At 68.2% G+C, this 115,343-nt stretch carries 104 protein-coding genes (2 of these 104 only partly in view); 45 read left to right on the top strand and 59 right to left on the bottom strand.

Translation table 11 applies throughout. The features are described from left to right. The 3 genes from FGL98_RS02155 to FGL98_RS02145 all read right to left on the bottom strand — a co-directional run. Window positions 1-200, bottom strand: partial view of a phosphodiester glycosidase family protein gene (locus tag FGL98_RS02155; RefSeq protein ID WP_186525929.1) — the 5' end (the start) only. The gene continues 1,027 nt to the left of window position 1, outside the view; the window shows 200 of its 1,227 coding nt (coding positions 1-200); its start codon is at window positions 198-200; its stop codon lies beyond the left edge, outside the window. Between the two features lie 210 nt (window positions 201-410). Beyond that, on the bottom strand, window positions 411-2,510 hold the full coding sequence (locus FGL98_RS02150) for a transglycosylase domain-containing protein (protein WP_146315013.1): 2,100 nt from the start codon (window positions 2,508-2,510) through the stop codon (window positions 411-413). A 5-nt stretch (window positions 2,511-2,515) separates the two neighbouring features. After that, window positions 2,516-3,520: a hypothetical protein gene (locus tag FGL98_RS02145; RefSeq protein WP_146315012.1), complete on the bottom strand. Its 1,005-nt coding sequence runs from the start codon at window positions 3,518-3,520 to the stop codon at window positions 2,516-2,518. A gap of 262 nt (window positions 3,521-3,782) precedes the next feature. On the opposite strand from FGL98_RS02145, the gene FGL98_RS02140 reads away from it, so the two are divergent. Both FGL98_RS02140 and FGL98_RS02135 read left to right on the top strand, forming a co-directional pair. Continuing rightward, the gene (locus FGL98_RS02140; RefSeq protein ID WP_146315011.1) at window positions 3,783-4,460 is read left to right on the top strand and encodes a response regulator transcription factor; all 678 of its coding nucleotides are present in this window, start codon (window positions 3,783-3,785) and stop codon (window positions 4,458-4,460) included. 127 nt (window positions 4,461-4,587) lie between these two features. Next, on the top strand, window positions 4,588-5,877 hold the full coding sequence (locus FGL98_RS02135) for a sensor histidine kinase (RefSeq protein ID WP_146315010.1): 1,290 nt from the start codon (window positions 4,588-4,590) through the stop codon (window positions 5,875-5,877). A 57-nt stretch (window positions 5,878-5,934) separates the two neighbouring features. On the opposite strand, the gene FGL98_RS02130 is transcribed toward FGL98_RS02135, so the two are convergent. Beyond that, window positions 5,935-6,747 carry an HAD family hydrolase gene (locus tag FGL98_RS02130; RefSeq protein ID WP_146315009.1) on the bottom strand — a complete coding sequence of 271 codons (813 nt, stop codon included), beginning with the start codon at window positions 6,745-6,747 and terminating at the stop codon, window positions 5,935-5,937. Between the two features lie 238 nt (window positions 6,748-6,985). On the opposite strand from FGL98_RS02130, the gene FGL98_RS02125 reads away from it, so the two are divergent. Beyond that, entirely contained in the window at window positions 6,986-7,489 is a 504-nt protein-coding gene (locus FGL98_RS02125; RefSeq protein WP_146315008.1) for a PepSY domain-containing protein, read from the top strand. Window positions 7,490-7,663: 174 nt separating this feature from the next. On the opposite strand, the gene FGL98_RS02120 is transcribed toward FGL98_RS02125, so the two are convergent. Beyond that, entirely contained in the window at window positions 7,664-8,059 is a 396-nt protein-coding gene (locus FGL98_RS02120) for a hypothetical protein (RefSeq protein WP_146315007.1), read from the bottom strand. 939 nt (window positions 8,060-8,998) lie between these two features. On the opposite strand from FGL98_RS02120, the gene FGL98_RS02115 reads away from it, so the two are divergent. Next, on the top strand, window positions 8,999-9,307 hold the full coding sequence (locus tag FGL98_RS02115; RefSeq protein ID WP_146315006.1) for a hypothetical protein: 309 nt from the start codon (window positions 8,999-9,001) through the stop codon (window positions 9,305-9,307). Here the strand turns inward: FGL98_RS02115 and FGL98_RS02110 are convergent. Beyond that, entirely contained in the window at window positions 9,247-10,503 is a 1,257-nt protein-coding gene (locus FGL98_RS02110; protein ID WP_246136328.1) for an RNA polymerase sigma factor, read from the bottom strand. The two genes, FGL98_RS02115 and FGL98_RS02110, sit on opposite strands and share 61 nt — an antisense overlap. Next, entirely contained in the window at window positions 10,491-10,862 is a 372-nt protein-coding gene (locus FGL98_RS02105) for a YciI family protein (protein WP_146315005.1), read from the bottom strand. Before FGL98_RS02105 ends, FGL98_RS02110 begins: the two co-directional genes overlap by 13 nt. A gap of 117 nt (window positions 10,863-10,979) precedes the next feature. On the opposite strand from FGL98_RS02105, the gene FGL98_RS02100 reads away from it, so the two are divergent. Next, entirely contained in the window at window positions 10,980-11,825 is an 846-nt protein-coding gene (locus FGL98_RS02100) for a DUF899 family protein (protein ID WP_222431970.1), read from the top strand. Next, on the top strand, window positions 11,822-12,217 hold the full coding sequence (locus FGL98_RS02095; RefSeq protein ID WP_146315004.1) for a VOC family protein: 396 nt from the start codon (window positions 11,822-11,824) through the stop codon (window positions 12,215-12,217). The genes FGL98_RS02100 and FGL98_RS02095 overlap by 4 nt, the downstream gene beginning before the upstream one ends. Window positions 12,218-12,232: 15 nt before the next feature. Here the strand turns inward: FGL98_RS02095 and FGL98_RS02090 are convergent, their stop codons facing one another. The 6 genes from FGL98_RS02090 to FGL98_RS02065 all read right to left on the bottom strand — a co-directional run bounded on the left by FGL98_RS02090 (window position 12,233) and on the right by FGL98_RS02065 (window position 21,864). After that, on the bottom strand, window positions 12,233-13,159 hold the full coding sequence (locus FGL98_RS02090) for an alpha/beta hydrolase (RefSeq protein WP_342779932.1): 927 nt from the start codon (window positions 13,157-13,159) through the stop codon (window positions 12,233-12,235). A gap of 103 nt (window positions 13,160-13,262) precedes the next feature. Further along, window positions 13,263-17,132: an ABC transporter ATP-binding protein gene (locus FGL98_RS02085; protein WP_146315002.1), complete on the bottom strand. Its 3,870-nt coding sequence runs from the start codon at window positions 17,130-17,132 to the stop codon at window positions 13,263-13,265. Then, the gene (locus FGL98_RS02080; RefSeq protein WP_146315102.1) at window positions 17,129-17,578 is read right to left on the bottom strand and encodes a MarR family winged helix-turn-helix transcriptional regulator; all 450 of its coding nucleotides are present in this window, start codon (window positions 17,576-17,578) and stop codon (window positions 17,129-17,131) included. The genes FGL98_RS02085 and FGL98_RS02080 overlap by 4 nt, the downstream gene beginning before the upstream one ends. Before the next feature lie 60 nt (window positions 17,579-17,638). Then, window positions 17,639-18,883 carry an LCP family protein gene (locus tag FGL98_RS02075; protein WP_222431968.1) on the bottom strand — a complete coding sequence of 415 codons (1,245 nt, stop codon included), beginning with the start codon at window positions 18,881-18,883 and terminating at the stop codon, window positions 17,639-17,641. A gap of 124 nt (window positions 18,884-19,007) precedes the next feature. Further along, the gene (locus FGL98_RS02070; RefSeq protein WP_146315000.1) at window positions 19,008-20,357 is read right to left on the bottom strand and encodes an aspartate aminotransferase family protein; all 1,350 of its coding nucleotides are present in this window, start codon (window positions 20,355-20,357) and stop codon (window positions 19,008-19,010) included. Next, window positions 20,350-21,864, bottom strand: a complete 1,515-nt coding sequence (locus tag FGL98_RS02065; RefSeq protein WP_146314999.1) for a CoA-acylating methylmalonate-semialdehyde dehydrogenase — start codon at window positions 21,862-21,864, stop codon at window positions 20,350-20,352. Before FGL98_RS02065 ends, FGL98_RS02070 begins: the two co-directional genes overlap by 8 nt. A 134-nt stretch (window positions 21,865-21,998) precedes the next feature. Here FGL98_RS02065 and FGL98_RS02060 point away from each other — a divergent pair, with 134 nt between their 5' ends. The 5 genes from FGL98_RS02060 to FGL98_RS02040 all read left to right on the top strand — a co-directional run bounded on the left by FGL98_RS02060 (window position 21,999) and on the right by FGL98_RS02040 (window position 26,663). Continuing rightward, a complete protein-coding gene (locus FGL98_RS02060; protein WP_146314998.1) occupies window positions 21,999-23,609 on the top strand; it encodes a PucR family transcriptional regulator in 1,611 nt (536 codons plus the stop codon). 205 nt (window positions 23,610-23,814) lie between these two features. After that, window positions 23,815-24,567, top strand: a complete 753-nt coding sequence (locus FGL98_RS02055; protein WP_146314997.1) for an enoyl-CoA hydratase/isomerase family protein — start codon at window positions 23,815-23,817, stop codon at window positions 24,565-24,567. Continuing rightward, window positions 24,512-24,670, top strand: a complete 159-nt coding sequence (locus FGL98_RS27015; RefSeq protein WP_146314996.1) for a hypothetical protein — start codon at window positions 24,512-24,514, stop codon at window positions 24,668-24,670. The genes FGL98_RS02055 and FGL98_RS27015 overlap by 56 nt, the downstream gene beginning before the upstream one ends. A gap of 35 nt (window positions 24,671-24,705) precedes the next feature. Next, window positions 24,706-25,215 (top strand): hypothetical protein, encoded by a 510-nt coding sequence (locus tag FGL98_RS02045; RefSeq protein ID WP_146314995.1) that lies wholly within the window; start codon window positions 24,706-24,708, stop codon window positions 25,213-25,215. A gap of 623 nt (window positions 25,216-25,838) precedes the next feature. Then, window positions 25,839-26,663: a Kelch repeat-containing protein gene (locus tag FGL98_RS02040; protein ID WP_186525928.1), complete on the top strand. Its 825-nt coding sequence runs from the start codon at window positions 25,839-25,841 to the stop codon at window positions 26,661-26,663. Window positions 26,664-26,710: 47 nt separating this feature from the next. On the opposite strand, the gene FGL98_RS02035 is transcribed toward FGL98_RS02040, so the two are convergent. From FGL98_RS02035 to FGL98_RS02015, 5 genes are all read right to left on the bottom strand, one after another. After that, entirely contained in the window at window positions 26,711-28,015 is a 1,305-nt protein-coding gene (locus tag FGL98_RS02035) for a YncE family protein (RefSeq protein WP_222431966.1), read from the bottom strand. Window positions 28,016-28,583: 568 nt separating this feature from the next. Next, the gene (locus FGL98_RS02030) at window positions 28,584-29,768 is read right to left on the bottom strand and encodes a flotillin family protein (RefSeq protein ID WP_146314993.1); all 1,185 of its coding nucleotides are present in this window, start codon (window positions 29,766-29,768) and stop codon (window positions 28,584-28,586) included. A gap of 59 nt (window positions 29,769-29,827) precedes the next feature. Beyond that, a complete protein-coding gene (locus FGL98_RS02025) occupies window positions 29,828-30,067 on the bottom strand; it encodes a hypothetical protein (RefSeq protein ID WP_146314992.1) in 240 nt (79 codons plus the stop codon). A gap of 79 nt (window positions 30,068-30,146) precedes the next feature. Then, entirely contained in the window at window positions 30,147-31,796 is a 1,650-nt protein-coding gene (locus tag FGL98_RS02020; RefSeq protein ID WP_146314991.1) for a thiamine pyrophosphate-binding protein, read from the bottom strand. A gap of 10 nt (window positions 31,797-31,806) precedes the next feature. After that, window positions 31,807-32,583: a cyclase family protein gene (locus FGL98_RS02015; protein WP_146314990.1), complete on the bottom strand. Its 777-nt coding sequence runs from the start codon at window positions 32,581-32,583 to the stop codon at window positions 31,807-31,809. A 156-nt stretch (window positions 32,584-32,739) separates the two neighbouring features. Between FGL98_RS02015 and FGL98_RS26670 the strand changes: the two genes are divergently transcribed. Then, entirely contained in the window at window positions 32,740-32,865 is a 126-nt protein-coding gene (locus FGL98_RS26670; protein WP_281289140.1) for a hypothetical protein, read from the top strand. Between the two features lie 18 nt (window positions 32,866-32,883). Here FGL98_RS26670 and cyoE read toward each other — a convergent pair whose 3' ends face one another. Then, the gene (gene cyoE, locus FGL98_RS02010) at window positions 32,884-33,834 is read right to left on the bottom strand and encodes a heme o synthase (RefSeq protein ID WP_146314989.1); all 951 of its coding nucleotides are present in this window, start codon (window positions 33,832-33,834) and stop codon (window positions 32,884-32,886) included. Window positions 33,835-34,334: 500 nt separating this feature from the next. Between cyoE and FGL98_RS02005 the strand changes: the two genes are divergently transcribed. The 5 genes from FGL98_RS02005 (at window position 34,335) to FGL98_RS01985 (ending at window position 39,226) form a co-directional block, all read left to right on the top strand. Then, on the top strand, window positions 34,335-34,691 hold the full coding sequence (locus tag FGL98_RS02005) for a hypothetical protein (protein WP_146314988.1): 357 nt from the start codon (window positions 34,335-34,337) through the stop codon (window positions 34,689-34,691). A gap of 236 nt (window positions 34,692-34,927) precedes the next feature. Further along, on the top strand, window positions 34,928-36,358 hold the full coding sequence (locus FGL98_RS02000; RefSeq protein WP_146314987.1) for an ABC transporter substrate-binding protein: 1,431 nt from the start codon (window positions 34,928-34,930) through the stop codon (window positions 36,356-36,358). Between the two features lie 21 nt (window positions 36,359-36,379). Continuing rightward, window positions 36,380-37,423 carry an ABC transporter ATP-binding protein gene (locus tag FGL98_RS01995; protein ID WP_146314986.1) on the top strand — a complete coding sequence of 348 codons (1,044 nt, stop codon included), beginning with the start codon at window positions 36,380-36,382 and terminating at the stop codon, window positions 37,421-37,423. Next, a complete protein-coding gene (locus tag FGL98_RS01990) occupies window positions 37,420-38,370 on the top strand; it encodes a carbohydrate ABC transporter permease (protein ID WP_146314985.1) in 951 nt (316 codons plus the stop codon). The genes FGL98_RS01995 and FGL98_RS01990 overlap by 4 nt, the downstream gene beginning before the upstream one ends. A gap of 1 nt (window position 38,371) precedes the next feature. Further along, window positions 38,372-39,226, top strand: a complete 855-nt coding sequence (locus tag FGL98_RS01985) for a carbohydrate ABC transporter permease (protein ID WP_146315100.1) — start codon at window positions 38,372-38,374, stop codon at window positions 39,224-39,226. A 3-nt stretch (window positions 39,227-39,229) separates the two neighbouring features. Here the strand turns inward: FGL98_RS01985 and FGL98_RS01980 are convergent, their stop codons facing one another. From FGL98_RS01980 to FGL98_RS01970, 3 genes are all read right to left on the bottom strand, one after another. Further along, on the bottom strand, window positions 39,230-40,204 hold the full coding sequence (locus FGL98_RS01980; protein WP_146314984.1) for a pirin family protein: 975 nt from the start codon (window positions 40,202-40,204) through the stop codon (window positions 39,230-39,232). Window positions 40,205-40,295: 91 nt separating this feature from the next. Next, window positions 40,296-41,030, bottom strand: a complete 735-nt coding sequence (locus FGL98_RS01975) for an ABC transporter permease (protein WP_186525927.1) — start codon at window positions 41,028-41,030, stop codon at window positions 40,296-40,298. Further along, window positions 41,027-41,749 (bottom strand): ABC transporter ATP-binding protein, encoded by a 723-nt coding sequence (locus tag FGL98_RS01970; protein ID WP_246136327.1) that lies wholly within the window; start codon window positions 41,747-41,749, stop codon window positions 41,027-41,029. The genes FGL98_RS01975 and FGL98_RS01970 overlap by 4 nt, the downstream gene beginning before the upstream one ends. A 195-nt stretch (window positions 41,750-41,944) precedes the next feature. On the opposite strand from FGL98_RS01970, the gene FGL98_RS01965 reads away from it, so the two are divergent. The 8 genes from FGL98_RS01965 (at window position 41,945) to FGL98_RS01930 (ending at window position 52,412) form a co-directional block, all read left to right on the top strand. Continuing rightward, window positions 41,945-43,141 carry an NAD(P)/FAD-dependent oxidoreductase gene (locus FGL98_RS01965; RefSeq protein ID WP_146314982.1) on the top strand — a complete coding sequence of 399 codons (1,197 nt, stop codon included), beginning with the start codon at window positions 41,945-41,947 and terminating at the stop codon, window positions 43,139-43,141. Continuing rightward, on the top strand, window positions 43,138-44,079 hold the full coding sequence (locus tag FGL98_RS01960) for a LysR family transcriptional regulator (RefSeq protein WP_146314981.1): 942 nt from the start codon (window positions 43,138-43,140) through the stop codon (window positions 44,077-44,079). Before FGL98_RS01965 ends, FGL98_RS01960 begins: the two co-directional genes overlap by 4 nt. Before the next feature lie 31 nt (window positions 44,080-44,110). After that, window positions 44,111-45,283 carry an NAD(P)/FAD-dependent oxidoreductase gene (locus FGL98_RS01955; RefSeq protein WP_146314980.1) on the top strand — a complete coding sequence of 391 codons (1,173 nt, stop codon included), beginning with the start codon at window positions 44,111-44,113 and terminating at the stop codon, window positions 45,281-45,283. 54 nt (window positions 45,284-45,337) lie between these two features. Continuing rightward, window positions 45,338-46,873, top strand: a complete 1,536-nt coding sequence (amaB, locus tag FGL98_RS01950) for an L-piperidine-6-carboxylate dehydrogenase (protein ID WP_146314979.1) — start codon at window positions 45,338-45,340, stop codon at window positions 46,871-46,873. 25 nt (window positions 46,874-46,898) lie between these two features. Beyond that, on the top strand, window positions 46,899-47,882 hold the full coding sequence (locus tag FGL98_RS01945; RefSeq protein WP_186525926.1) for a phosphotransferase: 984 nt from the start codon (window positions 46,899-46,901) through the stop codon (window positions 47,880-47,882). A gap of 18 nt (window positions 47,883-47,900) precedes the next feature. After that, window positions 47,901-49,196 carry an aminotransferase class III-fold pyridoxal phosphate-dependent enzyme gene (locus tag FGL98_RS01940; RefSeq protein ID WP_146314977.1) on the top strand — a complete coding sequence of 432 codons (1,296 nt, stop codon included), beginning with the start codon at window positions 47,901-47,903 and terminating at the stop codon, window positions 49,194-49,196. 4 nt (window positions 49,197-49,200) lie between these two features. Further along, window positions 49,201-51,447, top strand: a complete 2,247-nt coding sequence (locus FGL98_RS01935; RefSeq protein WP_246136326.1) for a thiamine pyrophosphate-dependent enzyme — start codon at window positions 49,201-49,203, stop codon at window positions 51,445-51,447. A gap of 353 nt (window positions 51,448-51,800) precedes the next feature. After that, entirely contained in the window at window positions 51,801-52,412 is a 612-nt protein-coding gene (locus FGL98_RS01930; RefSeq protein ID WP_146314976.1) for a hypothetical protein, read from the top strand. A 21-nt stretch (window positions 52,413-52,433) separates the two neighbouring features. On the opposite strand, the gene FGL98_RS01925 is transcribed toward FGL98_RS01930, so the two are convergent. From FGL98_RS01925 to FGL98_RS01910, 4 genes are all read right to left on the bottom strand, one after another. Then, complete coding sequence (locus FGL98_RS01925; RefSeq protein WP_146314975.1) at window positions 52,434-52,766, bottom strand: cupin domain-containing protein; 333 nt, start codon at window positions 52,764-52,766, stop codon at window positions 52,434-52,436. Window positions 52,767-52,826: 60 nt separating this feature from the next. Next, entirely contained in the window at window positions 52,827-53,837 is a 1,011-nt protein-coding gene (locus tag FGL98_RS01920; protein WP_146314974.1) for an NYN domain-containing protein, read from the bottom strand. 3 nt (window positions 53,838-53,840) lie between these two features. After that, window positions 53,841-55,214, bottom strand: coding sequence for a purple acid phosphatase family protein (locus tag FGL98_RS01915; RefSeq protein ID WP_146314973.1), 1,374 nt, complete (start codon window positions 55,212-55,214; stop codon window positions 53,841-53,843). A gap of 63 nt (window positions 55,215-55,277) precedes the next feature. After that, window positions 55,278-55,814 (bottom strand): YflT domain-containing protein, encoded by a 537-nt coding sequence (locus FGL98_RS01910; protein WP_186525925.1) that lies wholly within the window; start codon window positions 55,812-55,814, stop codon window positions 55,278-55,280. 209 nt (window positions 55,815-56,023) lie between these two features. Here FGL98_RS01910 and FGL98_RS01905 point away from each other — a divergent pair, with 209 nt between their 5' ends. Further along, window positions 56,024-56,845: an SDR family oxidoreductase gene (locus FGL98_RS01905; RefSeq protein WP_246136325.1), complete on the top strand. Its 822-nt coding sequence runs from the start codon at window positions 56,024-56,026 to the stop codon at window positions 56,843-56,845. A 327-nt stretch (window positions 56,846-57,172) separates the two neighbouring features. Here FGL98_RS01905 and FGL98_RS01900 read toward each other — a convergent pair whose 3' ends face one another. From FGL98_RS01900 to FGL98_RS01890, 3 genes are all read right to left on the bottom strand, one after another. Further along, window positions 57,173-58,303: an aminotransferase class V-fold PLP-dependent enzyme gene (locus FGL98_RS01900; protein WP_146314972.1), complete on the bottom strand. Its 1,131-nt coding sequence runs from the start codon at window positions 58,301-58,303 to the stop codon at window positions 57,173-57,175. Between the two features lie 90 nt (window positions 58,304-58,393). Further along, window positions 58,394-58,879, bottom strand: a complete 486-nt coding sequence (locus tag FGL98_RS01895; RefSeq protein WP_222431964.1) for a DUF4395 domain-containing protein — start codon at window positions 58,877-58,879, stop codon at window positions 58,394-58,396. A gap of 86 nt (window positions 58,880-58,965) precedes the next feature. Next, window positions 58,966-60,378 (bottom strand): acyl-CoA synthetase, encoded by a 1,413-nt coding sequence (locus tag FGL98_RS01890; RefSeq protein ID WP_222431963.1) that lies wholly within the window; start codon window positions 60,376-60,378, stop codon window positions 58,966-58,968. A gap of 180 nt (window positions 60,379-60,558) precedes the next feature. Between FGL98_RS01890 and FGL98_RS01885 the strand changes: the two genes are divergently transcribed. Continuing rightward, a complete protein-coding gene (locus FGL98_RS01885) occupies window positions 60,559-62,214 on the top strand; it encodes an MFS transporter (protein WP_146314969.1) in 1,656 nt (551 codons plus the stop codon). A gap of 59 nt (window positions 62,215-62,273) precedes the next feature. Here the strand turns inward: FGL98_RS01885 and FGL98_RS01880 are convergent, their stop codons facing one another. The 5 genes from FGL98_RS01880 to FGL98_RS01860 form a co-directional block, all read right to left on the bottom strand. Next, window positions 62,274-63,161, bottom strand: coding sequence for an amidohydrolase family protein (locus FGL98_RS01880; protein WP_146314968.1), 888 nt, complete (start codon window positions 63,159-63,161; stop codon window positions 62,274-62,276). Further along, the gene (locus FGL98_RS01875; protein WP_146314967.1) at window positions 63,158-64,687 is read right to left on the bottom strand and encodes an acyl-CoA synthetase; all 1,530 of its coding nucleotides are present in this window, start codon (window positions 64,685-64,687) and stop codon (window positions 63,158-63,160) included. Before FGL98_RS01875 ends, FGL98_RS01880 begins: the two co-directional genes overlap by 4 nt. Window positions 64,688-64,710: 23 nt before the next feature. Next, complete coding sequence (locus tag FGL98_RS01870; RefSeq protein WP_246136324.1) at window positions 64,711-65,643, bottom strand: 3-hydroxyacyl-CoA dehydrogenase NAD-binding domain-containing protein; 933 nt, start codon at window positions 65,641-65,643, stop codon at window positions 64,711-64,713. Continuing rightward, on the bottom strand, window positions 65,640-67,634 hold the full coding sequence (locus FGL98_RS01865; protein ID WP_146314966.1) for an acetoacetate--CoA ligase: 1,995 nt from the start codon (window positions 67,632-67,634) through the stop codon (window positions 65,640-65,642). The genes FGL98_RS01870 and FGL98_RS01865 overlap by 4 nt, the downstream gene beginning before the upstream one ends. A gap of 64 nt (window positions 67,635-67,698) precedes the next feature. Next, the gene (locus tag FGL98_RS01860; protein WP_146314965.1) at window positions 67,699-68,499 is read right to left on the bottom strand and encodes a crotonase/enoyl-CoA hydratase family protein; all 801 of its coding nucleotides are present in this window, start codon (window positions 68,497-68,499) and stop codon (window positions 67,699-67,701) included. Window positions 68,500-68,747: 248 nt separating this feature from the next. On the opposite strand from FGL98_RS01860, the gene FGL98_RS27010 reads away from it, so the two are divergent. Further along, the gene (locus FGL98_RS27010; protein ID WP_425460971.1) at window positions 68,748-69,032 is read left to right on the top strand and encodes a MarR family winged helix-turn-helix transcriptional regulator; all 285 of its coding nucleotides are present in this window, start codon (window positions 68,748-68,750) and stop codon (window positions 69,030-69,032) included. 396 nt (window positions 69,033-69,428) lie between these two features. Then, window positions 69,429-69,812: a hypothetical protein gene (locus FGL98_RS27005; protein ID WP_146314964.1), complete on the top strand. Its 384-nt coding sequence runs from the start codon at window positions 69,429-69,431 to the stop codon at window positions 69,810-69,812. A 166-nt stretch (window positions 69,813-69,978) separates the two neighbouring features. On the opposite strand, the gene FGL98_RS01845 is transcribed toward FGL98_RS27005, so the two are convergent. Beyond that, window positions 69,979-70,773 (bottom strand): IclR family transcriptional regulator, encoded by a 795-nt coding sequence (locus FGL98_RS01845; RefSeq protein WP_146314963.1) that lies wholly within the window; start codon window positions 70,771-70,773, stop codon window positions 69,979-69,981. 100 nt (window positions 70,774-70,873) lie between these two features. Between FGL98_RS01845 and FGL98_RS01840 the strand changes: the two genes are divergently transcribed. From FGL98_RS01840 to FGL98_RS01830, 3 genes are read left to right on the top strand one after another with little or no spacing between them, the layout of a single operon-like run. Beyond that, a complete protein-coding gene (locus FGL98_RS01840) occupies window positions 70,874-71,941 on the top strand; it encodes an aromatic ring-hydroxylating oxygenase subunit alpha (RefSeq protein WP_146314962.1) in 1,068 nt (355 codons plus the stop codon). Next, entirely contained in the window at window positions 71,938-72,165 is a 228-nt protein-coding gene (locus tag FGL98_RS01835; RefSeq protein ID WP_146314961.1) for a hypothetical protein, read from the top strand. The genes FGL98_RS01840 and FGL98_RS01835 overlap by 4 nt, the downstream gene beginning before the upstream one ends. Further along, complete coding sequence (locus FGL98_RS01830) at window positions 72,162-73,157, top strand: PDR/VanB family oxidoreductase (protein WP_146314960.1); 996 nt, start codon at window positions 72,162-72,164, stop codon at window positions 73,155-73,157. Before FGL98_RS01835 ends, FGL98_RS01830 begins: the two co-directional genes overlap by 4 nt. A 45-nt stretch (window positions 73,158-73,202) precedes the next feature. Here FGL98_RS01830 and FGL98_RS01825 read toward each other — a convergent pair whose 3' ends face one another. The 14 genes from FGL98_RS01825 to FGL98_RS01765 all read right to left on the bottom strand — a co-directional run bounded on the left by FGL98_RS01825 (window position 73,203) and on the right by FGL98_RS01765 (window position 88,719). Next, window positions 73,203-73,973, bottom strand: coding sequence for a maleylpyruvate isomerase family mycothiol-dependent enzyme (locus FGL98_RS01825; RefSeq protein WP_146314959.1), 771 nt, complete (start codon window positions 73,971-73,973; stop codon window positions 73,203-73,205). Window positions 73,974-74,100: 127 nt separating this feature from the next. Further along, the gene (locus tag FGL98_RS01820; protein WP_186525923.1) at window positions 74,101-74,415 is read right to left on the bottom strand and encodes a DUF202 domain-containing protein; all 315 of its coding nucleotides are present in this window, start codon (window positions 74,413-74,415) and stop codon (window positions 74,101-74,103) included. Continuing rightward, window positions 74,412-74,780 (bottom strand): YidH family protein, encoded by a 369-nt coding sequence (locus FGL98_RS01815; protein WP_146314957.1) that lies wholly within the window; start codon window positions 74,778-74,780, stop codon window positions 74,412-74,414. The genes FGL98_RS01820 and FGL98_RS01815 overlap by 4 nt, the downstream gene beginning before the upstream one ends. A 159-nt stretch (window positions 74,781-74,939) precedes the next feature. Then, window positions 74,940-76,175, bottom strand: coding sequence for a TIGR02679 family protein (locus FGL98_RS01810; RefSeq protein WP_146314956.1), 1,236 nt, complete (start codon window positions 76,173-76,175; stop codon window positions 74,940-74,942). After that, complete coding sequence (locus FGL98_RS01805; protein WP_146314955.1) at window positions 76,172-80,302, bottom strand: TIGR02680 family protein; 4,131 nt, start codon at window positions 80,300-80,302, stop codon at window positions 76,172-76,174. Before FGL98_RS01805 ends, FGL98_RS01810 begins: the two co-directional genes overlap by 4 nt. Then, a complete protein-coding gene (locus tag FGL98_RS01800; protein ID WP_146314954.1) occupies window positions 80,302-81,528 on the bottom strand; it encodes a TIGR02678 family protein in 1,227 nt (408 codons plus the stop codon). The genes FGL98_RS01805 and FGL98_RS01800 overlap by 1 nt, the downstream gene beginning before the upstream one ends. Continuing rightward, the gene (locus FGL98_RS01795; RefSeq protein ID WP_186525922.1) at window positions 81,525-83,117 is read right to left on the bottom strand and encodes a TIGR02677 family protein; all 1,593 of its coding nucleotides are present in this window, start codon (window positions 83,115-83,117) and stop codon (window positions 81,525-81,527) included. Before FGL98_RS01795 ends, FGL98_RS01800 begins: the two co-directional genes overlap by 4 nt. A gap of 91 nt (window positions 83,118-83,208) precedes the next feature. Then, a complete protein-coding gene (locus tag FGL98_RS01790; protein WP_146314952.1) occupies window positions 83,209-84,105 on the bottom strand; it encodes a hypothetical protein in 897 nt (298 codons plus the stop codon). 82 nt (window positions 84,106-84,187) lie between these two features. Continuing rightward, the gene (locus FGL98_RS01785; RefSeq protein ID WP_146314951.1) at window positions 84,188-84,553 is read right to left on the bottom strand and encodes a HepT-like ribonuclease domain-containing protein; all 366 of its coding nucleotides are present in this window, start codon (window positions 84,551-84,553) and stop codon (window positions 84,188-84,190) included. Further along, on the bottom strand, window positions 84,550-84,993 hold the full coding sequence (locus FGL98_RS01780) for an XRE family transcriptional regulator (RefSeq protein ID WP_146314950.1): 444 nt from the start codon (window positions 84,991-84,993) through the stop codon (window positions 84,550-84,552). The genes FGL98_RS01785 and FGL98_RS01780 overlap by 4 nt, the downstream gene beginning before the upstream one ends. Window positions 84,994-85,135: 142 nt before the next feature. Beyond that, on the bottom strand, window positions 85,136-86,515 hold the full coding sequence (locus FGL98_RS01775) for an MBL fold metallo-hydrolase (protein WP_146314949.1): 1,380 nt from the start codon (window positions 86,513-86,515) through the stop codon (window positions 85,136-85,138). Window positions 86,516-86,661: 146 nt separating this feature from the next. Then, a complete protein-coding gene (locus tag FGL98_RS01770) occupies window positions 86,662-87,585 on the bottom strand; it encodes an SDR family oxidoreductase (protein ID WP_186525921.1) in 924 nt (307 codons plus the stop codon). Further along, on the bottom strand, window positions 87,582-88,250 hold the full coding sequence (locus FGL98_RS25190) for a TetR/AcrR family transcriptional regulator (RefSeq protein ID WP_222431962.1): 669 nt from the start codon (window positions 88,248-88,250) through the stop codon (window positions 87,582-87,584). The genes FGL98_RS01770 and FGL98_RS25190 overlap by 4 nt, the downstream gene beginning before the upstream one ends. Then, window positions 88,243-88,719 carry a hypothetical protein gene (locus tag FGL98_RS01765; protein WP_146314947.1) on the bottom strand — a complete coding sequence of 159 codons (477 nt, stop codon included), beginning with the start codon at window positions 88,717-88,719 and terminating at the stop codon, window positions 88,243-88,245. The genes FGL98_RS25190 and FGL98_RS01765 overlap by 8 nt, the downstream gene beginning before the upstream one ends. Before the next feature lie 129 nt (window positions 88,720-88,848). Here FGL98_RS01765 and FGL98_RS01760 point away from each other — a divergent pair, with 129 nt between their 5' ends. Together FGL98_RS01760 and FGL98_RS01755 are read left to right on the top strand one after the other, a co-directional pair. Then, entirely contained in the window at window positions 88,849-89,490 is a 642-nt protein-coding gene (locus tag FGL98_RS01760; protein ID WP_146314946.1) for a hypothetical protein, read from the top strand. Beyond that, the gene (locus tag FGL98_RS01755; RefSeq protein WP_186525919.1) at window positions 89,483-90,112 is read left to right on the top strand and encodes an RES family NAD+ phosphorylase; all 630 of its coding nucleotides are present in this window, start codon (window positions 89,483-89,485) and stop codon (window positions 90,110-90,112) included. Before FGL98_RS01760 ends, FGL98_RS01755 begins: the two co-directional genes overlap by 8 nt. Here the strand turns inward: FGL98_RS01755 and FGL98_RS01750 are convergent. Together FGL98_RS01750 and FGL98_RS01745 are read right to left on the bottom strand one after the other, a co-directional pair. Further along, window positions 90,097-91,536 (bottom strand): MFS transporter, encoded by a 1,440-nt coding sequence (locus FGL98_RS01750; protein WP_146314944.1) that lies wholly within the window; start codon window positions 91,534-91,536, stop codon window positions 90,097-90,099. The genes FGL98_RS01755 and FGL98_RS01750 overlap by 16 nt on opposite strands. A gap of 34 nt (window positions 91,537-91,570) precedes the next feature. Continuing rightward, window positions 91,571-92,803, bottom strand: coding sequence for a M20 metallopeptidase family protein (locus FGL98_RS01745; protein ID WP_146314943.1), 1,233 nt, complete (start codon window positions 92,801-92,803; stop codon window positions 91,571-91,573). Between the two features lie 135 nt (window positions 92,804-92,938). Here FGL98_RS01745 and FGL98_RS01740 point away from each other — a divergent pair, with 135 nt between their 5' ends. Beyond that, the gene (locus FGL98_RS01740) at window positions 92,939-93,961 is read left to right on the top strand and encodes an Lrp/AsnC family transcriptional regulator (protein ID WP_246136322.1); all 1,023 of its coding nucleotides are present in this window, start codon (window positions 92,939-92,941) and stop codon (window positions 93,959-93,961) included. Between the two features lie 18 nt (window positions 93,962-93,979). On the opposite strand, the gene FGL98_RS01735 is transcribed toward FGL98_RS01740, so the two are convergent. The 6 genes from FGL98_RS01735 to FGL98_RS01710 form a co-directional block, all read right to left on the bottom strand. Beyond that, entirely contained in the window at window positions 93,980-95,050 is a 1,071-nt protein-coding gene (locus FGL98_RS01735) for an ABC transporter ATP-binding protein (RefSeq protein ID WP_146314942.1), read from the bottom strand. Further along, entirely contained in the window at window positions 95,047-96,081 is a 1,035-nt protein-coding gene (locus FGL98_RS01730) for an ABC transporter ATP-binding protein (RefSeq protein ID WP_146314941.1), read from the bottom strand. Before FGL98_RS01730 ends, FGL98_RS01735 begins: the two co-directional genes overlap by 4 nt. Window positions 96,082-96,090: 9 nt before the next feature. Further along, a complete protein-coding gene (locus FGL98_RS01725; protein ID WP_222431961.1) occupies window positions 96,091-96,996 on the bottom strand; it encodes an ABC transporter permease in 906 nt (301 codons plus the stop codon). Further along, complete coding sequence (locus tag FGL98_RS01720; protein ID WP_222431960.1) at window positions 96,996-97,922, bottom strand: ABC transporter permease; 927 nt, start codon at window positions 97,920-97,922, stop codon at window positions 96,996-96,998. The genes FGL98_RS01725 and FGL98_RS01720 overlap by 1 nt, the downstream gene beginning before the upstream one ends. A gap of 40 nt (window positions 97,923-97,962) precedes the next feature. After that, window positions 97,963-99,522, bottom strand: coding sequence for an ABC transporter substrate-binding protein (locus FGL98_RS01715; RefSeq protein WP_222431959.1), 1,560 nt, complete (start codon window positions 99,520-99,522; stop codon window positions 97,963-97,965). 278 nt (window positions 99,523-99,800) lie between these two features. Beyond that, window positions 99,801-100,856: an Lrp/AsnC family transcriptional regulator gene (locus tag FGL98_RS01710; protein ID WP_186525916.1), complete on the bottom strand. Its 1,056-nt coding sequence runs from the start codon at window positions 100,854-100,856 to the stop codon at window positions 99,801-99,803. Between the two features lie 126 nt (window positions 100,857-100,982). Here FGL98_RS01710 and FGL98_RS01705 point away from each other — a divergent pair, with 126 nt between their 5' ends. Genes FGL98_RS01705 through FGL98_RS01690 form a run of 4 tightly spaced genes read left to right on the top strand, consistent with a single transcriptional unit; the run spans window position 100,983 to window position 105,994 of the window. Next, the gene (locus FGL98_RS01705) at window positions 100,983-102,233 is read left to right on the top strand and encodes a M20 metallopeptidase family protein (RefSeq protein ID WP_246136321.1); all 1,251 of its coding nucleotides are present in this window, start codon (window positions 100,983-100,985) and stop codon (window positions 102,231-102,233) included. Window positions 102,234-102,251: 18 nt separating this feature from the next. Next, window positions 102,252-103,496, top strand: a complete 1,245-nt coding sequence (locus FGL98_RS01700) for a metal-dependent hydrolase family protein (protein ID WP_146314938.1) — start codon at window positions 102,252-102,254, stop codon at window positions 103,494-103,496. 12 nt (window positions 103,497-103,508) lie between these two features. Beyond that, entirely contained in the window at window positions 103,509-104,771 is a 1,263-nt protein-coding gene (locus FGL98_RS01695; RefSeq protein WP_146314937.1) for an amidohydrolase, read from the top strand. After that, window positions 104,768-105,994 carry a Zn-dependent hydrolase gene (locus FGL98_RS01690; protein WP_146314936.1) on the top strand — a complete coding sequence of 409 codons (1,227 nt, stop codon included), beginning with the start codon at window positions 104,768-104,770 and terminating at the stop codon, window positions 105,992-105,994. Before FGL98_RS01695 ends, FGL98_RS01690 begins: the two co-directional genes overlap by 4 nt. 55 nt (window positions 105,995-106,049) lie before the next feature. Here FGL98_RS01690 and FGL98_RS01685 read toward each other — a convergent pair whose 3' ends face one another. Continuing rightward, window positions 106,050-107,855 (bottom strand): gamma-glutamyltransferase family protein, encoded by a 1,806-nt coding sequence (locus tag FGL98_RS01685; RefSeq protein ID WP_425460970.1) that lies wholly within the window; start codon window positions 107,853-107,855, stop codon window positions 106,050-106,052. Between the two features lie 494 nt (window positions 107,856-108,349). On the opposite strand from FGL98_RS01685, the gene FGL98_RS01680 reads away from it, so the two are divergent. From FGL98_RS01680 to FGL98_RS01665, 4 genes are all read left to right on the top strand, one after another. Next, entirely contained in the window at window positions 108,350-109,327 is a 978-nt protein-coding gene (locus FGL98_RS01680; protein WP_146314934.1) for a dipeptidase, read from the top strand. A 338-nt stretch (window positions 109,328-109,665) separates the two neighbouring features. Beyond that, window positions 109,666-109,863 carry an Asp-tRNA(Asn)/Glu-tRNA(Gln) amidotransferase subunit GatC gene (locus tag FGL98_RS01675; protein ID WP_146314933.1) on the top strand — a complete coding sequence of 66 codons (198 nt, stop codon included), beginning with the start codon at window positions 109,666-109,668 and terminating at the stop codon, window positions 109,861-109,863. Beyond that, window positions 109,863-111,263 carry an amidase gene (locus FGL98_RS01670; RefSeq protein ID WP_146314932.1) on the top strand — a complete coding sequence of 467 codons (1,401 nt, stop codon included), beginning with the start codon at window positions 109,863-109,865 and terminating at the stop codon, window positions 111,261-111,263. The genes FGL98_RS01675 and FGL98_RS01670 overlap by 1 nt, the downstream gene beginning before the upstream one ends. 81 nt (window positions 111,264-111,344) lie before the next feature. Next, the gene (locus FGL98_RS01665; protein WP_146314931.1) at window positions 111,345-111,776 is read left to right on the top strand and encodes a hypothetical protein; all 432 of its coding nucleotides are present in this window, start codon (window positions 111,345-111,347) and stop codon (window positions 111,774-111,776) included. Between the two features lie 77 nt (window positions 111,777-111,853). Here FGL98_RS01665 and FGL98_RS01660 read toward each other — a convergent pair whose 3' ends face one another. After that, window positions 111,854-113,071: a YbfB/YjiJ family MFS transporter gene (locus FGL98_RS01660; RefSeq protein ID WP_146314930.1), complete on the bottom strand. Its 1,218-nt coding sequence runs from the start codon at window positions 113,069-113,071 to the stop codon at window positions 111,854-111,856. Window positions 113,072-113,380: 309 nt separating this feature from the next. Here FGL98_RS01660 and FGL98_RS01655 point away from each other — a divergent pair, with 309 nt between their 5' ends. Next, window positions 113,381-114,289, top strand: a complete 909-nt coding sequence (locus FGL98_RS01655; protein ID WP_146314929.1) for a DNA-processing protein DprA — start codon at window positions 113,381-113,383, stop codon at window positions 114,287-114,289. Between the two features lie 943 nt (window positions 114,290-115,232). After that, a protein-coding gene (locus FGL98_RS01645) for a hypothetical protein (protein WP_146314928.1) crosses the window boundary here: on the top strand, window positions 115,233-115,343 show its 5' end (the start). It continues 249 nt past the right edge of the window; 111 of the gene's 360 nt are visible here — the first part of the coding sequence; its start codon is at window positions 115,233-115,235; its stop codon lies beyond the right edge, outside the window.

The following is a 115,343-nucleotide window of genomic DNA, read 5'->3' as shown; positions in this document are numbered from 1 at the left end:
CCCGGCGCTGTCAACGCCCCGCCGATCGAGAAACCCAGCCACGTCAGCCCCACCAACAGCAGCACCGCGATCCCCGTGCGAATCCGGCGGCCACGCCGCGACAGACGAAGCCTGCCGCGCCGCCCCGGGCGATGACGAGGCGGCCGACCGCCGGACTCGGTGCGCGCGTTCGCACCGGCCCGGCCCGTCTTGACTTTCACGGCCGCCATCCACACGGCGCGGCAGTGGACAGTGCGAGCCGGCGCGTCAGGCACAGAATCCGATGACGATGCGTATCCACGTACGTGAGGCTAGCGCCGTCGTCCTGTGCCGCGGCTGAGTAATTCTGAGCTCGCTCTCAGGGCTGTCCGTGGTAAGTGAAGCGGCTGCGGACCCCGTAGGGGGCGTGTACAGGGGCCGCCAGGTTGGGGTCAGGGATTGGGGAACTGCTCGACTGGTTTGCCGTGTAGGGCGGTGTCCATGATCGACTTCCACAGCGGCGCCGCAAGACTGCCTCCGTAGATGTACCCGTGGTAGTAGGTGCCGCCCAGACTGAGGTTCTTCAAGGGACGAGCGTCGTTCGCCCGACCGACCCAGATCGCGGTCGTCAGCTGCGGGGTGTAGCCCACGAACCAGGTCTGGGTCGCCCCGGTGACGGTGCCCGTCTTGCCGGCGGCAGGTCTGCCGCCGGCAAGCTTGCCCGACGGCCCGGCGGTGCTGCCCTTGTCGAAGACATTGCGCAGGATCTTCGTCGTCTCGGCGGCGACCTTCGCCGACACCACCTGCTTGCAGCCGGTGCCGGACAGCTTGAGCTTCTTGCCGCCGGAGTCCGTGATGCTTACAACCGGATGAGGCGCGCAGTATTTGCCGCCGGCCGCGATCGTGGCGTACGCGTTGGCCAGGGTGATCGGCGCGACGGCGTTGGTGCCGAGCACCATGCCGGACGGTGTCTTGTTCAGCGGCTGTCCGTTGCCGAGCGTCATGCCGAAATCAATCATCGTCCGACGCACCTTGCAGGTGCCCAGCGTGCCGACCAGCTTCGCGAACGCCGTGTTGACCGACTGCCCGAGCGCGCGGTTGATGGGCATAGGACCGGCCGGCACCGGTGCGTCGTTGTGCACCTTCCACGTCTCGGCCCGGCCCAGACCGCACACGTCGTGGAAGAGTTTGTGGGTGTAGACGTGGAACTGCCCGGCGGCATCCGTGCCGCTGGCCGGTGGGACATCGATGGTGAAGTTTCCCGGCCTACCCTCCTTGAGCGCAGTCACCACGGCGAACATCTTCGCGGTAGAGCCGAAGTCGAACCCCTGACCACCGTTGTACCGCGTGCCGGTGACGTAGTTGATCGACTGCTTACCGGGAGAAGCAGCGTTGCTGTAGGACGTGTTCTGCGCCGTGGCCAGCACCAGCCCGGTACCTGGCTGAATCATCACCCCCGCGGACTGCACGCCGGCGCCGTTGGCCGGTGGAACCTTCGCGTCGATCTTCCGACGCATCATGTCGGCCCGCTTCGGCTGGAAGCCGGTCTTGATCGTCAACCCACCTGACCGCAAGGTCGCATCACGCGCGGCCACGGTCTTGCCCAAGACTGGTTGCTGCAGCAACCAGGCATACACGTAGTAGCAGAAGTACGGGTACTTCGAGGCCCCGCAACCACTGCTGACCCGCGTGACATGTAGGTGCAGCCCGGTCGCCTTCGCGCTCTTCAGCTGCGCGGTGGTGATCATGCCCTGCCCATGCATCCGGGCCAGCACGATGTTGCGGCGCGCGACCGACGCCTTCGGATGCGTGCGCGGATCGTAGGCACTCGGCGCGTTCACCACACCGGCCAGCAGCGCCGCTTGGGGCAGGTCCAGCTGGGAGGCGTGCACACCGAAGTAGTGCCGGGCCGCAGCCTCGATGCCGTACTGCTGGTCGCCGTAGTAGACCAGGTTCAAGTACCCGTCGAGGATCTGATCCTTGCTGTAGTGCTGCTCAATGGTCACCGCATACTTCAGTTGCTGCAGCTTGCGCAGATATCCCTGCATCCCGCTGCGGCTGACCGCCCGCTGCGCGAGGGCCGTGTTGCCCGAGTTCAACGCCTGGTCCTCGATCGCCACCTTCACGTACTGCTGGACCAGCGTCGACGCGCCCTGCGTACGGGTCGTGAACACGTTCGTCGCGATCGCACGCGCCAAACCACGCGGGTCGACCGCACCATGCTGGAAGAACCGCTTGTCCTCGATCGCGACCTGCGCGTGCTGCATCACCTTCGACACCCGCGACAGCGGTACGACGATCCGGTCCTTGTTGAACGGTGTGGCGATCACCGACCCATCCGCCGCGAGGATCCGCGACTGCTGAGCCAACGGGTTCATCGCAAAGGAACTGGGCATCTCGTTGAAGAGGTCGATACTCGAGTTCGTCGCAGAGCCGGCCGCGCCCACCGCAGGCAACGCAAGCCCGGCAACCAGCAACCCCATAGCCATCGACGTCGCCACAAGCACGCCGAGCAGAGTGAAGACCGCCCTCACCCGCCGCGTGCGCTGCATGCCCGTCAATTTAGAAACGCCTCCTGTGTGACTCGTTCAGGTTTGTAGCTGTCGTCCGGCCGTGGGGGTGCGACTGATTGTGGTGTAGGCCGGTGGCTGCTGGTGCACTTGGCCCTGCGGGCGAAGGTCAGCAGCACGCTGCGGTCGTGACACAGGTTGGGCTCGTTGACGACCACGGTGAGCGTCGGCCCGGACACGTCGATGCCTTCGATCTCCCCGGTGCCGGGGCAGCGGGAGTACTGAGGCACGGTGCCCAGTGCGTGGGGGACCCCGAGGTCGCCGTGTCCGTCCAGCGGATGAGCCAGGTCGATCCGCAACAGCTGGCGGGCCATCGGGAACAGGTCGGTTCTCGAGTCGTTGGTGGCACAAAACAGGACTGTGGGCGCCGAGAACGAGCAGCCCTGCACGTTGCGTACCGGGCGGGTCAGGGCGATCGTGGCCGCCAGGGGCAGGTTCTTGAGATGGTCTCGCGTTGAGGGGTTGAGACCAGGCGTCGGATAGACCAGCAGGCGGCCGACCTCGCCCCACTCGCCGCCGACGAACCAGCGCCCCGATGGGGCGATCGCGGCGAAGGAGTTGTTGAGCATCTCGCCGGCAACGTCCTGGTGGATCCATTGGGTGCGGCGCCCGGTCGGGGTGGTGAGCACGAAAAGCTTGGCGTGCATACCCGGGCGGCCCTGGTATGCGTCCAGCAGGTACCCGCGTCGGGAACCCGGATCGCCCACATGCCACCACCCGTGGGCGGACAGCGCAGACGTCACGTCGCCTTGCCCGCGGGTGACCAGGCGCGAAGGGCCGCCGGGCCGACTGACCCGGGCGACGCCCTGGTTGGCTGTCACCGCGGGGACCTCACGCCAGCTCACCGGATGCCACGGCCCCAGCGTCGGGCCGATGGGGCCACCGTGGGCCGGCGCGCCACCCAGCAGCAACATGACCAGCACGACCGCAGACACCACGAAGAGTCGCCCCAGTCGACGGGCCGCCCGGGTGACCCGGCCGACCAGGTTCACCAGGCCACCTGCCGGGGAGCCGGCCACCCGCGCGGTGCAGACCGGAGCCGGCGGCAGTCGCTGCCCTGTCCGACATACATGGTGTGCCTCCCCGCGTCCGATGGTGTGCGACCTGACCTGGCTACTCCCGCGAGGTTGGCTCAGGGATCCTGTATTTCGACTGAGTGGACCTGAGGTGCTTCTCAGGTCCACTCAGGGTGTGCACAGGTCCACCTCGTGAGGCTGGGTGCGGAATCGACCGAAACAGGGAAGGATCTCTGGGATGCGGGTGCTACTGGTGGAGGATGAGCACCGCCTCGCACAGGCGGTGGCTCGTGGCCTGTCCGCCGATGGGTTCACGGTCGATATCGAGGGCGATGGGACCAACGGGCTGTGGCGCGCTACCGAGCAGCTGTATGACGTGGTCGTGCTGGACATCATGCTGCCGGGGTTGTCCGGATACGAGGTGCTCAAGCGGATGCGTGCCGGTCAGGTGTGGACCCCGGTGCTGATGCTGACGGCCAAGGACGGGGAGTACGACCAGGCCGATGCGTTGGACCTGGGCGCCGATGACTACCTGACCAAGCCGTTCTCGTATGTGGTGCTGCTGGCGCACCTGCGCGCCCTGGTGCGCCGTGGGGCTCCGGCCCGGCCGGTGGTGCTGTCCGCCGGAGACCTGATCTTGGACCCGGCGACCCGGCGATGCCATCGCGGGCAGGACGAGATCGCGCTGACGGCACGGGAGTTCGCGCTGCTGGAGTGCCTGCTGCGGCGGCGCGAGGAGGTCCTGTCGAAACGTGAGATTTTGGCCAATGTGTGGGATGAGTTCTATGAGGGAGACCCGAACATCGTCGAGGTCTATGTTGGCTACCTGCGGAAGAAGATCGATGTCCCGTACGCCCGCAAGAGCATCGAGACCGTCCGGGGCGCCGGGTACCGCCTGCGTGGCGACGGGGGCTGAGCAAGGAAACGTGCCACCGGACCCCTACTCGGCGCCCGCGATGCCCGCCCGTCGCGGGTCGTGGTGGTCACGCAGGTCGCTGCGGGCGAGGTTGACGGCCGCCGCGAGCGTGGTCATTACGGTCGGGATGGTCCTGGCCGCGGGACTGCTGGTGTGGCGGCTGCACAGCTCCCTGGTGGCGAACCTGGACGCGCGGGTGACCCAGCAGGCCCAGACGATCGCGGCCGACGCTGCGCGCGACAAGCTGCCACATACGATTCCGGGGTCCGGGGACTCGGCACCGACGGTGCAGGTGGTCGACGCCAGCGGGCACGTTGTGGCGGCCTCGGCGAACTTGGACCACCCCGGTGTGCGGATGTTTACCGTGGCCGGCCGCCCTCGGGGCACACGGGTGATCACCGTGACGAATGGTGCCGGTGATGCCGATGACGGCCCCTACCGGGTCGCAGTGCTGTCCGCCCACGGCCCAGGCGGGCCGGTCACGGTCTATGCGGGCCTGCCCACCGCCGGTGTTGAAGAGAGCATCGGTGAGCTGGGCACGGCGCTGACCGTCGGGGTTCCCTTCCTGGTGCTCGCCCTGGTCCTGGTGGGGTGGTTGCTGATTGGGCTGGCCCTACGCCCGGTCGAGGCGATCCGCCGGCAGGCCGCGGCTATTCCCGGCACCCAGCCCAGCGACCGGCTCGACTCCTCGGGTCCGCAGGACGAGCTGGGCCGACTGGCGGCGACCTTCAACGACCTGCTGGCCCGCATCGAGGAGGCCACCAGCCGACAGCGCCAGTTCGTCGCCGACGCGGCCCACGAGCTGCGCAGCCCGATCGCGGCGTTGCAGGCGCAGCTGGAGGTGGCCGCGCGCCACCCCGAGCTGGCCCGCGCGACAGCCACGACCGCAGGCATGCTCACCGACACCGAACGCCTCGCGCACCTGGTCGATGACCTGCTGGCCCTGGCGCGGCTGGACGCCAACCGCCGACTCCAGCGCCAGGTCGTCGACCTGGACGATCTGGTGCTCCAAGAGGTGCGTCGCGCTCAACGGCGTGGTGTCACGGTGCAGGCCGGGCAGGTATCGGCCGGGCAGGTGCTGGGCGACCCAGCGGGCCTGGACCGCGTCGTGCGCAACCTGCTGGACAACGCGGTACGGCACGCCGCCAGCGGCGTAACCGTTGCGTTGGGAGCCAAAGACGAGGTGGTCACCCTGATCGTCGCGGACGACGGACCGGGCATCGCGACGGCCGATCGGGAACGGATCTTCGAGCGCTTCACCCGCTTGGACGATGCTCGCAGCCGCGATGCCGGCGGCGCGGGTCTCGGCCTGGCCATCGTGCGCGACGTGGTGGCCGCCCATGGCGGGCAGGTGCGTATCCAGGACAATCACCCCGGCGCCCGATTCACCGTCACCCTGCCCGCCACGCCACCGTAGAACCGCGTCAGGTTCCGCCGGTCGTCCCGTCGCACCCCGAGGGTGAATGCGGTGGGGTCAGTGGCCGGCCAGGGGAAGTGCCCCGGCATCCCTCGGGTCGAGGGCGGCCTGGGGTCGGTGCCCGTGGGCGCCCAGTCGGCAGGCGCGAAAGTCGTAGACCGGCCACTGGTGGTGGCCGGCTACCCGACGCAGCCGACGGTCCGGGTTGACCGCGACCGGCTGCCCGATCGCGGTCAGCAGCGGCAGGTCGTTGACCGAGTCGCTGTAGGCGGCGCAGTCGCCCAGGTCCCAGCCCTGCTGCCGGGCGTGCTGCGTGACCGCTGCCGCCTTGGCTGCGCCGTGCAGCAGTGGTCCGTCCAACCGGCCGGTCCAGGCGCCCTGAAACTGCTGGGCCCGGGTGCCCAGTGCGCCGGACAGCCCCAGCCTGTCCGCGATCAGGGTGGCGAGCTCGACCGGCGCGGCAGTAGCCAGCCAGACCGGGGTGCCGACTTCCCGATGCGCGGCCAGCAACCGCACCGTTCCGGGCCACAGGCGCGGTGCGAGCACCCGGTCGTAGAGCTGCTCGACGCCGGTGAGCACCTCGGCGACCGGTAACCCGGCGGCCAGGGACAGGCCGCGCTGGTGCGCGGCCTGGACCAGCCGGGGGCATTCCCCGACCAGGCGGTAGGCCGCGTGCTGGGCGGCCAGCTGCACGAGGGCGGCCCGGCCGATCACGTGCTGCGCCGCCAGACCCCGGCCCACGTGAAACAGCGCCGAGCCCTTGATCAGCGTGTTGTCCAGATCGACGTAGACCGCCACCGGCTCCCGCCTCGCAGACATCACCGGCCTCCCACTGTCGACCTCGCACCGTGCCATCGCGTTGCTGTCCATGTCGTGCTCCTTCTCTGCGGCCGCCTCTCCGGTGGTCTCCACTACAGGTCGGCCCGGTACTGGTCACGATGGCGCGCTGCTGCTGTGCCACACCTGAACGCACTTGAGCCGGCTCTCAGGCGGCGCGACGAGAGGCCCGCTATGGATTTTGCTCAGGCGCACTCAGCGCCACCTCAGAGCGGGAAAGCAAGGCTGCACAGCACACCGGGTCATCCAGACCCTCAGGAAAGGACGGACCATGAAAACCCCCAGACTCCCCAAACGCCGGATCGTGATGCTGACCCTGCCTGTTACCGGCGCGGCCCTGCTCGGCGGCGCCGGGTGGGCCTCGGCGACCGGCCACGTCGGCGGCGACGCCGGTGACCACGTGGCGTACCACTCGTCGGTGACCACCAGAGCCACCGGCGACTCGGGCAACGAGGGCGCCGACGATCTCGCCCTGAGCAAGCTCGCCAAGGTCGACCTGGCCCAGGCCGCGCGGGCCGGGGCACACGCCATCCCCGGTGGCACCGTGACCGGGGTCGAACTCGCCAACGAGGGCGGCAACGTCGTCTACACGGTCAACGTCGCCACCGCCACGGCGCAGACCGAGGTGATCATCGATGCCGGCAACGGGCGCGTCCTCGCCCAGAACACGGAGCACGGCAACGACCACGCCGACCAGAGATCGGACGGCCAAGGCAGGACCAGCTCACCGCACACACCATCGGGTGCGGGCTCGCCCCGCAGCAACGGACGATAGGAGCACCGCTCCTCCTGGCCGGGCCGCCGTGAAGCCGAAGGAGAAGGAAGACCGGCACTGGTAGTCCCCCCGGATCTCAACGGTCCGAGGGGACTACCAGGTGGAACGGGGCCGGACCGCAGCACGCACGGGCTGGTCTGCCAACCGGGCAGCCTCGCTGCCGCACCCGCACGGCTACCTCGCCGACTTTGGGGAGGTATCCACGCGGATCGAGCGGACGATGAAGGTGGCGTCTTCGATGACGTATGCATGGTCGCCCGAGGGCAGGAGCACGCGCGTCAGGTGACCTCCACTGGGGCCTCGGTTGACTGAGAGTGCGGTGATTCCTCCGGCCGCGTTGATCGCAACCTTGGCCGCCCGCTCCGCGTCGCGGGCCCCGGCCGGCGGAGCGGTTGTGGGCGCCGCCGTTCCTGTCACGGTGGGCGTCATCACGGATGGAGCCGGTTCGGCCTGCGCCGTCCCGGTCCCCGCAGTGAGCACCGCGCTGGCCAGCACACCGCCTACGGCGAGAATCCGCCGCGGGTTTCCCACGCTGCTAGCCGACCGATTGTCCTTCTTGGCTTTCGGCATCCGCATCCTTTCGCTGCTACGAACTCTGATGGGCGAGACTGAGCATGTGGTTGGCCGCGGCTGAGAGAGGACTACGAGATCCCGCGGAAGGTGCGGTCAGGTCGGCGTGTCGTGGGGCGGATCGCCATCTTCCACCGTCAACCGACCCGGAACCGCTCCGCCGCACTGCTTCCCGATCGTGTGGATGTGCACCCGTTGGGGTGCCACCGGCCACGGATTCCTGGCTGCCGGGACGACTGGATCGCCGACCCGTTGGAGGAGTTTCGCCTGCCGCGGGGATCATGGGGCCACCGCCGCATGCCAGCGTCCGGTGAATGGTCGAACGGGCCAACTCCTGGCCCAGGCGCGACGTCAAAAAGCTGCTCGTATGTACCGAGCGTTGCGACTGAGCCATCGAAGTACCCATCGCGTCGACCAACGCGATCATCATTCCCGTCGGCTGCTGTCGCGGTTCGAATCCTGCCGCGGGCACTGGGGAGTCTCCACTTCCGGGAGTGGCCGGTAGGTCATCCGGCACTCCCGACGATGCGTGCGGTGGCATTCTCGCTACTGACGCGTTCGGAGTCTTCGCTAATTCGGGTCACGCAGGTCGCCGGGCGCAACCCCGAGCTCGTGCTCGAGGTCTGCGGGAGATGCAGTCGAGAGGTATGCCGTATCCGATTTGTGCCGATGCCGGCCGTCTGACACCTGCGCGTAGCAGTATGCGAGGACGAGTCGACGTCGCTCCTCGGCGTTGCGACAGATCCGATACCCGGCCTTCGCGGGTCGCGGTCGGACCCTGTCGCACGCCCTGGGCCGGCCAGCCGGACAGCTTGAGGTCCAGGACGATCAGATCAGCGACGGGGCGGTCGGGTTTGTGCACGCGGCCGCAATCCCCCGCCTCTTGGCCTTCGCCGCGGTCGCACGGAATCGGGCGGAGCTGCTGGCCGCCCCGAATGCGTGGCTGGACCTCCTGCGGGATGGCACTCCCAGCTCGAGCGTGCGGGCCACTTCCACACACCCGAAGAGCTCGAGGACGAGATCACCGCCGCCGGGTTCGCCGAGGTGAGCGTCGTCGGGCTCGAGCGGCCGGCCGAGCTGGCCCTGGAGGTCACCGGCGACCCGACCGACGACGACTACGCCGCAGCGATGCGGCTCGCGCGGGCGTTCGAGTCCTCCCCGACGACCCGAGACCTCAGCTCTGCTACCTACTCGCCACTGGACGCGTCTGACCGGGCCCGGGCGGCGTCGGCACGAGCCTGCAGATAGCGCTGTTCGGGAAGGCTTTTGGTGCGACGTGCGGCGCCGAGATACTCCTCGTGCGCACGCTTCGAGTCACCGACCTGGTCGAGCAGGTGCGCCCGCACGGCATGGACTCGGTAGTGCCCGTCGAGCGCCGGAGCGCGAGCCGCCTCGGCCAGCTCTGCCAGGGCCACCTCGGCCCCATGCACCATTGCCACGGCGACGATCCGGTTGAGGGTGACCATCGGCCCGGGTGCCAACAGCAGGTGGATGTCGTAGAGACCGAGGATCTGGGGCCAGTCGGTCTCGGCGACGCTGGCCGCCTCGTCGTGCACCGCGCTGATGGCGGCCTGCAGCTGAAACGGCCCAGGAGGAGCAGTCGCCAGGACGGGGGTCAGCAGTGCGACACCCTCGTCGATCGCCGCGCGGTTCCAGCGACTGCGGTCCTGCTCTGCCAGAGGGATCAGTCGGCGCTCGGCGTCAGTGCGGGCCGGCCGCCGGGCGTCGGTGAGCAGCATGAGCGCGAGCAGGCCGGCCACCTCGCCCTCGTGCGGCAGGCTGGCGTAGAGCTGGCGGGTCAACCGGATCGCCTCTGCGCAGAGCTCAACCCGGTGCAGCGCCGGGCCGGAGCTGGTGGTGGAGCCCTCGTTGAAGATCAGGTACAACACCTCCAGCACGGACGCCAGTCGTTCAGTGCGCTCATCCTCGCGAGGCTCCTCGAACCGTGCGCCGGCCGCCTTGATGCGCGCCTTGGCCCGGCTGATTCGCTGCCCGGCAGTGGCTTCCGGAATGAGGAGTGCACGCGCAATCTCGGCCGTCGTGAGGCCACCGACCGCACGCAGCGTCAGTGCCACCTGAGCCGGCCGGGTCAAGGCGGGGTGACAGCACAGAGTGAGCAGGGTCAGCGTGTCGTCAGCCTGCGGCACGGGAGCCGGATCGCCCAGCGACGTCAGCGCATACCGCTCCTCCCGGCCGCGGCGGGCCGCCTCATTGCGCCAGATCTCGACCAGCCGGCGCGACGCGACGGTGATCAGCCAACCGAGCGGATTGGCCGGCCAGCCGTCCCGCGGCCAGTCCCGCGCGGCCACTACCAATGCCTCCTGCACGGCATCCTCGCAGCTGTCGAACCCACCGTGCCGGCGCACGAGGATGCCCAGCGCCCGAGCCGACAGCTCGCGCAGCCGCAACTCGTCCGGCCCGTCCAGCTGGTTCAGACGTCCCACCCGCTCATGTCGAGCACCGGCCGCACCTCGACCAGCCCCCACACCGCGTCCGGGATCCGGGCGGCGACCTCGACGGCCCGCTTCTCACTGTCGACGTCGACCAGGTAGAAGCCGGCCAGGTGCTCCTTGACCTCGACAAACGGTCCGTCGCTGCTGACGGTCTGCCCATCTCGGGTGCGGACCCACGTGGCCAAGGACGGATCAGCCAGGCCCTCGGAGGCGACCAGCTCACCGGACGCCGCAAGGTCATCGGACAGTGCGAAATGCCCTCGACCGAAGTTTTCCCGTTCGGCCTCGCTGAGCGCTTCCCAGCGCTGCTGGAAGTGGGCGTTGCTGTGGATCAGGATCAGATACTTCATGGTTGCCTCCGTGGCTGCGAAACGGTTGTATGTCCAGGTGTCGAAACCGGCGCGCCAGTTTCGACACCCAGACATACAGCGCCTGCTCCAGCGGCGCACCTACCGGAGGCGATGATCATGCCCAACCCTACCGGCGCCGATGCCGGCATCCCCGCGATGTCGGCCGAACCCGGCACCACCCGCACGGCCGTCAGCCCGCCCGGCTCGCAACAACGGCTCGTCCTGCCACCAGCCGTGAGCCGGGCCTCCTGGTCCGCGGCCCGCGATGCCCTCCTGGACCGGGAGAAGGCGCACACCCGAGAGGGTGACGCGATCGCCGCCGAGCGACGGCGTCTACCGATGACGGCGGTCCCGTCGGCCACCGTCACCGGAGCCGCTGGACCGGTCCCGCTGGTGGACGTCTTCGAGGGTCGCCGGATGCTGATCGCCTACTTCCACATGTGGCACGACGGCGCCTCCCTCGCCGACCAGTGCGAAGGCTGCACCTTCTCCACCTGTCACATGCACACCCTGGACTACCTGCACGCACGCGATGTCACGTATGCGGTGTTCTCGCAGGGTGCCTACGAGGAGTCAGCCGAGTTCGCGGCGTTCATGGGCTACAACTGGCCGTGGTATTCCGCTCGCGACGCGACTGCACTGCTTGCCGGCCGCGGCTTCGGCTTCATTGCCTGCTACGTCCGTGACGACGAGGGCCAGGTGTTCGAGACCTACTGGACGACCGACCGCGGCACCGAGGCGCTGATGACCAGCTATCACGCCCTGGATCTGACCGTTTTCGGCCGACAGGAGCGCTGGGAGGCCTCCCCCGACGGCTGGCCACGCGTCCCGGCCGGCGAGCACCCGTGGCGCACTGCCGGCAGACCCGTGGCTCAATGGTCGCGGCTGCGCCAGATCCAACCCCATCCCGCTACCGAGACGGTCCGATCACAGCCCCTGACAGAAAGCGGTGCATCCGCATGAAGATGAAGCTGGAACTGATCCCCATCTCGGTCACCGATGTGGATCGCGCGAAGGCGTTCTACACCGACCAGCTCGGTTTCGTCGCGGACGTCGACGTGCAACCGATGCCGGGTATGCGGATCGTGCAGGTCACGCCGCCCGGCTCCGCATGCTCCATCGGGATGGGCACCGGCCTGCCGGTCTACGACGACGGCGTCCCGGGAGCCGTCAAGGGACTACACCTCGTCGTCGCGGACATCGAGCAGGCCCGTGCCGAGCTGGTGGGTCGCGGCGTCGAGGTCGGCACCATCGAAGATGTCGGCGGCGGAGTCAAATATGCGTCGCTCGCCGACCCGGACGGAAACACCCTGACGCTGCAGGAGATGGCCTGGCGCACCGGCGACAAGTTCTGACGCGCGCAGGGCGGGTCAGTCGCGGCGCAGGTGCTCTCGGATCCAGGAAACCACGTCGGCAGTGACCTCATCGCGGTTCGTCTCGTTGAGCAGCTCGTGCCGTGCTCCCGGATAGAGCGTCGTCGTCACGTCGCGCACGCCGGCCCGTTCTAGCTGTGCCGCAACGGCTCTCACGCCCTTGCCATTGTCGCCGACCGGGTCCTTGTCACCCGAGATGAGCAGCACCGGTAGGTCATTCGGCACCTTGGCGACCTCGTCGTCCCGTTGCAGATGCGCGAGTCCACCCAGCAGGTCGGAGAAGAACCCATCGGAGAACACCGCGCCGCACTGCAGGTCGGCCACGTACTTGTCGACCTCGGCGGGATCACGCGACAGCCAGTCAAAGTCGGTCCGCTTCGGCTTGAACTGCGCGTTGTACTGCCCGAAGGTCAGCTTGTTCATCAGGTTGCTGGGGTGCTTGCGGCCACGAATCCGTCCCTCGAGTGACGCAACTACTCCACCGACCTTGCCGAGCATTCCGGGGTCGCCGGCGGTGCCGCACACCACGAGGGCGGCCAGCTCACTGCCGTGCCGGATCGCATACTCCCGCACCATGAACGACCCCATGCTGTGGCCGAAGAGCACCAGCGGCAGCCCGGGGTGCTCCTCTCGGGCGTGCTGCGCGACGGTTGAAAGATCCTCCACGACCTTGTCCCAACCGCCCCTGTCGGCGAAATAGCCCGCATCGACGCCCGCGGCGGTCAGGCCGTGACCGCGATGGTCATCGGCATACACGACATAGCCGACATCGGTGAGCGCCTTCGCGAATCGCTCGTAGCGCCCGGCGTGCTCGGCCATCCCGTGCGCCAGCTGCACGATCGCCGTCGGCGGCCCGTCGGGCAACCACCGGTAGACCTGCAGCTGCGTGCCGTCGTGGGTCTCGAGCGGGAACGTGGTCGTCATCAGGCCTCCGGGAGCAGATCATCTCGTCAGTGCCACCATAGGGTGCCCGAGCGCCGCCTCCTAGGCCCTGGTCGGCAAAACCGTGTTCGCGTCGTCGCAGGGACTACTTCTCGCCGGCCGACTCGAAGGCCTGCCACATCGCGGCATACCGCCCGCCCACAGCCAGCAGCTCCTGGTGCGAGCCGGATTCGGCGACCTGCCCGCGGTGCAGCACCACGATCCGATCGGCGGCCCGCGCGGTCGGCAGGCGGTGCGCGATCAACACGGTCGTCCGCTGCCCACTCACCCGGTGCATGGCGGACACCACCTGCGCCTCGGTCACCAGGTCCAGATTCGCGGTCGCCTCGTCCAGCAGCAGGATCGCAGGGTCGACCAGCTCGGCCCGAGCCAGGGCGATCAGCTGACGTTGCCCGGCGGACAACGAGCGACCGCGCTCGCTGATCGGGTGGTGATAGCCACCGGGCAGCGCGGAGATGAAGTCGTGCGCGCCCACTGACCGCGCCGCCGCCTCGACCGCGGCATCACTGGCCTCCGGCCGGCCATACGCGACGTTGTCGCGGACGGTGCCGGTGAAGAGGAACATCTCCTGCGGCACATAGCCGAGCTGACGGTGAAAAGCGTCCCGGTCCAGCTGCCGAAGGTCCATGCCGTCGACGCTCACCCGTCCGCTGCCCGGGTCATAGAACCGCGCCAGCATCTTCATCACCGTCGACTTCCCGGCGCCGGTCTCCCCCACCAGCGCAATCGTCTGACCGGTGGCGACGCGGATGTCGATGCCGCGCAAGGCCTCCGGCGGCGCCGCCGACATGGGTGCGACCGGCACGTGCGCGTCCTGAGGTCCGCGCCGGGTGCGGGTCAGCTCGACGACCGGGTAGGTGAAGTGCACTCCCGCCACCTCGACCTCGCCGTCCAGCCGGCTCGGCTCGATCGGACGTTCGGCCTGGGGTGTCAGCGTCTCCAGGCGCATCAGCTCGGCGATGCGATCGACGGACACCCGGGTCTGCTGCCAGGCGTCGAAGACCTGGGACAGCTGCTGGATCGGTGAGAAGAACATGTTGATGTAGAGCAGGAACGCGATCAGTGCGCCGGTGGTCAGGTGCCCATGCTCGATCAGTGTCGCGCCGAGCCCGAGCACGACGACATCGGCGACTGCCGACAGCAGCTGGACGAAGGGGAAGTAGGTCGCGACGAGCCGCTGAGCGGCCACCCGGGACTCGAGGTAGTCGCGGCCCAACCGCTGGAACCGCTGGGCGGTCAGCTCCTCGTGGGCGAATGCCTGCGACTCCCGGATGCCCGACAGGCTCTCCTGGAAGTCGGCGTTCACGATGGCGATGCGCTCGCGCGCCACCGTATAGAGGCTGGCGGCCCGACGGCGGAACGCGATCGTCGCAAAGACCAAGGGGATCACGACGCTCAGCGTGGCCAGACCCAGCGGCAGGTCGAGCACGAGCAGCGCGGCGCCTACTCCGACGAAGGTCACCGCCGCAACCAGCGCATTCAGCAGCCCGTTCTCGACCAGATTCTCGAACGAGTCGACGTCCGTGGTCATCCGGGTCATGATCCGACCGGCCATCTCGCGCTCGTAGTAGTCCAGGGACATGCGCTGCAGCTGCGCCCAGATGCGCACTCGCAGGGACAGCATGAGTCGCTCGGCCACCCGTCCGACCACGAACGTCTCGGCTGCGCCGTTGACCGCGGCGATAAGCGTCGCGCCCAGGAAGATCAGCGTGGCGATCATCAGCACGTGGCCGGACCCCGCGACCACCCCGTCATCCACGCCGACCTTCACCAGTGCTGGTCCGGCCAGCCCTGCGACAGCGTCAAGCACAACGAAAACCAGTGCCAGTAACAGCGGTCGACGAAACTCGCGCAAAAGGCGCCGCAGCGAGAAGTCACGGTCTTGCCGCGACTCCACCCCGACGTCGACGGTCGGGAAGTCGCGGACTCTTGGCAGTGAGTCGACCCGCGCGAGCAGGTCCGGAGTCGGGGCCAGCGCGAGCCGCCAACCACCCCCGCCGCCACCGAGGCCGCCACCGAGGCCTGGCGCGTTCAGCGGTCGCACGTTGCCGGTCGGCTCCGGGGTTGCGGCCTGCCGGGTCCACGCGGCGTCGGTGCGTCCCTGGGCGGTCAGCTGGGCAAGCGTCTCGATACGGCCGTCGACCCGGCCGGTGGGTTCGACGTCCAGCCCGGACACCAGCTCCCGGTAGCGCCGGCTGCGCTGCATCAGCTCCTCGTGGGTGCCGGTCTCGGTGGTCCGTCCCTGCTCGACCAGCACCACCCGGTCGGCCAGGCGCAGCGTCGAAACGCGGTGCGCCACCAGCAGGGTGGTCCGCTCGGTGAGGACCTGCCGCAGTCCGCCCAGGATCCGCTCCTCGGTGCCCGCATCCACCGCGCTGGTGGCGTCGTCCAGCACCAGCACCGCCGGGTCGGCAAGGACCGCGCGGGCCAACGCGATCCGCTGTCGCTGCCCACCGGACAGGGTCATCCCCCGCTCCCCGATCGGGGTGTCATAACCCTGGGGAAGGGCGCTGATGAACTCGTCCGCACAGGCGACCCGTGCCGCTTCGGCCACCTCGTCGACGGAGGCGCCGGGCCGGCCATACGCGATGTTGGCGCCGACGGTGTCGGAGAAGAGGAAGCTGTCCTCGAAGGCGTAGGCGATCTGGCTGCGCAGGTCGGGCAGCCGGACAGTGCGCACATCCACCCCGTCGACCAGCACTGTGCCGCGCTGTGGGTCATGGAAGCGGGAGAGCATCAACGCCGCCGTGGACTTGCCGCTCCCGCTGGCCCCGACGAGCGCGACCCGCTCACCCGGACTCACGTGCAGGCTGAAGCCGTCGAGGACGCGGTGTTCGGCCGGCTCTCCCTGGGGATGCCCGGGCTCGGCGTACCCGAAGGTGACGTCCTGCCAGGAGAGCTCGCCGGACAGCACGCCGAGCGATGCCCCATCGGCCGGGTCCGTGATCGTCGGCTCGGTCTCCAGCAGCTGGAAGATCCGCTCGACACCGGCGCGGGCCTGCTGCCCGATCGTCAGGATGCCGGCAAGCTGTCGGGCCGGCGCGACGAACGCGGCGACGTAGGTCGAGAAGGCCAAGAAGGTGCCGATGCTCAGCGCTCCGTGCAGCGCCATCGCGCCACCGACGGCGAGGACCGCGACCTGTCCGAGGACCGGCACCGCCTCCATCAGCGGCTGGTATCGGGCCTGCAGCCGAACCGCGCGCATCCGGGAGCCGTAGAGACGCTCGGATGCCTGGACGATTCGTTGCAGCTCGCGATGCTCCTGGCCGAATGCCTTGACCACGCGGACGCCGGTGACGTCCTCGTCGACGATCTGTGCCACGTCCCCCTCACGCTGCTGGCCGTCCCAGCTCGCGGGAAAGACCTTGGTGCGCATTCGGTAGGACACGATCAGCAGGGCGGGGGCAACCACCATCGCGACGAGCGCGAGCAGCGGCGACAGGATGAACATCACGACCAGTGACAGCACCATCAGCAGGGCGTTGCCGCTGACGATGGGAAAGAAGCCAAGCAGTGCCTGCACGAGCGTCGAGTCGGAGTTGGCACGGGCCACCAGCTGGCCGGTCGGCATGGTGCCCAAGGTCGTCAGGTCCATCTGCTGCAGGTGGTCGTGCATCCGGTTGCGCAGGTCCCACTGCACGCTCAGCGACACCCTGCCACCGCGATAGCGCCGCACGTAGGAGCAGCCGAAGGCGGCGAGCGCGACCACGGCGAGCAGAGTCAGCCACGGCCAGAGCGGTGAGGTGCGCGCGATGATGACCTTGTCGACGATCTCGCGGGCGATGAGCGGGACCGCGACCTGCAGCAGGCCGCCCACGATCGCTGCACCGAAGGCCAGAGCAGCGTCGCGGCGATGCTGCAAGACGCAACTGAGCAGGCGGCGCACCCAACCGACGTCCGGGCTGCCCGCGGTCGTTCCGCCACGCAGCGTGGTCAACTGGTCGGTCGCGGTCACCGCCGCGTGCCCGTGGTCAGCGGTTCGTCGGACACCTGTGCGGCCGCCTCGATCGCCGCACCGAGGCGGGCAATCCCCACGATCAGCCCGGCCGGGTCGTCGGCGAATCCGGCCAGTGTGCGCAGCTCGGCGCTCATCCCGGCCTCGGCGGCGAGTAGCGCGGCCCCGCCCTCGTCGGTCAAGGTCAGGGTCACGGCACGCAGGTCATCGGGCACGGCGCCGCGGCGCAGCATTCCCTTGTGGCACAGAGCGTCGACAAGGCCGCTGACGGCCGGCTTGCCCAGCGCAAGGCGGTTCGCCAGTCGGGACGCTCGGCTGGTGCCTTCGGCAACTGCGGACAGGACGCGATACTGCGCGAGCGTCAAGTCACCCGCCGCACGCTCCATCAGCCGGGCGGCCCGTGTCAAGGCACGCACTGCGTCGATCTCGAGAAGGTGGGACTCCATGGTCACGGCCCCAGCCTACGCTCGCTAGTTCGGACCGTGAACCAGTTGGCGCTCCCTCGGTCAGGGCGCCGACACCGGCACGCGTGGACTTGCGGCATACGCCTGCGTCGGCGTCATCACCTGACCATTCACCGTCACCGTGCCCTGAGTGCTCACCTGGGCGCATCCGGTCGCCGCCGTGACGGTCGTGCGGTCGCTGTTGGATGAGGCGCTCGGGGTCGCGCTCGGGTGCGTCGCCGCGCTCGTGCGCGCAGCGGTGCTGGAGCGAGCCTTCTTCTTCTGCGTGAGCGAGATGTCCGCGGCAAGCTCGCGAAAGAGCGCTGCGGCAGTGGGACCGGGGATCACCGTCGCCGAGTTCTGCGGGTTGGGGATCGTGGGCATCGTGATGAAGGTCGTGTGGCTGCCCGGCACCTTGTTGACCTGGTAGGCCAGGGAGGCCAGGTCCTTGACACTGCCCAGTCCCGGATCGACGGTGATCGCCTTGGTGGCGGCATCGGCCAGCTCATACACCTTCACCGGGTTGGCCAGCGTCGAGGCCTGCTCCATCTGGCGCAGCATCGCGGCCAGGAACAGATGCTGGGCGGCCTCTCGCCCGAGGTCACTTCCATCGCCGAATCCGTGTCTGGTGCGCAGGAACTCCAAGGCGGCAAGGCCGGTCAGAGTGTGCGACCCCTTGGCCAGCTTCAGGTGGGAATAGGGGTCGTAGACGTTCTGGTTCACACACACCTTCACCCCACCAACCGCATCGGACATCCGCACTACCCCGGCGAAGTCAATGACCATGAAGTGATCGATCGGCACACCGGTCAGCCGATGGATGGCGGAGACGGTGCAGCTCGGACCATTCGCGAACGTGCTGTTGATGCGATCGCGGTGCGCCGGCACGGTCGCGCCCGTGGTCGGGTTCGTGCAGGCCGGCAGGTCGACGACTGTGTCCCTCGGGATGCTCATGACCGTGGCGTTGCTGCGATCGGCCGAGATGTGCACCAGCATCTCGACATCGGCGTTGGCGCCCACCGACGTCGCATCGGTGGAGGTACTGGCCTGCGCGCTGCAGTCTCCGCCCAGCTTGCAGTCGGCCGAGCTCGCCCGAGTGTCCGAGCCGATCACCAGGACGTTGATCGGGGTGGCGCCCGCGCTGTTCGCGTGCTCCGACCCGCCGCCGGTCAGCCTCAGGGTGCGCAGGTTGCTGTCAAGATGAACATAGGCCACCACGCCCAGCCCCAGCGCGATGACGACGATGATCGCCAGCCCCAGCAAGGTCCTGCGCCGACGTACCCGCCGCGAGGTCTTTCTGTGTGCCAAGTCCGGCCTCCGCCCATATCGGGGGCCCGAACGGTGCGTCGAGCGTCGCCAATCGACGGTATGGAACCGTTCCGTGCCCAGCCTGGCAGTTGCCTGTATGTCCGCTGTTGACGGGTGGGCGGCGCTACCCCGCCGAGGTTCGCGCCTCGGTGAGAGCCTCGTCGAGGATCGCCAGCCCCTCACGTGCCTCATCGACCGAGGTGTTGAGCGGTGGCACGCAGTGGATCCGATTGAAGTTGGCCATCGGCAGCAGGCCACGCGTCTTGCAGGCCGCAAGGATGGCCGCCATTTCCGGGCTGCTTGCGCCATACGGTGCGAGCGGCTCCCTTGTCGCGCGGTCGGACACGAGCTCCAGTGCCCAGAATGCGCCCGTGCCACGCACCTCCCCGATCCACTCATGCTTGCCCGCGAGTGCCTGCAGCCCCGGGCCGAGGACCTCGCGCCCCAGCCGCTCGGCATGCTCGACGACGCCCTCGTCCTCCATCGCGTGAATGGTCGCGACCGCTGCCGCGCACGCCAGCGGATGACCGGAGTAGGTCAGCCCGCCGGGGTAGACCCGTTCGGCGAAGGTGCGATAGATCGGCTCGCCGATCGCGACGCCACCGAGCGGAGCATAGCCGGAGTTGACGCCCTTGGCGAAGGTCATCAGGTCCGGGACCACGTCGTCGTGCTCGACCGCGAACCACTTGCCCGCCCGGCCGAATCCGGACATCACCTCGTCGGCGATGAACATGATGCCGTGGCGGTCACACAGCTCGCGGACACCGCGTAGGTAGCCCGGCGGCGGCACCATGATCCCGGCCGTCCCCGGAATCGACTCGAGCAGGATCGCGGCGATCGTCGAGGGCCCCTCGAGCTGGATCACCTGCTCCAGATGGGCGAGCGCACGCTCGCACTCCTCCTCCTGCGTGGTCGCCGAGAAGGCGCTGCGATAGAGGAACGGCCCGAAGAAGTGAACTACCCCGTCGGCGGCGGCATCGCTCGCCCAGCGCCTCGGGTCGCCCGTGACGTTGACGGCCAGATGCGTGCCCCCGTGGTAGGAGCGATATCTCGACAGCACCTTCGGTCGGCCGGTATGCAGCCGGGCCATCCGGATGGCGTGCTCGTTCGCGTCCGCGCCACCGTTCGTGAAGAACATCCGGTCCAGCCCATCCGGCGTGTGCGTCGAGATGAGCCGGGCAGCCTCGGACCGCGCATCGTTGACGGTGCCCGGCGCAATGGTGCACAGGATCGCCGCCTGCTCCTGGATCGCCCGCACCACCTTCGGGTGCTGGTGACCCAGGTTGGTGAAGACCAGTTGCGAGGCGAAGTCGAGGTATCGGTTGCCGGCACCGTCCCACACGTAGGCACCCTCGGCCTTGGTGACCACCATCGGGTCGAGCTTCTCCTGGGCCGACCACGAGTGGAAGACATGCCGGCGATCCAGCTCGTAGGCCCGCTCCGCGCCGGCCAGGTCCGTGCTCCGCTCAGTCATTTTGCGGGAACCCCAGCTCGAGACCGCCCTCATGACGGGTGCCCGGGTCCGGCCAGCGGGAGGTGATGACCTTCGAGCGGGTGAAGAAGTGCACGCCCTCGGTGCCGTAGGCGTGCGTGTCGCCGAAGAGCGAGCGCTTCCAGCCGCCGAAGGAGTGGTAGGCGACAGGGACCGGGATCGGCACGTTCACACCGACCATCCCGACCTGCACCTCGCGGGAGAAGCGTCGCGCGGCGCCACCGTCGTTGGTGAAGACCGCGGTGCCGTTTCCGTACTCGTTGCGGTTGATCAGCTGGACGGCCTCCTCGAACGTCTCGACCCGGATCACCGACAGGACCGGCCCGAAGATCTCCTCGGTGTATATGTCCATGTCTTCCGTCACATGGTCGAAGAGCGTTGGGCCCAACCAGAATCCGTCCTTGTCACCACGCGGCTTGACCTCACGGCCGTCGATGACGACCTTTGCGCCGGCCTTCTCGCCGGAGTCGATGAAGCCCGCCACGCGATCCCGGTGGGCCTTGGTGACGAGCGGCCCCATGTCGACCTCCTTCTCGTCCGTCGGGCGGCCATCGCCGATCACGAGCGTGCCGGTGCGCTCGGCGATGCGAGCGATGAGGTCGTCGGCGATCGGCTCGACGGCGACCAGCACACTGATGGCCATGCAGCGCTCCCCCGCGCTGCCGTATCCGGCGTTCACCGCGGCATCGGCGGCCGCGTCCAGGTCGGCGTCGGGCAGGACGACCATATGGTTCTTGGCGCCACCCAGTGCCTGGACCCGCTTGCCGTGGTTGCTCGCCTGCTCATAGACGTACTGGGCGATCGGGGTGGATCCGACAAAGCTGATCGCATCGACGTCCGGGCTGGTCAGCAGTGCGTCGACGGCGGTCTTGTCGCCCTGCAACACGTTGAAGACGCCGTCCGGCAGTCCGGCCTCCTGCCAGAGCTTGGCCATCCAGATCGAGGCCGACGGGTCCTTCTCGCTCGGCTTGAGCACGACGGCGTTGCCGGCGGCGAGGGCGACCGGGAAGAACCACATCGGCACCATGGCCGGGAAGTTGAACGGGCTGATGATGCCGACGACCCCAAGGGGTGCCCGCACGGAGTGCACGTCGATCCCGGTGGATGCGTTCTCGGAGAAGTCACCCTTGAGCAGCTGGGAGATCCCGCACGCGAGCTCCACGACCTCGAGTCCGCGCGCGATCTCGCCCAACGCATCCGAGTGCACCTTGCCGTGCTCGGCGGTGATCAGCTCGGCGAGCTCGTCCTTGCGCGCGCTGAGCAGCTCCCGGAAGGCGAAGATGACCTGGGTCCGCCGCGCCAGCGAGGTATTCGCCCACGCCTCACTCGCCCGGACGGCAGACGCAATCACTGCGTCGGCATCGTCTTTGCCGGCCAGCGCAAGCCGACCCGTCACCTGCCCGGTCGCCGGATTGGTGACATCCGCCCACCGCTGTGCGGTGCCCTGGGACTCCGCTCCGTCGAACCAGTGCGAGATCACCTTGCTCATCGAGGTCTCCTTTGTGTCGTAGGACTCCCATGGTGTGGCTCGTGGCGACCGACGAGGCCCGACACTCTGTAGGATTGTTATCTCCATCCCGACACTATGTCGGCACAATCCAGGAAGAGCCGAAAGGACGCGCCATGCCTGCGCTGACCGTTGCCGACGTGCTGCGGATGCCCATGGTGCGCAGCGCGGGACCACGAGTGCTGGCCGGCGGCGACGGCCTGCGCAGGACCGTGCGCTGGGTGCACACCACCGAGCTGGCCGACATCGCTCCCCTGCTGCGCGGCGGCGACCTGGTGCTGACCACCGGCATCGCCCTGCCGGACAGCGACGACGACCTGCGAGCCTTCGCCATGAGCCTCGGCGACAGTGAGGCCGCCGGTCTGCTGATCGAGCTGGGCCGGCGCTGGTCGCAGGTCCCGCACGCTCTGGCGCAGGCGTGTGACCAGCTCGCGATGCCTCTCGTGGCCCTGACGCGCGAGGCGCGGTTTGCGTCCATCGCGCAGGCCGTCGGTGAGCGCATCGTCGATGAGCAGCTGGCCGAGCTGCGGGAGGCCCAGCGCGTCCATGACACCTTCACTGAGCTCAGCATCGCCGAGGCCGGCCCGCGCGAGATCCTCGAGGCCGTGCAGCGGCTCTCCGGCGCCGCCGTCGTCCTCGAAAACGAGGAGCACCGCGTTCTGGACTACCGAGCCGGCCCGGGTGACATCACCGACTTCCTCGCCGACTGGCAGATCCGGTCTCGTCGGGTGCACCTGGAGGGCCGCACCTCGTGGGACCAGGCGAGCGGATGGTTGGTCACCCGGCTCGGACGCAAGGGCCGGGGCTGGGGGCGCCTGGTCGTCCAGACGCCGACGGAGCCGCCGCAACGTCTCATCGCGACGGCGGAGCGCGCGGCCGCCGCACTAGCCCTGCACCGGCTGCACGACCGCCACCGGGACAGCCTGGCCCGCCGCACCCACCATGAGCTGCTTGTCGCGCTGCTCCTGGACCCGACCGATCCCGAGCTGCTCCGACGCTGCGACCTGGCCGGACTGCCTACGGTCAAGCGCAAGTTCATCGGCCTCACGCTGAGACCACGGGTCAGCACGGGCGGCCGCGCCCGCCTTCCGGACGGCTTCGTGGACGAGGTCATCGCCTCCGTCGTGCGTGGTGCGCACCGCATGCGGGTCCCCGCGCTGGTGTGCGAGATCGACAGGGACATCCGAGTCCTCATCGCGATACCGCCGACGGCCGACTCGGTCCGTGCCGCCGAGAACCTGGCCAAGTCGATCGCTCACCGGCGCGAGGTGATCGTCGCGGCGGGCCGAGCAGCGGTGCAGGCCGGGGAGATCGACCGCACCCTGCGCGAGGCGCAGCACGTGGCGGAGTCGGTGACGCGCGAGACGACGGACCGGGCCGTGCACTGGCTGGAGGACGTGCACCTGCGCGGCCTGCTGACCCTGCTGGCCGACGATGACCGGCTGCAGCTCTTCGTGGGCCGCGAGCTCGACGCTCTGAAGGCACACGACGCGCGAGAGGGCAGTCGACTGCTCGATGCCATCTGGGCGCTGCTGCAGCATCCCGGCAGCAAGTCCGAGGCCGCCGCCAGTATCCACCTGTCCCGGCCGGCGTTCTATGACCGGCTCGCGAAGGCCGAGCGGCTGCTCGGCGTCGACCTGGACGACCCCGACATCCGGGTCTCCTTGCATGTCGCGCTGCTCGCCGACCAACGCTCCTCCCCGGATCCCGCCGAGTCGCAGTCGTGACCCGGATGTACTCGTCGGCGCAGCGGTCTCTCAGCCGACCGTGCTTTGATTTCTTGACGCACTCCACCCTGGCGACAAGACTGGATCCTCGCCAGGACGGACCGTCGATCAACCACATCGCGCAGATCAAGGAGCCCAGAGTGCAGTTGCAGGTCACAGTGGGCAAGCCGGCTGCACGGCGTCGTGCAACCACTGCGGACCATGCATGAGCACCATCACGGTCGGGCGCGCGGGGGGCGTCGTCACGATCGTCGTCGGTGATGCGCATCGCAACAACGCCCTGGGCGAGGCCGACTGGGGTCGGCTGGCCCAGGAGGTGACGTCGGCGGCCCAGGCGGACGGCATACGCGCCGTGGTGCTGTCCGGGCACGGGGAGACATTCAGCACGGGGTTCGACATGGCGGAGTGGGAAGATGCCGACCTGGCCGCCGTGAACCGATGCTTCACCGCGATGGAGCACTGCTTCCGGACCATCGAGCGGGCGCCGGTGCCGGTCATTGCCGCCGTCGAGGGTGCCGCGATCGGGGCGGGATGTCAGCTCGCGCTGGCCTGCGACCTCGCGGTCCTTGGCATGTCGGCCCGTATCGGTATGCCGATTGCTCGCCTGGGGATCCTCGCCTCGCCCGCGTTCGTCGAGCGGATCACGGCCAAGACCGGTGCCACGCTCGCCTCGGACCTCTACCTGACCGGGCGGTTGTTGCGGGCGGACGAGGCCCATTCGACGGGCCTGATCTCGCGGGTCGTCGCGGACGGCACGGCACGCACCACTGCGCAGCGGCTTGCCGCCAAGATCGCCACCTATCCCCCGGCCGCCGTCACGTCCGCCAAGGAGGCGATCGCGCTGGTCACCAGGGGCGACCAGTCGGTGCAGCGGGCCGAGGTGATGCCGTCGGTGTCGCTGGGTGAGTTCCGGGCGGCCGTGCGCACCTTCTTGCGCCGCCACGCCCACACGGCCTAGCCCTTCGGCCAGCCGGAGTGTGGGGGTGATCGACGCGGCCACCAACGCGGTCACCGCCACCGTCCCCATCGGGGGCGAACCGGTCGGGGTCGCGGTGGACTGATCCACCCACACCGCCTACGTGGCCGACGAGCCGATGTGTCGGTGATCACCGCGGCCTCCCCGCCGGCCGGTGGGACCGTGTCCTATTACGCGGACGGTAGGTGGCAGGGGTTGGGCACCGCCGGCAGCACCAGGACGGTCACCACGGACATCGCACCCGGAACGTACTCGTTCGCGATGACCTACAACGGGACCCGGCAACAGCTGAACAAGCAGACCGTGTCGGCAACCGGTGCGAGCACGATGGCGTTTAAGACCGACCTGGTCAATGTGGAGTTGCAGGGCAGCGACAGCAACGGGCACGTCGGGCAGATCCTGGACCTGCCCGGAAACGGGGCGGCCTCCTACTACGCCGACGGGTGGCAGACGGTCACCACCCCGGATGCGAACAACCCGAACCTGGTGCAGGCGCAGATGCTGCCCGTGCGGACAATCAGACCACGATGCTCGCCATCGGGGGCCGTGACTTTTACGGGATCCCGGGCGCCCCTGGCGTCCCGTATGCCAGACCTTTGCTGCCGCAGGTCAGACGGCCCGTCGGCGTGATCGTCGCCGCCGGACGTTCGTTTCGGGGTAACGGGGTTGTGATCTGGGGAACCTCACTGAGTCGGCACGCGGTTCGGCTGGATCGTCGTGCCGAGCGGGCGTACTCCTTTCCGTTCCCGCGCCCCGCTGGTCACCTCGTCCCCTACAACGAGTTCGCCTGTCCTGCTGGCACGCAAACCCTGAGATGCCAATAGCGCCACCCGTGACCGGGGCACAGCACCCCAAGGTCAGCCGTCGGCGGTCCAGCCGGGTAAGGGCTTGCGGTGTGCCCGCGCGGCGCTTGGTACACGGTGCCGGGCATCGACAGAATCACGGCGCCGGCCAGTGGTGGCGATCGCACTCCACCCCGCATCCTCCCCTCGGCGTGGTCGGGGACCTCGACGCTGGGGTGGGGGATCTACCCAATCCTGAGCGTCTGCTCATCGGGTCTGGGCATAGTTGCCGATGTGAGAATCCATCGGCGTGTGCTGTTGAGTGTTGCTACCAGTGTGGGTGTCGCGGGTGTCGCGGCGTGCGGCTCAGGAGTGTCCGGCACAGTTGTGCATACATCGGTTCACAGCCCCGTGGCCGCGCCTGTCGCGCCGTTGTCGTTCACGATCCGTGCTTCGGGCATGCGCCTACCCGTGGCAACGTCGCGCCCCGTCGTGCTCGCGGACGGCTCAACGATGTTGTGCATCGGTGGTCTTGCGCCGACCGGTGCGCACAGCACCTCTGCGATCTGGCGGGTTAATCCGACCACCGGTCGGGTCACAGCCGACGGGAGCCTGGTCGATGCCGTACATGACGCGGGTGGTGCCGTCTTGCGGGGGCAGGACATCGTCTTCGGCGGAGGGGGCGCATCGGTGGATTCAACGGTGCAGCTTGTCTCTCCTGGCCGCACGGGTCGAGTTGTCGGACACCTGCCTACGCCGCGAGCGGACCTGGTAGCGGTTGGGTCAGGTGGCGCGGCCTACGTCGCCGGTGGGTTCGACGGTCGCGCGTTGAGTGGCACCGTCCTGCGAACCACGGACGGGCAGCACTTCGCCGACGTCGCCGCGCTCGCTGTCCCCGTGCGGTATCCGGCTGTGGTCGCGGTGCCCCACGCGATCTACCTCTTTGGTGGCGAACGGGGCGGAGCGCTGACGGACGTCGTCCAGCGCATCAACCTCGCCTCAGGCATGACCACCGTCGTGGCTCACCTGCCAATCGCCCTCGGACATGCCGGGGCACTGGTGCTGGACGGGACGATCCTGGTCGCGGGGGGCAAGACGCGGCTCGGGTCGCCCCCTGTGGAGACCACGAGTGTGCTGGCATTCGACCCAGCGCGCGGGACGTTCCGGCGCGTCGGCTCCCTGCCGCGCCCGGCATCGGACTTCGGCACGGCAGTCGTAGGCGGTGTGGGGTACCTCCTCGGGGGAGAGAACGCCGAGAATCTGTCGACGATCGTGGAGATTCACGGCCGCCGCTGACCGGTGGGAGGTTCGGCGAACGTGCATCGCGATCGCCTCGCATCGACTCAGCGCATGTTACCGGTGTGCCCGAGGGAGTACCGGCCAGGTTGCGGCCAGACCAGGAGTCCGTGCGGTCCGGGGTCGACGGGAATCTCGTGGGTGAGCTTGCCGGTGCGCGTATCGAACACGTAGACGACCGCGTTGTACCGCCCGGACAGCCACAGTTGAGTGCCGTCCGCGCTCACACCGCCCATGTCCGGAGAGCCGCCGCCAGGTATCCGCCACTTGGCGACGGGTTCAAGGGTCGACGCGTCGAGCACCGAGATGGATCCCTCGTCCCGGTTACTGACGTAGATCTTCGTGTCATCTCGTGAAGGATAGATGCCATGAGCACCCAACCCGGTGTGGATGAACCGGTCGACCTTGAACGTCTTGGCGTTGATCACCCAGACGCCGTTGCGTAGCATGTCGGCCGCAAGAAACCACTTGCCGTTCGGTGTCAGGCGGACATCCTGCGGCATCGCGGATGCGCCGGGCTTGAGGCTGGACTTGGGTCCGCCCATCGAGTGCGCCTGTTGGGCCGATGTGGCGCCGGGGGTCTTGATGGTGTTGAGGTTGATGACGTGCTCGACCCGCGTGACATCCTTGTCGATGACCAGCAGCTTGCCGCTGAACTCGCAGGAGGCCAGGAAGTGGTTCAGGTCGGCGGTATAGTCGGCGTGGTTGACGCCGGCGCACGGCACCCGCACGGTGTGCTGGAGCGCCATTGTCGTCGGGTTGCGCACATCGATGCGGTCCAGCTTCTCCGCCATCACCAGGGCATGCCGGCCGTCCGGGGTGAAGTAGAGGTTGTACGGGAAGCCGACCCGGGTCGGTGTGCCGAGCCTGCCGGTCTGTGGGTTGATCGGTGTCAGTGCATCACCCACGTCGGAATTGACCCACAGGGTGCGCAGGTCGTGGCTGGGCACAACGTGCTCGGGTGATGCAGCAACCCGGTAGGTGGCGATCACCTTGTAGGTGTACGGGTCGATGATCTGCAGCCGGCCGGACTGCTGGTCCGGCACGTAGACGAGTTGGCGGGCCTGGCGCGCCACCGGGCTGAGCTCGCCGACCTTGGTGTGCGCATAGACCGGTCTACCATCCGGTGCCAGCCCGAACGCGGGCGCCGCCGTCGTCTTACGCATCGTGGCTGTGCCCGTGCGGGAGGCTGCTGGCGGCGTGGTGGAGGACGCTGAGCAGCCAGCAACGCCGAGCAGCACACCGACAAGGATCGCCGCGGTTCCAGCGCGCCGCCTCGACTGGGTCTTCACCAGGCCGCGGCCCGCTCGCGTAGGTGACGACGGGGTGACGCTCATCTGAGGCGTTCGCACGATGTTGCTCCTGCGCAGTGAGTAGGGCGAGGCGAGAGCCGGCACCTCCTATAGGAACCGGCCATTAGTGCATTGCGCATAATAGGGTCCCGTCCTGAGTTCGCAGATCGCCTTAGAAGTCGGACTGATCGCCTGCTTCCCACGCCGGTGGCGCGAGGTGGTTGACCTTGGGTCTCGAGCTCGGCCAACTGGGCCGGGAGTGCAACGATCTTCGCGCGCCGAGCACGGTCTTTAGCGGTGTCGGCGCGGTCCTGGAGGGTCTGCACATCCTGGCGTTGGCATTCGGCCCGGGCCTTCACCCGGCCGTTCGGCCATGATCGTCGGTTGCCTGCCGTAGCGCGGTCGTCGTGGTCTCGAGGAGAGGCCGCACTGTCGAGGGCGACCGAGTCCATGCGCTTCGGACTCGCGCCACGAGGAGTGCAGGTCCTCGGCCTGTACCTGGGCGCGCGATGCGCACGCCGTTCTCAACCAGTCCGTTCGCCGAGCGGTACGCGCCCATTCTGGCGGCCTCGTCGAACGGCCGATGAGTCACTGCCCTGGTGGGCACGCCGCTCCGCGCCCGCAGCTGCTAGGCCTTCGGCCAGGCAGTATTGCTGCTTCCGTCGTCGTCGTGGTCGGCGTGGTCGTCCCGGGTCTCGATCGCCTTGGTCTCGCCGGTCGAGTCCTGAGTCTTCTTGGCGGAGCCGACGTCACCGCGCAGCGCCTCGAAGATTGCCAGACCCTGGCTGGCCAGCCCCGATACCACCTCCGACAGCCCGTCGGACCCGTTCAGCATGGTCACATTGGCGCCCGCGAGCCCGTTGGCCGCCTTCTCCACAATCTGCGGCAGCTGGGCGATGAGCGCCTGGTCGAGGGCGACCCGGTTGCTCGATGCTGCGGCGGCCGCCTGGATCTGGGTCTTCTCGGCGTCCGCCCTGGCCAGGATGCGCACGCGCTCCGCCTCCGCCTCCGCCGGCTTGACGACCTCTGCGACCAGTTGCTGCTGACGCAGCTGAGCCTGTCGCTGGGCCAGGTCGGTCTGGGCGTTGATGACCTCCTGCTGGGACTGCGCCTCGGCCAGCGGACCCGCCTGGGCCGCCTTCGCCTCGGCCGACTGGGTCTCTGCTGCATAGCCCGCGCGTGCCACCGCCGTGTCCCGCTCGAACTGTGCCTGGGCGCGCCGAGACTGCTGCTCCGCCTCCGCCGCCGCCTGGTTGGCGCTGGCCTGGGCGATCTGAGCAGCCTGCTGGATGCGGGCGTTGTGCGGCGCGGCCATCGCCTTGATGTACCCCAACCCGCCGTCATCGATGTTCTGGATCTGCAGGGCGTCGACGATCAGCCCCATCTTGGCCATCTCCCCCTTCGACCCGTCGAGCACCTCACCGGCCAGCTTCTGTCGTTCGGTGATGATCTCCTCCACCGTCATCGAGCCGATGATCGAGCGCAGGTGCCCGGCGAAGATGCGTCCGGTCAGCGTCGCCATCTGCCCCTGGTCGGACAGGAAGCGCTGACCGGCGTTGACGATGGACTCCGAGTCGTTGCCGACCTTGGCCGCGATGACTGCCCGCACGGACAGCTGAATCCCCTGCTTCGTGACGCACGGCTCCTCCACCTCGGCCTCATACAGCGCCAGGGTGAGGAACTGCGCCTTGCGGAAGAACGGGACGATGAACGCCCCGTGCCCGGTAACGACGCGGAAGGGTGAGGTGCCGGATGACTTGCCCCCGGAGATCAACATTGCCTGGTCCGCTTGCGGAACCCGATAGCCGAACATGGTTGTGCTCCTTTGTGATGTCAGTCAGTGCGCCCTCATAGGCGCAGCACGCTACGCCCTTATAGGCGCAACAACGAGTCGAGTAGTTCGCCCCACGGTTCGACCAGCACGGTGCGCGGTCCGAGGACCTCGACACAGACGATCTCCTGGCCCTTGACCAGCGGCCTCATGGAGTGCGCGATATAGGTCTCCGTACCCCCTCGAATGCGGAACTCGGCCTCCCCCGGACCATCCTCTCCGCGGGTCGCGATGGTGAGCCGACCGGTGAGCCCGTTCGGCAGCAGGTCTGCGTAGCTCACCGCGAAGCACCACGCGGGTCGACCCCCGACTCGTTCATGTTCCAGAATCTACTCCGTACGGTCGATCGAACGGACCAACTCAGTGACCGAAGGCTTCAGCGAGCCACCACGAGGGCTCGTCCGCGACAACCTTCGCGTCGATCAGCAGCGGCTTGGACCGGTCGGCCAACCACGCGCCGACCGAGGAAAGGTCCTCCACGCATCTCACCGTGAGTGCATCGAAACCGTATCCCTTCGCAATCGCGGTGAAGTCGGTGTCCGGGAAGGTCACGCTGTCCAGAGCCCGACCGGACGACCGGAAGTGGTGCACCTCCGCGCCGTACGCCTGGTCGTTGAAGATCACGACCACCATCGGTAGGCGCAGCCGCGCGACGGTCTCCAGCTCGGCGGCCGACATCAGCGCCCCCCCGTCGCCCAGCGCGGCGATCGGCAGCCGGTCCGGGCGGGCCAGCGCCGCGCCGATGGTGGTCGCCAGGCCGAGCCCGATCGACTGGAAGGCCTGCGTGAAGCAGAAGCCGAACTCGTCGGGCACCCTCAGGTACATGCTCGGGTATCCCATGAAGTTACCCGAGTCCACCCCGATGATGCGCTCATCGGGCAGCATCCTGTCCAGGGCCAGGCACAGCGCGCGGGGATCGATGCGCCCGGCGCCGCCGGCATCGGCATACGGCACATCGCACCAGGAGACCCGCGCCGCGATATCCTGACGAATCTGCGGCGTGCGGTACCCGGGCAGCGGGTCAGCTGCGAGGGCGCGCAGCGCGGCCTGCGCCGTGGCGCGCACGTCACCGAGCACGCCGAAGGTGATGCCACGATGGGCGCCGAGGGCGTCGGCGTCGAGGTCGACCTGGGCGACCGTCGCGTCGTCCGCGATGAGACGACCATGTCGCATCGTCCACATGTTCAAAGCACAACCCCAGCCGACGATGAGGTCGGCTCCGGAGATGAGCTCCGCGGCCAGCGGTGAGGCGAATCCACCTGAGACGTCCAGCGACCACGGGCTGCCGTTGAAGAGTCCCTTGGCCACGGCAGAGGTCGCCAGCAGTGCGCCGCACCGGTCTGCGAGCGCTTCCAACGCCTGACGGCACCCGGCGCCGCGGCTGCCGCGGCCGGCGACGAAGACCGGGCGCCGGGCTTGCTGCAGCGCATCGGTCAGCCGCCGTAGGTCGTGTAGGTCGAGCATCCGGGACCCCGCCCCGGCGCCCCAGAGCGGGCTCGCCGCAGCGCCGGCTGCCTCCGGCTGCGGGGCTTCGGCGGTCTGCACCTCCAGCGGCAGGTTGAGCAGCACGACCCGCCGATCGTTCCGGGCCAGCTGCACCGCCTGGCGAGCAGTCCACTCTGCGGTCGCCGCATCGTCCACCCGCAGGGGCACCGCGCCGACCGAGCGGGCCAGCGCCGGCTGGTCGACGTAGAAGTTCGACAGGGGTGCGGTCGCCTCGGCGGCCAGCACGACCATCGGCGTGCGGCTCTTGGCGGCCTCGGTGATCCCGGTCATGGCGTTGGTGAGTCCGCATCCCTGGTGCACCGTCAGCGCCGCGACGCTCCCGGACATGCGGGCGTAGGCATCGGCCATCGTGGCGCCGCCGCTCTCGTGCCGCGCCGCCACATACGTCGCGCCGGCTCGGGTCATCGCGTCGGTGACCTCGAAGTTGCCCGACCCGACGACCCCGAATACATGGTCGATCCCCGCGTCCACCAGCGTCCGCCCGACGAGCTCGGCAACGTTCACGGCCGGGCACTCACGAGGGCTCGACGAGCGCGAGCGCGCGTGCGGGGCTGCCGGTCCCGCCGACGATCGGCAACGGAGCCACCACGATCACCGCACCGGTTGCGGGCAGGAGCGCGAGGTTCTGCAACGACGTGAGGCCGTACTTGTCATGCCCGAGCAGGTGGTAGTGAGCCGCAAAGGGCGGGTCCAGCTCGGCGCCGCGGCCCGCGTCGATGCCGACCGTCTCGACCCCGAAGCCGGAGATCGGGCGCTGCGTCGCCAGCCAGTGCGCGGCCTCGGCGGTGATGCCCGGGGTGTGCGATCCATGCTCGTCCACGTTCAATGACGCGTCCTGGTCGTCGGCGAAGCGGTCCCACCCGGTGCGCATCAGCAGCCACCCGTTGGCCGGAAGCCGGCCGTGGTCCGCCTCCCACGCCTCGATGTGGGATACGTCCATGAGGAAGTCCGGGTCCTTGGCGACCTGGTCGCACACATCGATCACCACCGCCGGCCCGACCAGCCGGGCGGGCGGAATGCTCGCGACATCGTGGCCGTCGCGACCGCTGACCCAGTGCACCGGAGCATCGAGGTGGGTGCCGATGTGTTCCCCGGTGTGGATGTTGTGGTGCTTCCAGAAGGGGCCCGGTTCGTTGTAGGCGCTGACCTCCTCCAGGCTGAAGTCGATCAGGTTGGCGAACGGCTCCGGCAGCCGGAGGGTCGGCGTGTCGGCGGAGAGCCGGTTCGTCAGGTCGATGACCTCGACGGACCCGTCGGCAAGAGCTGAGGCAAAACTGGCGAGCACTGACATGGTCTGCGGCCTTTCGGGGGCAAAATCCGACGTGAGTTCTGGTCACGCACCTGCCGCAAATTCTGCCCCCGATGCACCGCGCTCGCAGGCACTCTGCCGATCCTGGCGTACCGTGGGGAATGGAGCCACCACGGCTTCCTAACACCAGGAGAGACCATGAGCGACAAGTCGCCACGGCACAATATGTCCAAGAAGTCCTCCAAGAGCATCAAGGAGAAGCGCGCCGACAAGCGGGCGAAGCACGACGACCAGACCTTCCACGACAAGGTCACCGGCAAGTAGCGGCCTCCGCCCCGTCGCCTATGGCAGGACGGGGCCGACCGCGACCATGACGCACAGCGCCAGGATCATCACCATCGAGAAGCGGAACATCCGCCGGGCCCAGGCGCCCGGATCGGCCGCGCGCAGGCCGAGCGTGCCGATCCAGATCCAGTAGATCCCGAGCGCGCCCATGACCACCGTGTAGACGATGCCGACGTAGCCGAACACCGGCAGCAGCAGAGTCGCGACGACGAACGCGACCGTGTAGGCGAGGATCTCCCGGATGGTGTGCGGGATGCCCTTGACGACCGAGATGACGGGGACGCCGGCGCGCGCATACTCGTCCCGCCGATAGATCGCGATGGAGTAGAACTCCGGCATCTGCCACAGGAAGAGGATGGCGAACGCGATGATCGCGCCGGCATCGACGCGGTCGGTGACCGCGAGGTAGCCGGCGAAGATCGGTGCCGCTCCGGACACGCTGCCGACCAGGGTGCCGTGGATCGACATCCGCTTGGAAAGCATCCCGTAGAGCCACACGTAGCAGGCAAAGCCCGCAACGCCGACCGCGACCACCAGCCAGTTCGTCCAGGCCACGAGCACCGCCATACCGATGACGCCGAGGCCGATCGAGAAGGCCACCGCTCCTTGGAGCGGAACGCTGCCGGTGACGGTCGCGCGCTTACGGGTGCGCTCCATGACCGTGTCGATGTCGCGGTCGAGCACGTTGTTGAGCACGCATGCCGAGGCGATGACCATGGTGCTGCCGAGGCAAAGGGCCACGAAGCGCCCCAGGTGGAAGTAACCGGCGCTGGCCAGCGCGAAGCCGGCCGCCGCAGTCAGCGCGTTGCCGTAGAGCACGCCGGGCTTGGTCAGTGAGTAGTACCGCGTGAACGTGTCACGCAGCCCGCGACCGTCGGCTCGGGCTGCGAGCGCCGCGTCGGTGCCGTCGATACGGCCACCCGCCGGTGACGACGCACGCGTGCTCATCGAAGCGGTCTCCTTCCAGACTGCGCCATCTGGCGCTCGCCGGCGGCAGAAGCCGGATCTGTGCTGCGTGCGGCCTGCCAGCACACCCCACGCACAACGAACCCGTCCATTGTCCTATGTCCTCAAGTGCCGCGCATGCGAGGGTCACCTCATGTGGCGCACACCACGTCCCGGCGGACGCCCGATGCCCCTCGCCTGGTTCGGACCGGCCCTCGCCACTCTCAGCAAACGGGTGTAAACCTGAAATTGCGACACAGAGACGCGACTGCGCGGTGTGCGTACTTGTCGTGGGCCTCCTCGGGGACGCGGGAGACGGCTGGCCGCCGCGGCCGGTCGGTGTGGTCCATGACCGGTTGCGGACATCCGGAGCGAGTCACCGTCACGCCGAGTCGGCTCGTGCCGCGACTCGGTGACTGGCCAGGACGGTGCCCGCTCTCGTGTAGGTGACCGGCATAACGGGTCGGTCGCCTTTGCACGGCGTAGAACGGGACGTGGTATCCATGGCACTCACCAGTGAAGAGCGCAAGTCATTCGAGCACATCGTGACGCAGCTGAGCACCTCTGACCGATGGTTCACCTGGCGCACCGCCCCCAGCACTCGACGTGGCATGTGGGTGCGGCGGCAGATCTGGCGCGTGATCAGCGCGCCGTTGATGGTCTGGGGCGCCATGACCGCGGCGGGCGCGTGGCTGCTGGCGTCGACCGTTTCCACGGCCTGCGCCATCACCCGTCTCGGACGGTATTGGTGGAGCATCCTGTCCCGTACCCCGCAACGGCTCGCCCTCTTACTGCGCGCGTTCTGGCAGCGGGCCCGCCATCGCACAAAAGCGCGGTCTTCGGGCCGACGAGCCGGTTAATTCCGCGCCATTCGGAAACATCTTGACGAAGTTGTCCGAATGCGAGTAATTTCGGTGGACGGTACCGAAACCACATGGGTGCCAGAGACATTGCCAGAGTCCGTGCGGATGAAGCCCGCGCACTCGGACGACTGCCTCTGACAGGCAACAGGGATACAGCGACAAGCCATCGGACAGTTCAACTGTCTTCATCGCGCTGTCTGCACGCGCCGCTGTAACTGTCATAGGAGGACGCCATGGCAGGCGTACAGCGAGACAGCACGAAATCAGGACTCATCCTTCCGCGCCGCAACTTCCTGGTCGGGACCGGCCTGTTCGCCGCTGCCGCAACGGGCCTGACCGCCTGCGCCGGTGGCACCAGCGCCGGCAGCCCCAGCGCGGCCGCGTCCAGTAGTGGCGGCGGGGGCAGCGGGCCCAAGGCGATAAAGATCCTGCTGTGGAGCCACTTCGTCCCGTCCTACGACACGTGGTTCGACAAGTGGGCGAAGGCCTGGGGCAGCAAGAACGGCGTGTCCGTCACGGTCGACCACATCAACCAGGCCGACCTACCCGCCCGCACCGCGGCGGAATTCTCCGCCGGAGCCGGACACGATCTCATCGAGTGGATCACCCCGCCATCGGCCTACGAACCGAGTGTGCACGACATGGCCGACGTGGTCTCCGAGGCGGTCAAGAAGTTCGGCGCCCAGATCCCCTTCTGCAAGCTGTCCAGCTACAACCCGCACACCGGTAAGTACTACGGCTTCTGCCACACCTGGACACCCGATCCGGGGGACTACCGCAAGTCGCTGTGGACCGGCATCGGCATGCCGACGGGTCCGAGCAGTTGGGCCGACCTGCTGACCGGCGGGGCCGAGATCAAGGCAAAGAGGGGCGTGCGGATGGGCATCGGGATGTCCTCCGAGGTCGACTCCAACATGGCAGCCCGCGCACTGATCTGGTCGTATGGCGGGGCGGTGCAGGATGTGAACGAGAACGTCACCCTCAACTCGCCCGAGACCATCCAGGCCGTCGAATACATGGCCAACCTCTTCAAACAGACGATGACCGCCGAGGTCTTCAGCTGGACCGCGGCATCCAACAACCAGGGCCTGGTCGCGGGCCAACTGTCCTACATTCTCAACTCGATCTCCGCGTATCGCAGTGCACAGACCGGCAACCCGAACGTTGCCAAGGACATCTTCTTCACGCCGGCGCTCAAGGGTCCCAGCGGCACCGCCATCGCCAGCCAGCACGTCGTGCGGTCCTACATCATGCCGAAATGGGCGGCGAACGTGGATTCCTGCAAACAGTTCCTGATGGATCTGGTTGGTGCCGCGCATGACTCGGTGGATCAGTCGCAGCTCTATGACTTCCCCGCATTCAAGAACCCGACGGTCACCACGACCTTGGACGGCTGGCTGAAGAGCGACCCCTACAAGTCCGATCCGCCGGACAAGCTCGCCCTGCTCGCCACGTCCGAGAAGTGGAGCACGAACGTCGGGCATCCCGGACCTGCGAACCCCGCGATCGGCGAGATCTTCGACACCAACATCCTGCCCACCATGATGGCCGACGTCGCCCGCGGGAAGTCCTCCGCGAAGTCCGCCGTCGCATCGGCGACTCAGCAGTGCGAAACCGTCTTCAAGAAGTGGCGCAAGCAGAAGCTTGTCGGCGGCACCAAGTAGCACCTGACCCGGAGGGCACAGATGGCGATCGTCGAAGTGCGCGATCTGCGCAAGGAGTTCGGCGGCACGACCGCCACCGATGGCATCAACCTGACCACGAGGGACGGTGAGTATCTCGTCCTGCTCGGCCCGTCCGGCTGCGGAAAGACCACGCTGCTGCGACTGCTGGCCGGTCTGGAGCAGCCCACCGAAGGGGACATCGTCATCGGCGGCCAGGTCGTGACGAATCTTCCACCGCGGGACCGCAAGATCGCCATGGTCTTCCAGAGCTATGCGCTCTACCCCCACAAGACCGTTCGACAGAACATCGTCTTCCCGCTCGCGGCAGCGCACATCCCCAGACCGGAACGCGCCGAGAAGGTCAGCTGGGCTGCCGACATTCTTGGTATCGAGCGGCTGCTGGACCGCAAGCCGCGCGAACTGTCCGGCGGAGAACGGCAACGGGTTGCCCTGGCGCGGGCGATGGTTCGTGAGCCCCAGGTTTTCCTCTTCGACGAGCCGTTGTCCAACCTGGACGCCAAGCTGCGCACCAGCGCGCGGGACGAGCTCAAGGACTTCCAGCAACGCGTAGGCATCACCACCGTCTACGTGACCCACGACCAAGTGGAGGCAATGGGCCTCGGTGACCGGATCGCGGTCCTCAACGCCGGGCGGATCCAGCAGCTCGGCACGCCCGAGGAGATCTACTCCGATCCCGCAAACACCTTCGTCGCGACCTTCGTCGGTGCACCCCCGATGAATATCCTGCGTACCGGTGGGCAGCTGCTCGGATTCCGGCCGGAGAACCTGCTCCCCCTGGAGTGGTCGGGCAAGCAGGATGGGCAGCTGGTCTGCCGGCTCGAGATCACCCGTGTCGAGAACCTCGGTTCGGATCACTATGTCTACGGGACGATTCCATCCCTCGATCCGGAGGCGAAGGTCATCTCCAAGATCCCCACCACCGTCCCGCTCGTGGGCACGCCCAACAGCAGCGAGACGTACGTGGTTGCGAGGGACAAGCTTCGCTACTTCGATCCTGAAACGGGCGAACGCATCCCATCAACCGGGGCAATGGTCTCCCCATGAGCGCCATCGAGACAGGGAGCGCTGCCCCGATCACGACCCAGCCGGGCACCCGCCGCAAGCGCCGGCTCCGCGACCGTGACGGCATGCTCGGGTCGGCGATGCTGCTGCCGGCGGTCGCCTACCTGATCTTCTTCGTGGGTTATCCGCTCGTGCTGGCCATCATGTATGCCTTCAGCAACGTGACGGTCGGCAGCTCGAAGTTCGACTTCGTGGGCCTGCAGACCTTCAGCACCGCCATCCACGACCCGAACTTCCCTGGTGTGGTGGCACATACGTTCATCATCACCGGAATCTCGCAGGCCATCGTCATCGTCTTGTGCACGGTCCTCGCGTTCGTGCTCGCTGCGGACTTCCACGGGAAGTGGTTCGTGCGATTCCTGGTCCTGATGCCGTGGACGACTCCAGTAGCCCTCGGCGCCATCATCTGGCTGTGGATGCTCGACTCGATCTTCACCCCCTTCGACTGGTTCGCGCAGCACCTGGGCATCCTGGGGCCAGGGGGGCACCTCAACATGCTCGGACACGCCGGCTTGGCGACGGGCAGCGTCATCGCTGTGCAGGCATGGCGCACCCTGCCATTGGCCACCGTGATCGTGCTGGCCGGGCTGTCGTCGATCCCTCGAGACATCGAGGAGCAGTCCGAGGTGGACGGCGCGGGATTCTGGCGGCGACTATTCGGCATACAGCTTCCCATGCTTGCGCCGATCATCCTGGTGGCCCTGCTGTTTGGCATCGTCTTCACCTTCAGCGACATGGCCGTAGTGTTCATCCTCACGGGTGGCGGACCGGGTGATGCCACCCAGGTGCTGGCGAGCTGGGCCTTCTACAAGGGCATCAACGGCGGCAACCTGTCGGTGGGTGCCGCGGATGCCTTGTTCATGTTTCCCGTGCTGCTCGGGTTGGCCGCGGTGGTCTTGACGATGGCTTCACGACGGCGGGGTGACTGAGATGGCCGGCGGGCGGCAGATCCGCACGATCCGCGGACGCATCAGCATCTATCTGCTGGCCTTCTTCTTTGCAGTGATCTGCGGATTCCCCTTCCTGTGGGCCACGCTCACCGCGTTCAAGCAGGATCCGGATCTCTACTCCACCGGACACAACCCGTTCGCCTTCACGATGTCACCGACGCTGGACAACATCACGACCCTGTTCACCAACACGCCCTACCTGCAGTTCATCCTCAACAGCGTCATCATCGGCCTGGTTGCGACCGCGATCACACTGGTGCTCAGCATCCCCGCGGCCTACGCACTGGCTCGCCTGACCGGGCGCTGGGGCATCCCCGTTGCGATCGGCATCTTCGTGGTCTATCTGGTGCCCCCGACCCTGCTCTTCCTGCCCATGTCGCGGATCATCACCGTGCTCGGCCTGCAGGACTCGATCTGGTCACTGATCGTGGTCTATCCGGGTTTCACGATCCCGCTGTCGGTCTGGCTGCTCGTCGGCTTCTTCCGGTCGGTCCCGCCGGACATCGAGGAGCAGGCGCAGGTCGACGGCTATACGCGGATCGGCGCAATGGTGCGAGTGGTGCTGCCACTGATCACGCCCGGTCTGTTCACTGTCGTGGTGTTCAGCTTCACCCTGACGATGCAGGACTTCATCTACGCGCTGGCGTTCGTCTCCAGCTCGTCGAACATGACCATCAGCGTCGGGGTGCCGACCAATCTCGTGCGCGGTGACGTCTTCTTCTGGCAGTCTCTGATGGCTTCGGCCATCATCGTCGCCGTCCCGATCGCGCTGGTCTACAACATCTTCCTGCGCAAGTTCATCCAGGGATTCACGTTGGGTGCAGTGAAGGGTTGAGGCTCACAGGACGTCGTGACCGGGGTGCGGCTCGGCGGGGATCGTGCCGAGCCTGCCGGCCTGGAAGTCCTCGAACGCCTGCATGAGCTCCTCACGGGTGTTCATCACGAACGGGCCGTATGTCGCGACCGGCTCGCGGATCGGCCGGCCACCGAGGATCAGCAGGTCGAGGCTGGGTGCACGGTTCTCCTGGCGGTCGTCGGCCGCGACCTCGATGACGTCGCCGGGTCCGAAGGCCGCGAGCTGACCCATCTGGATCGGGCGCCGCTCGGCACCGACGGAACCCCGCCCGGACAGCACGTAGACCAGCGCGTTGAAGTCCTGGCGCCACGGCAGCTGCAACCGGGCGCCGGGCGCAACGGTCGCGTGGGCCAGCGCGATGGGGGTGTGGGTGACGCCGGGGCCGGGATGCCCGTCGATCTCACCGGCGATGACGCGCACCAGGGCCCCGCCGTCGGGGCTGGACAGCAGCGCGACCTCGCCGCGGTGGATGTCCTGGTAGCGCGGCGGCGTCATCTTCTGCGACTTCGGCAGGTTGACCCACAGCTGGACGCCGTGGAAGAGCCCACCGGACATCACCAGCGCCTCGGGCGGTGTCTCGATGTGCAGCAGCCCGGAGCCGGCCGTCATCCACTGGGTGTCGCCGTCGGTGATCTGCCCACCGCCGCCGGTGGAGTCGTGGTGCACCATGATCCCGTCGATCATGTAGGTCACCGTCTCGAACCCGCGGTGCGGGTGCCAGGGCGTGCCCTTGGGCTCACCCGGTGCGTACTCCACCTCGCCCATCTGGTCCATGTGGATGAACGGGTCGAGCGTCGCCATGTCGACACCCGCAAAGGCGCGGCGAACGGGAAATCCCTCCCCCTCATACCCTTGCGGCGCCGTGGTCAACGACCGCACCGGCCGGACGGTCGCCTGCGGCAGGGGCGCGGCGATGCGCGGGAGCGTCAGGATGTTGTCGACGGTCACGGCGGGCATAAGGGCTCCTTCGGCAGGCGGTCGATCGCCGGATGCGCGATCACCTACCACAACTATAGTTGAAGATTCAATATTCCGCTGCGCTTGCCCGCTATCGAGTGCGACGTGGCATCGAGGTCGCGGCCAGGGCCAATGCGCCGAGTGCGAAGGCCGCCAGCACCAGCACGTTGCGCAGCACATCGCCGGCCGGGTCCGCCTGGTCGCCCACCGCCCGGAGGGCACGCACGGCATACGTCATGGGCAGCGCATCGGCGAGGCCCTGAAGCACCCGCGGCATGGAGGCATGCGGGGCAAAGAGACCGCACAGGAAGACCTGTGGTCCGATGAACAGCGGCATGAACTGCACCGCCTGAAACTCCGTGCGCGCAAAGGCGCTGGCCAGCAGACCGGTGGCGACCCCCACTGCCGCTGCGCAGAACGCGATCAGCAGTACCCACACGATGGGGCCGGTGGTCTTCAGGCTCAGGCCCCACACACTGACGGTGATCAGCACCAGCGACTGCACGAGCGCGGCCAGGCCGAAGGCGACGCCATAGCCGGCGAGCAGGTCGGGGCGGTGCAAGGGTGTCGTGAAGAGTCGCTCGAGCGTGCCGCCGGTGCGTTCCCGCAACATCGCCACCGAGGTGATCAGGAACATCACCAGCATCGGCAGGATTCCGAGCAGACTCAAGGCGATCTGATCGAAGGCGGGACCGCCGCCATAGACGAAGTAGAGCAGGGTCAGCAGCAGTGCCGGCACCGCGACGATGAGCACCATCGTGCGTCGGTCGGCGCGCAGCTGTTGCAGGATCCGACGCATCGACGCGGCGAAGATGTGCACACTCACATCGACTCACCGGACCGGATGAGGCGCAGGAACGCGTCGTCGTAGGAGGTGCCGCCGGTGCGCTCCAGCAGCTGACCGGGCGTGAGGTGGGCCAGGAGCCGACCGTCGCGCAGCAGCAGGACGCTGTCACAGCGGGCGGCCTCGTCCATGACGTGGCTGGACACCAGGATCGTCGTCCCCTGCCCGGCAAGACCCTGCAGGTGCTGCCAGATCTCCTCACGGGTGACCGGGTCCAGGCCGACCGTCGGTTCGTCCAGGACGAGCAGCGCCGGATCGCCGACGAGCGCGCACGCCAGCGACGCTCGACTCGCCTGCCCTCCGGAAAGCCGGTCCACCCGCCTGCGGGCGAAGTCCGACAGGCCCACCGCGGCGACGGCATCCATGGCACTTGCGCGTGAATGGCCCTGCAGCGCCGCGAAGTACTCGGCGTTCTGCTGGACGGTCAGGTCCCGATAGACGCTGAGCCCCTGCGTGACATAGCCGACCCGATGACGCAGCTCGGCCGTCCCCGGCCGGTGACCGAGGACCCGAAGCTCGCCGCCCTTGACGCGCTGCGCACCGACGATGGCCCGCATGAGCGTGGTCTTGCCCGCACCGGAGGGGCCCATCAGGCCGACGATTGCACCCCTGAGGATCTCGAACGCCAGGTCGTGCAGCACGTCGCTTCCGCGCAGCGCGACGTCGAGCCCCTGCACTCGGATTGCCGTCTCAGTGCGCACAGGAGCCAGTCTGACAGTCCGCAGCGCCGGTGCGAGCCACATCTTGAGAACGATCCAGAGGCATTAGGTTCACTTATAGCAAAGTAGACTGAGCAGTAAGGCTTGACGATGGCTCGATCGCGTGCTGGACTCGACAACAGGTCGGCGCAGATGAGTCGGCCGCTCGCTCATCCCGTGGCAACCAGAAAGGTCGAAATGACACAACAGCTTGGCGCTGGGGCCAACCGACCCGGATGGGACGACGACCCGGCCGTGCCGGCCTGGACCGGCCACGGCCCGCTCATCGGTGCGGCCACCGCCGACGCCTGTGTCATCGGACTCGGCGGCAGCGGCCTGGCCGCGATCGAGGATCTCGCACACCGAGGGTTGTCGGTCATCGGCTTGGACGCCGGTCGAGTCGCCGCTGCCGCCGCCGGGCGCAATGGAGGCTTCCTGTCGCCGGGTGGGGCGATGTCGCTGTCCTCGACGGACTCACCGGTCTCGCTGGAACTGCGCAGTGAGCTCTACCGGCAGACCATGGCCGAGCAGCAGCGCCTCGCCGATCGCCTGGGCCCGGATGTCGTGCGCCCGACCGGAGCGCTCGAGCTCGCCGGCCTCCCGGGGGACCCGGTCGATGCCGCCGAGGCAGACGCCATCACGGAACAGCTCGCAAGTCTTCGGGCCGAGCAGGAGGCACTCGCATCCATCGGCGTCAAGGTCGAGGCGTATGACGGCGTGCTCGGCCAGGGTTTCTTCACTCCGGACACCGCACTGATGAATCCCGTGCGCCGGGCCTTCGGGCTGGCCACAACGCTGCCTGCCGGCACCACGCTGCACGAGCACTCACCCGTCACCGGAGTGCGTGCCGGTCTCGTCACCACGGCGCAGGGCTCCGTGTGTGCCGGCGTGATCATTGTCGCGATCGACGGGAAGCTCGAGCTGCTGCTGCCGCAGCTGGCACCGGTGGTGCAGACGATGCGGCTGCAGATGATCGCCACCCGTCCCATCGCGCCCGGCCGTCTCCCCTGCGGCGTCGGCTACCGCGCGGGATACGAGTGGGCCCAGCAGGACCCGGCGGGACGACTGCTCATCGGCGGTGGGCGCGACCACTTCTTGGAGGCGGAGACCACCTTCGCCGACGACCCGACGCCGCAAGTGCAGCAGTGGATCGACAGCGCCGGGGCGCGCGTGGCGGGTGAGCCCGTCACCGTGACGCACCGTTGGGCGGCTTCGGTCGGCTACACCACCGACCTGCGGGCCCTGTGCATCCCCGTCGACGAAGGCGTCGTGGCGTGCGGGGGCTACAGCGGGTCCGGCAACCTCGTCGGCCCCATCGCCGCCCGGGCCGCCGTCGCACTCGCGATCGACAACACTCCGCCCCCCGGCTACCTGCGCTCGAGCCTTCAGTCATGACCAGCACACGCCACACTGCGTCGGAGACCCGCCTGCCTGCCCCGCTGGACGCGGGTCGCCTTCGGCTACTGCGCGAAGCCGCACTGCGCGGCTCGATCTCGGCAGCGTCGCGGACTCTCGGACTCACGCCGTCCGCGGTGTCCCAGCAGCTCGCCGCACTCGAGCGTGAGGTCGGCATGCCCCTGCTCGACCGGTCTCCTCGTGGTGCGACGCTGACCGGTGCAGGGCGAGCCCTGGTCGCCCGGGCGGAGCAGGTGGCCGACGTCCTGGCGGCCGCGCGGGCCGACATCGAGCGGCTCACCGGCGTCCGCACCGGCCGTGTCGCAGTCTCCTGTGTCGCCAGCGCCGCCATCTCGTTCGTCTCGGATGGCCTGTCCCGACTGGAAGCCGAGCAACCGGGCATCGACGTCTCGATCACCTGCGCAGAGCCGGCGGTCTCGCTCGACCTGCTCATCAGCGGCGACGCCGACCTGGCCATCGTTGATGAGTATGACTACGTCCCGGTCGCGCTGCCGGACCACACCGAGGCGAGAGAACTGTTGACCGAACCACTGGTTGCCATCGTGCCGGCCGGTTCCTCGGTGCCGATCCGACCACACCTGACCGACCTGGCCGCGGCCCGCTGGGTGATGCCACCGGACGATGCGGCGTGCGGGAGGGCCCTCAGATCGGCCTGCCGAGCGGCGGGTTTCGAACCCGATGTGCGCTGGGAGTCGGACGACCTGCTGGTGCTGGTGCGAGCCGTATCGGCGGGACACGGCGTTGCCGTGATCCCCCGGCTTTCCGTCCACCCGGACACAGCCGCCGTCGAGATGCGCACGCTGCGCCGACCCGGGCTGCAACGCCGGCTGATTGCCGTTGCACGGTCGAGCGCGCTCGCCCGACCCGCCGTCGCCGAGGTGCTCGATGCACTTACCCTCAGCGCCAAGACCGTCTGACCGTGCCGAAGGAGAGCTGGTGACGCACCGCATGACTGAGATCACAGAGCGTTCGTCCTGCCCGACTCGAGCCAGCGCCGTCATCATCGGCGGTGGCGTGATGGGCGTCAGCGCCGCGTTCCACCTGGCCGAGGCCGGCGTGCAGGACGTGGTGCTGGTCGAGCGGAACGAGCTCGGCTCGGGCTCGACCTGCAAGGCGGCCGGCTGCGTGCGGGCCCAGTTCTCCGACCGGACCAACATCGAGCTCGGTCTGCGCAGTCTGCGTGCGTTCGAGTCGTTCGGCAGCCGGCCGGGGCAGGCGATCGACCTGCACCAGCCCGGCTACCTCTTCCTGCTGGACAGCCCGGAGAGCGTGGCGGTATTCGAGCAGAGCGTCGAGCTGCAGCAGTCTCTCGGTGTGCCGAGCCGGATGCTCAGCCCCGCGGAAGCCAAGGAGCTGTCGCCGCTGATCTCGACGGACGGACTGCACGGCGCGGCATTCTCGCCCACCGACGGGTACTGCGCACCGGAATCCGTAGTGCTCGGGTACGCCACTGCCGCGCGCCGACTGGGCGCGCGACTGCTGACCGGTTGCGCGGCGCTCGGCATCGAGACCACAGGTGGCCAGGTCACCGCGGTGCATACCGCGGACGGCACCATCAAGACGGACACGGTCATCTGTGCCGCGGGTGCCTGGTCGCGGGAGGTGGGCGGCTGGGCCGGTGTGGATCTGCCGGTCACTCCGCTACGACGGCAGATCCTGATCAGCAAGGCGCTGCTCGACCTGCCGGCCGATCTGCCGATGACCGTTGACTTCGCGACGTCCTTCTACTTCCACCGCGAGGGTGAGGGACTGCTGATCGGGATGTCCGACCCGGACGAGGCGCCCGGGTTCAGCGAACGCCCCACCGACGACTGGCTTCCGCGGCTCGGCGACGCGATCGGTCACCGCACACCCGCCCTGCTCGATGTCGGCTTCGGCACCGGGTGGGCCGGCCTCTATGAGATGACCCCCGACCACAACGCTCTGATCGGGAGTGCACCGCACACCGACCGGTTCCTCTACGCCACGGGCTTCTCGGGGCATGGCTTCCTGATGGGCCCCGCGGTCGGTGAGGTGCTCCGGGACCTCTACCTGGGACGGACTCCCGTGGTGGATGTGTCCGCCTTGGACGCCGGCAGATTCGTGGATCGCCAGACCAGACCGGAGCTGAACATCGTGTGACCTCTTGACGATCCGACCAGACGTAAACGCCTTTCACAGAACGGAAGCATCACCATGACCACCACTGCCCTTCCCACCGCCGATGACCTGCAGGCTCAGGCACGCTCAGCGCTCGAGCGCTGCGGAGTCGACCTGGATCTCCTGACGGGAGAGCAGACCTCGCACTCCCCCATCAACGGGGAGACCCTGGCCAACCTGTCCTGGACCAGCGCGGACGAGGTCGACGCCTGCGTCGCCCGCGCCCGGGACGCCTTCGCCATCTGGCGGGACACGCCTGCACCCGCACGCGGCGCTCTGGTGCGACGCCTCGGCGCCTTGCTGATGGAGCACAAGGCCGACATCGCGACCCTGGTCAGCCTGGAGGTCGGCAAGATCACCTCTGAGGCTCTCGGCGAGGTGCAGGAGATGATCGACGTCTGCGACTTCGCGGTAGGCCTGTCGCGCCAGCTCTACGGTCGCACCATGCCGTCCGAACGCCCCGGCCACCGGCTGATGGAGACCTGGCACCCGCTCGGGGTCGTCGGCGTGATCAGCGCCTTCAACTTCCCGGTCGCCGTGTGGTCCTGGAACACCGCGATCGCCCTCGTCTGCGGCGACCCCGTCGTGTGGAAGCCGTCGGAGACTGCGCCACTGTCGGCTCTGGCCTGCAATGCGGTGCTGCAGCAGGCCATCGCCGAGGCAGCTGCGCCGGCCAACCTGAGCCAGGTCGTGATCGGCGGCGCCGATGTGGGCCAACGCCTGGTCGACCACCAAGACGTTGCTCTCATCAGCGCAACCGGTTCGACCCGGATGGGTCAGGCCGTAGGTCAGCGCGTCGCCGCTCGCTTCGGGCGCTGCCTCCTGGAGCTGGGTGGCAACAATGCGGCGATCGTCACGCCGTCAGCCGACCTCGACCTGACCGTGCGTGGCATCGTCTTCGCGGCGGCGGGCACGGCCGGCCAGCGCTGCACGACCATGCGGCGGGTCATCGTCCACGAGTCGGTGCTCGACGATCTCGCCAAGCGCCTCACCTCGGTCTATGAGCGCCTGCCCATCGGCGACCCGACCACAGACGGCACGCTGGTCGGGCCGCTCATCGGCGGCTCGGCATACCAGGCCATGACCGCTGCGCTGGGGCAGGCGCAGGACGAGGGCGGCAAGGTGCTCGTCGGCGGAGAGCGGCAGCTGGCCGACGCGGCATCGGACGCCTACTACGTGCAGCCCGCGGTGGTGCAGATGCCGCAGCAGACACAGATCGTGACGCGTGAGACGTTCGCGCCGGTGCTCTATCTGATCCCATACACCGACCTCGACGAGGCGCTGTCGTTGAACAACGCAGTGCCGCAGGGACTCTCGTCCTCGATCTTCACCGAGGACCAGGCAGAGGCGGAGCGGTTCATGAGCGCCGCCGGTTCCGACTGTGGGCTGGTGAACGTCAACATCGGCACCTCGGGCGCCGAGATCGGTGGCGCGTTCGGCGGCGAGAAGGAGACCGGTGGCGGCCGTGAGTCCGGCTCGGATGCCTGGCGCACCTACATGCGTCGCGCCACCAACACCGTCAACTACTCCGGTGAGCTGCCGCTGGCCCAGGGCGTCGACTTCTCGGTCTGATTCCGGCGCAGATTCGGAGGGATACATGACCGAGGACTCCGCAGACTACAGCCAGATCGCCGGCCGCCCGAGGTTCTCCACGGCTTCGATCCGCACGGTCCTGCAGGATGCCTATGGGATCGACGCAGACCTGGCGGCGCTCCCATCCGAACGCGACCAGAACTTCCGCGTCATCGAGGACGGCGTTGCCCGCTATGTCGTCAAGGTGTCCAATGCCGCGGAGCAGCCACCGATCGTCGACCTCCAACGTCGGGCGATGGACCAGCTGTCCGCAGCCGGACTCGGTTGTCCGGTAGTCGTGCCCGCCTCCGACGGCCAGCACGTGCAGGTGGTCGACAGGCATCTGGTCTGGGTGCTGACCTTCCTGCCCGGTGACCTGATGGCGGACCACGCGGGGCGCTCGGCGCAGTTGCTGCGCGCCTTCGGAGTGTTCCTCGGGCGTGTCACCCGTGCTCTGGCCGACTTCGAGCATCCGGCCGCGGACCGTCACCTGCAGTGGAACGTGCTGCAGGCCGAGGCGGTGCTGTCGCGCTACCTGCCAGACGTCGAGGAGTCGAGACGCCGGCTGGTGCAGACCGCCTTGGATGCGTTTGCGGTGCGGGTGGAGCCTGCCCTGTCGCAGCTGCCGCGCAGCGTGATCCACAACGACGCGAACGACCACAACGTGCTGATCGATGGAGACACCATCACGGGGCTGATCGACTTCGGCGACATGGTGCACTCCGCCACCCTCAACGAGCTTGCAGTCGGCTGTGCGTATGCCGCTCTGGGACAAGGTGATCCAACGCAGGTGATCCAGACGGTCGCAGCCGGACACGCCACCTCGGCACCCTTGACCAAGGAGGAACGTGCCCTCCTGCCGGAGCTGGTGCGGACCCGGCTGGCAACCAGCGTCGCGATCTCCGCGCACCAGCACACCCTCGACCCGCACGATGCCTACCTCACCGTGTCCGAAGGGCAGGCGTGGCAGACGCTCGCTGCCATGGACGACGCGCTACCCCACAACTGAGAAGACGAGGAAGACACCATGTCGACGGTTGACGACCTGCTGGCCCGGCGGGCCAGACACCTGCCCCAGGCGATGTCGTTGCACTATGACCGCCCGCTGCACATCGTGCGCGGCGATGGTGCCTACCTGATTGCCGCGGATGGCACGCGATACCTGGACTGCATCAACAACGTCTCCCACGTCGGCCATGCGAACGCTCACGTCGCCGAGGCGGCCTGCCGGCAGATGCGGATGCTCAACACCAACGCCCGATTTCTGTATGCGGAGCTGTTCGACTACGTCGAGCGGTTGACCGACCGGCTGCCCGCCGCGTTGTCCGTCTGCTTCCTGGTGAACTCCGGCAGCGAGGCGAACGAGCTCGCGCTGCGGATCGCACGCGCGCGCACTCACCGACGCGGGACGGTCGTGCTGGACGGCGCCTATCACGGCAACACCACGTCGCTGATCGACATCAGCCCCTACAAGTTCAACGGGCGCGGCGGCGAAGGCTGCCCACCCCATGTGCAGGTCGCCGCAACGCCGGATCCGTATGACGGCCGGTTCCGCGGCGAGAGCAGCGGCTCCGACTATGCGCAGGACGTCACCAAGGCATTGGAACGATCCACTCAAGCCGGCCATCCCGCAGGCACTTTCATCACCGAGTCGCTGCTCGGTTGCGCCGGTCAGGTGGACCCGCCCGACGGCTATCTCGCGGCCGCATACGCCGCGGCTCGCGCCGCGGGGGCGGTGTGCATCGCCGACGAGGTGCAGATCGGCTTCGGCCGAATGGGCGACACGTTCTGGGGTTTCGAGACACAGGGCGTCGTCCCCGACATCGTGACCCTGGGGAAGCCGATCGGCAACGGCCACCCGCTGGGCGCCGTTGTCACCACCCCGGAGATCGCTGAATCCTTCGCGACCGGAATGGAGTACTTCAACACCTTCGGCGGCAACCCGGTGTCCTGCGTCATCGGCAGCGCGGTGCTCGACGTCATCGACAGCGAGGGGCTGCAGGAGCATGCACGGCGGGTGGGCGAGCACCTCGAGCACGGTTTCGCCGATCTCGCGAAGCGTCATCAGGCGATTGGTGACACCCGCGGTCGCGGCCTCTTCCGCGGAGTCGCGCTGGTGACCGATCGGCAGACCCATGCGCCCGCCACATCGCTCGCACGCACGCTGGTGCAGCAGCTCCGGGAGGAGGAGCAGATCCTGCTGTCGCTCGAGGGCCCGGGAGACAACGTCCTCAAGCTGAAGCCGCCGATGCCGTTCTCGGAGGGCGACGCCGACCGGCTGCTCGACGCGCTCGACAGGCTACTCACGGACCAAGGAGAATAAGCCTATGAGTTCTGCGTCTAGCGCAAACCGTATGCACCGGCCGTCGGGCGAAACCCCGCGCGTCGAGGACGCCACGGACACACACTTCCTGCAGGCCGCCGCCCACCTGACCCCGCGCGAGACGGTCACGCCCCTTGACACCGACCAGGCGATGCGCATCTTCGACGCCCAGCTCGCCAGCCGCCACCTTGACCTGGCGGCCCGCTGGATGCAGGCCCAGGGGCGCGGCTACTACACGATCGGCTCCGCCGGTCACGAGGGCAACGCCGCCGTCGCGGCGGCGCTACGACCGACGGATCCCGCGCTGCTGCACTACCGCTCGGGTGCCTTCTATCTGGCGCGCGCCGCGCAGATTGCCGGCCACGACGGCATCCGCGATGTGCTGCTCGGGGTCGCGGCCGCCGCCTCCGAGCCGATGTCGCACGGTCGGCACAAGGTCTTCGGCCACCCGGACCTGGCCATCCTGCCGCAGACCTCCACGATCGCCTCGCACCTGCCACGTGCGGTCGGCGTCGCGTTCGCGATCGAGCGCGCCAAGAAGCTGAAGGTGCACTCCCCCTGGCCGACCGACGCGATCGCCGTATGCAGCCTGGGCGACGCCTCGGCCAACCACTCCACCGCGGTCGGCGCGATCAACGCCGCCGCGCACGCCAGCTTCCAGGGCCTGCCCATGCCGCTGCTGCTTGTGTGTGAGGACAACGGGATCGGCATCAGCGTGCCGACTCCGCAGGGCTGGATCGCCGCCACCTACGGCGACCGAGCGGGGCTGCGCTACTTCTCTGCGGACGGCTGCGACCTGTCCGAGACACTCGCCGTGACGCAGGACGCGGGCGCCTGGGTGCGACGGCATCGGGCGCCGGCCTTCCTGCACCTGCGGACCGTGCGGCTGATGGGGCACGCGGGCTCGGACGTCGAGGCGGCCTACCGGACGCCCGCCGCCATCCAGGCCGACCTGGCCCGGGACCCGTTGCTGGCCACTGCCCAGCTCCTCGTCGACCACTTGGTGCTGACCGCCGCCGACGTCGTGCGAACCTACGAGGCCAAGCGGGCCGAGGTCATCGCGGTCGCCGCGCAGGTGCTGGACGAGAAGCCGCTGGTCTCGCGCGCCGAGGTTGTCGCACCACTACTGCCCGGGCCGCCTGAGCGGGTCGACCGCCTGGCCATCCAACCACCGTCGAACGAGGCACGGCACAAGGCCTTCGGTGACCGGCTGCCCGAGGACGAGGGCCCGCTCACCCTGGCCCAGTCGATCAACCGCGCACTCGCCGATGTCCTCGCCGGCTACCCAGAGGCGGTGGTGTTCGGTGAGGACGTCGGGCACAAGGGCGGGGTATACGGCGTGACGCGCGGCCTGGCGAAGAAGGCCGGGCGAGCACGAGTCTTCGACACCCTGCTCGACGAGCAGTCGGTGCTCGGGCTGGCCCTCGGCGGCGCGGTCACCGGGCTGCTGCCGATCCCGGAGGTCGAATACCTCGCCTACCTGCACAACGCCGAGGATCAGCTGCGTGGTGAGGCCGCGAGTCTCGCGTTCTTCTCCGACCGGCAGTGCCTGAACCCGATGGTGCTGCGGGTCGCGTCCTACGGTTACCAGAAGGGGTTCGGCGGCCACTTCCACAACGACTCGTCGGTCGCGGTGCTGCGGGACATCCCGGGCATCGTAATCGCCTCCCCCGCGCGTCCCGCCGACGCCGCCGCGATGCTGCGCAGTTGCGTTGCCGCCGCAAAGACGGACGGGCGAGTCTGCGTGTTCCTCGAGCCGATCGCGCGCTACCACACCCGCGACCTGCACCAGGACGGTGACAACGGATGGCTGGATCCGTATGCCGCGCCGTCAGACTGGGTGGCCGCTCACGTTCCGCTCGGGCGGGGCCGCACCTACGGGCAGGGCAAGGATCTGACCATCGTCACCTTCGCCAATGGGCTCTATCTCAGCCTGCGTGCGGCGCAACGACTAGAGCGGGACGGGATTCACGCGCGGGTGCTCGACGTGCGCTGGCTCGCACCGCTGCCGGTGGAAGACCTGCTGCGCGAGGCGCGCGTGACCGGGAAGGTGCTGGTCGTCGACGAGACCCGGTCGACCGGTGGTGTTTCCGAGGGCGTCATCACTGCGCTGGTGGAGTCGGGCTTCGACGGCGAGGTGGCGCGAGTCGCGAGCGCGGACAGCTATGTCCCACTCGGTGATGCCGCCGAGCTGGTGCTGGTCTCTCAGGATGACATCGAGCGGGCGGCTCGCACCCTCATTCGGGATTGATCACAGCCACCTCGCCACAGCAACAATTCCGCGGGCCGTCGCGGCGCACAGCAGATTGAGGGGCAGCCCAGCCCATGGGCACACCAGGATTCACCTTCGCCAACCCGGTGCCTCCTGTTGGTGACGGAACTCGGGACGACGTGGCACTCGAAGCCGGCCGCCCATGGGTTCCCACGATCGATCCCGCCTTTGTGCTACCTGCACCGACCCGATCAGCTGCGGCGGTCATTCACCACCGACCCCGCAATCCGTCCACGTCGTCCTGCCGCGCTCCCACCCGCTGATGACGTGCCGCGTATCGCAGCCTTGCGGTCCAGGGCATCTGCGAGATCACAGCCGGTGCGAGTGTCACCGTGCAGGGCAACGTGGTGGTCATTCCACGCGCGGTCCTCAACGCCATCACCACGGCAACGGTGCACATCCAGGGCAGCGGGTATGCCGAGCGGGGCTCCATCCTCGCACTCGGTTGCACACCGGAGTTCGGATGCACGCACGCGGCGGACCAGCAGGTCGCGGGCAGCGTGATCGGCAACAAACCACTCGCGGTCTATCTGAACGGCGCGACCGTGCGACGCAACGTGCTGGTCTTCGGTGGTGGTCCCGCAGTGGGCTGTGTGGACACGGGCTTCCCGCCCCTCGGGCACGATCTACCGATGAAGGACAACACCATCGGCGGGAATGTCGTGATCGACGGCTGGGCCGGGTGCTGGGCAGGGCTGCTCCGCAACACGATCGGCGGCTCCGTCAGCTACTCGCGGGTCAAGGCCAACACGAGTTCGGGCAGCAACGGCCAGCCGCTCGACCCGCAAGGTCCCGACTCGAACGAGATCGTGGCCAACACTATTCGCGGAGCCCTGGTCTGCTGGGGCAACACTCCCGCGCCACAGTTCGGCGACGCCGGTGACCCGCCGTGCGCCACCAACCACGCCGGATGCGGAAAGTGGGGCCAGTGCGCGAACCTCTGACCCGTGCCGCCCGGACCGCGCTCAGCCGACCTTGGCGACGGTCAACAGGAAGGCCGAGTCCTCGAGCGCTTCCACTGCGTGCCGCGCCTGCGGAATGATCAGCAGGTCCCCTGGAGAGCCCTCCCACGTGTGCTCGCCGGAGGTGAGCTGAACCCGGCCGACCAGCACGTGCAGCGTGGCCTCCCCTGGGTTGTCGTGCTCCTCGAGGCGATTGCCGACGGCCAGCGCGATCATGGTCTGGCGCAGCACCTTCTCGTGCCCGCCATAGACGGTGGTCGCGCTGCGTCCGCTGGAGGCTTCGGCGGCAAGCTTCAACTGTTGGCGGGCGAGTGCGGTGAGCGATGACTTCTCCATCTCTGCAGCATCCCACACCCTGTCTCGGCCCACCCGTGGACTCTGGGGAGCCCGAGATCCTCAGGTCTGCGGGTCGATGTCGAGCTGCTCCCAGAAGCGCGCCCGCAGCTCGTGCCGAGTGACCTCGTCGATGTCATACACACCCAGCCGGTTGGACATGTCGACCAGCAGCGCACGGTCCAGGTCGCCGGGTATGCCAGGGCGTGCCTTGCGCAGCCGCTCCCGCTCCCCCGGCGTGGCGGTGCGCGTCCAGGTGGCCACGACGCCACGGCATACCTCGTCGATGAGGGCCTTGGCCTCTGGCGTGAGGTGGGCAGGCTCGGTCCAGCTCGGTTGCCCGGTGTGGGTGGAGTAGACCAGGCTGGCCGGCGGACCACTCACAGTCCCGACGTCGTGCGGGATGCTCGCCGCCGGTGCCGTCGGCCGAGGCGGCGTCGGCCTGCCGTGGCTGTTGGCGAGCTCCGCGGGCGATGGTGCGGCGGCGGCCGTCTCGCTGTGCTCGGTCACTGACTGCCGTGACCCGACCTGGGCGGTGTGCACGGCCTGCTCAATGACGTCGGTGTCCATCAACGCCAACCCGTCGGCCTCACGCATCAGATGCTGGGCCACCCCGTGCGGGCGGCCGTCGGCGCCGGGCACCGCAAGCACGATCACCTGCACGCCGTGCCCCTGTGCCTCCTCGACCGCCTCGGTCAGGTCGTCGTCACCGGACACCAGGTAGGCGACGTCCACGACGCGACCGCGACCGTGGGTGGACAGGTCGAGGCCGATGCGCAGGTCGACCCCCTTCTGCTCACCGGAGAAGGAGCGCCGACCGAGGCGTACCTTGACCTTGGGCAGCATCGCGATCGCATCCTGCTCGGCATTGGGTATGCCGCGCGTGGCCGAGTCATACCAGTTGACTCGCAGGATCGGCAGGCCGCTGGCCCGCTCCACCTGCTGGATGATGCCGTCGATCAGCACCCGGTGATCTACCGTCACCCCGCCGCGCAGCGACGTGCCGGTGATCCGCGTCGCCGCGGCGGCAAGCAGGTATCCGGCATCCACATAGACCGCGCAGTAGGACCGCATGCCTCATCTTGTCAGGCCGCACGGCATACCACCCCGCTCCGCGCCGGTCGGCGAGTCAGGCCGGCTCCGAGTGTCGGACCTCGGCCGACGCAGCGTGAACGTGTCGGCCACCTCGAGCCCACCACCGACCTCGGTCACGTTGTAATAGGTGACGCTCATGATGGTGTCGTGTCCCGGCCGGCCGGGGTCGACCTCGAACGCCGCGAAACCATACGCCGGCGCCGACGTGCCACCACCGATGACCAGGTCCACGGCATACCGATCGAGGAGCGGCATCCACTCCTGCCGCTCCTCGAGGTCGGCCCCGTTGAAGTCGCTGGCGGCGCTGATGGCGACCTGGTGCATGCACACCACGATCCAGTCGATGCCGTGATCGGCTCGAGCAGCGCGCAGCTGCGCCTCTAGCCAAGCGTGCTGGGCACCCTTGGAGTATCCCCGCTCATCGGAGCCGCCGCCGTCCCGGTCGCAGATGTCGCCGTTGGCGATGCTGATCACGCGAACGCCACCGATCTTGAAGGAATACCACAGCCCACGAGTGAGCGCGGTCTGTCCGGCAGAGGGCGGCACACTGAAATAGGCCTGGTATGCGGCGTATCCGATCGTGCCGTTGCCGAGCTCGTTCTCGTGGTCGCCGGGTGACGGCATCCAAGGTCGATTGCGAGCACTGCGAGTGCTGTTCGCCCAGAAGTCCCACCAGGTGCGGACGCGATCAGTGGACAGGTTCGCATAGCAGAGATCGCCGTTGAACAGGTGGAACATCGGCGCGACGAGCTCCACCCCGCCCGTGGTGTCGCCTGCGGCGAGCGACCCGAGGTTGTCGTTCACCCACGTCGCCTTACCACCCTGCGATGCCTGCTTGCCGACGGTCGGAGTCCCCTGGTCACCGAAGCTGGTGAAGGTCACGCGCGCCCGGCCATGCGGCCCGGTGCGGAACTCGCCGAACTGTGGTGCCGCCCCCTCGTGCACTGCGGCATAGAGGTATCCGGCGCGGGCGCGGAGCCGCGTGAGGTGCGCATGGTGCGTGTAGACCCGGGTGCCCGACTGCTCGTCGACATAGCTGCGAGTGGTCGCGCCGACTGTCCGCTCGAACCGTCCATGGGTGTCGCCGAGGAGGACACGCGCTCGCTGCACCGGTGTCCGCGTGTGCCAGCTGACGACCATCTCGGTCCCCGCATCGGCACCGAACTGCAGATGCAGGCCGTCAACCGGCGGATCCGCGTGGGGGGCGCGCCCATTGGCGGCCGCTGAGGCGGTGCGCTCGGCCGCCTCCGCCTCCGGTGTGCCCAACGCGGCTACCGCAGCGACGAATCCGGCGCCGAAGAGGAGTCGGCGGCGGGAGAGGCCAGAGGCGATGGTGGTGTCCGGTGCAGGTGTCACGCATCGCAGCGTGCCGTTGCCAGGTGTGCGTGGCGTGAGGCCCGGATGAACTCCAGGTGAAGGTCAGGTGAGGGTGGGGCCCGCTCCAGGCATCTGCTCGAGCAATTCGCGGGCCCGCTCGGCGACGGTGTGCTCGGTCAGCACCTCGTATCGGGTGGCGACCACCTGGGTGACCGACTGGAAGTCGCGGCGTCCGCGCGTCATGCCGTAGCCCATTGCGGCCCAGACGAAGCCGAAGACCGCGCCGAAGATGACCGTTGAGACGATGACGCCAAGCGTGTTGGCGTTGGTGAACAGGGACATGATCAGGCCGATGAACGCCCCGAACCAGGCGCCCGAGATCGCACCGCCGCCCAGCACCCGGCCCCAAGTGAGGCGCCCCAGGACCCGCTCGATCTGTTTGAGGTCGGTGCCGACGATCATGCAGTTCTCGACCGGAAACTCCTTGTCGGACAGGTAGTCGACCGCTCGCTGCGCCTCGGCATACTCGTCGAAGACGCCGAGCGAGCGAGGATATTTCAACGCCAGTCCGCCGATCAGGCCGTGCTGACCCTGCTGACTCTGCTGGGCTCTGCCGAACCCCATCGGACCCTGTGACATGCCTCGATCCTACCGGGTCTGGTCATCGAACGGCCGCCTGCGCCGCCGGGCCGAGGGCGCTCGCCGGGCACCGATCGCCGAAACCCCTACGCCTGCTTACCAGATGGTAACTTCCAGGTATTCGTGATCCGTCTGCCGTCAGGGGCCCTCATGCTTCAACTCTCCAGCCGCACTGCCGCTGCCGCGATCGCCGTCGAGCCGGTCGCCTGATGACCGGCAGCGACGACGGCATGAGGACCGCGCTGGTCACCGGCGCCTCCTCGGGGATCGGCAAGGCCGTCGCAGCACGACTCGTGGCCGACGGCTTTCGCGTGCTGGGCACCAGCCGTCGTCCGGAGTCGATCCCGGATGATGCGCGGGTGGCAGGAGTTGAATACCTTGCGCTCGACCTGACGGACGATGCCTCGATCGCGGCCTGCGTCGAGGCCGCGGGTGCCGTCGACGTGCTGGTCAACAACGCGGGTGAGAGTCAGTCCGGGCCGTTGGAGGAGGTGCCCTCCGATGCCATCCAGCGGCTGTTCCAGCTCAATGTGTTCGGTGCGGTCCGGCTGACCCAGCTCGTTCTACCCGGCATGCGGGATCGGGGCTATGGTCGCGTGGTCATGGTCGGTTCGATGCTGGCCAGCTTTCCGGTGGCCTACCGTTCGACCTACTGCGCCTCCAAGGCCGCGATCAAGGCGTTCGCGATGTCGGCCCGGCCCGAGGCAACGCCGTACGGCGTGTGGCTCACCACCGTGGAGCCCGGCTCGATCGCGACCGGCATCGGCGAGCGGCGCACGAAGTACCTGGCCGAGGGCTCCCCCTACGCGGACGAGTGCACGACCGTCATCCGCGAACTGGACCGCAAGGAGCGCGCGGGAATCGGCGCCGACCAGGTCGCGGCGACCGTCGTCGATGCGATCACCGCGGATCGGCCCAAGCCGTTGTATGCGGTCGGCAGCAACGCACCGGTCGTGTTCGCCCTGCGCCGCTTGGTGCCGCGCGGCATCCTCGAGAAGGTGGTCAACCGCCAGTTCGGCCTGCACCGCTGAACCTCCACACCCCCACCGCTGGTTGAGCCGGGCGAGCGCCCAGCGCCCACACCCCCACCGCCGGTTGAGCCGGGCGAGCGCCCAGCGCGAGCCCGCGTCGAAACCCGGCCACCCACAACGCAAAACCAGCCCATCACACCCCCACCGCTGGTTCAGCCGGGCGAGCGCAAAGCGCGAGCCCGCGTCGAAACCCGGCCACCCACAACGCAAAGCCAGCCACCACCCCGAACAGATCTCGATACACCCACTCGGCCAACGCCTCGCGGGCTACTCGATCAGCGTTCAAACCGCAGTCGACGCGGGCTACTCGATCGGCGTTTCAGACCATCAGACGTCGATCTTTTCGAGCGCATCGGCGAGCCGCTCGACGGCGCCGTCGACATCGGTGAGCTTGTCCAGGCCGAACAACCCCAGGCGGAAGCTGGAGAAGTCGTCCGGCTCACCGCAGTGCAGCGGCACACCGGCCGCCACCTGCACGCCGGCCTTCTTGAACGCCGCACCGCCCTTCAGATCCGGGTTGTCGGTGTGCACGACGACCACGCTCGGCGACGCGCACTCGTCGGCCGCGACCGAGGCCAGCCCGTGCTCGGCGAGCAGGGCGCGCACCCGGGTGCCGAGCTCGACCTGCGCGTCGCGCAGCTTGTCGAGCCCGACCTCGCGCGCCTCGCGCATCAGCGCGGCGTTGTGCGCGAGACCGTCGGTGGGCATCGTGGCGTGATACGGCGTCTGCCCCTCGGTGTAGGACTCGGTGATCGACAGCCACTTCTTCAGGTCGATCGAGAAGCTGGTGGAAGTGCTCGACTGCACGGCCTCGCGGCCGGTCTCGCCCAGCATCACGTATCCGGCGCACGGGGTGCCGCTCCAACCCTTCTGCGGGGCAGTGATCAGCACGTCGACGCCGAGGTCGCTCATATCGGCCCACAGGGCGCCGGAGGCGACGCAGTCGAGCACGAAGAGACCGCCGACCTCGTGCACCGCGGCAGACACGGAGCGGATGTAGTCGTCGGACAACAGGATGCCGGACGCCGTCTCGACGTGCGGCGCAAAGACGATCTCGACGCGCTTGTCACCGATCGCGGCGACGACCTCGTCGACCGGAGCGGGCGCCCAGGGCGCCTGGTGCGCGTCGCTCGCCGGCCGTGCGGCGCAGACCGTGACGTCGTCGGTGATGCCACCGGTCTCGAAGATCTGCGACCAACGGTAGGAGAACAGGCCGTTGCGCACAACCAGGGCACGCTTGCCGGTGGCGAGCTGCCGGGCAACGGACTCCATGGCATACGTGCCGCCGCCGGGCACCACCGCCACGGTGTCGGCGTGGTAGGTGGTGCGCAGGATGTCGATGATGTCCTGCATCACCCCCACGAACCGCTGCGACATGTGGTTCAGGGAGCGGTCGGTGAACACCACCGAGTACTCGAGCAGGCCGTCGGGGTCGATGTCGTCATGAGGCAGATTCACGCTTGCAGCGTCCCATAATCGGTATGCCGTGGGTAGGGCCGGTCCACGTCACGACACCGTGCCCGCCGAGCACCCGCCTGATGACTGCGCTCAGGCGGCCTGGCGCAGCTGGATGTTCGCGCACTCGACGCAGACCTCCGCCGGGATGACCCCAATCCGCATCAGCTGCCCGAAGGCGAAGCAGCCGGCACAGAACCCGAGCACCGACTCCAGCACGGCAAACACGGCGAGCACGCCGGTCAGCACCAGCGCGACCGTCGTCCAACCGAGCGCGAGGCCACCGATCGCCGCGACCGTGGTCAAGGCCGCGCCGATCGCCTGCGCAAAGCGCTTGGGCGGACCCGCGACCAGCCTGGGGCTGCCGAGGCGAGGCCCGATCACTCGCATGGCCACGGCGCCGAGCGGGCTGAGCCGCGGGCCGGTGATCGCGCGGGCGATGAACCCGTAGGCCAGCGGCACGAGCAGCCACAGCCATCCCGTCGCGAGAATGACCACCGCGATGACCGCCACGACGGCGGCCACGGTCCGGGCCGCCTTCTCGTTGACGGGGTTGGGGAAGCCGATCAGGTTCTTCATGGCGACCAATATATAACTCATGGTTAGTCATTGCATAAGCATGTGCACATCGCGAGACGCCCAGGGCTCGCGCGCCGCCGTGCGGCTCAGCCGAGCTCCATCAGCTGCTTCTTCTGGACCTTGCCCATCGCATTCAGCGGCAGCTGGTCGATGACCCGCACCTCGCGCGGCCGCTTGTGCACCGACAGCGATTGGGCGACGAAGTCCATCACCGCCTCCGGCGAGGTCACCTCCCCGACGACGAACGCGACCACCCGCTGACCCAGGTCGGCGTCGGGCAGACCGACCACTGCGGCTTCCCGCACCTGCGGGTGGCCGAGCAGCGCCTGCTCGACCTCGCCCGCACCGATGCGGTAGCCGCCGGACTTGATCAGGTCGACCGACTCCCGACCCACAATCCGATGGAAACCGCCGGGATCGATGACGGCGACGTCACCGGTGCGGAACCACCCGTCGTCGGTGATCGACTCGGCGGTCTTGCCCGGGTTGTGCAGGTATTCGTCGAAGAGCGTGGTTCCAGCGACCTCCAGCTGCCCGATCGTCTGCCCGTCGTGCGGGGCAAGGGCGCCGCCCTCGCCGCGCAGCCGCGTCTCAACGCCCGGCAACGCCAGGCCGACCCAGCCCGGGCGCCGCTCACCGTCGTGACGGGTGCTGATGGTGATCAGCGTTTCGCTCATGCCATACCGCTCCACCGGCGCCTGCCCCGCCAGCTCGGCCAGCCGGTCGAAGACCGGGACGGGCAGGGGCGCACTGCCGGACACCAGAAGGCGAGCGCTGCGCAGGGCCCGAGCACTGTCCGCGTCGTTGCAGACGCGGGACCACACCGTCGGCACACCGAAGTAGAGCGACCCGGCGGCCGCGGCATACGCCTCGGGCTTGGGCCGCACCGTATGCCGCAGCCGCGAGCCGACCCGCAGCGCACCGAATACGCCGAGCACCAGACCGTGCACGTGAAAGAGCGGCAGACCGTGCACCAGCACGTCGTCCGGCGTCCAGTCCCAGGCGGCCGCCAGTCCGTCCAGGTCCGCCGCAACGGCGCTGCGGGACAGCACGACGCCCTTGGGCGGGCCGGTGGTCCCGGAGGTGTACATGATCAGCGCCGTCGCGTCGGCCGGCGGCTCGCGGTATGCCGTGCCGGAGGCGGCGTGCGCGTCGACCGGGGCCGTGGGCAGGTCGACCTCGTCCCTGGGATCGCCCAGCCACAGGGCCGCCCCGGAGTCGTGCACGATGTGACGGCGCTCGACCGGGCCGGCGTCGGCCGGCACGGGCACCAGCGGGACACCGGCGAGCAGGCAGCCGACGGCGCCGACGACGGTCTCGATCCTGGGCTGCGCATCGACGGCGACAGCGGGCGCACCAGCGATCCGGTCCGCCACGGCGGTCGCGGCGCCTAGCAGTCGCTCCCGGGACAGGGCGTCGTCTCCGACTCGGACGGCGTCGGGCCGATCTGCAGTCGCATCGGTCAGGCCGGTCAGAAGCCTCGTCGCTGAGTCACTCACACCGGACATTCTTCACCATCTGCTCTACGGACGCGGCGATCGGCGGCTCGAACCCCTGACTACGGACCCCACGAAATCCAAACTTGATTGTCAGAATTCCTGTACATCGAGCCACCAGAAGTGGCAGAGTAGCAACGTCAAAACCCTCAGGATTCCTGATGATCACCGGAGACCCTACTCATGACACAGACAACTGGCGCATCCACGGCGTCCACGACGCGGCAAGGCCTGACCGGAGGCACCCTGCTGGCCGCCGCCGTCGCTGTCGGCCTCGCCCAGGTGGCGCTGGCCATCCCGGCCGTCTTCAACGGTCTCTTCCAGCAAGACCTGCACACCAGCTCCTCCCAGCTCACCTGGATCTCGGACGCGTTCCTCGTCCCGGTGACCCTCCTCGAGCTGACCTCCGGAGTCATCGGCGACCTGTTCGGGCGCAAGCGTCTGCTGGTCGGCGGTGCCGCTCTGCTCACCATCGGATCGATCGTCTGTGTGCTCACTCCCGGCGCGAGCGCATCGACGCAGACCCGCGTCCTCGTGCTTCTCAGCGGGCAGATCATCGCGGGCATCGGCGCGGCCGCACTGTTTCCGACCACGCTCGCCATGGTCGCGGCCGGCACGCATGGAGCGCATGAGCGGGCACGGGCCCTGACCATCTGGGCTGCCGCGCTGTCGACCGGTGGAGCCGTCTCGCCGGTGCTCGGCGGCCTGGTCGCCAAGATGTCCTTCGGCAGCGACCAATATGCCAGTTGGCGCTGGGGATTCATTGCGGTAGCCATCCTCAGCGTGATCAGCCTGGTCATCTCGCTTCTCTTCGCAAGAGACTCCTCCGCACCGGCAGGTCGCTCACTGGACTGGCCCGGCCAGATCACGATCGCCATCGCGGTCTTCACTCTCCTCTTCGGTGTCATCCAGGGGCCGACGGACGGATGGGGCAGCACCCGCGTGGTCGGATCGTTCATCATCTCTGCGGTCTTCCTCGTGCTCTTCGTGCTGTCCGAGCGCCGCACCGACACACCGCTGCTGCATCTGTCGCTGTTTTCCAACCGCGTGTTCGCCGTGGCCTCCATCGCGACCGTGCTGGGCATGCTCGCGTTCCTTGGCACGGCCTACGCCACGAGCATCCGGCTGTCGGCCATCCAGGGGTTCTCGCCCCTGAAGAGCTCGATCGCGTTCGTGCTGCTCAACGGCATCGCGCTGGCCATGATCCCCGTGACCCATCGGGTCATGGTCCGCTTCAACCCGCGCTGGATCATGGGCGCCGGACTCGTGCTGATCGGCGTGGGCGACCTGTGGATGTCACAGTTGAGCGCCGCGCACGTGTCCGTCGGGCCGGTGATCGCGCCCCTTGCCCTGGTCGGCATCGGCTTCGCCCTCGCGGTCTCCGCGGTGAGCGCGGTTGCGGTCAACAGCGTTCCCAACGGGTTGGCAGGTATGGCGAGTGCTGCGACCAGCCTGCTGCGTGACCTGGGCTTCACCCTTGGGCCCGCAGTCATCGGTGCGATCGCGCTCAGCCGCGCCGCGAGCGAGATGCAGGAGAAGATCGCGGGCAGCCCCGCGCTCCAGCATGCACTGGCAGCCTTCAACGCCGCGCCCCAGCACGCCACCGGTGCGCAGAAGGCGGCGCTGGAGGAGGCTGTCGGTGCGGTCAACTCGGGTCCGTTGGGTGCGAATGCGGTGCCGGCAGCGGTCAACCCCGTGCACAACGTTGCGTTCAACGCCCTGAACAACGCCTACTCGATCGGCTACATCATCTGCGGGGTGCTCGCACTCGTGGCGGCGGCGCTCGCGATCTTCGTCCTGGCCGGCGGCGGAAACGAGGAGGCGCCTGCCGAGGCATGATCCGAACACGAAAGGTCCGGGCCTACCAGGGGCCCGGACCTTTCGTGCTCCCGAGGGCGTCAGACCAGGCCCAGCACCCGCGCGGCGTTGTCCTTGAGGATGCCCGGCAACGCATCCTCACGCAGCCCGAGGTCGGAGAAGTCCCGGATCCATCGTTCCGGCGCGATGAGCGGGTAGTCGCTGCCGAAGAGCACCTTGTGGCGCAGCATTCCGCCGGCCGCCTTGACGAGCTCGGCAGGGAAGTACTTCGGTGACCAGCCGGACAGGTCGATGAAGACGTTCGACTTGTGCACGGCCATCGAGATGGCCTCCGCCTGCCACGGGACCGACGGATGCGCCAAGATCACGGTCATCCCCGGGAAGTCGGCCGCGACGTCGTCCAGCAGCAGCGGGTTGGAGTAGCGCAGCTTGATACCCCGGCCGCCGGGAAGGCCTGCGCCTATGCCGTTCTGACCAGTGTGGAAGAGCGTCGGCACCCCGAGCTGCTCGATCTCCGCCCACAGCGGACGCCACTGCGGGTCATCGGGCGAAAATGCCTGTAGCGACGGATGGAACTTGAAGCCCCGCACGCCGTGCTCGGTGACGAGCCGCCGCGCCTCGGTGACAGCCTCCGCGCCGCGGTGTGGGTCGACCGAGCCGAACGGGATCAGCACGTCGGCGTGCTGTGCCGCCTCGTCCGCGATGTCCTCACTGGACAATGGCGGGTGGCCCGTGGCCGTGCCGGCATCGACGGTGAAGATCACCGCCGCCATCTTCGCCGCTCGGTAGCGGCTGGCGAGATCCGCAACCGTCGGCGTGCGGTTGTCCGACGCCTTGAAGTATGCCGCGGACGCGTCCATGAGCTCCTGGTCAAGAGAGAGGTGCCCGTGGTGATCCTGCTCGACGTGCACGTGCACGTCGATCGCGATGACTGTGTCGAGGTCGATATCGGGCCGGTAGGTCGTCATCGCGTCACTTCCTGGGGCTCGCCGTGCACCTGCCGAATGGCCTTCTTGAGCAGCTTGCCGGATGCGTTGTGCGGCAGCTCGTCGCAGAACACGACGGATCGGGGCACCTTGTAGCGTGCCAGTCGCTCCTGCAGATGCTCGAGCAGCGCCTCCTGGGTCAGCGACTGCCCGTCTCGCAGCGTCACCACCGCGCGACCGACCTCGCCCCAGGTCCTGTCGGGAACGCTGATCACCGCACACTCGGCGACGGCCGGATGCGTGTAGATCGCGGACTCGACCTCAACGGGATAGACGTTCTCCCCACCGGAGATGAACATGTCCTTCAGCCGGTCCACGATGCGCAGGTGGCCCTCGTCGTCGACCAGCGCCAGGTCACCGGTGCGCAACCACCCATCGTCGACGAACGCCTCCGCGGTCGCCTCCGGGTTGTGCCAGTATCCCGGGCTGACATTCGGTCCCTGGACCAGGATCTCCCCCGGCTGGTCGTCGACCGGTGTGCCGAACCCCGGGTCGACGACCCGCACATCGGTGAACATGCATGGCGTGCCGACCGACCCCATCTTGCGCAGGCTGTCCTCGGCTCGCAGCATCGTGACCCCCGGTGACGCCTCCGTCAGCCCATAGCCCTGGATGATGGGCACACCGCGGTCGGCGTAGGCCTGCAGCATCGCCACGGGCACGGGCGCGCCGCCGCTGATCGCACTGCGCAGGGAGCGCAGGTCGGCATCGGCCCATGCGCTCGCTCTGGTGAGCGCGAGATACATCGAGGTGACTCCGAAGAGGAACGTCACCCCGTGCTCCTCGATCAGACCGAGCGCGCGGTCGGCGTCGAACTTCGCCTCCACCAGGGCGGTTCCACCCTTGAGGAAGGTCGGGAAGAACAGCTGGTTGAGCGCGGCGGTGTGAAACAGGGGTGCCGTCACCAGGGCGACCTCGTCACTGCGGATGTCGACGTCGACAAGGACGTTGTAGACGTTCCACGCGATGTTGCCGTGCGTCAGCTGGACTCCCTTGGGACGTCCGCTCGTGCCCGACGTGTACTGGATCATGAACAGCTCGTCGAGCCCGACCGGTTCGTCCATCGGACCGGCACCGGTGACGGCCAGAGCACCCAGCCGCCCACCGGGTGGGCCGCCCAGGCGGAGCTCGGGCACGCCGAGAGCACGAACGGTCGCCGAGTGGACGATGTCTTCGAACCCGCTCTCCCACAGCAGGATCACCGGTTCGCTGTCCGCCAGGATGTAGGCCGTCTCGGGCGCCGCAAGGCGGGTGTTGAGGGGAAGGAAGACGGCCCCCAGCCGTGCCGTGGCAAACATCGCGACGACCAGCTCGATGCTGTTGAGTCCGAGGAAGGCGACCCGATCACCCGGTCCGACACCGTTGCGGCGCAACCCGTGCGCAACCTTCGCCGAGTCGTCGGCGAGCTGTGCGTAGGTCCTGGTGCACACGCCCTGCCGCAGCGCGATCCGATGCGGGGACATTCTCGCGCGCCGAGCGGCCCATGAGCCGATTCCTTTGTCCTGCATTGCATCTCCTCGGTCGTCGTGCGTCAGTCCAGGTCGAGCCGGGACTTCGTGTCCATGAGCTCGCGCAGCGCACGGTCTCGTCGGGCACGCAGATCCCCTACATCCTGCCCGTCTAGCTCGTCGCGGACCCCGGCGACGAGGGTCTCCACCAGCCGGGGCGTCAGCTCCGGGGAGCCGAGATCGTTCCACCAGTCGACCATCGGCGGTCCGAGATGCTCGAGCACGTGCTGCAGCCCGCCGGGCCCGCCGGACAGGTGCTGCGTGGCAAACGGCCCGAGCAGCGACCACCGCAGGCCGGGCCCCGAGGCGATGGCCGCGTCGATGTCGCTCACGGACGCCACGCCCTCACCGACCAGGTGGTAGGCCTCGCGCCACAGGGCGGCCTGCAGGCGGTTCGCCACGTGGCCCGGCACCTCGCGGCGCAGCCGGATCGGCCGCTTGCCCAGCGACTGGAGGATCGTCATCGCCGCCTCGATGGCGACTTCGGAGGTGCCGGTGCCACCTACGACCTCGACGAGCGGCACCAGGTGCGGCGGGTTGAAGGGGTGCGCGACCAGGACGCGTTCGGGATGCCGGCGCGCGGCACTCTGGAAGGCGCTGGGCGGCAGCCCCGACGAACTGCTGGCGAGCAGCACCTGCGGGCCGGCAACCTGATCCAGCGCTGCGAAGATCTCGCGCTTGATGTCGAGCCGTTCGGGCCCGCACTCCAGCACCAGATCGGCGTCGCGGCCCGCCTCCGCCGAGTCCCGACTCACCCGCAGCCGCTCGTCCGCATACGTCGAGTCCAGCTCGCCCAACAGGGTGGCAACCGTTTCGCGCAGCGCGGTCTCGGCTCCGGCGGTCGGGTCGGCGACGACCACGTCCAGCCCGTGGTGCAGCGCGAGTGCCGCCCAGCTCGCGCCGATCGCGCCCGCACCCACGATGCCGACCGTGCGCAGGGCGTCGGGGCCGATCACGGCGCGTCCCCGGCCGCTCGCGCCCGGGCGAGCGCGACAAACCCGTCGAGCGACTCCGGTGCGGCGAGGGCGTCACGGCTGGCGACCTCGTCGAGCGCAGCACCCTGCAGGATCCGTTTGACGGGCAGCTCCAGCTTCTTTCCGGTGAGGTTGCGCGGCACGCACGGCACCGCGTCGATACGGTCGGGCACGTGTCGTGGCGAAAGAGCCGCGCGGAGTGCGCCCGCAACGGCGGCACGCAGCGGATCGTCGAGAGTGCGCCCGGCCTCGAGCACGACAAACAGCAGCAGCTCGCCGTTGCCGCCCTGCGGGTCCTCCAGGTGCACGACCAGGCTGTCCGCGATGCCGGGCAGCTCCTCGACCACGCGATAGAACTCCGCGGTGCCGAGCCGGACGCCACCACGGTTGAGGGTTGCGTCCGACCGGCCGGCGACGTGCGCACTTCCGTTGTCGTGAAACACGATCCAGTCTCCGTGCCGCCAGACACCGGGATAACGGTCGAAGTAGGCAGCGTGCATGCGGGTGCCGTCCTCGTCGCCCCAGAAGCCGACCGGCATCGACGGCATGGGCGAGGTGATCACCAGCTCGCCCAGCGCCCCGACGACCTCCTTGCCGTCCTCGTCGAAGGCATGCACGTCCGCTCCGAGGCAGCGCCCGGAGATCTCCCCCGCCCAGACCGGCAACAACGGATTGTTCTGCACCAGCCCAGAGCACACGTCGGTGCCGCCGCTGCCGACGTTGAGAAGCACATGCGGGCCGAGCTGGTCACGAATCCACGCATACCCCTCGGGCGGCAGCGGAGATCCGGCCGAGCCGACCACTCGGACGGCGAGGTCGTATGCCGTGAGGTCGAGCCCGTCCTTGCGGCAGGCCATCACGAAACCCGGGCTGACGCCCATGATCGTCGCCTGCGTCTCCTGCGCCAGGCGCCACTGCCAGCCGAGGTCCGGATGCGCCGGGTTGCCGTCGACCATCACCAGGGACGAGCGGACCAGCAGCGAGGAGACCAGGGCGTTCCACATCATCCAGGCCGTCGTCGTGAACCACAGCAGGCGGTCCCCCGGCCCCATGTCCCACGACAGCGCGTGGTTCTTCAGGTGCTCCAGCAAAATTCCGCCGTGCCCATGCACGATCGCCTTCGGCCGGCCGGTCGTGCCCGAGGAGAAGAGCACGAAGAGCGGGTGGTCGAACGCGACCGGCTCGCAGACCGGCTCGCCGGCCCGCGCCGCTGCCAGCAGATCTCCCCAGGAGAGCGCATCGTCGACGCGCCACTCGGCATACTCCACATCGATGACGTGGCGCAGGCTCGGCAGGTCGGCGCGGATCTGCTCGACCTGGTCTCGGCGGTCGATCTGTTTGTTGCCGTAGGTGTATCCGCCTGCGACCAGCAGGACCACCGGCTCGATCTGCGCGAACCGGTCCACGACGCTGCGCGGGCCGAACTCCAGGGCGCAGCCGGCCCAGATGGCGCCGAGACTCGCGGTCGCGAGGAAGGCGACCAGCGACTCGGGCACGTTGGGTAGATAACCGGCGACCCGGTCGCCGGGCCGCACGCCGAGACCTCGCAGCGCTCGCGCGGCCCGTCCCACCTGGTCGCGCAGCTGGCCGTAGGTGAGGTCGAGGTCAGGGCGGGACTGCGACCTGCCCAGGACGGCGAGACGATCCGTGTCGTCGCCGGTGCCGAGCGCATGCTCGACGTAGTTGAGTCGGGCTCCGGTGAACCACTGGGCGCCGGGCATGGATCGCTGCGCCAGCACGGAGGTGTACGGCGTGTGAGAGGTGACGGCGAAGTGCTCCCACACCGCCGACCAGAAGCCTTCGAGGTCATCGACCGACCAGCGCCACAGCTCCTCGTGCGTGGTCAGGTGCAGGCCCCGGTGCTCACGGACCCAGGCGAGGAAGTGGCCGACCCGGCTGCGCTCGAGCACGTCCTCCGGCGGGGTCCAGATGAGGTCGCCCTGCCGCACCGGTGTCGCGGGTTGCGCGCTCATGCCGACCCCCTCGTACCTCGGGTCTCGTCATTCGCCTGCGCCTTTGGTCGCTTGCTGCGCTCGCTCATGAGTCGGTGACCTTGCCTGCGCTCCCGTCGAGGAAGCTCTGCATCCGAGCCTTGGCGTCGTCGGTGCCCTGCGCGATCGCGGCCATCAGGGCTTCGATGAGGAAGCCGTCGCGGGGATTGGACTCGGCGATCCGTGGCAGCGCCTGCAGCACGGCAAAGGTGGTCTGCGGCGCGTTGCCGACGATCTGCTGGGCCAGCTCGTGCGCCGTCTTGTCGCTTGCCCCGGCCGGCACGACATACTGCGACAGGCCGATCGCCTCCCCCTCTGTGCCGTCGTAGCGCCGGCCGGTCAGCATCATGTCGGTCATCCGAGCGAGTCCGATCAGCCTGGACACCCGCACCGACCCGCCACCGCCGACGAAGATGCCACGCCGACCCTCGGGGAACGCATAGAAGGTCGACTCCTCTGCCACCCGGATGTGGCACGCCGCCGCGAGCTCCAGTCCACCGCCGACAACTGCGCCCTTGAGTGCGGCGATGACTGGCACGCCACCGCCCTCGATCTGCTCGAAGACGCGGTGCCACATGCGGGAGTGGGCGACTCCGGCCAGTGTGTCGCGACTGGTCATCTCGGACAGGTCGAGGCCGGCGCAGAAATGATCGCCCTCGGCGTTGATGACCACGGCACGCACCTGTGGGTCGAGGGACCGGAAGAAGGTCTCGATCCCCAGGATCGTCTCCTCGCTGAGGGCGTTTCGCTTCTGCGACCGAGCCAGGGTGAGCGTGGCCACGGCGTCCGTCAGGTGGGCATGCAACGTGGCGGGCAGGTCGTCACACGGCGACTGGCTGGGATTCAAGGCGGCTCCTCAACTTATTATCAGGAATCCTGATAATTACACACCATCGGTCATCCTTGCAAGCGGGCTGGTTCAATGGCCTGGTGACTACCCGCCGCAGACCAGCACAACGCCAGCCCGCACTGCTGCTATACACCCTCAAGCAGCTCGAGCTTGTCAGCCGCTCCCGACTCGATGACCTGCTGAAGGGTTCGGGCGTCACGGCGCTGCAGTACACCGCGCTCAGCGTGCTCGAGCGCACTCCGTCCATGTCGTCGGCCGACCTGGCCCGGGCCTCCTTCGTCCGGGCGCAGTCCACCGCGGACCTGGTCGGCGCACTGGAGCGGCACGGGTTGATCGAGCGTCGGGTCGACCCGGACAACCGCCGCAGGCTGCTGATCAGCCTGACCGACGAAGGCCGTGCCTTTCTGGCCGAGTACGACCCCCGGGTCGCCGAGCTGGAGGAGGAGATGCTGACCGGCCTGGATGCCGGCGACCGCAAGGCATTCCGCAGCTATCTCGGCACCGGCCGGCACAACCTCTCCCAGAAGTAGGACGGGTCGCCGGCAGTTGTCGCCGGCGGCCCGTCTCGCCTCAGCCCCGGTAGGCCCTGGCGTTGACAAAGGTCGGTGGCTGGAAGTGGATGAACCGGCCGGCGCCGAACCCGGTGGCCGCGGCAGCCTTGTTGAGCCGCCCCCCGGCAGGGTCGATGCACCCCAGCGCCCTCGCTCGACTCGCGCCCGCACCGTGTGCACGCCGGCGACCAGCTCACTGGCCGAGAAGTTGCAGTGCCCGATGGACTGCACGTAAGCCTGGCGCAGCAGCGAGCCATCTCCTGCCTTCTGCACGAGGCCTCTGTAGTAGTTCTCGTAGGCGATCGGCGCCAGGGTGTCCGAGATCGTGTGCAGGTCGAGCTCGGGCACGTCGAGGTGCCCGGTGACCGTCGACGTATGCTGCAGGCTCTTCAGCGCGGGGATGCTGGGGCGGATGGTCTCGTGCCCGTTGAGATTGCCGATGTCACTCTTCAGGTTCAGCCCGGCCGCGCGGTAGAGCGCCGTGACCTCGCCCCTGTCGGAGGACCGGTTGATGAGCGTGCCGTAGTCGACGCCGACATTCCACGATGCGTTGCCGCCCGCGGCCGCCTCGATGAAGGAGCGTCCGCCGATCACGACGCTCAGCCGGCCGGGCAGCGCGGCGGCCTGCTGCAGCTCCTGCTGTTCGTAGTCGTGTCGCGACGGCGGCTCGAGGAGCGCCGCCTGGGTGACCGGGTCGGGCGGGGACGTCGGCGATCCAGGTCGCTCCGTCGGCGGGCGATCCCGAGTAGTGGTCGGTAGGGGCGCCATCAGCATGCGCCTCCGGTGCGTTCATGGCCAGGCCACCGGCCGCGGTCAGCGCCACACAAGCCGCTCCTGCGGCGAACCGGGGCAAATACGTTGTTGCTCCATCACGCGTCCTTCACATTGACCAGTAATGATCAGGAATCGTGATCGTTAATCGAGATCAGGAGCTGCCGTCGGGGGGCCGTGCGCCGGCGCGCGCGGATGCCGACCCGAGCGTCCGAGAGATGCTGCGCGCCGCGGCTCGCACCGCGGGACGCACGGCCATAGGCGTCAGTGGGGAGTCGACATGCATCACGACCGAGAGTGCCGCGACCACCGTGTCGTCCGCGCCGCGGACGGGGGCCGCCACCGATACCGCATCGGTGGTCACCTGCCGGTCGCTGGTCGCGACACCCGAGCGCCGCACCTCGTCGAGCACGATCCGCAGCCGCGCCGGATCGGTGACCGTGAACTCCGTCCACCGTCGCAGCTCGCCGGCAAGCACCTCTACCTGCACGTCATAGGGTGCATGCGCGAGCAGCACCAGCCCGACTCCGGTGGCGTGCAAGGCAAATCGACCGCCGACCCTCGTGAGCACTCGCACGGCGTCGCGGCCGGCCAGCCGCTCGACATACACGACGTCCAGCCCCTCGCGCACGGCCAGCTGGATGTTTTCATGAGTGCTCTCATAGAGGTCCTCCATCACCGGGAGGGCTGCCTCCCGCAGCGGCACTCCGCGTGGCGCGAGCGAAGCAACCTCCCACAACCGCAGGCCCAGGTGATAGGAGCCCGAGCCCTCACGCTCCAGCGCGCCCCAGACGACCAGGTCGGAGACGATGCGATGGGTCGTCGTCAGCGACAGGTCGGCGGCCCGGCCGAGCTCCGAGAGCGTGAGCACTGGCCGCCGCTCGGTGAAGGCGGCGAGCAGGTCCAGTGTCTTCGTGCTCAGCGAGCGCGGCCGATCCGGTCCAACCATCAAGAATCCTGTCTTCCGGTGACCGGAAACAGTGTGTCATGGATCACGTGTTGTGGCGCAGAGTCGAGGCAATCACAGTCATCACGACGAGGAGCGACCCATGCCAACGTGGTCCCGCAACCAGTGGTACGTCGCGGCGTACTCCGCCGAGATCAGCCACGAGCTCTTTGCTCGCACCATCTGCGGTGAGCCGCTGGTGCTCTATCGCACGACCGGCGGCGATGTCGTCGCGCTGGAGGACCGGTGCGTGCACCGGCGTTACCCCCTGTCCAAGTCGCACCTGATCGATGACACGATCGTGTGCGGCTATCACGGGTTCACCTACGACCAGTGCGGGACGTGCCTCGCCGCCCCGGGCCAGAAGCGGATCCCGCGGACCGCCCGCGTGCCCGCCTTCACGATCGTCGAGCAGGACTCCCTGGTGTGGGTCTGGATCGGGGACAACGACCGCTCCGACGAGGCACTGATCCCGCGGGCACCGTGGTTGGACTCCCCCGAATACACCGTGGTGCGAGGTATGGAGCCGCTGCAGGCGCGCTATGAACTGCTGGTCGACAACCTGTTGGACCTGTCGCACGAGACCTACCTGCACGGTGGCTACATCGGCACACCGGAAGTCGCCCAGACGCCGATCACCACCGAGGTCGACGAGGATGCCGGCGTCATCTATGTCAGCCGGCACATGGACGACGCGGCATGTCCCCCGTTCTACGCGGAGTCCACCGGGATCACCGGCCGCATCGCGCGGTGGCAGGACATCGAATATCACCCGCCATGCCTCTACCTGCTGCACAGTCGGATCGCGCCGACAGGTGACCTGCCGGCCGATGACGGCACCGACGACCACGCGTTCCACGTGGAGGTCGTCTATGCGATCACCCCGGAGACGGAGCACTCCACGCACGACTTCTGGATGGTCGCCCGGGACTTTGCCCTTGCGGATCAGCATGTTTCGGACTTCCTCGCAGAGAACAACCGCACCGTGGTGCTACAAGATGTGGTGGCTCTGGACGTGCTGGAGACCATCGTGGAGGGCGAGAAGGAGCACTACCAGGAGCTGTCGATCAACATCGACACCGGCGGCCTGGCTGCCCGCCGTCTGCTCAAGCGGCAGCGGGAAGCGGGAGAGGCGGCGCCAGAGCCTACCGCCGCAACGAGCACCCGATGACCGGTCCGTCGCCCTCCCGGATGCTGGCCGGCCGGCACGTCTATCGGGTGGTGTCGCAGCTGGGCACCGACCTCCTTGTGGGGCACTGCTGGTGTGGCGAGGAGCGCTCCGCGGAGGATCCGATCGAGTTGTGGGAGTGGCTGCTTGCCCATCCGGAGACTCATGACGCCAACTCGGCGGCAGGAGCCGCCGGACCACCGGGCGATCGCCTGGTGCGGACATGACCGCGTCGACCCCCCTGCTGTCGCAGCAGGCATCGGTGTCGACGTCGGCGGAGGTCGAGCTCGACCTGGTCGTGGAGAAGGCGGACCAGCCGGCCGACGGCGTGCTCGAGCTCGTGCTGCGTGCCCCCTCGGGGTCAGACCTGCCGGCATGGGCACCGGGCGCTCACATCGACGTGGTCGCGGGTGGATTCACCCGGCAGTACTCCCTGTGCGGCGACCCGCATGACCGGTCGGTGTGGCGGATCGCCGTTCTGCGCGAGGTAGCCGGGCGCGGCGGGTCGGCTCATCTGCACGACCAGGTGCGACAGGGCGACACCGTGCGGGTCCGTGGGCCACGGAACCACTTCGCACTGGTGGCGTCGCCGCAGTACCTTTTCATCGCCGGCGGCATCGGGGTCACCCCGATCCTGCCGATGGCGGCTGCCGCCGAATCCGCCGGCAGCACCTGGAGCCTCGCCTATGGTGGCCGCACGCGCGCGACGATGGCCTACGCGGATGAGCTGCGCACGACATACGGCGAGAAGGTCTCGCTGCACCCGCAGGACGAGACCGGTCCGCTCCCCCTCGAGATGCTGCTCGGCGAAGCGCGCACGGACACGGCGGTCTACTGCTGCGGGCCGGAGGGCCTGCTGCAGGCGGTCGAGCAGCACTGTGCTGCGTGGCCGAGCGGAGCGTTGCACCTGGAGCGGTTCTCGCCGAAGCAGCAGGGCAAGCCCCAGCTCCAGGGCGACTTCGAGGTCGAGCTCGCCTCCACCGGGCAGACTCTGACGGTGCCGCCCGAACGGTCGATCCTCTCGGTGCTGGAAGAGGCCGGTGTCGGCATACTTTCATCGTGCACCGAGGGCACCTGCGGCACCTGCGAGACAGGCGTGCTCTCAGGTCAGGTCGACCACCGTGACTCGCTGCTCACTGCGGACGAGCGGGCCGCGAATGACGTGATGTTCGTCTGCGTGTCGCGTGCCGCCTGCCCCAGGCTCGTTCTCGATCTGTGAGGGCACACATCTCGACCGAGCCGCGCGTGGCCCAGTGCGCGGTCGTCAGAAGCCCGGGAAGACGGGCCGCAGCTCGGCGAGCAGCGGCGCCCCGGCGACATCCCGCGGAGTGTGCTCAGGGTCGAGGCGGCCGTAGACCAGCCGCAGCAGTGCCTCGGCCGGCAGCGTCAGGTCGGGCTCGGCGCCCTCGTCGTCGGCGGGCTCGAGTGTGACGTCCGGCCCGGTCGTCAGCGTGAGCCGACGGACCGGTTCGGTCGTGAGCACCGTGACGGTGCGAGGCTCGGGCGCCGGCCGGCCGGCACGCGCTGCCAGCGCCGGCAACGTGTCGACGAGCAACTCGACCGCGCCCGACAGCACGGTCGCCGACGGGTCGAGGGCAACCGCCACGTCCCAGGTGTGCAGAGCCTGCTCCCCCAACCGCATGGCCGCCAGTCTGGCCAGGTCGGCGTGACTGCCGAACAGCTCCACCGAGAAGGACTCCCGCTCGGCGGCACCGGTCTGCTCCATCCTCACCACGAAGCGTTCGCCGACCTGCACGCTGTCGGACACCTGCACTGCGGGAGCCTTGGCGTTCCAGCGGTCCCAGATCGGTCTGATCTGGTCGTTGCCCGGCACCTCGCCGCCGCTCAGCCCGGCCTCCAGGGCGAGTTCGAAGATCTCGGCCTGGCTGCCCAGATGGGAGGCAACGTCGGCGATGGACCAGCCCGGGTCGAACGACGGTCCGCCGACCGTGTCCCCGTCGAGCGCGGAGACGAGCTCCCCGAACCGGTCCTGGGAGGTGTGCAGCGCGTGGATCCAGTCAGCAATGCCAGCCATCGGAGTCGTCCTGTCGTCGATCTGGAAGTCCGGACACCGGATGACGCTTCGCCACGGTCTCAAGACATCTGCAGTATGCCCGTCCACTTGTGACTCTATGCCCGCCTCAAGTCCCGGCTCGGGCGAGTCACCACCGCAGGACGATGGCCAGCGCGGTCATGCTCAGCACCAGGATGACGCCAACCAGGGCCAGTCCGGCCACGCCGCCGCGGTCGTGTGGGTCGGCCTGCGCCACCCCACGATGCTGATAGCGGTGTCTGCTCTCGCGAAAGACGAAGAGCGCGAGGGGCAGCGCGATCATGCAGACCAGGCCCGCGTATCCCACTCGCTCGTAGGCGAGCCGGGTCAGCCCGGCGGTCGCGACCAGCAGCGACAGCGCGGTCCGCTGCCAGGCGAGCGCGGTGCGCTCGTTCTGCACACCGGGCGGAGCCGGCTGCGTCACAGCGCGATCAGAACGACGACCAGCACCACGAGCGCGCAGACGATCAGCACGCCGGCGAGCGCGCCGGGCAATCGGGCGGATGGCAGTGACGACCCGGTGCGCATGGCGCGTTCGGCGGCCGCCCACCGCAGCCACGCCGCACCGGCACAGATCATGCCGAAAATGATGAGCGCGCAGGCGAGCGTGCGGCGCACGGCCGGCGGAATGGACAGGCTGAGCGTGTCGAGCGCGACGCCACCGGCCAGCAGCGCGAGTGAGGTGCGGATCCAGGCGAGGAAGGTGCGCTCGTTGGCGAAGCTGAACCGATAGTCCGGGTCTTCGCCGACGTCGTACACCCGCTTGGGCCAGCGGCTGGTCGTGGACATGGCCCGATACTAGTGGCTACCCCGCAGATCTCCGAGCGACACCCAGATCTGTACGAGTCGGGAGGAGTCGATGATGCGTGGGCTTGGTGGACGCCTGGAACCCCGGGCACCCACTGCATGCACCATCCGCCGAGTCCTCCCCGTTCGTACACCGACCGGCTATGCCAGGTCGGCCAGGGCCAGCAGCAGAATCGGCAGCAGGGACTCCTCGTGCAGACATCGTCCGACCCGGCGCATCGCCGAACCGAGCTCGGGATCCCACGCCGGTGCCACCTCGCGCCCCCGCAGCGTCGGCGCATCGGAGTGGACGCCCGCTTCATAGTCGTCCGCATCCATCCGCCACGGCCTGGCTCCGAACCGGTCGACCACCCGGTTGGCGATGGCGATGCCCGGCCAGTCGAAGTCGCCGTGGTACCGCAGCGTCCATCCTGCCGCCGCGAGCAGACCGAGCAGCCCCGTGACGACCGTATTCGGTTCTCCCGCCGTGCAGATCACCGGCACGGCTCCCCCGGCGGTCTCGCTCACCGCCTCCAGCACGCGGGGGTTCTCGCAGACCAGAGCGGGGCGACTGGCGCCCGACTCGAACGCTGGCAGCGCTCGCAGGTCGCGGTCGGTCAGGTGCACCGGGTCGCCCGCGTCGGCGGCCAGCCGCAGCCGGCGACTCACCGGATCCGGGCCGCCGGGTCGTAGGCCGAGCAGCAGGCAGGTGCGTGAGATGAGGTCTGGTTGCACGGCATACGCGTCCCACAGTGCCCGCGCGGCTCCGCTGGTGTCGGGTGCTGGCTGCCCGGCCGCCGCAGCGAGCCCACGCAGCACGACGCGGTGCAGGACGTGGTCTTCGTCGAGAGCGTGCGCGTCGCCGGTGACCTGCGCGGCCAGCTCGACCCGTGAGCGTGGACGCTCCACCTCGCCGCGGGTCAGCTCGGTGAGCACGGCGGCCGCCTGGCGGATGATGGCGGAGGCGCCCGCCCGCCCGGTCAGCAGGCCGGTGCTGCGCAGCCCGGCGATCCAGTCGTCGGCCCACGGCGCGGTGACCAGTTCACCCGCCAGCGCGAGCGGTTCCTGCCTGGAGGCCTGCGCCGCGGCGCGTCGGGCGGGCCGGTCTTGCAGCACGCCGCCGGTGACCAGGGGCAGCACCGCCGCGAGTCCCCCGACCCCGGATCGTTCCCGCAGCCGCTGATCGAGAACCGCCAGGTCAATACGCGCCCGGTCGCGGGTGATGGCGCGGCCGAGCAGGGCGCCTGCGGCGTGCCGCTCCTCACGCGATTCGAGGGCCACCACGGTGTGGCCGGCCGCCTCCAGCCCGCCCGCCTCGTAGCGCGACCGCACCGTGGCCCAGAGTCGCTCCAGCCGCGGATCCGACACCCAGGCGGGCAGCGGCGTGTCCTGCGTCATCCGACGGAGTGCAGCTGGCGGCCGTCCCAGCGGTAGTAGTACTGCGCGATCCCCCGCTGCCCCGGGTCGCGGAGGGCCTCGTAGATGGACAGCGTCGGCACCGTCTCGTGGTCACCCCAGAGCCGCTCGCTGGTGACGACGAAGTCCAGGTCGAGCTGCACGAGCAGGCCGAAGAGCAGCGGGTGCGTGCGCACGTCGATCTTCGGGAAGGCGTCGTCCAGCAGCACCAGCCGCGGCGCGTGTGGTGCTGCACCGGCGAGCGAGGTGAAATGCGCTGCGGCGGCGGCGAACAGCGGCAGGTAGCACAGCACCTTCTGCTCTCCCTGAGATAGCGGCGAGCGGCGGTGCAGGTCGAGCCAGGCCCCGTTGCTCTCCGGGCGGGTGTAGCGGATGCGGAACGCGAACCACCCTCGGTAGTCCAGCGCCTCGGCGAGATGCTCGCCGTAGGAGCGTTCCGGATGCTCGGCCCGCGAGGCCTCAATGAGGCGATGCAGGCAGTCGCGCAGCGCGGCGCGCTCCTCCGGCAGCAGCGCACCGACCGGCTGCACGAGCAGGTCAATCGCCTCGCGTACCTCGGGCGGCACGTCGTCCCGCAGCCGCCAGTCGAGTCGCACCCGGATGCCCTGGGACGTCGTGACCCCCGCGAGGAGCTCGTTCATCGCCGCGACCAGCTCGTCGGCCTCGACCCGACAGCGACGGATCGCGTCGCCGAGCTCACCGAGCACGTGCCGCTCGAACTGCTCGCGCTCGCGCGCCGTGAGCAACTCGCGATCGTGCTCGACGGCGGTGCTCACCCGCGCGGCGAGCTCACCGATCGGGCTCTGCCCGGCGTCGTCGCGGCCGGACACCGTGAGCAGGACCCCGAACTCCGACACGGCCGGTTCGTGATCGGCGGCCGGACCGCTGCGAGCCTCGTTGTAGGCACGCCATACCGTCACGTCCGTCGCGTCACCGTCGGTGGCCCGTCCGGCCAGCCGTTGCGCGAGGTCGTGCACCGCAGGCGGTATCGGCGCATCGGCCGCCAGCGCGCGCATGGCGGTCAGGTCGCTCATCGTGAGTGCGCCCGGCGCCCCCGCCTCGAGTGCCTCCGGCGTGCGCCTCCCGGCATCGTCTACTTCGAACGCGGAGGAGATCAGCCCGGGGACGTCGGCCAGCGAGGCAACTCCTTCCAGCGCGTCGTGGCGGACGGACGCGTGCTCGGCGAGGTCGTCGTGCGCGCGCTGCACGGCACCTTCCGCGCCGCCGATCTGCCGATCGAGCCCGCTCAGACTCTCGCGGTGCCCCCGAGCCTCCTCGCGGGCACCCTGCACCGACGCGCGCAGCTGCGCGAGCCGCCGCTCGAGCTGCTGCACGGCCAGCCCGGCCCGGCTGCGCAGCGCGTCCAGGCGAGCTGCGGTCTCCTGGGCCGCGGCGCCCGCAGCTCCCGCCCGCTCCCGCGCTGCGGTGAGCGCGGACTCCGCGTCTTTGACGGTCGCCAGGTCGCGGGTCCACCGGTCGAGGTCGCGCAGCAACGACGGCACCTGGTCCGTCGCGCGCTGCAGGTCGTGGTCGAGACCGCGCAGCCGCTCGGCCAGCGCGTCCAGCTGGGTGCTGTCGGTCGGCAGGTCGTGGCTGCGCGCAACCTCATCCGCCGCCGCCTGAGCCGCTACGACCTGCTCGCGGGCGTCATGCGCGGCCTGCGTCGCGGCGGCGCTGGCCCCTTCCTCGGCGCGTTCGCGCTCCCGGCGCTCGTCGACCCGGGCCCACGCGGTCTGCAACGCGGACGCCGACGGTAGGCGGTGCACCCACCCCTCGAGTGCGTCGATCGCGGCGGTGAGCTCGACCAGCCGGGCCGAGGCCACCTGCTCGGCGTGGCGCTCCCGGGCGAGCACGTCGTCGATCTCGGCCAGTCGGCGGCTGCGCTCCTGCGCACGCGCGGTGGCACCGATGAACTGGGCTCGCTCCTTGCCGGCTCGGCCGCGCAGCGGCGCGAGGTGCCAGGCTCCATCGGCACCGACCGTCGGACCTTCGGCAGCCGCGGCCGCCGAGGCGTCTCCGATGCCGATCCGCCGCAGCACGGCCGCAACGACATCATCGGTGACGTCGGTGCCGTCCGGCAGGTTGGGCCGCAGCACCTCGGCGAGGCACGGCCGGTCGGCGACGGCGCTACCGCCGGGCTCCAGCAGGGTGTCGCGCTGCTCGGGATCGAGCAGTCGACCGTCGGGCCGCACCCAGGCGTCGAGCAGTCCGGAGGCCTGCAACGCCGCTTCATACCCGGCCCGCTGCTCGTCCGTGACGTCGGGTGCGAAGTCGACCAGCAGCCACAGCGGCGCGCCGTCCGGGCGGGCCGTGCGCGGCAGAGTGGGCGACGGTGGCGACGGGTCTCGCTCGGCCTCAATGGCCGCGCGCTGGGTGTCCAGCTCGGCGATGCGGGTGGCGGCCGTCTCGCGTGCCGTCGCGGCGGACTGCCGGTCGGCGTGCAGGGCTGCCAGCGGCTCGGCGGCTGCCCGGCGAGCACGGTCCGGCAGCGTCTCCAGCACCTCTGGCGTCAGCGAGATGTCGACGTCGACGACCGGGGCGACCTCCTCATCCGCCCACGCGCGCAACCGGTCGGTCAGCTCCGCCCCGAGTGTCTCGGCCTGCTCGTCCGCGTTGATGCGACGCGCGCGTGCCTGCTCCCACCGCTGCTCCGCGACCGCCACCTCCTCCTCGCGTCGGCTCAGCAGACGCCGGGCATTGCCGAGAGTACGCAGCGCCTCGTGCAACACCCGCACGGCCGCCTGCTTGCGCCCGACCGCACCGCGCGCGTCCGTCAGCTCGCCCCGTGCCAGTCCGAGTGCGGAGGTGACCTCATCGGGCCGACCGTCACCCCGCAGGTCGGCGGCAAGTGCGGCCGGCGTGACCAGGGGATCCGGCACACCGAGGTCGCGCTGCTGGTGGTCGAGCGCCCGCATCGTGTCGGCCTGCTCACGCAACCGGCGGTGCAGGTCGTCCGTACTCCGCTCCAGATCGTGTGCGCGCCGCTCGTGGTTGGCGCGCGCTGCCTCCTGGTCGCCGCGGGTGTCGGCGGCGCGCCGCTCGTCATCCTTGGCCTGGCGGGTCAGGTCGGCCAGGCGCCGCTGGTCATCAGCCTCCGGGCTGGCCGAAAGCTCTTCGATGCGGGCCGCGTCGTCGGCCCCCGACCGTTCGGCGGCCAGCAGCGCCGCATCCGTGTGATCCCGCTGCTGCTGCAGCTCCTGCCGCTGCCGGGCGGTGTGGCGCACGGCCTTGCGCAGACGTTGCTCGTCCTGCCCGGCCTCCAGCAGGGCCCGCCCGCGAGCCGCGACGCTGCCACGGGCATAGCCGGCGTAGGCGAGCGCGAGGGTGCGCAACGCGGTGGCCGCCTGGGTGCGGCGCTGGATCTGCTCGCCATACGTCGTCAGCTCGTCGAACATGTCGCCGGCTGCCTTGATCGACGCCTCGTCCAGCTCGGGCAGCGAGTGCGCGAGCTGACCTGCGAGCCGGGCGGGTTCGATGTCCTCGCCGACCTGCGGCTGCCGCAGCCAGTAGAGCAGCCGCAGGACGTCGTCGTACTGCGTGACGGTGAGCCCGAACAGGGCCTGGCCGACGTGCTCCTTGTATTGCGGGGCGCTGGTGAACACCTCGCCGCGGTCACCGATCGCCTCCTTGAGCCGGCCGTGGCTGAGCGGACCGCCGTCGTCCTCCAGCAGCAGGTCGTCCCCGATGACCTGGTCGGTCGCGAAGAACCATGCGCTCGCGGTCTTGGCCGATGCCGAGGCGCGGATGCCGACCCCACAGGTGAACGTGTGCCGGTGGCCGTCGTGGTCGTGGCGCTCGAACTCGACCCAGATGTAGCCGACCCTGGCCTGCCCGTCGTAGCCGTCGGTCATCAGCCACAGCAGGCTGGTGTGATGCCGGGCGGACGCGGTGATGCGTGCCTTGTCGCCGTCGAGCGCGAACGGCAGCAGCATCTCCAGGGTCTTGGACTTGCCGGCTCCGTTGGCGCCGCGCAGCAGCATGCGGCCGTCGGCGACCAGGAACTCCTGGTCGTCGTACTGCCAGACGTTGAGGATCCCGGCACGGTGCAGGCGGAATCGGTCGCCCACCGGCTGCAGACGGCCGGTCGGTGCGGCTGCGGTCAGGCTCATCAGGACTCCTCGTCGAAGAGGGAGGGCATGCCGGTGCTCGACGCCTCGACGAGCGTCGGCCGGGGAGCGTAGCGAGCGGCTGCCGCATGCACGAGAACGGAGCCGTGCTCCCAACGGATCAGCCCGGCGTCGCGCAGCACGTCGAGCGCCTCGCGGTGCAGCGCGGCCGGGTCTTCGCGGTGCGCCTTGCGGAATCCGTCGCGCCAGCTCGCGAAGACCTCATCGCCGACACGCTGCACGACGGCGGCGGGCTGCGGCACCCAGGCCTGCCCGTAGGCGGTCTTGCCGAGCGTGGCGCGGATCTCGTCGACAACACCGGCAAGGAGCAACAGGGCGTAGTGCTTGGCCGATCCGGGGCCAGGAAAGGTCAGGTCGGTCAGGTCACCGTCCGGATCGATCGCCATGGCGCCCTCCGCGCGCAGCTCGACCTCGAGCCCGAGGGCGGCCTGGAACCACTCGCGTTCGCGATTGCGGTTGCGGCGCCACCATTCCCGCTGCTCTTCGGTGAGATCCTCGGTCGACAACATCGGCCGCTCGGTGAGGGTGCGGCGCACGGCGACCCGAGCGCCGCCCGCGGCGGATGGCACGGATGCGACGGCCACGACCTCGTCCGCGCTGTCGCATCCGCCGAGCGGTGCGGCGACGAGCACGCCGAGCCGGTCGCGGTGCACGTCGAGGAGGGTGTCCTTGCGCCCTTCGATCCAGTCGTCCACGTGCCCGTCGCGCTCGCTGAGCACCCCCAGGTCGATGAGGGCGACGAGCGCGGAGTGCAGGGCTCGCCGGTCGGCGATGGCGTCGAGGTCGACATCGACGCCGGCGTCGGCAGCGGCCGAGCGCACCTGGGCGACGAGCTCGTCGATGAGCAGCTGGGATCGGGTGCGGCCGAGTGCGGCCACGGTCAGCGAGAGCATCGCATAACGGCGTGGGTCGAAGGCGGTGCCGTTGCGCCTGCTGAGCCCGCGGCTGGCGTCGCGGCCGAGGCCGGTCTTGACCAGTCGCGCGAAGCCGGGTTCGACCAGCAACCGGTATCCGAGCCCGTCGCCGAACAGCCGGGTCAGCTCCTCCCGGTGCCGCCGGACCAGACGCAGCTCCTCGTCCTGGCCGCCGCCGGGGTACAGCAGCGGCGACCGCAGCAGCGCCCTCGCCGCGGTGCGGACCTCGGCCTGGACATAGGGGTCGGTGACCGGCCGAGCCTGTTCGCTGGTGGCCGGCGGTTGGGTCGTCATCGCGGCCCCCGATCTGCGCGGAGTTCCGAGCCTGAGGCCAGGCTCAGGTCGGTGGCGGAGGTGTCCGCCCACGTCAGGTGCAATCGCACGCCATCCATCGTCAGCGCGCCCTGCGGACTGGTGATGACGGTGGACCTTCGCGGATCCTGCGTAATGATCAGGCGCAGCCGCTGGTTGTCGACGGCCGTCTCGGCGAGCGCCTGGGCATCCTTCGTCAGAGGCCGCCCGTAGGAGGACAGTGTCTGGGAATACAGCTCCAGCAGCTCTTTTCGCGCACCGTCACTGAGGTGGACCTGCTCGAGATCGCCGGTGTGCTGGCCAATCTCCCGCAGCGCGGCCATGCGCTGCTCATGCGCGCGCCGACGCTCCGCGAGCCTGGCCTCCTTGGCGGCCGAGTAGTCGACCCGCGCTCCCGCTCGACCGGCGGCCCTGCGCTCGCCGAGCTTGCGGAGGCTGACCGGCACCTCGGCCACCTCCGTGCGCCACCAGGTGGCCGTTGCGGGCACCGGATCGCTGTCGTCGTCGGCGGTGAACCCCAGATGCCGCGCGGAATACAGCCCGAAGGCTGCCGCCCACAGCTCGTGCGCCTGGTCGTGCGACGACTCGTCGAACCAGCGGGCGAGTCTCAGCAGATCGTCATACCTGCTCTGCTGGCGGTCGGCGCCCGCCGTGATCCGACGCAGGTTGACCAGCAGTGCGCGCATGGCGTCGGTGGCCAGCCGCCGCACGTTGTCGGCATCCGGTGCGCGGCCGGCAGCGCCGACGAACCAGACCTGGATGCCCTGCCAGTCCTCGGGTGACAGCCCGGGTGCGCGGCGCGCCGCCCGGCCGTCGACGTCGATGAGCCGCTGACCCGCGCCGGCGCGGTCGGTGAGACCAGGCACCTGCGGCGCGAGCTGTCGCAGCACGTCGGCGAGCTGCGGCATGTGACGGGAGACCTCGTCGACGAATCGCTGCAGGTAGTCCAGCAGCACGCCCTTGAAGGTCTGGAACTCGTCGCGGCCGAGGTCGAAGCGGGTGAGCACCTGAGACAGGTAGGTGTAGAACTGCCGGGTCGAGGAGACCAACAGCTCGAACTGCGCGAAGACTGTGGTGATCCGGGCCGCGAGATCGCTCGGATCGACGGTCTCGAGGTCGCCGTCCTGCGCGGTGTGCAGCAGCGACTCGAGGCCCGCCAGGATGCCGGGCAGCATCTCGCTGGAGACCTCGCGGGCGGCGTCGGTGTGCTCCAGCAGCTCCTCCACCTGCCGGTGCACGAGCTCGCCCCGCTGGGTGAGCTGGTAGCGCGCCCGGTTGGAGAGGTACTCCTTGATACTGCGGGCCTCCGTCTCGCGGGGGCTGCGGGCCAGGTTGCCGTGCTCGACGAGGTAGACCAGGCGCGCCTCGACGGTGTCGTGGTCGAGGTCCATGCCCTGCGCGGTGAGCAGGTCGGCGATCTCGGCGGCCGACTGGTCGGACAGGAACGCCGCCATTCCCGAGGTGAACAACCGCATGATAGCGAGGTAGGCGCCGGCCTCCTCCTGCACGGCATACCGCAGCGCCGCGAGCGTCTGTCGCTCGCGGGGTCCGATGACGGGCTGGTCGGCCATGCCCGCGAGGGTACGCCGGAGCGGCGACAACGAGCGAGTCCGTGTGGTCCCGCCGGGACCGGACGCCCGCATCTGCACCGGTCGGGAGGATTCAGTGATCGCGGGCTGCGAGCCTCGCCTGCAGGAAGGTGCGCTCCGGCCCAGCGAGCGCGCGGTGGTGGGCGATCAGGTCCAGCCGGTCCTCGTAGTCGCCGTCGGCAAGCCGATCCAGCAGCATCGCATGCCAGTCACTCAGCGCCTCGGCTCGCTCCACTGGCCCGCGGGACCCGCCGGCTCGTCCGCCGCCGGGCGCGCCGTCCAGAGCCTCCAGATACCGGTCGGCGAACTGACCCCACGCGTCGCCGGCGGGAATCAGCCCCTCAAGCAACTGCGCGAGCGTCGTCTCGCGCTGCGAAACCCATCCATCACCCCTGCGCGTCCAACCGGAGGCCGACTCCCACCGCACCAACTGGGCTACGGCGCGCTCGCTGAACTCGGGGAATCCGTGTTCCCGCAGGATGGCCGACCACATCACACCGACGGCGTCCGAGACCACGAACCGTGCCGCCTCGATCGGATCATCCGAGCGGAAGTAGTCGTAGCCGCCCATCTCACCAGCCAGGTCGACGAGCGTCGCCACCGCAGACGCGGCACGATCGACATCGTTCGCGCCGAGCGCCGCCACCGCGTCGGTCGCGAGCGCCTTGAAGGTGAACCTCCATCGGGTCCGCTCCTTCGGCGAGACCCGCCGGTCCCCGGCCAGGTAGGCGCCGGCCCGGGCAAGCGCCGCGAGCTCCCGCACCTCACGCGCGATTTTGGCAGGATCCGGCGGAGCGGCCGCCCGTCGCGTCGTGCTCGGCGCGCTCGGGTCGATCACCGTCTCGATTCGCTCCCGCACAGGCGCCGCCCCTCGCCAATAGAGCGTCCACAGAGCCTTCTTCAGCCCAGCCTCATCCAGTTGCGCCAGCCGGGCATAGAACTGACCTCGGTCCATTCGGTTGCTCGCCACGCGCCGAGCCTACGACCCTCGGGCATTGCCGGTGAGCGACGAGCATCCAGTCACAGCCCGCGGAGCACACCCGTCCTGATGCTCACTGGTCCGCAGACTGCACGTCCGACAGGGCCCGACGTATCAGGTGCGCCTCGTGCGGTAGTCGACCCGCGAACGCGTTCCAGATGATGTTGTAGTCCACCTGCTCGTACTCGTGCGCGACGATGTTCCTGGTCGCACGCATGCTGCGCCAGGCCACCTCCGGGTGCGCGACCGTGAACTCCTCGGGCAGTCGAGCGACAGCCTCCCCGATCTTGTGCAGAATCGCCTCGGACGCCAGCCGCAGCGCCTCGTCCGTGTCGTATGCGGTTCGGCCACGTTCGACAAGGCGGGCCGCCATTTCGGTGAACCGAAGCAGGTCTCGAAGGGTGCGAAGAATGCGCTCCCGTTGCCTGACGTCACTCACAATGGCACAGCCTGTGACGCGATCCCCTGAGCGTCAGGTCGCAGGCCACCCTCTGACACGATGTCGACGCTCACTCCCAGCAGCTCCTCAAGCTCGACCGTCAGATCCGCAAGGTCGAACACGTCGGCGTCGGACGCAAAGCGAACCAGCAGGTCGACGTCGCTCCCCGACACATCCTGGTCTCGCGCGATCGACCCGAACACTCGTACGTCAGTAGCCTTGTGCCGACGCGCTGCTGCAAGCACTTCCATGCGATGCAAGGTCAGCATGCTTGATGGCCTCGGCTTCGCCGCGTCCCGCAGCCGCCGCAGCATCGTTGCAGATGGCCGCCGCTGACCATTCTCATAGCTGGCGATATTGGGTTGAGCGACACCGGATCGCTGCGCCAGAGCTGCTTGTGTCAGTCCGGCCGCGTACCGCATCTCCCGAACTTCATTCATGACGTGACCATATCGAATGATATATCGCCGCACAGTTCATCCGCCGAACTCATCGGCGCGATGTTCCCAACGACGACACCACGAGCCCTACACGCCTGACGTCGTCCGGGACCTCGCGCGCCGCATACTGCGGGACTGAGTCTCAGGACGCGGCGGGCTGAGGGCTCTGCCACGCACCGTAGCCTCCGAGGAGGTCACTGACATCGGCGAAGCCCTTCGCGCGCAGGAGGCTGGCGCCCACGCTGCTCCGCCAGCCGCTGGCGCAGTAGAGCAGGACCGGCCGGTCGGGGTCGAGTTCGTCTGCCCGGGAGGCGAGTTGGGCGAGCGGGATGTGACATGCGCCGGGGAGCATACCGGCGATGAGCTCGCCCTGGTTGCGGATGTCGACGGTCTGCACGTCGGCCGAGGTGATGGCGTCCTTGGCCTGGTTCGCCGTGAGCCGGCTCGCGGGTGCCACCGCAGTCCTGCGCAGGAGCAGGTACGCATCGGGATCGGCCACGTAGCCGACGACGTTGTCGAAACCGATGCGGGCGAACCGCATCGCCACCTGTTGCTCCTGACTCTCCGGTGCCAGGATGACGACCTGCTGCTCCGGGGTCAGCACGGTTCCGACGGTCTCCGCGAGGCGCCCGTCCCACGGCACGTTGATCGCGCCCCGTAGGTGACCGGTCGCGAACTCCCGTGGGTCACGCGCATCGTGCAGGACGGCGCCCTCGGCCAGCGCAGCGTCAACCTGCTCGGCGGTCAGTGCAGGGATGGTCGCGGCGGTGTCGCGCAGCCGCCGACGCTGCTTGTTGAGCGTCGCGTCGTAGGCGAAGTAGCCGGGGGTCGGCGGCTGCCCCCCGGTGACAACCGCGAGGAACTCGGCCTCGCTCATCGGCTGGCAGGCGTAGTTGAGGGCACGCTGTTCACCGATGGTCGACTGGCGTTCGGTCGACAGGTTCTTGCCGCAGGAGGATCCCGCTCCGTGCGCCGGGAAGACGCGAACGGCGTCGGGCAGGCCCATCAGCCTGTGCTGCACCGAGTCGTAGAGCATCCGACCGAGCTCGTCGGCCGTGACTCCCACGGAGGCGAGCAGGTCGGGCCGCCCCACGTCGCCGATGAACAGCGCGTCGCCGGTCAGGACGCCATATGCGACGGGATCATCGGCGTGCTCGTAGACCAGCACGCTGATGGACTCCGGTGTGTGCCCAGGGGTCGCCAGGATCTGCAGCGTCACCTCGCCGAGACCGATGCGCTCACCATCGGTCAGGGAGCGGACCTCGAACTCCGGCTGGGCCACCGCGCCGTAGCCGATCCAGGCGCCGGTCTCGCGTGCGAGTTCGAGGTGGCCGGAGAGGAAGTCGGCATGGAAGTGGGTGCTGATGATCCCGACGATGGTCAGCCCGTGAGCCTTCGCGTCGTCGAGGTATTCGGCAATGTCGCGTCGCGGGTCGATGACCACCGCCCGACCTGACGTCTCGTCACCGACGAGGTAGGACGCCTGGGACAGGCACTCGAGGTAGTACTGCGTAAACAGCATGGATCCTCCAGGTGACGGTTGGCCGCCAACCGGAGTCCAACCTTGTCCTTCCCAGAGTACGGCGTATGCCGTCGCCGAACGCCTCGTTCGCGAGATCGCGGCCCGTGAACTCCACGGACCGACGGGACCACGCGAATTGGCCTCGGCTAGCGGGGCATCCGGCGGCCACGCGTGTCGTTGAGGTAGGTACGGCCCAGGCGGTGCCCGTTCTTGGCGATCCAGTCGCTGATCGCGAGGTCGCCCGTCGGGGCACCGGTGGTGTCGGCCAGGCCGTGTGCCATGGCCTGGTATTCCTGCTTGGTCAAGAGGGTGTCTCGCATGACCGCACCGAGGGCGGCGGCACAGACGGGAACCAGTGGCTCGGGGACGTCGATCAGTGCCGCACGGGATCCGACGGCAGTGCGCACAAGGGTGACCAGCTCGCGGAACGTGGGGCGCTCCGGGCCTACTGCGTCGAGCAACACGTCGGTGTCGGACTCTGCCTCGTCGGCGCACAGGTGTGCGAGGTCGGCCAGATGGATGCCACGAATGCGATAGGTGCCGCGGCCACCGATGGCGAAGACCGGCAGGTTGCGCAGCAGCCAGGCGATGTTGTTGATGAGCACGGCCTGCCCACCGAACAGGATCGCGGGCCGGAGGACCGAGTGACCGATGGGTAGCGCTGTCAGGTGCTGCTCGACCAGACCCTTGCCCGCGAAGTAGGCATAGGGCGACGCGGGGTCGGCGTGCGTGATCGACACGTGGACGATGCGTCGCACGCCGGCGTCGACGGCGGCATCGAGCAGGCCGTTGGAGCGATCCACGGCATCGGCGAATGTCGTGCCGCCGTGGGGGAAGCGGACCCAGAAGGTGTTGATGAGCGTGTCTACGCCGCGCAGGCTCGAGCGTAGCTCGCCGGGGTCGTCGAAGTTCAGCGGTCGGACTTCGTCCGGGCCCTCCGCATCGGCGGTGCGGCGTGGGTGCGCGGTAAGCGTCCGGACGTGGTGCCCGCGTGCCTTGAGCTCGGCGGTGATCGCCCGGCCGGAGTAGCTGAAGGCGCCGGTTACCGCATACGTTTGCGTGCTGCTCATGATCGCTTCGGATATTGTGGGCCGGCGATATCCGCGACTGCGGCGAGCGTGCGCAGCTGGCCGATGAGATCCGTGACCGGGGCTGGGTCGTGATCGGTGGGGATGCCCAGGAGCTCCAGCCCGAGCACGGTCGCCATGGTCATTCGGGCGACCGCGGGGACGGGGATGAGCATCCCGAGTGGGTGCATCGCGGCAAAGCGGTGAATGGTCTGCTCGGTGAACTGTTGCCAGGGTCGCAGCCGCTCGCCCACTGCGTGCGCCAGCCCCGGGTTCCCACGCCCGGCGTCGATGAGTGCGACGAGCACGGCCAGGTCGCCGTTGCGCGGATCGCCCGTGACCATGTCCTGCAGCACGTCCAACAGTGCCGAGAGAGTGGCCGCCTCGTCCACGCGCGCGCCCAGCGTTGCCATGCGCCGGGCCGACACGGTGTCCAGCACGGTCAGCAGCAGGTCGTCCACGGATCCGAAGTGGTAGAAGACCAGCGCCTGGTTGCATTCCGCCCGCGCGGCGATCCGTCGCGCGGACGTGCCCGCATAGCCGCGCTCCGCGAGCGTGGCTGCCGCGGCCGCTACCAGTGCGTCCTTGGTCTTCTGCGAGGACGCGCCGCCACCCCTGCCGCGGCCCTGCGGTGTGTCGCTGTGCAGTCCGGTCGGCATCTCAACCATCCCTTCCCTCGTCGGTCCCTGGATACGCTGGTCCGATCTGTCCGGGCGGCTGCCCCCGGCTATGAGCCCGCGCTGCGAGGAAGACACCACCGGCCATGAAGGCAACGGCGATCGCGGCGAACGGCCATGGACTCCACTCCTGGACGCAGGCGGTGGTTGTGCCGGCCACGCGGCATACGGTGCCCGGCCCGTCCCGGTTGAGCCAAGCCAGGAACCACGGCGCTGCGGAGATCCCGACCAGGATCAGGTATGACTCGGCGCCACGGAGCCGTCGAACCCTGGCACCGCACACCACCATCGCGAGCGCCAGCAGCAGGATCGGTGGGCCGATCGTCAGGATTCCGGCCACTGCGAAACCGAAGGCTGCGCCTGCGAGAGTCCACCACGCGTACGGCACCGGGTCGGCGCGCAGCGTCGGCAACGCATCTGCCAGCCGCACTTCTCCCTCGCGCGTCATCACGGCTCCCATTCGATGAATTTTAAGCGGATGCTTTAATCATACGCTCAATACCGAGCGGATGCAGGGAAGTGGATGATCATAAGGTTTATAAGATTGGTATCGGCAGTTATACTGGTAACGCACTCTGGAGGAGATGGCATGGCAGCATCGAGCAGGTCCATCCGGGTCCGTGCCGTCAATCGCAAGGTGGCCAAGGCGGTCCGTGAGTCCCCCGCCGTGTCCAGCCGGGATCTGATCGACAAGAGCACTGCCGCCATGGACACCCTGGTGGTCGAGGTGCCACGCGACCTGGCCGCGCCGCTTCTGGAGCGGTTGTCGCAGAAGCTACCGGCCGAGAGGCTGTTCGACGCCCTCACCCGAGACCTCGGATCAAGCGAGGGAGCCACCCGGCAGGTCCACCTGGCTGCCGACAAGCTGCATCAGCTGGACGCCGAATTCGGGCTGCTCACCAGCGCCCAGGTCACTCAGCGCGCAGGAATGGCGCCCGCGAACCCCTCCGCAGCACCCACCCGATGGTTGCGGGACGGCAAGGTCATCGCGATCCGACGTGGCAACCGGCGCCTGTTCCCGGCCTTCCAGTTTGACGCAACCGGTCACCCGCAACCCGCGCTGAAGGACATCGCCACGGCATACGGCCCAATCGGCGACGGTGTCGGGATCGCGCTGTGGTTCATCGCCCCCAACGCGTATCTCGAGGAGCTCAGACCGGTCGACGTCATGGGCTCGGATCCCGGCGCGGTGATCCGGGCTGCCGCCCGACTCCATGAAGCAAGTGCCTGAGCTCGAGACCCCGGAGCCGCCGGCGCAGCCGGACTTCCTCCTCAAGACCCTTGCCAAGGGGACCACGATGCACCGCTGCGGGTACGACGGCTACCCGGGCAACCAGGCCTACACCGCACCAGGGGTCGTGGGGCGGTTCAGCCCAGTTGCCGGCCATGGTGGCCTCATCCCGGTCCTGTATGCGGCAACAACCGTGAGCGGAGCCCTGTCCGAGAGCGTCTTCCACGACGTGCGAGGCGGTGGTGTCGTCACCGGGGACCGGTTGAGGGGTCGGCGCATGTTCACCATGACCTCCACGAGAGTCCTGAAACTGGTGCAGCTGACCGTGCACGGACTCGAGCGTCTGGGTCTGACCCGCGCACAGATGATCGACTCTCCTCCGATTACGTATCCGCGCACCACCCGGTGGGCACAGACCGCCCATGACACGATCCCGACCTGCGATGGGCTGCAGTGGGTCTCGCGCAAGGATGATTTGGCGCAGGCCTTCATGCTCTTCGGAGATCGGGTGAGCACAGCAGACCTGAGTCTGACCGATGCCGGCAGCAGTCTGACGGCCGGGGACATGCTCGACAACTTGCTGTCCATCGCCGCCGACCTGAAGGTCTACGTCGACCTGTGACGCCGGCCGGAGAGGAAGAAGCCGATGGCCACGACCGCTGCGAGCAGGCACACCAGGCCCATGACGACCCAGCTGGTCCGGTAGCCGTGCTCGGTGGCCAGCCCCTGGATCTTGGAGGCATTCGCGGACAGGACCGCGCCCATCACGGCGGAGCCGACGGCCGGGCCGAGACTGATCGACAGCTCGTAGATGCCCTCCCCCATCGAGACCTCCCCGTCGCGCAGGCCGCCGACGACCAGGGTGCGGGTCGAGCTCTCGATGAAGCCCATGCCGCCGACCGCGACCGCGGTCAGGAGCACGAACGCGAACAGGTTCCCGTGCCACACCACCAGTCCCAGGAAGCCGACCGCCGCGAGGATCGCGCCGATCATCATCACCGTGCGGAAGCCGATCGCCTTGCCCAGACGAGCGGTCGAGATCACGCCGAGGAACATCACGAAGAAGGTCAGGGCCAGCCACATGCTGATCCCGAACGGGCTGAGGCCCAGCCCGTAGCCCAGAACCTTGCTCGGGGCGGCCATGAAGGTGGACCCGACGACCTGCCCTCCCAGGACGGCGAAGTAGGTGCAGAACCCGACCACGTAGATCGGGACGAAGTGCGGCTTGAACAGCCACCGCAGGTCGGCCAGCGGCTGCTCGATGCGCAGCTCGATCAGCGCCCAGGCCACCAGCACGACGACTCCCAGCACGATGCTGCCGACGACGCGCGCCGACGCCCAGCCCCAGTCGGATCCCTCGGAGATGCCCAGCAGCAGCAACGCGAACCCGACGCCCAGCATGATCGCACCGGTCCAGTCGACCCGCAGGTCGGTGCGCCGCTCGACCCGCTCGCCGCGCACCAGCATCAGGCCGGCGAAACCGACCAGGGTGCCGATCGCGGGCAGCCACAGGGCCCAGGTCGGGCCGCTGGTGTAGCGGGTGATGAGTCCGACTGCCACCAGGCCGAATACGACGCCGAAGATCAGGATCGAGGTCAGATAGCTAATCGCCCGCTTGGTGTCGTCGTCGCCATACCGGTCCCGCACCAGCCCGAACATCAGCGGCAAGTAGGCCGGGAACATGCCCTGCAGCACGCGGCCCGCCACCAGGACGGAGAACGTCGGGGCGGCGGCGATCAGCACCGAGCCGGCCGCGACGATCGCGACGAGGATCCGCAGGATCCTGCGGTGCCCGTAGACGTCTCCGAGCTTGCAGAAGACCGGGGTGGATACGGCTGCGGCCAGGGTGAACCCGGTCAGCGACCACGACAGCGTGCCGATACCGACGCCGAACTTGGCGGCGAGCATGGAGTAGACCGGCGAGAAGTAGATCTGCAGCACACCGCTGAAGAGCTCGACGAGCACCAGCGGACCGAGGAAGACCGACAGGGACTGATGGACCGCCGGGCGCCGGGACGAAGGTGCGGTCGTTGTTGACTGACTCATGAACTCGTTCCTGCCTGGTGCGGTGTGGAGGTGGTCACGCGGTCACCGCGGAGGCAGGCTCCGTGGCCAGGGACGCGAGCCGGGTCGTGGCCAGCTCGGCATACAGTGCAGCGCCGTCGGTGAGCACACCGTCGTCGAAGATCGCGTGTGGCGAGTGGTTGAACGCGGCGGTCGCGGGGTCGACGCCGGGCGTGACCGCGCCGAGCCCGATGAACGTGCCGGGCACCCGGTCCAGCACGTGGGAGAAGTCCTCCGAGCCGGAGATCGGTGTCGCGAGTCGCGTCAGTCGCTCCTCGCCGAGCAGCCCCCCTATGACCTGCTCGGCGCGCTGCGTCTCCGACAGGTCGGTGACGGTGCGGGGATATTCGATGTTGTAGTGGACCTCGGCCGTCAGCCCGTGCGCCGCGGCGATGCCCTGGATCAGGCGGGGCACGACGCGCTGCATCCGCTCGCGGTTCTCCTCGGAGAAGGTGCGGATCGTGGCCTCGAAGGAGGCGGTTTCGGGAATGACATTGCGCTTGGTGCCTGCTCGCAGCACACCGACGGTCAGCACGGCCGGGTCGAACATGTCGAACTGCCGGGTGAGCATCACCTGCAACGAGGTGACCATCTCGGCGGCGGCGACGACCGGGTCCTTGGCCTTGTGCGGCGCGGAGCCGTGGCCGCCCGCGCCGTGGATGGTGACCTCCAGCCCGTCGGAGGCGCTCATCATCACGCCGGGCTTGGTGAGCAGCTGGCCGTGCGGCGCCATGCAGGAGAAGACGTGCATCGCGAACGCGGCGTCCACGGTGCGGCCGGCCGCCTGCAGGACTCCCTCGCGCAGCATGACGGACGCTCCGTCATACCCCTCCTCGCCGGGCTGAAACATCAGCACCACGTCGCCGGCGAGCTGGTCGACGCGGTCGGCGAGCAGCCGGGCGGCGCCGGTCAGCATGCTCGTATGCAGGTCGTGCCCGCAGCCGTGCATCGCGCCGTCGATGCGCGAGGTGAAGTCGACGCCGGTCTGCTCCTGCACCGGCAGCGCGTCCATGTCGGCGCGCAGCAGCACCACCGGTCGGTCCTTCGTTGTGGTCCCGCCCTTGCCGCGCAGCACCGCGGTGACCGAGGTCGTCTCGTGCCCGGTGGTGATCTCGTAGGGCAGGCCGTCCAGCTCGCGCAGCACCTTCTCCTGGGTGCGCGGCAGGTCCAGGCCGACCTCCGGCTCCTGGTGCAGCTCATGGCGGAAGCGAGTCAGGTCGGCGGTCAGGTCGCGGGGCTCCAGGGGCATCGGGTCTCCTCATTGGGTGCGGCTGCGGGTGCTGGATCGATTGTGAGGTGACTCGCATCACAGTGCGCAAAATCCCTTAAACTGATCAGTAATAGCCCACTCAACACAGCTTTCATGCTCCGATGGGTCGCAATGGTGAGCGAACAGGAAACGCCGAGCGAGGAGGATCTCGCGCTGGTCAACGCGCTGCAGTTCGCCCCTCGGGCCCGCTGGACCGACCTGGCGCCGGTGCTGGACGCGCACCCCACCTCGATCGCCGCGCGGTGGGAGCGGCTGCGCGCCGCAGGGATCGCCTGGGTCACCGGGCATCTCGTCGGGGACCCGAAGGACATGTCACTGTCCTTCCTCGAGGTGGACTGCGACATGCGCCGCCGCGAGGCGATCTCCGCGGCGCTGACGAAGGTCCCCCAGATCGTGACGGTGGAGCACTCCGCGAGCGATCGCAGCCTGCTGCTGACAGTGGCGACGCTGTCGTTCCAGGAGCTGAGCGAGGTGGTGATCGGTCGAATCGCCGCGCTGCCCGGGGTGATCGGCTACCAGTCGGCCATGTCCACGCGCCTGCACCAGGGTGGTTATGCGTGGCGGCTCAGCGTGCTCAACGCGACGCAGCGAGCGCAGATGCAGCGCCTTGCTCCCCCGCCCGGGCCGTCCACGCACCTTCCCCCGAGCCACCTCGAGCTGCTGCCCTACCTCGCGGCCAACGGCCGGGTGACCGCGGCCGACCTCGCCCGAGCACTCGACCGCAGCCCCGCGACGGTGCAGCGCCAGCTGACCCGGGTGATCGCGGCGAACGTGCTGTCGTTCCGCTGCGAGATCGCGCAGCGCTGCAGCGGGTTCCCGATCAGCTGCCAGTGGACCGCGCGGGTGCCCGCGGGCTCACACGACGACGCGGCGCGCGCCCTCGCGACGATGCCGCAGGTGCGACTCGCCGCCTCCACGACCGGCATGGCGAACTTCATCATCGTTATGTGGCTGCGCTCGGTCGCCGATGTGATGGATGTGGAACTCGCACTCGCGCAACGCATCCCGGGCATCGAACTGCTGCGCAGCACCATCATCCTGAGCGCGACGAAGCGCGTCGGCTGGCTGCTCAACCCCGACACGACCGGCATCGGCCCGGCGCAGCACCCACTCTCGGTGACCGACTTCGCCCGATGAACCGCCGGTCGCGTCCGCTCACTTCGCGCCGATGGCCCCGAGTGGGCCTCCCGGCGGGAGAGTGACGGTCTCGTCAACCTCGGGGAAGTGGCACGCGACCGGGTGGCCCTGCCCCCGGTCGATCAGCTGGGGTGTCTCTTCGGCACAGATCTCCTGAGCCTTCCAACACCGCGTCCGAAACGGGCATCCGGATGGGGGGTTCGCCGGGCTCGGCACATCGCCTGAGAGAACAATCCGCTTACGCACATTCCGGACGCCGGGGTCAGGAACGGGCGCAGCTGACAAGAGAGCCTGAGTATACGGGTGGCTCGGCGCGTGATAGACGTCGTCACGGGATCCTGTTTCGACAATCTTACCGAGATACATGACCGCGACGCGGTGTGAAATGTGACGAACCACAGTCAGATCGTGCGCAATGAATATGTACGAAATGTGAAGGTCGTTCTGTATTCTCTTCAGCAGATTGACGACCTGTGCCTGGATGGAAACATCAAGGGCGGAAACCGGTTCATCGAGTACGAGCAGCTCCGGACTGAGGGCGAGGGCCCGAGCAATGCCGATTCGCTGGCGCTGACCCCCTGAGAACTCGCGAGGATACCGCTTGGCATAGTCAGGGCTCAGGCCCACGGTCTCCATGAGCTCCGCAATTCTGCTACCGGACTTGTTCCGGTGGTACTGTCCATGCACTCGCAAGGGTTCCGCGATGATGTCACGAACCGTCATGCGCGGATCGAGCGACCCGAACGGATTCTGGAAGACAATCTGCATGTCCTGGCGCAAGGGACGCATCTGATTTGCGGACAGCTTCGTGATGTCGCGTCCCTTGAACAAGAGATTTCCATCCGTCGGGTCCAACAGACGAATCAAGGTTCGACCCAACGTGGTCTTACCGCAACCTGACTCGCCTACCACCCCGAGTGTCTCCCCGGCGTGAAGCTCGAGGTTCACCCCATCGACGGCGTGCACCACGCCCGTTTGCCGTCGGGTGAGACCACTTGTTATCGGGAAGTGCTTCACCAGGTTCGTCGCCTGCAGGACAACCCGGTTCTGCCCCTCCGGATCCGACCGGTCATCCCCTGCGGTACTCACTGAATCTCCTGCGCGACGGTAAGTAGGCCATGGATGGACTCGTCCGCCAGCTCATCAGAGAAGTGGCACGCCGTTCGATGCGTCGAGTCCGAGCCGATGGGTGTCAGTTGCGGCAGCTGCGTTCGGCATATCTCCCGACCGTGACTGTGCAGGCAACGCGGGTGAAATGGACATCCTGTCGGTATGCGGGCAAGGTCCGGCGGACTCCCGGGGATGGGCCGAAGCCAGTCCTGGTCTCCGCCCGTCTGCGGCAAACTGCCCAGCAACCCGACCGTATACGGATGACGCGGCTTGGCAAATATCGCGTTCACCTCACCCGTCTCCACAACGTGGCCCGCGTACATCACCACCACCCGGTCGGCCATCTCTGCGATCAATCCCAGATCGTGTGTGATGAGCACCAGACCCGCCTGCGTCTCCGCCTGCGCCTCACGCAGGATGTCCATCACCTGCGCCTGAATGGTCACGTCCAATGCGGTCGTGGGCTCATCCGCGATCAGTAGGGACGGGTTGTTCGCCATCCCCATCGCGATCATCACCCGCTGTCTCATCCCACCGGACAGCTCGTGCGGAAACTGCCCGTACTGCCTGTCCGGCTGTGGCAGTCCGACCGATGCGAGCAGCTCGACAGCGCGCTTGCGCTGCTCATCTCGAGAAACCGAGCTGTGTGCGCGGAGCGCCTCGCCCAGCTGGCCCCCGATGCGAAGGACCGGGTCCAGGCAGGTCATCGGGTCCTGCGGGATCAGAGCGACTTCACGACCACGGATGCGCCGTAGCTCCCGCCGCGAGGCCCTCAGCATGTCCTTCCCGTTCAGCAGGGCTCGCCCGGATGTGATCACCCGGCTCGTGCGAGGCAGTAGACGCAGCATGGACAGCATGGTGACGCTCTTTCCGGAGCCGGACTCTCCGACGACGCCCACCGTCTCGCCCGGATAGACCTCGAAGCTCACCCCGTCAACCGCCCGGACGCTTTCGCTGCGTGTTCGGAAGGTCACCGTCAGGTCTTCGATGGAAAGTAGTGGCTCGGTCATGGCACCCCGTCAGTCGCGTAGGCTCGGGTCGACCGCGTCACGCAGCCCATCCCCGAGTAGATTGAAACTCAGCACCGCGAGGAAGATGGCGAGCCCCGGAAACGTCATCTGATACGACGCATGAAATATGTACGACCGTGCCTCGCCGAGCATCGTTCCCCATTCCGGCGCCGGCGGCTGCACCCCAAGGCCGAGGAACCCCAGGCCTGCGGCCACCAGGATGGTCAGGCCGATGTTCAAAGTCGCGTAGACAATGATCGGTGCCAGGGAGTTACGCATTACATGGCGCCTCAAAATCGCCATCGGCTTCTCTCCGAAGGCAACTGCCGCTTCGACGTATACCTCTTCCCGAATCGAGAGCGCCTGTCCTCGTGCCAACCGGATGAACTGGGGTATCACGCCGATACCGGCGGCTATCGTCACACTTTTTGCGCCCGCCCCGAACACGGCAACCAGCATCAGCGCGAGCAAGAACGGGTTGAACGAGAGCATGATATCGGTGATTCGTTGGATAATGGTATCGGTCACACCACCCAAGTATCCCGATATCAGGCCCAAGGGCACTCCGATAATGGTCGCGATCGATACCGCGACGAGGCCGATGAGCAGGGTATAACGCCCGCCATACATGATGCGCGCGAGGATGTCTCTTCCCAGGTCATCGGTGCCCAGCCAGTGCTTGGCCGACGGCGGTTGGAAGGCGGCCGCCAAATTCTGCCCCGTGGGGTCCTGGCTCGTCAGCAGGGGTGCGAAGACGGCAAGAATGACAAATATCAGAAGGATCACCAGGCCGACCAGCGCTGCCTTGTTGCCCGCGAAGGTTCTCAGTCGCGACGAGAAGGGCGATCCATCCACGCGTGGCGCAGCAGTCTGAAGGCTTTCGAGCATGGCATCGGGCGATGGGGGCTGGTTCATTAGTACAACCTCACGCGTGGATCCACAACCGAGTAGAGAAGATCGGTGATGATGTTGACGATGACGAACATCGCCGCGAACGTCAGGACGATGCCTTGCACGGCGGGGAAATCGCGAGAACTGATTGATGCAACCAAGAGCTGGCCGATACCCGGCCACGAGAACACCGTCTCGGTGAGCACGGCCCCACCGAGCAGCGTTCCGAACTGGAGGCCGATCACCGTCAGGATGGGGATGAATGCGTTCCGCAACGCGTGCCGCACCGCGACCCGCTCCGCTACTCCCTTTGCACGGACTGTGCGCACATAGTCTTGGTCGAGAGTATCCAGCATGGTGGCGCGGGTCATCCGCGACACCACCGCCATGGAGAATACGCCGAGCGTCACCGACGGCAGGATCAGGCTTGACAAGGTGGCCGCGCCACTGACCGGCACGAGTTTCAGGTCGACGGCGAACACCACGATGAGCAGGATCCCGAGCCAATACACCGGCATCGAAACACCGGCCACCCCGACCATCGACGCCAGGGCATCGGTGATCTTTCCCTTGTGAGTTGCTGCCAAGACTCCCAGCGCGATGCCGAAGATGACACCGAAAACGGTCCCCAGAATTGCCAGCTCGACCGTGTAGGGAAGCCGTGTGCCGATCAGAGATGAAACCGGGTCACCGGTGCGAGCCGAAATACCCAGATTTCCGTGCAGAAGATTTTCGAGATACCGCCAAAACTGCACGGTTACAGGTTCATCGAGTCCCATCGTGTGCCGAACCTTGGCCACCTGCTGGGGGGTTGCCTGGATGCCCGCGATGACACGAGCGGGATCGCCGGGCAATGCTTGGACCATCAGCACAACTACGGCGACGACCCCGACGAGCGTAATGACTCCCGTAACCAGCCGGCGCACGATGTAGGCGATGAGTCCGCTCACCGCTCGACCCCGATCCGATCGGCTCGATGGACGGACGTCATCACTTGGGGTGCGCCCCGACCGTCACGAACTTCTCGTTGGGCTGGTATGAGATCCCGGCCAGATTGGACTTGTACGCCAAGGTCAGAGTCTGGCTCCACAGGAAGATCCATGGTGCGTCGGCCCATACTTGCTTCTGGATCTGACAGTACTGAGCATTCCGTGAGGTCTCGTCAAGGTTCATGTTTGCCTTGGCGAACAGGCTTTCCACCTTCGGGTCGCTGTAGAAGGACGTGTTGAGGCCGCCATTGGTGGGCCAGTCGGCCTTGAGCAGCATCTGCATCTGCACGGGAGCGTCCAGCGCCGACGGTGCCCAACCGAGAATGTGCAGCGGGTATGGCCCATTCTTGCTGTTCGGCCCCTCGATGGCGTTCAGATAGGTGGGCCAGTCCGAGGTCTGAACCTTTGCGGTGACTCCGACCTGCCGCAGATACCCGGCGATGGCCTCTGCCGTTTGCTGATCCTGCAGGTATCGTCCTGACGATGTCCCGATCGTCAGCGAGATCTTACCGACACCCGCTTCTTTCAGAAGTTGCTTGGCTTTGGTCGGGTTGTACGCATAGCTACCCGCGGTGCAGTGCGAGGTGATGCTGTTGGCAAACGGCGAGTCCATTTGATCGACAGCGTTGAAGAGCACGTTCTTGATCAAGGCCTTCTTGTCAACGGCGTAGTTGAATGCCTGCCGCACCTTCTGATTGTTGAACGGCGCCTGGGTGACGTTGAACGCGAAGAAGACCGATCGGTCGTCCGGAAATTTGGAGACAGTGATATTTCCGCCGGCCGCAAGCGCGGTCAGGTCGCTGAGGGGCGGGTTCATGATCAGGTCATACTGGCCCGATCGAAGTCCTGCCTCTCGCGAGTTCGCTTCGGGGACGATGTTGAACACGACCTCTTTGTAATACGGCTTGCTCCCCCAGTAACCGGCATACCGGGTGAGCGTCACGCTCTGGCCATTTTGAAACTGGACGAACTTGTAGGGCCCCGTGCCAACCGGATCCACGATGTTGGTCGGCTTATTGCCATTTTTTGTTGCCGAAGTGGGTGAAATGATCTCGGCCATCGTCGCAGCGAGGTTTGGTAACAGGTCCGGATCCGCGTTCTTCAAGTCGATGCGCACGGTATGAGCGTCGATCGGCACGATCCGCTTCATGACCTGGTACGCGCCACCGATCGGCACCTTGACCTTGCCGCTGATAAGCCGGTCGAGACTGTACTGAACAGCCTTCGCATTGAAGGGCGTGCCGTCCTGGAACTTCACACCCGTCCGCAGCTTGAAGGTGATTGACTTCGCGTCAGCGGAGGTCTTCCAGGAAGTAGCCAAGAGGGGTTCCAGCTTGCCGCTCTGGTCGAACGTCACCAGGCCTTGGAGGTCGTAATCCAGGATGTTCTGGATGGTGCTGGTGGTCTGCTGTGCGGGGTCGAGAGTGTCCGGGTCGACACCGATCGCGATGTTGAATGCCGCGCTGCTCGTGCCTGCGCTGCCACCGCTTGCTTGGCCCGACCCCGCGGCGCTGCTTCCAGTGCTGCCGGCGCCGGAGGTGGTGCATGCGGCGAGCGTCATGGCCGCGACCGTCGCGGCGGAGATGTTGCGGGCGAGGTGCGGTCGGGAGAGCGAACGGACTGCCGTGCTCTTTCTTGAGGGTGGTTGACGCTTCATCACCGTCTCCTTAGGACGCATGGATGCGCATGCTCGAACCCATCAGCGCTAGCGAGGCCTGGGGCTACCCCGATGCACGCAGTTCAGCGGTGGGCTTGGGGCACAGGCTAGTACGAGCGGTTTACCCATGGGCACAACTTTGTCGATCCTGTAGAGAACAGTCGTAATTGACTGCAAATCTGTCAGATTCCGTCATTTGCCTCGTGCCGGCCGGCCGAGCCCACGAGGGGGTCCCGCCAGTGGTCCATCGGCACAGCGCTCACCGCGTGCCCGTGCCCATCAAGGATCCGACCCATCCGTTTGACGGTGCGCAAAACGGTAAGCCGGCCTGTGACACGAAGCTCGGGAATCGTGTCAACCAAGCGCTGTTCAAGGTCGTGAATCTGGGCGACCTGCTTGAGCCAGGCAACGCTGATGAGCGACGGACTACCGGCCACTGTCGCCACCAGGCGCATCTGCCGCAGTCGGGCTGCGGTGCGGGCAGCCTCACTGAGCAGGTTGACGGGGACCTCGATCGACAAGATGGCGGAGACCGGCCACCCGACTCGGTGCGCCGCGACCTCGGTGCGCAAAACGAGCGTCCCCGTGCGGATGAGGTGCGCGGTACGCCGACGTGCAGTCACCTCACTGACCCCCACCCGGTGCGCCAGGTCCGCGTAGGTCGCACGTCCGTCCAGGCCGAGTTGCAGTGACAGGCTGCGATCGATAGGTGTACGCCGAGCGGGACTCACACCGCCCTGAAGGTCTACTCCTCGGCCAAGGGTCGTGGGGACCGACCTGCGCACCGGGAGCGCGTCAAGCCGCCAGTCCGAGCCATCCCGATACAGGCCGGTGGCGATGCGGGAGTTGGTGCGGGTAATGCCGGGAATGGTGTCGATACGCTGCAACAGATACCTCGACATCGCAGCCAGATCTGTCGCGGCCACGGTCAAGAACAGGTCGGCTCCGCCGGCAGTGACCTCGACGGTGAGAGCGTTCGGGTCCTGCGCCAGAGTCTGCGCGACCTCAAGGGTGTCGCCCGGGGTGCAACTCACCTCGACGTAGGCCACGCAACGCGAAGCCCAAACCGCCTGGCCGGGGCTGGCGGTGACCCATGCGGCACCGGTCTCGACCAGATGCTGCCAGTGCCGGGCCGCAGTCGCCGCGCTGAGTCCCGTCGCTTGTGCAACGGCCGCCCAGGATGCCCGTGGGGCAACCTGCAGTGCAGTAACCAGGGCGAGGTCACTCTCCGAAAGCATGCCGGAATCATCCATGAGTAGGCCTCTCAACGACGGATTTCTGCAACCTATCTGTCTATTGGACCATCGGTGTCAGAGTGAGCAGCGTGCGAGTCCCTCAGTGGACTTGAAGTCAGGAGAGATTCAGTGGGACGAGACAACAGGCTGCGCGACGATGCCGCCGCCCTCAGCAACGACCTGATCGGGCTGCGGCACCGGTTGCACCAGCACCCGGAGATTGGCCTCGCCCTTCCGGTGACCCAGCAACTGGTGTTGGAGGCGTTGGACGGCCTCCCGTTGGAGATCACCACCGGCCAGGCACTTACGTCCGTCACCGCGGTGCTGCGTGGCGGGCGGACGCGTGATCCGGCGGAACGTGCCCCGGCGGTGCTGTTGCGGGGCGACATGGACGGGCTGCCGGTGACCGAGCAGACCGGCCTGCCCTACACCAGCCAGGTGGAGGGGGCGATGCACGCGTGCGGACACGACCTGCACACCGCGATGCTGGTGGGCGCGGCCAGGCTGCTGTCTGCACACCGAGAGGAACTGGCTGGTGACGTGGTGTTCATGTTCCAGCCGGGAGAGGAGGGCTTCGACGGCGCCGGGCACATGATCCGCGAGGGCGTGCTGGATGCGGCTGGCAGCCGGGTCGATTCGGCCTACGGGATGCACGTGTATTCAACACGCTTCCCTCGAGGTTCGTTCACGACGCGGCCAGGCATTCTGATGGCCGCGAGCGACGGGCTGGAGGTGACCGTGCACGGTCGAGGCGGCCACGGGTCGATGCCGCACCTCTCGCTGGACCCGGTGTCGGTCGCGGCGGAGATCATCACGGCGCTGCAGACCATGGTGACTCGCCGGATGGACGTGTTCGACCCGGTGGTGATCACGATCGGATCCTTCCACGCGGGCACCCGTCGCAACATCATCCCCGATGATGCCGCGTTCGAGGCGACGATCCGCACCTTCAGCCCCGCCAGTCGCGACCAGCTCCGCGAGCTGGCACCTCGGTTGTGCCAACAGATTGCGGCGGCTCACGGGCTGACGGCGGACGCCAAGTACCACGACGAGTACCCGCCGACCGTCAACAACTCCGGGCACGCCGCATTCGCCGCGGGCGTGGTGCGCGAGGTATTCGGCGACCGACGGTTCGCGGATCTGCCGCACCCGAGCCCGGGCGCGGAGGACTTCTCGCGGGTGCTCGAGGAGGTGCCCGGCTGCTACCTCTTCCTCGGCGCTCACGCCGGCGACGACCCGGCAGGTCAGGCAAACAACCACAGTCCTCGTGCGGCGTTCGTCGACGACGTCATCCCCGACGGGGTGCTGCTGCACGCACAGCTGGCGATCCGCGCGCTGGAGCGCGACGCGAATACGCGCACAGGCGACGCCGCACGGTAGAACGAAGATGGAGGAAGCATGACCGCATCGATCTCCGAAACGACCGACAAGAGAGTCCTGTTCACCGGTGGGAAGGTGTTCGACGGCACCGGTTCCGACCCGGAGGACGCTGACGTTGTCGTGCAGCACGGGGTGATCGTCGACGTCGGAACGGGCCTGGACGGCGACGAGGCCGTCGAGCTGAACGGTGGGACCGTGTTGCCCGGGTTCTTTGACTGCCACGTGCATCTGACCTCGTCCGGTGTGGACCTGATGAAGCGGCTGACCACGCCGTTCTCCTACCAGTTCTATGAGGCGATGGCGAACCTGCGCGCCACCTTGCAGACCGGCGTCACCACCGTCCGGGACGCCGGCGGGTCGGACCTGGGAATCAAGCAGGCGCTTGCCGACGGACTCATCGAAGGTCCTCGGGTGCTGCTGTCGATCAACATCATTGGGCAGACCGGCGGTCACACCGACGGGTGGTTCGCCTCAGGCAACGACGTCCCGCTGTCTCAGCCTCACCCGGGTCGCCCGCCCGGGATCGCCGACGGCCCGGCTGGGATGCGGCAGGTGGTGCGAAGGATGTTTCGGGCCGGTGCGGACCAGATCAAGATCTGCACCACTGGAGGGGTGCTGTCACCTCGCGATGACCCACGGCACACGCAGTTCACTCCTGAGGAGATTCAGGTCGCGGTGGCCGAGGCGCGCGCGCATGACAGCTATGTGCTCGCGCACGCGCAGGGGACCAACGGCATCAAGAACGCTGTACGGGCGGGAGTTCGCTCGATCGAGCATGGCATCTACCTGGACAGCGAGGCGATCAGCATGATGTTGGAGCGTGGTACCTGGCTGGTGCCGACGCTCGCGGCACCGCGCGCGGTGCTGACGGCAGCCGACGCCGGCGTGAACATCCCGACCGTGGTGGTGGAGAAGGCCCGGGCGGTCTCCCAGGTGCACCTGGAGTCGGTGCGGATGGCGATCGACGCCGGGGTGCACATCGCGCTCGGCACCGATAGTGGAGTCGGCCCGCACGGACGCAACCTCGAAGAGCTGGTCCTCCTGCAAGAGTGCGGGATGACCGCGAACCAGGCGCTGGCCGCCGGCACCAGCAGCGCGGCCGCGTTGTGCGGTCTGAACGACCTGGTCGGCCGGGTCGCCCCCGGTCTGGTCGCAGACCTGGTGGTCGTCGACGGCGGCGTGGATGAGCTCGCGACGCTGCCGGGTCGGATCCGACAGGTCTGGCAGGGTGGTCGGCTCAGCGTCGACCAAACACCCAGGTGAGAGGGAAAGACCATGACCGATGACCTGCTGACCCACGTGGACGATGTCCTGCCGTGGCACGTGAACCTCTATGAGGACCTCCACCGCAACCCAGAGCTGAGCTTTCAGGAGACTCGCACGTCAGGGCTGGTGGCGGACCGACTGCGCAACCTGGGATACACCGTCCACACGGGCATCGGCGGCACCGGCCTGGTCGGTGTGCTGGTCAACGGGCCGGGCTCGGTTGTGCTGGCTCGTGCTGACATGGACGGGTTGCCCGTTCGCGAGGAGAGCGGCCTGCCCTACGCCTCCACCACCACGGCCACCGACCCGCAAGGGCGGCAGGTGCCCGTGATGCACGCCTGCGGCCACGACATGCACATCAGCTGTCTGCTGGCCACCGCCCAACTGCTCGCCGAGCACAGAGCCGACTGGTCAGGCACCTTCATCGCCTTGTTCCAGCCCGCTGAGGAGCTTGTCGCCGGCGCTCAAGCGATGGTCGACGACGGTCTCGCCGACCTCATCCCCAAACCGGACGTCGCCCTCGGGCAACATGTGATGGGCCTGCCTTACGACACGGTCGCCTCTCGGCCGGGCGCGGCGCTGTCCGCCTCCGACAGCATCAAGGTCACCGTCCACGGGCGCGGCACCCATGGATCGATGCCGCACCTCGGGATCGACCCGATCCTGCTCGGCAGCGCAATCGTCCTTCGGCTCAACGCGATCGTCTCCCGCGAGCTCGCCCCCGGACACTTCGGGGTCGTCACCGTCGGCAGCTTTCAGTCCGGCACCAAGAGCAACATCATCCCGGGCAGCGCGGAGCTCCTGCTCAACCTGCGGTCCTACAACCGGGAAACGCGCAGCCTGCTGCGGGCAGCGGTCGAACGCGTCGTCCGCGCGGAGTGCGATGCATCCGGATGCTCAGCACCACCAGAGTTCGACGACTACCAGTCCGCGCCCCTGACGCAGAACTCGCCAGAGGTGCACAACAAGGTGTTTGCCGCGTTCGCAAACAGGTTCGGCGACAAGGCAGTCCTGATGGAACCGTCCACCGGCAGTGAGGACTTCAGCGACATCCCCAACGCTCTCGGGGTCCCCTACCTGTTCTGGATCTGGGGCGGGTTCGACCCCGACACCTACCGCACGGCAGAAGCCGACGGCACGCTGTCCACCACCATCCCTGGCAACCACGCCAGCACCTTCGCGCCCGTCATGGAGCCCACCATGCGCACGGGCATCGAAGCCATGACCACCGCCGTCATGAGCTATCTCGCGAAGGATGCGAATAACGCATGAAGGTCAACGCACAACGGCTGTTGGAAGACCTGGAGACCCTGGCACACATCGGCCGGAACGGCGATGGCGGGATCAGCCGCACGGCATTCTCGGCCGAGGACGCTGCAGCCAGACAGTGGTACAAGGACCGGTGCGATGCCTCCGGCCTCGAGCTGCGCTGCGACGGGCTCGGCAACATGACCGCCGGTTTGCCCGGCTCGTGGGAGAAGCCGGCGATCTGGAGCGGGTCCCACATCGACACCGTCCCGAGTGGCGGGTCGCTGGACGGCGCCCTCGGCGCAGTCGCGGCGTTGGAGTGTGTCCGTCGGATCGCGGAGGAAGACCTCGACTTGACCCACCCGGTCCAGTCCGTGGTGTTCGCGGACGAAGAAGGCAACTACAGTCATCTCTTCGGCTCATACGGCCTGGTCCACGGTTACGACACGAGCCGTCTCGACAGTATGGCCGGGCGAGAAGGCGATTCGTTGGCCACGGCGCTGCAGGACTTCCCATGGCGCACCGGGGACATCTACGCCGACCATCGGATCGACCCGGGGCGCGTGCGGAGCTTCATCGAGCTGCACATCGAGCAGGGTCCGCGGCTGGAAGCCGAAGGCATCGCGATCGGGATTGTGAGGTCCATCGTCGGACTTGGCGGTGGAGAGGTAGTTTTCATCGGCCGCCCCGACCACGCCGGCACCACTCCCATGACGATGCGCCGCGACCCGACCCGCGCAGCCGGTGCATTCCTGACCCGCCTGGCCGGCGTCGCCGCCTCCGTCAGCGGCGACGCCGTCGCGACCTGCGGTCTGATCACACTTGAGCCGGGAGGGACCAACGTCGTGCCGGAGCGGGCTCACCTCAGCCTCGACTTCCGCGCACCGGACGTCGAGCAGGTGGATGCGCTGGCGCGGAACGTGACTCGGATCGCCCACGAGTGCGCGGCCGCACACAATGTGGAGTGCGAGATGCGCCTGGACCCCGCCGTGCAGCCTGTAGACATGGACGCGGGCATCCGCGACCACATCAACGCCGCCGCGAGGCGGTGCGACCTCTCGACGATCATCATCCCGTCAGGGGCGGGCCACGACTCGCAGAACCTGGCTCAGATCGCCCCTACCGGAATGATCTTCGTGCCCAGTCACGACGGCCGTAGCCACTCGCGCTTCGAGCACACGGACCCCGACCTGTTGGTGAACGGAGCCAACGTGCTCCTGGAGGCCCTGATGAGTCTCGCGCGATGACTCCACTGACTCACTGCGCGAACTGAGCCCGCCTCGGCCCCGCTCGATCACAAGATCATCTACCGCACGCATACCCCTGCATTCCACGAGGATTGGCGCCCGCGCGTAACATCCCTGACTCGGGGTCTCTCGTCACGACGCACAGCCGCCCGAGCGCCCAGGACCCGGCCACCGTGAGCCGATGTCCCTTGGCCTCCAGCTGGTCTTGCACGTCTGTGGGAAGGCGATCCTCCACGATCAGCGATGCCGGCGAGACCTTCCGGGGGTAGAACGATGCTGGCAGGCTGGCGGTGTGCCAGGCCGGTGCGTCGATGGCCTCTTGAAGTGACTGCCCCTTGACCAGGTGACGCAGGAGCAGCTGCAGCTGCCACTGCTCCTGCTGGTCTCCACCCGGCGACCCGCATGCCAGAGTGGGCAGTCCATCGCGCAGCACCATCGTCGGGCTCAGGGTGGTCCGCGGGCGCCGCCCCGGCTTGAGGGAAGTTGGCAGTCCCTCCTCGAGCCAGAGCATCTGCAGCCGGCTGCCGAGCGGGAATCCCAATGCCGGGATCAACGGCGAGCTCTGCAGCCACCCGCCGCTGGGCATGGCCGAGATCATGTTGCCCCACCGATCCACTACGTCGATGTGGCAGGTGTCTCCGCGAGTTACTCCCTTCGCATCGATCGTCGGTTCGCCCAGAGACGGGTCCGCGTGATCAGATGCTGTCGTGGCCTGCCCGCGCAGCTGTGCCATCACATGGGCGGCCATCCTGGGTGCGCGCCCGTCCGGGCTGCCTGGCTGCACCTGCCCCGAGGCCTGCTCGCCGACCAGGTGGACTCGTGCCGACGCATACTCGGGCGACAACAGCGTCGCCAGCGGCACGTCGTCGACGTCGCCGTACCACGCCTCGCGATCTGCGAACGCGAGCTTCAGGCACTCGACGATCGCGTGGATGCCGTGCGCGCTGTCGGGGTCCAACGCCTCCGGGTCACCGAGTGCGTCGAGAAGCCGAAGGGTCTGGAGCAGAGTCGGTCCCTGGCTCCACGCGGGCGGCTTGGCGACTGTGACTCCGTGCCAGTCGACAGTCGCCGGCGACTCCCACCCAGCGTGGTAGGCCGCCATGTCGTTCCCGGTGATCACGCCGGCATGGCGCTCGCCGCTGGAGTCGCGAAACGACTGCATGGCGAATTGATCGATCGCCTCAGCGACGAACCCGCTGCTCCAGGCTCGGCGGGCCGCATCGATGCGCGCGTCGCGGCCACCACCGGATGCATGCGCCTCGTCGACGAGGCGTTGCAGTGTGCGCGCGTAGGCTGGGTTGCACATCAGCGAGCCCGGCTGGGGCGGGCGCCCATCGGGCAGCCACTGCTGCGCGGAGGTCGTCCAGTCCTGCTCGAAGAGGTTCCGGACACTCTCGATGGTGGTGGTGACGCGCTCCACCACGGGGATGCCGTTGTTGGCGTATGCGATTGCCGGGGCGAGCACCTCGCCCAACGACATACTGCCTCGGTCGCGCAGCAACAGCAGCCACGCGTCTACGGCGCCGGGCACGGCCGCGGCCAGCAATCCGGACCCTGGGATCAGATCCAGTCCGAGCGAGCGATAGTGATCGATCGTCGCGGCGGCCGGAGCCGGCCCCTGCCCAGCCAGCACGCGAGGCACCGGATCATCGGTAGCCCACACGATCGCCGGCACCTCCCCGGCCGGGCCATTCAGGTGTGGCTCAGCGACGTGCAGCACGAAGCCGGCGGTGACGGCAGCGTCAAACGCGTTGCCTCCGCGTTCGAGAATCCCCATCGCCACCTGCGAGGCGATCCAGTGCGTGGACGAGACCATCCCGAACGTGCCCTCCAGCGTGGGCCTGGTCGTAAAGGTAGTCACCATGCACTCCTCACAAGATCCGAGCCACGCACGGATGGCCCGCTCCCAGCGGGACCGCGCTGCAACGGAATGTCGCCCACCCTGCCGGCACGACCGATGGCCGCGGCCCACGGACCTCATTCATGAGTTCACGATACCGAGGGAGATGACGTCACGTCCGACCGAGCGTGCCTTCGCGATTGCCCGAGTGCAGCGTCCCCTTGATGACCTGGCCGCCCGCACACGGCAGGCCCCACTGCGACGGCACGTTGAAGACCACTGTGACGCCTTCGCGTTCATACTCGCAAGGGCGTCCTGCGCATCGGAGTTCAGTGCCACCAGGCCCCTGGTTCGCATCCCCTGCACGCCCGCGCGCTGTCCCCGCCGCAGACGGTCATCGCGATGGCCGTCAGTCGCGGCGGGGCCTCGGTGCAGCGTTCGACCTGCCCGGGCAAGGAGCCGGTTGACGCGCCTGCCGGCGGGCAGAATACTTTGTGCATGTTAGGAGCAACCGCATGGTGACGGCACCCTGGATCGATCTGCACGCTCACCCTGGACGCTTCTTCCTCGATGGTCTGCCCGATGATTCGGCACTGGCGCGCGGCAATATCGGTGGTGCTCGGTCCGACCCCAGGGAGATTGTCCGGTCCGGCATGAGTGTGGTCAGTTTCGCGACGGTGTCCGACCTGCAGGCTCTGCGGGCGACGGAAGGCGGTGGTCTGACCGCCACCGGAAGTTTCGACGTCGGCACGGCGTATGCGGATCACCTGCGGCAGTTGGAGGCCGCCGCGCGAGCAGCAGAGCGCATCGGTCTGCAGCCGCTGCGGGGCGGCGCGGACCTCGTCGGGCCGCACGGCCCGCGCATGTTGCTGGCCTGTGAGGGTGCCGACTTCCTCGAATACGACGGGGCGAACTTGGCCGAGACGTATCGGCGGGGGGTGCGCTCGGTGCAGCTCGTGCACTACCGCCCGAATGCGTACGGTGACTTGCAAACTGCGTCCGCCGTGCATGATGGGCTCAGTGCCGCGGGTGCCGAAGTTGTGCGCGAGATGAACCGGCTGGGGATGATCGTTGATCTCGCGCACGCCACGTACGAGACCACTCGAGATGCGGTGTGGGTGTCCGACCAGCCGGTCATGATCTCGCATTCACATCTTGCCGGTGCCGGGCGGGAGCATCCGAGGTTCGTCAGTGCCGATCACGCCCGGGTAGTGGCCGAGACCGGCGGGGTGATTGGGGTGTGGCCCGCCGGGTTCTCGTTGCAAACGCTTGAGGACTACGTTGGCGAAATCGTGCGATTGGTCGAGGTCGTCGGAGTGGAGCACGTAGGGGTCGGTACCGACATGGACGCCAACTATCGCCCTGTCTTGACCAGCTACGGGCAGTTTGCCGTGCTCCGCGACGCCCTGTCATCCCGTGGTTTCGGTGCAGCCGAGGTCGACGGCGTGCTGGGCGGGAACGCCGAGCAGCTGATCCGCACGGTGTGCGGATGACCACCTAGCCGGCGCGGCGAAAGCTCCGACTCCATGATCGGGTCGGGTAGTTCAGCGACCCGATCCGGTCCGAGCAGGCTTCGCAGCTCAGGCAGTGCGATGGTCTCGACGTAGGTATCCATCTTCAGCAAATACCGTTACAGGTACAGCATGCTCATGGCGATTTCCGTTGGGAAGGTCGTCAGGTGCGGAGAAGGACACCATCCGTTGCGCCTACCGGTGCAAACATCTCGCGGATCGCCTGAATCGGTGAGACCTGTCTGACACCATGAGATGAAGGCCGCAAGTGGACTCGGCCGCAACGGCGCGGGATCGACCACCTGCATTGAGGAGCACCTATGACCACGCCCAGACCGACTGTCACCACCGAGATGCTGCGCTCACTCGCCGAGCACGCCCGGCTCCCCATGCCCGATGACCGGGTCGAGACCGCAACAGGCACGCTCCAGGCCGTGCAAGGCGCGATCGACGGGCTGGATGCCGTCGACCTCGAGGACACCCCTCCCGCAACAACGTTCGACGCCCGGTGGTCATGATGGAACCCTATGAGCTGACCCTGGCAGCCGCATCGTCCGCCATCGCTGCGGGCGACCTGTCGTCGGTGGAGCTGACCGAGTCGGTGATCGGTCAGATCGAGCGACACGAGGCGAAGGTCTGCGCCTTCGCGACGCTGACGCTCGAGCAGGCGCGCGAGGCGGCACGACAGGCCGATGCGGATATCGCCGGCGCTGGCCCGCGAACCCCGCTGCACGGCATACCTCTTGGCATCAAGGACCTGTGCGACACCGAGGGTGTGCTCTCGACCTCCAGCTCACGCACAAGAGAGGGCCGGATCGGGTCGGCCGACTCGGCAGTCACTGCGCGGCTGCGCGGAGCCGGTGGCGTGCTGCTCGGGCAGACGCACACCCACGAGTTTGCGTATGGGGTGTTGACACCGACCACGCACAACCCGTGGGACCTTTCGCGCACGCCGGGTGGTTCGAGCGGCGGCAACGGCGCGGCGCTCGCCGCCCGGATGATCATGGGCGCGGTCGGGACGGACACCGGCGGGTCGATCCGGATCCCGTCATCGGTCAACGGCATGGCGGGGCTCAAGCCGACCTTCGGGCGGGTGTCCCGGCGCGGCATCACTCCCCTCTCCTGGTCGCTCGACCACGCGGGCCCGATGGCTCGCACCGTCACCGACGTCGCGCTGCTCCTGCAGGCGCTGGCCGGCTACGACCCGTCCGATCCGGGGACCGCCGATGTCCCGGTGCCGCACTACGCGGACTCGCTCGGCGGCGACCTGGCCGGGCAGACCCTGGCCGTGCCGTCGAACTGGTTCTTCGACCGCATCGAGCCGGACGTCGAGGCGGCCTTTCGCTCCGCTGTGAGCGCGCTCGAGGCGGCCGGTGCCACGATTCGCGAGGTCACGCTGCCGCTCACCGAGACCTACATGGCCGTCGAATACGCGCTGTTCACAGCGGAAGCCAGCAGCTATCACCAGGAGGCCCTGCGCACCAAGGCCGACCTCTTCGAGCCGGATGTGCGGGCCCTGCTGGAGGCCGGCGAGCTGGTCTATGCGACGGACTACATCCGCGCCCTGCGGGCACGTGAGCTGATCAAGCAGGGCTGGCGCGAGATGTTTGAGATGGACGGCATCGACGCCCTTCTCGCCCCCACCCTGCCCGCAACCGCCGTGAAGACGAACGACCCCGTCGTCCACTGGCCCGACGGCACCGACGAGTCCGCGATCGACGCCTACGTCCGCGCCTCCGCACCCGGCAACCTCACCGGCCTACCGGCCCTCTCGGTGCCCTGCGGCTTCGACCGCCAAGGCCTGCCCATCGGTATGCAGATCATCGGCCGACCGTTCGACGAGCCCGGCGTGCTGCGCATCGGGTCCGTCTTCGAGGCGGCGACGGACTTCGCGAACCGGATGCCCGGGTTGGTGTGAGGGAGGCCGGATTCATATCGGCACGAACGCGAAAGGGATCGTGACGCCCCGTCGACACTCGACGACCACCGCTGTCGCCTCATGAACCGCGCACAGGCCACTCCGATGGACAGCCGTTACCTGGACCGGTTCGGCGATGCGTCCGAGATGTCCGCGGTGCTGGACCTCGACGAAATCGAGACGTTCTTCATGTTCCTGTGGAATCGCCCGCTCGACGTGTCTGAAGAGTGCGGCGAGGATGACTCCTGCCGGCTCCGAATCAGGTTCTCCGCGATGGACGGGCGCACGGCGGGGGTCGATGTCGCGTTGCCGACTTCCTTGCGCGACATCATGAATGACCGATCGGTCGCAGCTGCGTTCGATGACCTCGGCCCTTATGACTCGGAGTCGAAGCCGACCTGGGATCCCGTTGCGGTGCATCGCGAGCACCCGGCTCGGCAGATCGAGATCATGCGTGACTGTCTCGGTCGAGCCCAGATGTTCAGCATGATGTATCCGAATGATCCGGAGTAGCCGGTCGGCGCACGGTTGTGCGCTTCGCCGGACCAGGCGGCGGGGTATCGGTCCCGATCAGGGGTGACGGACTCCTGCTACGCCCGCCGGTCACGCTGCGCGAGCCCGACGAGGGTGCCGATGGCGAGCAGTCCGCTGGAGAGCAACAGGCCTACGCGCACCCCGCCGGGACCGTCGGACAGGGCCCCGGCCAGCACCGGGCCGATGCTCTGACCGATCCCGAATGCCACGGTCAGCACGGCGACGGCCGCGCCGACCTGCACCGGCTCGAGCAGCACCCGCGCCAGGTTGATGACCGCCGTGGGCACCGCGAGGAACGCCGCCCCGAAGATCACCGCGGAGCCGAACGCGGCGAGGTTCCCGCCGCCGACCAGCGGCAGCAGCGAGCCGATCGTCGTCAGCGCCAGCGCGGCCGCGAGCCCGCGACCACCGGGATACCGGTCGAGGGCCGGCCCCCACGCCAGACCGGCGAGCACCGCCATCGCGCCGAGCACCGCCCAGAACGCGGTGATCCGCACCGACCCGAACCCCTCACCCTTGATGAACGCGACGATAAACGTCATGTAGGCGATGTACCCCGCGCCGAAGAGTCCGTAGGCCAGCAGCGCGGGCCCCAACCGGGCGACCGGCCAGTCCAGCGTGCGACGGCGCGGACCCGCCTGCGGCTCGTGCACGGCATACGCGGCGGGCAGCGCACCGGCGAGCGCGGCCACCGAGGCAATGCCGAGCACCAGCCAGCCCCAACGCCATCCGGCGCCTGCCCCGAGCCCCAGGACCGGTGGCACGCCGAGCGCAGAGATGACGATGCCCACGCCCGGCCCGCCCGCGGCATACAGGCCGATGAGGGTGGCCGACCGCCTGGCGGTCAGGTCGGAGACCAGCGCGGCGAGCAGTGCAGCGCCGGCGATGAAGACCACTGAGCCGCCCACCCCGGCGATCGCGCGCAGTGCCAGCAGCAGGGCGAACTGAGAGGTGACCGCCGAGACCGGCACGCTGAGCGCGGTGACGACCAGAGCGATGACGAATGGGCGGCGGCTGCCCGACCGTGCGATCAGCGGCCCCGCGACGAGGGCGCCGAGCAGGTAGCCGATGGAGTTGGCGGTGTTCATCGCACCGGCCTGCGCGAAGCTCCACCCCAGGTCGGCGCGCATCGGCGGCAGCAGCAGCGTGTAGGCGAACCGGGCCAGCCCCAGCACCACCACCGGCCCCAGCGTCAGCCCCGCCGCAACCAGCACCACCCGGCTGGGCGCCGAGCCGGAACCCGACGCTGCACGAGGCGACCACATGACGTCCATATTTGCACCCGGTCAGGAACGGCTCGGCATCGGCGGACGACCCGTTCGTCCACGGGCCCGACGACACCACCGAGTACGCCATCGACGCCGCGTCCACACCTCCGCACCGGCCGCCCGGGCCTGCGAGATCGTTGGCTGTGGCAGCAGAGCGCGGCTCAATGAACCAATGGGAGCGTTCCCGAGCGGTAGCGGTCGATCACACGACTCCCTGTCACACCCTGGTGCAAACCTGATCGCATGATCCGACAGATCCTCAGCAGGGTCCTCCCCACAGTCGACCGAGGCTTCCCGCGTGACTACGCTCGGCTCATGGAGCCTGACGAGCGCGAGACCGCCGCACTTCTGGCCCTTCTGCGGACGAAGCCGCGCGGCACCTCTTGGGGCTCCATCGCCGGTGAGGTGTCATTCGTCGGGAGCGCCATCCAGGTGCTCGATGGCGTGAGTAGCGAAGGACTGTTTCGCTCACCCGAGATTGACGAGGCTCTCTCGGCGGCGGCGCGTGATATTGCGCGGTGGAAGCAGGCAGGTCTGACCTGGGTCACTGTTCTCGATGACAGGTATCCCCATCGGCTACGCGACATCCGCGAGGCACCGCCATTCCTCTTCTACTCAGGCGACCTTCGAGCAGCTGACCAGGGGATGTCGGTCGTGGGCTCCCGAGCCGCCTCCGATTGGGGTGTTCGCTTTGCCGCCGACGCGGCGCACCTGCTCGTGCGCTCCGGTCTCAGTGTTGTCAGCGGGCTGGCTGAAGGCATCGATGCGTCGGCGCACCGCGCCACACTCGACGCGGGCGGACGAACCGTCGCCTTCCTCGGCACCGGGATCACGAGGTCCTACCCTGCAAAGAACAGGGACCTTCAGTCCGAGATCGGCGCCCGCGGGCTCGTGCTCTCGCAGTTCTACCCAGACATGTCACCGACCAAGCACACGTTCCCGATGCGCAACGCAACAATGTCCGGCTACGGCCTGGCCACGATCGTGGTCGAGGCCGGTGAGCAGTCCGGGGCACGCATCCAGGCTCGGGTCGCAGGCGAGCACGGACGGCCGGTGATCCTGACCAGACGAGTGGTCGACGGCACGACGTGGGGAGCCGATATGGCGCAACGCGCCAACGTCCGTGTCATCGGAACCTCCGATGAGCTCGAGGAAGCCGTGGGCGAGCTCAGGGGTGTGCACGACCGGCTCGAGTCTGCTCTCGAAGCACTCACAGCGGAATGACACGAGCGTTCCCGTCGGGTCTCGTCAACCTCGCAACCTCCCTGGATACTGAAGCGGGATCGTTCTTGGACAGCACGATTCACGCCGACCGTGTGACCTGCAAGGTCTGTTGTGCGCCGGTCGACGGCTACCCGATGTGTCATCCGTGTCAGGCACAAGTGCAGCTCGAGATTCCCGTGGCTGACCGGGTTGGGATCGTGGTGTATGCGGTGGAACCAGACTCCCAGACGTATCGCGTGGTCCGCGACTACAAGGGACGGCGCCCCGGGCCAAGCCACCGAGCGATCGTGTCGGCACTGCTCGCGCTCGGCCTGCGCGGGCACACGAGGTGCGCTCAGACGCTAGCTGGCATCGCGATCGACGGATGGGCCGTCGTGCCATCCACTCGAAGTCGCAGCACCCTTCGCGATCTTGTCCGGGAAACTACCCGCTCGCCGAGCAGGGAGCTGTCGATCCGATTCACCGGCGCGGCCGGCGAACGCGACTTCAGACCCGAGCACTGGGTAGTCGACAGTGACGTCGTGCCACGGCACGTGCTCATCATCGACGATGCATGGGTGACCGGGGCTCATGCACAATCCGTCGCGGCCTCGTTGAAACGCGCGGGGACCGAGTACGTCTCAATTCTGGCCGTTGCCAGAGTCCTTGACCCGAAGTGGGGACCAAACCGAGCGTTCATACATGAGCACCTCGGCGGTGGAACGTTCGACTGGACCCGCTGTCCGTGGACTGGAGGAAGCTGCCCATCGTGATCAGGTAGGCACCGCCGTATGGGCAAGCCAAGTGGACGCAGGCTGAGTTCGCAGAGTTCGCGCGCATCATCGGCACCTCCGCGACTCGGCTTTCGACCTACCTGTCCGGCACCACAATCCCTTCCGCGGCAATCTATCTGCGGGCTGTCCAGCTCGGTCCCGCAATCGAGCTGGCGGCCAAGCACCGACTGATGACTCCGGATCGTGCCACCGCGGCGATCAATGTCGCGCTCACCGACCTCAACGAGGACCACGCGCTGCGGATGGTGCTGCAATCAAGGGACGACCTGCGCGCCAACCCT

Origin of the sequence: Leekyejoonella antrihumi (assembly GCF_007845645.1) — a bacterium.
GTDB lineage: Bacteria > Actinomycetota > Actinomycetes > Actinomycetales > Dermatophilaceae > Leekyejoonella > Leekyejoonella antrihumi.
This window is presented reverse-complemented; position numbering and strand designations above follow the sequence as displayed.

Coding starts and splice junctions, on each gene's coding strand:
- FGL98_RS02150 (WP_146315013.1), bottom strand. CDS start 2,510: ATGCAGCGCACGCGGCGGGTGAGGGCGGTCTTCACTCTGCTCGGCGTG.
- FGL98_RS02140 (WP_146315011.1), top strand. CDS start 3,783: ATGCGGGTGCTACTGGTGGAGGATGAGCACCGCCTCGCACAGGCGGTG.
- FGL98_RS02135 (WP_146315010.1), top strand. CDS start 4,588: ATGGTCCTGGCCGCGGGACTGCTGGTGTGGCGGCTGCACAGCTCCCTG.
- FGL98_RS02130 (WP_146315009.1), bottom strand. CDS start 6,747: ATGGACAGCAACGCGATGGCACGGTGCGAGGTCGACAGTGGGAGGCCG.
- FGL98_RS02125 (WP_146315008.1), top strand. CDS start 6,986: ATGAAAACCCCCAGACTCCCCAAACGCCGGATCGTGATGCTGACCCTG.
- FGL98_RS02120 (WP_146315007.1), bottom strand. CDS start 8,059: ATGCCGAAAGCCAAGAAGGACAATCGGTCGGCTAGCAGCGTGGGAAAC.
- FGL98_RS02105 (WP_146315005.1), bottom strand. CDS start 10,862: ATGAAGTATCTGATCCTGATCCACAGCAACGCCCACTTCCAGCAGCGC.
- FGL98_RS02100 (WP_222431970.1), top strand. CDS start 10,980: ATGCCCAACCCTACCGGCGCCGATGCCGGCATCCCCGCGATGTCGGCC.
- FGL98_RS02095 (WP_146315004.1), top strand. CDS start 11,822: ATGAAGATGAAGCTGGAACTGATCCCCATCTCGGTCACCGATGTGGAT.
- FGL98_RS02090 (WP_342779932.1), bottom strand. CDS start 13,159: ATGACGACCACGTTCCCGCTCGAGACCCACGACGGCACGCAGCTGCAG.
- FGL98_RS02080 (WP_146315102.1), bottom strand. CDS start 17,578: ATGGAGTCCCACCTTCTCGAGATCGACGCAGTGCGTGCCTTGACACGG.
- FGL98_RS02070 (WP_146315000.1), bottom strand. CDS start 20,357: ATGACTGAGCGGAGCACGGACCTGGCCGGCGCGGAGCGGGCCTACGAG.
- FGL98_RS02065 (WP_146314999.1), bottom strand. CDS start 21,864: ATGAGCAAGGTGATCTCGCACTGGTTCGACGGAGCGGAGTCCCAGGGC.
- FGL98_RS02060 (WP_146314998.1), top strand. CDS start 21,999: ATGCCTGCGCTGACCGTTGCCGACGTGCTGCGGATGCCCATGGTGCGC.
- FGL98_RS02055 (WP_146314997.1), top strand. CDS start 23,815: ATGAGCACCATCACGGTCGGGCGCGCGGGGGGCGTCGTCACGATCGTC.
- FGL98_RS02030 (WP_146314993.1), bottom strand. CDS start 29,768: ATGTTCGGCTATCGGGTTCCGCAAGCGGACCAGGCAATGTTGATCTCC.
- FGL98_RS02015 (WP_146314990.1), bottom strand. CDS start 32,583: ATGTCAGTGCTCGCCAGTTTTGCCTCAGCTCTTGCCGACGGGTCCGTC.
- FGL98_RS26670 (WP_281289140.1), top strand. CDS start 32,740: ATGAGCGACAAGTCGCCACGGCACAATATGTCCAAGAAGTCCTCCAAG.
- cyoE (WP_146314989.1), bottom strand. CDS start 33,834: ATGAGCACGCGTGCGTCGTCACCGGCGGGTGGCCGTATCGACGGCACC.
- FGL98_RS02005 (WP_146314988.1), top strand. CDS start 34,335: ATGGCACTCACCAGTGAAGAGCGCAAGTCATTCGAGCACATCGTGACG.
- FGL98_RS02000 (WP_146314987.1), top strand. CDS start 34,928: ATGGCAGGCGTACAGCGAGACAGCACGAAATCAGGACTCATCCTTCCG.
- FGL98_RS01995 (WP_146314986.1), top strand. CDS start 36,380: ATGGCGATCGTCGAAGTGCGCGATCTGCGCAAGGAGTTCGGCGGCACG.
- FGL98_RS01990 (WP_146314985.1), top strand. CDS start 37,420: ATGAGCGCCATCGAGACAGGGAGCGCTGCCCCGATCACGACCCAGCCG.
- FGL98_RS01985 (WP_146315100.1), top strand. CDS start 38,372: ATGGCCGGCGGGCGGCAGATCCGCACGATCCGCGGACGCATCAGCATC.
- FGL98_RS01980 (WP_146314984.1), bottom strand. CDS start 40,204: ATGCCCGCCGTGACCGTCGACAACATCCTGACGCTCCCGCGCATCGCC.
- FGL98_RS01965 (WP_146314982.1), top strand. CDS start 41,945: ATGACACAACAGCTTGGCGCTGGGGCCAACCGACCCGGATGGGACGAC.
- FGL98_RS01960 (WP_146314981.1), top strand. CDS start 43,138: ATGACCAGCACACGCCACACTGCGTCGGAGACCCGCCTGCCTGCCCCG.
- FGL98_RS01955 (WP_146314980.1), top strand. CDS start 44,111: ATGACTGAGATCACAGAGCGTTCGTCCTGCCCGACTCGAGCCAGCGCC.
- amaB (WP_146314979.1), top strand. CDS start 45,338: ATGACCACCACTGCCCTTCCCACCGCCGATGACCTGCAGGCTCAGGCA.
- FGL98_RS01945 (WP_186525926.1), top strand. CDS start 46,899: ATGACCGAGGACTCCGCAGACTACAGCCAGATCGCCGGCCGCCCGAGG.
- FGL98_RS01940 (WP_146314977.1), top strand. CDS start 47,901: ATGTCGACGGTTGACGACCTGCTGGCCCGGCGGGCCAGACACCTGCCC.
- FGL98_RS01935 (WP_246136326.1), top strand. CDS start 49,201: ATGAGTTCTGCGTCTAGCGCAAACCGTATGCACCGGCCGTCGGGCGAA.
- FGL98_RS01925 (WP_146314975.1), bottom strand. CDS start 52,766: ATGGAGAAGTCATCGCTCACCGCACTCGCCCGCCAACAGTTGAAGCTT.
- FGL98_RS01920 (WP_146314974.1), bottom strand. CDS start 53,837: ATGCGGTCCTACTGCGCGGTCTATGTGGATGCCGGATACCTGCTTGCC.
- FGL98_RS01910 (WP_186525925.1), bottom strand. CDS start 55,814: ATGTCACAGGGTCCGATGGGGTTCGGCAGAGCCCAGCAGAGTCAGCAG.
- FGL98_RS01905 (WP_246136325.1), top strand. CDS start 56,024: ATGACCGGCAGCGACGACGGCATGAGGACCGCGCTGGTCACCGGCGCC.
- FGL98_RS01895 (WP_222431964.1), bottom strand. CDS start 58,879: ATGAAGAACCTGATCGGCTTCCCCAACCCCGTCAACGAGAAGGCGGCC.
- FGL98_RS01885 (WP_146314969.1), top strand. CDS start 60,559: ATGACACAGACAACTGGCGCATCCACGGCGTCCACGACGCGGCAAGGC.
- FGL98_RS01880 (WP_146314968.1), bottom strand. CDS start 63,161: ATGACGACCTACCGGCCCGATATCGACCTCGACACAGTCATCGCGATC.
- FGL98_RS01875 (WP_146314967.1), bottom strand. CDS start 64,687: ATGCAGGACAAAGGAATCGGCTCATGGGCCGCTCGGCGCGCGAGAATG.
- FGL98_RS01865 (WP_146314966.1), bottom strand. CDS start 67,634: ATGAGCGCGCAACCCGCGACACCGGTGCGGCAGGGCGACCTCATCTGG.
- FGL98_RS27010 (WP_425460971.1), top strand. CDS start 68,748: ATGTCGTCGGCCGACCTGGCCCGGGCCTCCTTCGTCCGGGCGCAGTCC.
- FGL98_RS27005 (WP_146314964.1), top strand. CDS start 69,429: ATGCTGCAGGCTCTTCAGCGCGGGGATGCTGGGGCGGATGGTCTCGTG.
- FGL98_RS01845 (WP_146314963.1), bottom strand. CDS start 70,773: ATGGTTGGACCGGATCGGCCGCGCTCGCTGAGCACGAAGACACTGGAC.
- FGL98_RS01840 (WP_146314962.1), top strand. CDS start 70,874: ATGCCAACGTGGTCCCGCAACCAGTGGTACGTCGCGGCGTACTCCGCC.
- FGL98_RS01835 (WP_146314961.1), top strand. CDS start 71,938: ATGACCGGTCCGTCGCCCTCCCGGATGCTGGCCGGCCGGCACGTCTAT.
- FGL98_RS01830 (WP_146314960.1), top strand. CDS start 72,162: ATGACCGCGTCGACCCCCCTGCTGTCGCAGCAGGCATCGGTGTCGACG.
- FGL98_RS01825 (WP_146314959.1), bottom strand. CDS start 73,973: ATGGCTGGCATTGCTGACTGGATCCACGCGCTGCACACCTCCCAGGAC.
- FGL98_RS01815 (WP_146314957.1), bottom strand. CDS start 74,780: ATGTCCACGACCAGCCGCTGGCCCAAGCGGGTGTACGACGTCGGCGAA.
- FGL98_RS01810 (WP_146314956.1), bottom strand. CDS start 76,175: ATGACGCAGGACACGCCGCTGCCCGCCTGGGTGTCGGATCCGCGGCTG.
- FGL98_RS01805 (WP_146314955.1), bottom strand. CDS start 80,302: ATGAGCCTGACCGCAGCCGCACCGACCGGCCGTCTGCAGCCGGTGGGC.
- FGL98_RS01800 (WP_146314954.1), bottom strand. CDS start 81,528: ATGACGACCCAACCGCCGGCCACCAGCGAACAGGCTCGGCCGGTCACC.
- FGL98_RS01795 (WP_186525922.1), bottom strand. CDS start 83,117: ATGGCCGACCAGCCCGTCATCGGACCCCGCGAGCGACAGACGCTCGCG.
- FGL98_RS01780 (WP_146314950.1), bottom strand. CDS start 84,993: ATGAATGAAGTTCGGGAGATGCGGTACGCGGCCGGACTGACACAAGCA.
- FGL98_RS01775 (WP_146314949.1), bottom strand. CDS start 86,515: ATGCTGTTTACGCAGTACTACCTCGAGTGCCTGTCCCAGGCGTCCTAC.
- FGL98_RS01770 (WP_186525921.1), bottom strand. CDS start 87,585: ATGAGCAGCACGCAAACGTATGCGGTAACCGGCGCCTTCAGCTACTCC.
- FGL98_RS25190 (WP_222431962.1), bottom strand. CDS start 88,250: ATGGTTGAGATGCCGACCGGACTGCACAGCGACACACCGCAGGGCCGC.
- FGL98_RS01765 (WP_146314947.1), bottom strand. CDS start 88,719: ATGGGAGCCGTGATGACGCGCGAGGGAGAAGTGCGGCTGGCAGATGCG.
- FGL98_RS01760 (WP_146314946.1), top strand. CDS start 88,849: ATGGCAGCATCGAGCAGGTCCATCCGGGTCCGTGCCGTCAATCGCAAG.
- FGL98_RS01750 (WP_146314944.1), bottom strand. CDS start 91,536: ATGAGTCAGTCAACAACGACCGCACCTTCGTCCCGGCGCCCGGCGGTC.
- FGL98_RS01745 (WP_146314943.1), bottom strand. CDS start 92,803: ATGCCCCTGGAGCCCCGCGACCTGACCGCCGACCTGACTCGCTTCCGC.
- FGL98_RS01730 (WP_146314941.1), bottom strand. CDS start 96,081: ATGACCGAGCCACTACTTTCCATCGAAGACCTGACGGTGACCTTCCGA.
- FGL98_RS01725 (WP_222431961.1), bottom strand. CDS start 96,996: ATGAACCAGCCCCCATCGCCCGATGCCATGCTCGAAAGCCTTCAGACT.
- FGL98_RS01715 (WP_222431959.1), bottom strand. CDS start 99,522: ATGACGCTCGCCGCATGCACCACCTCCGGCGCCGGCAGCACTGGAAGC.
- FGL98_RS01710 (WP_186525916.1), bottom strand. CDS start 100,856: ATGCTTTCGGAGAGTGACCTCGCCCTGGTTACTGCACTGCAGGTTGCC.
- FGL98_RS01700 (WP_146314938.1), top strand. CDS start 102,252: ATGACCGCATCGATCTCCGAAACGACCGACAAGAGAGTCCTGTTCACC.
- FGL98_RS01695 (WP_146314937.1), top strand. CDS start 103,509: ATGACCGATGACCTGCTGACCCACGTGGACGATGTCCTGCCGTGGCAC.
- FGL98_RS01690 (WP_146314936.1), top strand. CDS start 104,768: ATGAAGGTCAACGCACAACGGCTGTTGGAAGACCTGGAGACCCTGGCA.
- FGL98_RS01680 (WP_146314934.1), top strand. CDS start 108,350: ATGGTGACGGCACCCTGGATCGATCTGCACGCTCACCCTGGACGCTTC.
- FGL98_RS01675 (WP_146314933.1), top strand. CDS start 109,666: ATGACCACGCCCAGACCGACTGTCACCACCGAGATGCTGCGCTCACTC.
- FGL98_RS01670 (WP_146314932.1), top strand. CDS start 109,863: ATGGAACCCTATGAGCTGACCCTGGCAGCCGCATCGTCCGCCATCGCT.
- FGL98_RS01665 (WP_146314931.1), top strand. CDS start 111,345: ATGAACCGCGCACAGGCCACTCCGATGGACAGCCGTTACCTGGACCGG.
- FGL98_RS01660 (WP_146314930.1), bottom strand. CDS start 113,071: ATGGACGTCATGTGGTCGCCTCGTGCAGCGTCGGGTTCCGGCTCGGCG.
- FGL98_RS01655 (WP_146314929.1), top strand. CDS start 113,381: ATGGAGCCTGACGAGCGCGAGACCGCCGCACTTCTGGCCCTTCTGCGG.